The 113,517-nt window shown below is 67.7% G+C and carries 116 protein-coding genes and 1 pseudogene (1 of these 117 only partly in view); 82 read left to right on the forward strand and 35 right to left on the reverse strand.

The features are described 5' to 3' along the window. The first annotated feature begins 198 nt into the window (after nt 1-198). Nucleotides 199-498 carry a MazF family transcriptional regulator gene (locus tag NBW77_RS02150; protein ID WP_131748815.1) on the forward strand — a complete coding sequence of 100 codons (300 nt, stop codon included), beginning with the start codon at nt 199-201 and terminating at the stop codon, nt 496-498. A gap of 83 nt (nt 499-581) precedes the next feature. Here the strand turns inward: NBW77_RS02150 and NBW77_RS02155 are convergent, their stop codons facing one another. Further along, a complete protein-coding gene (locus tag NBW77_RS02155; protein ID WP_131748813.1) occupies nt 582-896 on the reverse strand; it encodes a hypothetical protein in 315 nt (104 codons plus the stop codon). Next, entirely contained in the window at nt 881-2,317 is a 1,437-nt protein-coding gene (locus tag NBW77_RS02160) for an arylsulfotransferase family protein (RefSeq protein WP_250279209.1), read from the reverse strand. Before NBW77_RS02160 ends, NBW77_RS02155 begins: the two co-directional genes overlap by 16 nt. An 862-nt stretch (nt 2,318-3,179) precedes the next feature. Between NBW77_RS02160 and NBW77_RS02165 the strand changes: the two genes are divergently transcribed. Beyond that, nucleotides 3,180-4,550: a lipase family protein gene (locus tag NBW77_RS02165; protein ID WP_165486301.1), complete on the forward strand. Its 1,371-nt coding sequence runs from the start codon at nt 3,180-3,182 to the stop codon at nt 4,548-4,550. A gap of 153 nt (nt 4,551-4,703) precedes the next feature. Here NBW77_RS02165 and NBW77_RS02170 read toward each other — a convergent pair whose 3' ends face one another. Next, nucleotides 4,704-4,868, reverse strand: coding sequence for a 50S ribosomal protein L32 (locus tag NBW77_RS02170; RefSeq protein WP_250279210.1), 165 nt, complete (start codon nt 4,866-4,868; stop codon nt 4,704-4,706). A gap of 1,142 nt (nt 4,869-6,010) precedes the next feature. Here NBW77_RS02170 and NBW77_RS02175 point away from each other — a divergent pair. From NBW77_RS02175 to NBW77_RS02190, 4 genes are all read left to right on the forward strand, one after another. Then, a complete protein-coding gene (locus NBW77_RS02175; RefSeq protein WP_250279211.1) occupies nt 6,011-6,595 on the forward strand; it encodes a polysaccharide deacetylase family protein in 585 nt (194 codons plus the stop codon). A gap of 118 nt (nt 6,596-6,713) precedes the next feature. Then, nucleotides 6,714-7,265: a class IV adenylate cyclase gene (locus NBW77_RS02180; protein WP_131748805.1), complete on the forward strand. Its 552-nt coding sequence runs from the start codon at nt 6,714-6,716 to the stop codon at nt 7,263-7,265. A 656-nt stretch (nt 7,266-7,921) separates the two neighbouring features. Beyond that, nucleotides 7,922-8,467 carry a class IV adenylate cyclase gene (locus NBW77_RS02185; protein WP_131748803.1) on the forward strand — a complete coding sequence of 182 codons (546 nt, stop codon included), beginning with the start codon at nt 7,922-7,924 and terminating at the stop codon, nt 8,465-8,467. A 1,147-nt stretch (nt 8,468-9,614) separates the two neighbouring features. Beyond that, the gene (locus NBW77_RS02190; protein ID WP_165486299.1) at nt 9,615-10,058 is read left to right on the forward strand and encodes a BlaI/MecI/CopY family transcriptional regulator; all 444 of its coding nucleotides are present in this window, start codon (nt 9,615-9,617) and stop codon (nt 10,056-10,058) included. 1,100 nt (nt 10,059-11,158) lie between these two features. Here NBW77_RS02190 and NBW77_RS02195 read toward each other — a convergent pair. Beyond that, the gene (locus NBW77_RS02195; protein WP_131748799.1) at nt 11,159-11,377 is read right to left on the reverse strand and encodes a hypothetical protein; all 219 of its coding nucleotides are present in this window, start codon (nt 11,375-11,377) and stop codon (nt 11,159-11,161) included. A gap of 85 nt (nt 11,378-11,462) precedes the next feature. Between NBW77_RS02195 and NBW77_RS02200 the strand changes: the two genes are divergently transcribed. The 6 genes from NBW77_RS02200 to NBW77_RS02225 all read left to right on the forward strand — a co-directional run bounded on the left by NBW77_RS02200 (nt 11,463) and on the right by NBW77_RS02225 (nt 15,038). After that, complete coding sequence (locus NBW77_RS02200; RefSeq protein WP_131748797.1) at nt 11,463-11,777, forward strand: hypothetical protein; 315 nt, start codon at nt 11,463-11,465, stop codon at nt 11,775-11,777. Nucleotides 11,778-11,892: 115 nt separating this feature from the next. Continuing rightward, complete coding sequence (locus NBW77_RS02205) at nt 11,893-12,048, forward strand: hypothetical protein (protein WP_242606097.1); 156 nt, start codon at nt 11,893-11,895, stop codon at nt 12,046-12,048. 1 nt (nt 12,049) lies between these two features. Next, the gene (locus NBW77_RS02210) at nt 12,050-12,685 is read left to right on the forward strand and encodes a 5-formyltetrahydrofolate cyclo-ligase (RefSeq protein WP_242606096.1); all 636 of its coding nucleotides are present in this window, start codon (nt 12,050-12,052) and stop codon (nt 12,683-12,685) included. 178 nt (nt 12,686-12,863) lie between these two features. Then, nucleotides 12,864-13,259: an FmdB family zinc ribbon protein gene (locus NBW77_RS02215; RefSeq protein ID WP_131748792.1), complete on the forward strand. Its 396-nt coding sequence runs from the start codon at nt 12,864-12,866 to the stop codon at nt 13,257-13,259. 158 nt (nt 13,260-13,417) lie between these two features. Then, on the forward strand, nt 13,418-14,233 hold the full coding sequence (locus NBW77_RS02220; protein ID WP_131748790.1) for an SAF domain-containing protein: 816 nt from the start codon (nt 13,418-13,420) through the stop codon (nt 14,231-14,233). Between the two features lie 433 nt (nt 14,234-14,666). Further along, nucleotides 14,667-15,038 carry a hypothetical protein gene (locus tag NBW77_RS02225; protein ID WP_131748788.1) on the forward strand — a complete coding sequence of 124 codons (372 nt, stop codon included), beginning with the start codon at nt 14,667-14,669 and terminating at the stop codon, nt 15,036-15,038. Between the two features lie 26 nt (nt 15,039-15,064). Here NBW77_RS02225 and NBW77_RS02230 read toward each other — a convergent pair whose 3' ends face one another. Then, on the reverse strand, nt 15,065-15,538 hold the full coding sequence (locus tag NBW77_RS02230) for a hypothetical protein (protein ID WP_250279212.1): 474 nt from the start codon (nt 15,536-15,538) through the stop codon (nt 15,065-15,067). Between the two features lie 455 nt (nt 15,539-15,993). On the opposite strand from NBW77_RS02230, the gene pstS reads away from it, so the two are divergent. From pstS to NBW77_RS02255, 5 genes are all read left to right on the forward strand, one after another. Then, nucleotides 15,994-17,109: a phosphate ABC transporter substrate-binding protein PstS gene (pstS, locus tag NBW77_RS02235; RefSeq protein WP_131748786.1), complete on the forward strand. Its 1,116-nt coding sequence runs from the start codon at nt 15,994-15,996 to the stop codon at nt 17,107-17,109. A gap of 116 nt (nt 17,110-17,225) precedes the next feature. Beyond that, nucleotides 17,226-18,245, forward strand: coding sequence for a phosphate ABC transporter permease subunit PstC (pstC, locus tag NBW77_RS02240; RefSeq protein ID WP_131748784.1), 1,020 nt, complete (start codon nt 17,226-17,228; stop codon nt 18,243-18,245). Next, nucleotides 18,242-19,303: a phosphate ABC transporter permease PstA gene (gene pstA / locus NBW77_RS02245; protein ID WP_131748782.1), complete on the forward strand. Its 1,062-nt coding sequence runs from the start codon at nt 18,242-18,244 to the stop codon at nt 19,301-19,303. Before pstC ends, pstA begins: the two co-directional genes overlap by 4 nt. Before the next feature lie 92 nt (nt 19,304-19,395). Further along, on the forward strand, nt 19,396-20,172 hold the full coding sequence (gene pstB, locus NBW77_RS02250) for a phosphate ABC transporter ATP-binding protein PstB (protein WP_131748780.1): 777 nt from the start codon (nt 19,396-19,398) through the stop codon (nt 20,170-20,172). Nucleotides 20,173-20,230: 58 nt separating this feature from the next. Continuing rightward, nucleotides 20,231-20,998 carry a response regulator transcription factor gene (locus NBW77_RS02255; protein ID WP_131748778.1) on the forward strand — a complete coding sequence of 256 codons (768 nt, stop codon included), beginning with the start codon at nt 20,231-20,233 and terminating at the stop codon, nt 20,996-20,998. A 24-nt stretch (nt 20,999-21,022) separates the two neighbouring features. On the opposite strand, the gene mshD is transcribed toward NBW77_RS02255, so the two are convergent. Together mshD and NBW77_RS02265 are read right to left on the reverse strand one after the other, a co-directional pair. Beyond that, a complete protein-coding gene (gene mshD / locus NBW77_RS02260) occupies nt 21,023-22,051 on the reverse strand; it encodes a mycothiol synthase (RefSeq protein WP_131748776.1) in 1,029 nt (342 codons plus the stop codon). A 66-nt stretch (nt 22,052-22,117) separates the two neighbouring features. Next, a complete protein-coding gene (locus NBW77_RS02265) occupies nt 22,118-22,864 on the reverse strand; it encodes a winged helix-turn-helix domain-containing protein (RefSeq protein ID WP_131748774.1) in 747 nt (248 codons plus the stop codon). 128 nt (nt 22,865-22,992) lie between these two features. Between NBW77_RS02265 and NBW77_RS02270 the strand changes: the two genes are divergently transcribed. From NBW77_RS02270 to NBW77_RS02300, 8 genes are all read left to right on the forward strand, one after another. Next, nucleotides 22,993-23,898 (forward strand): alpha/beta hydrolase, encoded by a 906-nt coding sequence (locus NBW77_RS02270; protein WP_242606095.1) that lies wholly within the window; start codon nt 22,993-22,995, stop codon nt 23,896-23,898. Then, nucleotides 23,886-24,140 carry a MoaD/ThiS family protein gene (locus tag NBW77_RS02275; RefSeq protein WP_131748772.1) on the forward strand — a complete coding sequence of 85 codons (255 nt, stop codon included), beginning with the start codon at nt 23,886-23,888 and terminating at the stop codon, nt 24,138-24,140. Before NBW77_RS02270 ends, NBW77_RS02275 begins: the two co-directional genes overlap by 13 nt. Before the next feature lie 133 nt (nt 24,141-24,273). After that, the gene (locus NBW77_RS02280) at nt 24,274-25,212 is read left to right on the forward strand and encodes a hypothetical protein (protein WP_250279214.1); all 939 of its coding nucleotides are present in this window, start codon (nt 24,274-24,276) and stop codon (nt 25,210-25,212) included. A 16-nt stretch (nt 25,213-25,228) separates the two neighbouring features. Beyond that, the gene (locus NBW77_RS02285) at nt 25,229-25,888 is read left to right on the forward strand and encodes a thioredoxin family protein (RefSeq protein ID WP_131748769.1); all 660 of its coding nucleotides are present in this window, start codon (nt 25,229-25,231) and stop codon (nt 25,886-25,888) included. Between the two features lie 77 nt (nt 25,889-25,965). Continuing rightward, a complete protein-coding gene (locus tag NBW77_RS22235) occupies nt 25,966-26,043 on the forward strand; it encodes a putative leader peptide (protein WP_349816944.1) in 78 nt (25 codons plus the stop codon). Nucleotides 26,044-26,098: 55 nt separating this feature from the next. Next, nucleotides 26,099-26,512, forward strand: a complete 414-nt coding sequence (locus tag NBW77_RS02290) for a DUF4395 domain-containing protein (RefSeq protein WP_131748767.1) — start codon at nt 26,099-26,101, stop codon at nt 26,510-26,512. Next, the gene (locus NBW77_RS02295; RefSeq protein WP_131748765.1) at nt 26,509-27,342 is read left to right on the forward strand and encodes a sulfurtransferase; all 834 of its coding nucleotides are present in this window, start codon (nt 26,509-26,511) and stop codon (nt 27,340-27,342) included. Before NBW77_RS02290 ends, NBW77_RS02295 begins: the two co-directional genes overlap by 4 nt. A gap of 2 nt (nt 27,343-27,344) precedes the next feature. Beyond that, nucleotides 27,345-27,644 (forward strand): DUF1416 domain-containing protein, encoded by a 300-nt coding sequence (locus NBW77_RS02300; protein ID WP_131748763.1) that lies wholly within the window; start codon nt 27,345-27,347, stop codon nt 27,642-27,644. A gap of 86 nt (nt 27,645-27,730) precedes the next feature. Here NBW77_RS02300 and NBW77_RS02305 read toward each other — a convergent pair whose 3' ends face one another. Further along, nucleotides 27,731-27,958, reverse strand: a complete 228-nt coding sequence (locus NBW77_RS02305; protein WP_165486298.1) for a hypothetical protein — start codon at nt 27,956-27,958, stop codon at nt 27,731-27,733. Nucleotides 27,959-28,135: 177 nt separating this feature from the next. Further along, nucleotides 28,136-28,498, reverse strand: a complete 363-nt coding sequence (locus tag NBW77_RS02310; protein WP_131748761.1) for a DsrE family protein — start codon at nt 28,496-28,498, stop codon at nt 28,136-28,138. Nucleotides 28,499-28,720: 222 nt separating this feature from the next. On the opposite strand from NBW77_RS02310, the gene NBW77_RS02315 reads away from it, so the two are divergent. After that, complete coding sequence (locus NBW77_RS02315) at nt 28,721-29,254, forward strand: nitrobindin family protein (RefSeq protein ID WP_131748870.1); 534 nt, start codon at nt 28,721-28,723, stop codon at nt 29,252-29,254. Nucleotides 29,255-29,286: 32 nt separating this feature from the next. On the opposite strand, the gene NBW77_RS02320 is transcribed toward NBW77_RS02315, so the two are convergent. Together NBW77_RS02320 and mshA are read right to left on the reverse strand one after the other, a co-directional pair. Beyond that, entirely contained in the window at nt 29,287-29,781 is a 495-nt protein-coding gene (locus tag NBW77_RS02320; protein ID WP_131748759.1) for a type III secretion system chaperone family protein, read from the reverse strand. 58 nt (nt 29,782-29,839) lie between these two features. After that, complete coding sequence (mshA, locus tag NBW77_RS02325) at nt 29,840-31,078, reverse strand: D-inositol-3-phosphate glycosyltransferase (RefSeq protein ID WP_242606101.1); 1,239 nt, start codon at nt 31,076-31,078, stop codon at nt 29,840-29,842. Nucleotides 31,079-31,422: 344 nt separating this feature from the next. Between mshA and NBW77_RS02330 the strand changes: the two genes are divergently transcribed. Further along, nucleotides 31,423-32,412 carry a class I SAM-dependent methyltransferase gene (locus NBW77_RS02330; protein ID WP_502799420.1) on the forward strand — a complete coding sequence of 330 codons (990 nt, stop codon included), beginning with the start codon at nt 31,423-31,425 and terminating at the stop codon, nt 32,410-32,412. A gap of 61 nt (nt 32,413-32,473) precedes the next feature. On the opposite strand, the gene NBW77_RS02335 is transcribed toward NBW77_RS02330, so the two are convergent. From NBW77_RS02335 to NBW77_RS02345, 4 genes and pseudogenes are all read right to left on the reverse strand, one after another. After that, the gene (locus NBW77_RS02335) at nt 32,474-32,986 is read right to left on the reverse strand and encodes an O-acetyl-ADP-ribose deacetylase (protein ID WP_131748754.1); all 513 of its coding nucleotides are present in this window, start codon (nt 32,984-32,986) and stop codon (nt 32,474-32,476) included. A 52-nt stretch (nt 32,987-33,038) separates the two neighbouring features. Beyond that, a pseudogene (locus tag NBW77_RS02340) lies at nt 33,039-33,854 on the reverse strand (type II toxin-antitoxin system HipA family toxin); the annotation flags it as partial. Nucleotides 33,855-33,881: 27 nt separating this feature from the next. Further along, complete coding sequence (locus NBW77_RS22240) at nt 33,882-34,304, reverse strand: HipA N-terminal domain-containing protein (RefSeq protein WP_349816945.1); 423 nt, start codon at nt 34,302-34,304, stop codon at nt 33,882-33,884. Beyond that, the gene (locus tag NBW77_RS02345) at nt 34,279-35,979 is read right to left on the reverse strand and encodes a DUF262 domain-containing protein (RefSeq protein WP_131748752.1); all 1,701 of its coding nucleotides are present in this window, start codon (nt 35,977-35,979) and stop codon (nt 34,279-34,281) included. The genes NBW77_RS22240 and NBW77_RS02345 overlap by 26 nt, the downstream gene beginning before the upstream one ends. A gap of 155 nt (nt 35,980-36,134) precedes the next feature. Here NBW77_RS02345 and NBW77_RS02350 point away from each other — a divergent pair, with 155 nt between their 5' ends. After that, nucleotides 36,135-36,722 carry a DUF1269 domain-containing protein gene (locus NBW77_RS02350; protein WP_250279217.1) on the forward strand — a complete coding sequence of 196 codons (588 nt, stop codon included), beginning with the start codon at nt 36,135-36,137 and terminating at the stop codon, nt 36,720-36,722. Nucleotides 36,723-36,818: 96 nt separating this feature from the next. On the opposite strand, the gene NBW77_RS02355 is transcribed toward NBW77_RS02350, so the two are convergent. The 4 genes from NBW77_RS02355 to NBW77_RS02370 form a co-directional block, all read right to left on the reverse strand. Beyond that, nucleotides 36,819-37,772 (reverse strand): aldo/keto reductase, encoded by a 954-nt coding sequence (locus NBW77_RS02355; RefSeq protein WP_131748748.1) that lies wholly within the window; start codon nt 37,770-37,772, stop codon nt 36,819-36,821. A 186-nt stretch (nt 37,773-37,958) separates the two neighbouring features. Beyond that, nucleotides 37,959-38,450, reverse strand: a complete 492-nt coding sequence (locus tag NBW77_RS02360; protein ID WP_242606093.1) for a hypothetical protein — start codon at nt 38,448-38,450, stop codon at nt 37,959-37,961. A gap of 66 nt (nt 38,451-38,516) precedes the next feature. After that, on the reverse strand, nt 38,517-39,254 hold the full coding sequence (locus NBW77_RS21990) for a helix-turn-helix domain-containing protein (RefSeq protein ID WP_131748746.1): 738 nt from the start codon (nt 39,252-39,254) through the stop codon (nt 38,517-38,519). A gap of 206 nt (nt 39,255-39,460) precedes the next feature. Continuing rightward, nucleotides 39,461-40,699, reverse strand: a complete 1,239-nt coding sequence (locus tag NBW77_RS02370) for a DUF349 domain-containing protein (protein ID WP_250279218.1) — start codon at nt 40,697-40,699, stop codon at nt 39,461-39,463. A 271-nt stretch (nt 40,700-40,970) separates the two neighbouring features. Here NBW77_RS02370 and crcB point away from each other — a divergent pair, with 271 nt between their 5' ends. From crcB to NBW77_RS02400, 5 genes are all read left to right on the forward strand, one after another. Further along, nucleotides 40,971-41,465: a fluoride efflux transporter CrcB gene (gene crcB, locus NBW77_RS02375; RefSeq protein ID WP_131748744.1), complete on the forward strand. Its 495-nt coding sequence runs from the start codon at nt 40,971-40,973 to the stop codon at nt 41,463-41,465. Next, nucleotides 41,462-41,800, forward strand: a complete 339-nt coding sequence (locus NBW77_RS02380) for a DUF190 domain-containing protein (protein ID WP_131748742.1) — start codon at nt 41,462-41,464, stop codon at nt 41,798-41,800. The genes crcB and NBW77_RS02380 overlap by 4 nt, the downstream gene beginning before the upstream one ends. Beyond that, nucleotides 41,797-42,150, forward strand: a complete 354-nt coding sequence (locus NBW77_RS02385) for a fluoride efflux transporter FluC (RefSeq protein WP_131748740.1) — start codon at nt 41,797-41,799, stop codon at nt 42,148-42,150. Before NBW77_RS02380 ends, NBW77_RS02385 begins: the two co-directional genes overlap by 4 nt. A 354-nt stretch (nt 42,151-42,504) precedes the next feature. Next, nucleotides 42,505-43,857, forward strand: a complete 1,353-nt coding sequence (locus NBW77_RS02395) for an extracellular solute-binding protein (protein WP_250279219.1) — start codon at nt 42,505-42,507, stop codon at nt 43,855-43,857. A 408-nt stretch (nt 43,858-44,265) separates the two neighbouring features. Beyond that, nucleotides 44,266-45,615 (forward strand): NsdA family TPR-like regulatory protein, encoded by a 1,350-nt coding sequence (locus NBW77_RS02400; protein WP_250279236.1) that lies wholly within the window; start codon nt 44,266-44,268, stop codon nt 45,613-45,615. 43 nt (nt 45,616-45,658) lie between these two features. Here the strand turns inward: NBW77_RS02400 and ygfZ are convergent, their stop codons facing one another. Together ygfZ and NBW77_RS02410 are read right to left on the reverse strand one after the other, a co-directional pair. Further along, on the reverse strand, nt 45,659-46,906 hold the full coding sequence (ygfZ, locus tag NBW77_RS02405) for a CAF17-like 4Fe-4S cluster assembly/insertion protein YgfZ (RefSeq protein WP_131748738.1): 1,248 nt from the start codon (nt 46,904-46,906) through the stop codon (nt 45,659-45,661). A gap of 7 nt (nt 46,907-46,913) precedes the next feature. Further along, entirely contained in the window at nt 46,914-47,372 is a 459-nt protein-coding gene (locus NBW77_RS02410) for a Fur family transcriptional regulator (RefSeq protein WP_242606090.1), read from the reverse strand. 200 nt (nt 47,373-47,572) lie between these two features. Here NBW77_RS02410 and NBW77_RS02415 point away from each other — a divergent pair, with 200 nt between their 5' ends. After that, nucleotides 47,573-49,405, forward strand: coding sequence for a class I SAM-dependent methyltransferase (locus NBW77_RS02415; protein WP_131748736.1), 1,833 nt, complete (start codon nt 47,573-47,575; stop codon nt 49,403-49,405). Nucleotides 49,406-49,883: 478 nt separating this feature from the next. After that, complete coding sequence (locus NBW77_RS02420) at nt 49,884-50,618, forward strand: phosphoglyceromutase (RefSeq protein ID WP_131748734.1); 735 nt, start codon at nt 49,884-49,886, stop codon at nt 50,616-50,618. Nucleotides 50,619-50,703: 85 nt separating this feature from the next. Here NBW77_RS02420 and phoU read toward each other — a convergent pair whose 3' ends face one another. Next, nucleotides 50,704-51,345 (reverse strand): phosphate signaling complex protein PhoU, encoded by a 642-nt coding sequence (gene phoU, locus NBW77_RS02425; protein WP_131748732.1) that lies wholly within the window; start codon nt 51,343-51,345, stop codon nt 50,704-50,706. Between the two features lie 630 nt (nt 51,346-51,975). On the opposite strand from phoU, the gene NBW77_RS02430 reads away from it, so the two are divergent. From NBW77_RS02430 to NBW77_RS02485, 12 genes are all read left to right on the forward strand, one after another. After that, nucleotides 51,976-53,052, forward strand: coding sequence for a sensor histidine kinase (locus tag NBW77_RS02430; protein ID WP_131748860.1), 1,077 nt, complete (start codon nt 51,976-51,978; stop codon nt 53,050-53,052). A gap of 4 nt (nt 53,053-53,056) precedes the next feature. Further along, nucleotides 53,057-53,737, forward strand: a complete 681-nt coding sequence (locus tag NBW77_RS02435; protein ID WP_131748859.1) for a response regulator — start codon at nt 53,057-53,059, stop codon at nt 53,735-53,737. Nucleotides 53,738-54,035: 298 nt separating this feature from the next. Continuing rightward, complete coding sequence (locus tag NBW77_RS02440) at nt 54,036-55,073, forward strand: Ppx/GppA family phosphatase (protein ID WP_242606089.1); 1,038 nt, start codon at nt 54,036-54,038, stop codon at nt 55,071-55,073. Nucleotides 55,074-55,217: 144 nt separating this feature from the next. Continuing rightward, nucleotides 55,218-56,195 (forward strand): sugar phosphate isomerase/epimerase family protein, encoded by a 978-nt coding sequence (locus NBW77_RS02445; protein WP_250279221.1) that lies wholly within the window; start codon nt 55,218-55,220, stop codon nt 56,193-56,195. 83 nt (nt 56,196-56,278) lie between these two features. Next, nucleotides 56,279-57,028 (forward strand): class I SAM-dependent methyltransferase, encoded by a 750-nt coding sequence (locus tag NBW77_RS02450; RefSeq protein WP_250279222.1) that lies wholly within the window; start codon nt 56,279-56,281, stop codon nt 57,026-57,028. A gap of 70 nt (nt 57,029-57,098) precedes the next feature. Next, on the forward strand, nt 57,099-58,145 hold the full coding sequence (locus NBW77_RS02455) for a proline dehydrogenase family protein (RefSeq protein ID WP_207387183.1): 1,047 nt from the start codon (nt 57,099-57,101) through the stop codon (nt 58,143-58,145). 24 nt (nt 58,146-58,169) lie between these two features. Further along, the gene (proC, locus tag NBW77_RS02460) at nt 58,170-58,967 is read left to right on the forward strand and encodes a pyrroline-5-carboxylate reductase (protein WP_217497612.1); all 798 of its coding nucleotides are present in this window, start codon (nt 58,170-58,172) and stop codon (nt 58,965-58,967) included. Between the two features lie 68 nt (nt 58,968-59,035). Beyond that, complete coding sequence (locus tag NBW77_RS02465) at nt 59,036-59,134, forward strand: 30S ribosomal protein bS22 (protein ID WP_003948845.1); 99 nt, start codon at nt 59,036-59,038, stop codon at nt 59,132-59,134. Between the two features lie 207 nt (nt 59,135-59,341). Further along, entirely contained in the window at nt 59,342-60,217 is an 876-nt protein-coding gene (locus NBW77_RS02470; protein WP_131748850.1) for an SAM hydrolase/SAM-dependent halogenase family protein, read from the forward strand. 250 nt (nt 60,218-60,467) lie between these two features. After that, nucleotides 60,468-61,508: an NAD-dependent epimerase/dehydratase family protein gene (locus NBW77_RS02475; RefSeq protein ID WP_131748726.1), complete on the forward strand. Its 1,041-nt coding sequence runs from the start codon at nt 60,468-60,470 to the stop codon at nt 61,506-61,508. Nucleotides 61,509-61,689: 181 nt separating this feature from the next. Next, the gene (locus NBW77_RS02480) at nt 61,690-63,048 is read left to right on the forward strand and encodes a lysophospholipid acyltransferase family protein (protein WP_165486297.1); all 1,359 of its coding nucleotides are present in this window, start codon (nt 61,690-61,692) and stop codon (nt 63,046-63,048) included. A 99-nt stretch (nt 63,049-63,147) separates the two neighbouring features. Further along, entirely contained in the window at nt 63,148-63,342 is a 195-nt protein-coding gene (locus tag NBW77_RS02485) for a hypothetical protein (RefSeq protein ID WP_250279224.1), read from the forward strand. A 28-nt stretch (nt 63,343-63,370) separates the two neighbouring features. On the opposite strand, the gene NBW77_RS02490 is transcribed toward NBW77_RS02485, so the two are convergent. Together NBW77_RS02490 and NBW77_RS02495 are read right to left on the reverse strand one after the other, a co-directional pair. Then, the gene (locus tag NBW77_RS02490) at nt 63,371-64,273 is read right to left on the reverse strand and encodes an HAD family hydrolase (RefSeq protein WP_131748722.1); all 903 of its coding nucleotides are present in this window, start codon (nt 64,271-64,273) and stop codon (nt 63,371-63,373) included. Nucleotides 64,274-64,444: 171 nt separating this feature from the next. After that, entirely contained in the window at nt 64,445-65,251 is an 807-nt protein-coding gene (locus tag NBW77_RS02495; RefSeq protein WP_242606088.1) for a sigma-70 family RNA polymerase sigma factor, read from the reverse strand. A gap of 602 nt (nt 65,252-65,853) precedes the next feature. Between NBW77_RS02495 and NBW77_RS02500 the strand changes: the two genes are divergently transcribed. From NBW77_RS02500 to tyrS, 7 genes are all read left to right on the forward strand, one after another. Further along, nucleotides 65,854-66,171 (forward strand): glutaredoxin family protein, encoded by a 318-nt coding sequence (locus tag NBW77_RS02500; RefSeq protein ID WP_242606087.1) that lies wholly within the window; start codon nt 65,854-65,856, stop codon nt 66,169-66,171. A 201-nt stretch (nt 66,172-66,372) separates the two neighbouring features. After that, the gene (locus NBW77_RS02505; protein WP_131748719.1) at nt 66,373-67,140 is read left to right on the forward strand and encodes a redox-sensing transcriptional repressor Rex; all 768 of its coding nucleotides are present in this window, start codon (nt 66,373-66,375) and stop codon (nt 67,138-67,140) included. Beyond that, a complete protein-coding gene (locus NBW77_RS02510; protein WP_250279225.1) occupies nt 67,137-68,519 on the forward strand; it encodes a glutamyl-tRNA reductase in 1,383 nt (460 codons plus the stop codon). The genes NBW77_RS02505 and NBW77_RS02510 overlap by 4 nt, the downstream gene beginning before the upstream one ends. Beyond that, complete coding sequence (gene hemC / locus NBW77_RS02515; protein ID WP_131748718.1) at nt 68,516-69,565, forward strand: hydroxymethylbilane synthase; 1,050 nt, start codon at nt 68,516-68,518, stop codon at nt 69,563-69,565. Before NBW77_RS02510 ends, hemC begins: the two co-directional genes overlap by 4 nt. A 2-nt stretch (nt 69,566-69,567) precedes the next feature. Further along, nucleotides 69,568-71,397, forward strand: a complete 1,830-nt coding sequence (locus NBW77_RS02520) for a bifunctional uroporphyrinogen-III C-methyltransferase/uroporphyrinogen-III synthase (RefSeq protein ID WP_131748716.1) — start codon at nt 69,568-69,570, stop codon at nt 71,395-71,397. A gap of 2 nt (nt 71,398-71,399) precedes the next feature. Next, a complete protein-coding gene (gene hemB, locus NBW77_RS02525; RefSeq protein WP_250279237.1) occupies nt 71,400-72,410 on the forward strand; it encodes a porphobilinogen synthase in 1,011 nt (336 codons plus the stop codon). 195 nt (nt 72,411-72,605) lie between these two features. Then, nucleotides 72,606-73,940, forward strand: a complete 1,335-nt coding sequence (tyrS, locus tag NBW77_RS02530; RefSeq protein WP_250279228.1) for a tyrosine--tRNA ligase — start codon at nt 72,606-72,608, stop codon at nt 73,938-73,940. A gap of 205 nt (nt 73,941-74,145) precedes the next feature. Here tyrS and NBW77_RS02535 read toward each other — a convergent pair whose 3' ends face one another. From NBW77_RS02535 to NBW77_RS02550, 4 genes are all read right to left on the reverse strand, one after another. After that, nucleotides 74,146-75,084, reverse strand: coding sequence for an ABC transporter permease (locus NBW77_RS02535; RefSeq protein ID WP_131748715.1), 939 nt, complete (start codon nt 75,082-75,084; stop codon nt 74,146-74,148). Continuing rightward, on the reverse strand, nt 75,084-76,301 hold the full coding sequence (locus NBW77_RS02540) for an ATP-binding cassette domain-containing protein (RefSeq protein WP_131748713.1): 1,218 nt from the start codon (nt 76,299-76,301) through the stop codon (nt 75,084-75,086). Before NBW77_RS02540 ends, NBW77_RS02535 begins: the two co-directional genes overlap by 1 nt. 233 nt (nt 76,302-76,534) lie before the next feature. Continuing rightward, complete coding sequence (locus NBW77_RS02545) at nt 76,535-77,344, reverse strand: PadR family transcriptional regulator (protein WP_131748711.1); 810 nt, start codon at nt 77,342-77,344, stop codon at nt 76,535-76,537. 437 nt (nt 77,345-77,781) lie between these two features. After that, nucleotides 77,782-78,942, reverse strand: a complete 1,161-nt coding sequence (locus NBW77_RS02550; protein WP_131748709.1) for a hypothetical protein — start codon at nt 78,940-78,942, stop codon at nt 77,782-77,784. 233 nt (nt 78,943-79,175) lie between these two features. Between NBW77_RS02550 and hemL the strand changes: the two genes are divergently transcribed. The 6 genes from hemL to ccsB all read left to right on the forward strand — a co-directional run bounded on the left by hemL (nt 79,176) and on the right by ccsB (nt 85,952). After that, nucleotides 79,176-80,534: a glutamate-1-semialdehyde 2,1-aminomutase gene (gene hemL / locus NBW77_RS02555; protein ID WP_131748707.1), complete on the forward strand. Its 1,359-nt coding sequence runs from the start codon at nt 79,176-79,178 to the stop codon at nt 80,532-80,534. Next, a complete protein-coding gene (locus NBW77_RS02560; RefSeq protein ID WP_131748705.1) occupies nt 80,531-81,193 on the forward strand; it encodes a histidine phosphatase family protein in 663 nt (220 codons plus the stop codon). The genes hemL and NBW77_RS02560 overlap by 4 nt, the downstream gene beginning before the upstream one ends. Nucleotides 81,194-81,366: 173 nt before the next feature. Further along, nucleotides 81,367-82,017 carry a TlpA family protein disulfide reductase gene (locus NBW77_RS02565; RefSeq protein ID WP_502799421.1) on the forward strand — a complete coding sequence of 217 codons (651 nt, stop codon included), beginning with the start codon at nt 81,367-81,369 and terminating at the stop codon, nt 82,015-82,017. A 31-nt stretch (nt 82,018-82,048) separates the two neighbouring features. Next, nucleotides 82,049-82,936: a cytochrome c biogenesis CcdA family protein gene (locus NBW77_RS02570; protein WP_250279229.1), complete on the forward strand. Its 888-nt coding sequence runs from the start codon at nt 82,049-82,051 to the stop codon at nt 82,934-82,936. Further along, entirely contained in the window at nt 82,933-84,762 is a 1,830-nt protein-coding gene (resB, locus tag NBW77_RS02575) for a cytochrome c biogenesis protein ResB (protein ID WP_502799422.1), read from the forward strand. The genes NBW77_RS02570 and resB overlap by 4 nt, the downstream gene beginning before the upstream one ends. After that, nucleotides 84,762-85,952, forward strand: a complete 1,191-nt coding sequence (ccsB, locus tag NBW77_RS02580) for a c-type cytochrome biogenesis protein CcsB (RefSeq protein WP_131748703.1) — start codon at nt 84,762-84,764, stop codon at nt 85,950-85,952. Before resB ends, ccsB begins: the two co-directional genes overlap by 1 nt. Before the next feature lie 43 nt (nt 85,953-85,995). Here ccsB and NBW77_RS02585 read toward each other — a convergent pair whose 3' ends face one another. Then, nucleotides 85,996-86,412, reverse strand: coding sequence for a PLD nuclease N-terminal domain-containing protein (locus tag NBW77_RS02585; protein WP_165486294.1), 417 nt, complete (start codon nt 86,410-86,412; stop codon nt 85,996-85,998). A gap of 271 nt (nt 86,413-86,683) precedes the next feature. Between NBW77_RS02585 and NBW77_RS02590 the strand changes: the two genes are divergently transcribed. From NBW77_RS02590 to NBW77_RS02605, 4 genes are all read left to right on the forward strand, one after another. Continuing rightward, nucleotides 86,684-88,135 carry a menaquinone biosynthesis decarboxylase gene (locus NBW77_RS02590; protein ID WP_131748699.1) on the forward strand — a complete coding sequence of 484 codons (1,452 nt, stop codon included), beginning with the start codon at nt 86,684-86,686 and terminating at the stop codon, nt 88,133-88,135. Between the two features lie 48 nt (nt 88,136-88,183). Further along, nucleotides 88,184-89,107, forward strand: coding sequence for a menaquinone biosynthesis prenyltransferase MqnP (mqnP, locus tag NBW77_RS02595; RefSeq protein WP_284346874.1), 924 nt, complete (start codon nt 88,184-88,186; stop codon nt 89,105-89,107). Nucleotides 89,108-89,188: 81 nt separating this feature from the next. Next, complete coding sequence (locus tag NBW77_RS02600; RefSeq protein ID WP_242606084.1) at nt 89,189-89,878, forward strand: UbiX family flavin prenyltransferase; 690 nt, start codon at nt 89,189-89,191, stop codon at nt 89,876-89,878. Nucleotides 89,879-89,969: 91 nt separating this feature from the next. Next, a complete protein-coding gene (locus tag NBW77_RS02605) occupies nt 89,970-90,350 on the forward strand; it encodes a hypothetical protein (protein ID WP_250279230.1) in 381 nt (126 codons plus the stop codon). A 16-nt stretch (nt 90,351-90,366) separates the two neighbouring features. On the opposite strand, the gene NBW77_RS02610 is transcribed toward NBW77_RS02605, so the two are convergent. Further along, on the reverse strand, nt 90,367-91,593 hold the full coding sequence (locus NBW77_RS02610; protein WP_250279231.1) for an ROK family transcriptional regulator: 1,227 nt from the start codon (nt 91,591-91,593) through the stop codon (nt 90,367-90,369). A gap of 151 nt (nt 91,594-91,744) precedes the next feature. Between NBW77_RS02610 and zwf the strand changes: the two genes are divergently transcribed. Genes zwf through eda form a run of 3 tightly spaced genes read left to right on the forward strand, consistent with a single transcriptional unit; the run spans nt 91,745 to nt 95,684 of the window. Continuing rightward, nucleotides 91,745-93,214, forward strand: a complete 1,470-nt coding sequence (zwf, locus tag NBW77_RS02615) for a glucose-6-phosphate dehydrogenase (RefSeq protein ID WP_131748695.1) — start codon at nt 91,745-91,747, stop codon at nt 93,212-93,214. Next, nucleotides 93,211-95,043, forward strand: a complete 1,833-nt coding sequence (gene edd, locus NBW77_RS02620; protein WP_131748693.1) for a phosphogluconate dehydratase — start codon at nt 93,211-93,213, stop codon at nt 95,041-95,043. Before zwf ends, edd begins: the two co-directional genes overlap by 4 nt. Before the next feature lie 2 nt (nt 95,044-95,045). Then, nucleotides 95,046-95,684: a bifunctional 4-hydroxy-2-oxoglutarate aldolase/2-dehydro-3-deoxy-phosphogluconate aldolase gene (gene eda / locus NBW77_RS02625; protein WP_131748691.1), complete on the forward strand. Its 639-nt coding sequence runs from the start codon at nt 95,046-95,048 to the stop codon at nt 95,682-95,684. Nucleotides 95,685-95,791: 107 nt separating this feature from the next. Here the strand turns inward: eda and NBW77_RS02630 are convergent, their stop codons facing one another. Then, on the reverse strand, nt 95,792-95,995 hold the full coding sequence (locus NBW77_RS02630; RefSeq protein WP_250279232.1) for a hypothetical protein: 204 nt from the start codon (nt 95,993-95,995) through the stop codon (nt 95,792-95,794). A 342-nt stretch (nt 95,996-96,337) separates the two neighbouring features. Here NBW77_RS02630 and NBW77_RS02635 point away from each other — a divergent pair, with 342 nt between their 5' ends. The 6 genes from NBW77_RS02635 (at nt 96,338) to NBW77_RS02660 (ending at nt 99,931) form a co-directional block, all read left to right on the forward strand. Next, on the forward strand, nt 96,338-96,688 hold the full coding sequence (locus NBW77_RS02635; RefSeq protein ID WP_131748689.1) for a ribbon-helix-helix domain-containing protein: 351 nt from the start codon (nt 96,338-96,340) through the stop codon (nt 96,686-96,688). A gap of 56 nt (nt 96,689-96,744) precedes the next feature. Next, the gene (locus NBW77_RS02640) at nt 96,745-97,095 is read left to right on the forward strand and encodes a type II toxin-antitoxin system VapC family toxin (protein WP_207387180.1); all 351 of its coding nucleotides are present in this window, start codon (nt 96,745-96,747) and stop codon (nt 97,093-97,095) included. Nucleotides 97,096-97,201: 106 nt separating this feature from the next. Next, complete coding sequence (mqnE, locus tag NBW77_RS02645) at nt 97,202-98,350, forward strand: aminofutalosine synthase MqnE (RefSeq protein ID WP_131748687.1); 1,149 nt, start codon at nt 97,202-97,204, stop codon at nt 98,348-98,350. A gap of 9 nt (nt 98,351-98,359) precedes the next feature. Further along, the gene (locus NBW77_RS02650; protein ID WP_250279233.1) at nt 98,360-98,653 is read left to right on the forward strand and encodes a hypothetical protein; all 294 of its coding nucleotides are present in this window, start codon (nt 98,360-98,362) and stop codon (nt 98,651-98,653) included. A gap of 55 nt (nt 98,654-98,708) precedes the next feature. Continuing rightward, the gene (locus NBW77_RS02655; RefSeq protein WP_131748826.1) at nt 98,709-99,017 is read left to right on the forward strand and encodes a hypothetical protein; all 309 of its coding nucleotides are present in this window, start codon (nt 98,709-98,711) and stop codon (nt 99,015-99,017) included. After that, a complete protein-coding gene (locus tag NBW77_RS02660) occupies nt 99,014-99,931 on the forward strand; it encodes a menaquinone biosynthetic enzyme MqnA/MqnD family protein (RefSeq protein WP_502799423.1) in 918 nt (305 codons plus the stop codon). Before NBW77_RS02655 ends, NBW77_RS02660 begins: the two co-directional genes overlap by 4 nt. 65 nt (nt 99,932-99,996) lie before the next feature. Here the strand turns inward: NBW77_RS02660 and NBW77_RS02665 are convergent, their stop codons facing one another. Further along, entirely contained in the window at nt 99,997-100,992 is a 996-nt protein-coding gene (locus tag NBW77_RS02665) for a helix-turn-helix domain-containing protein (RefSeq protein WP_131748685.1), read from the reverse strand. A 632-nt stretch (nt 100,993-101,624) separates the two neighbouring features. Here NBW77_RS02665 and NBW77_RS02670 point away from each other — a divergent pair. The 6 genes from NBW77_RS02670 to cobA all read left to right on the forward strand — a co-directional run bounded on the left by NBW77_RS02670 (nt 101,625) and on the right by cobA (nt 106,518). Continuing rightward, nucleotides 101,625-102,056, forward strand: coding sequence for a response regulator transcription factor (locus NBW77_RS02670; protein WP_131748683.1), 432 nt, complete (start codon nt 101,625-101,627; stop codon nt 102,054-102,056). 119 nt (nt 102,057-102,175) lie between these two features. Next, entirely contained in the window at nt 102,176-102,370 is a 195-nt protein-coding gene (locus NBW77_RS02675) for a putative leader peptide (protein ID WP_131748681.1), read from the forward strand. Nucleotides 102,371-102,425: 55 nt separating this feature from the next. Beyond that, nucleotides 102,426-104,180 (forward strand): nitrite/sulfite reductase, encoded by a 1,755-nt coding sequence (locus NBW77_RS02680; protein ID WP_250279234.1) that lies wholly within the window; start codon nt 102,426-102,428, stop codon nt 104,178-104,180. Continuing rightward, a complete protein-coding gene (locus tag NBW77_RS02685) occupies nt 104,173-104,397 on the forward strand; it encodes a hypothetical protein (RefSeq protein WP_131748679.1) in 225 nt (74 codons plus the stop codon). Before NBW77_RS02680 ends, NBW77_RS02685 begins: the two co-directional genes overlap by 8 nt. Nucleotides 104,398-104,448: 51 nt before the next feature. Next, the gene (locus NBW77_RS02690; RefSeq protein ID WP_131748677.1) at nt 104,449-105,120 is read left to right on the forward strand and encodes a phosphoadenylyl-sulfate reductase; all 672 of its coding nucleotides are present in this window, start codon (nt 104,449-104,451) and stop codon (nt 105,118-105,120) included. Nucleotides 105,121-105,222: 102 nt separating this feature from the next. Further along, on the forward strand, nt 105,223-106,518 hold the full coding sequence (gene cobA, locus NBW77_RS02695) for a uroporphyrinogen-III C-methyltransferase (RefSeq protein WP_131748821.1): 1,296 nt from the start codon (nt 105,223-105,225) through the stop codon (nt 106,516-106,518). Here the strand turns inward: cobA and NBW77_RS02700 are convergent. Together NBW77_RS02700 and NBW77_RS02705 are read right to left on the reverse strand one after the other, a co-directional pair. Continuing rightward, the gene (locus NBW77_RS02700; RefSeq protein ID WP_131748675.1) at nt 106,496-106,951 is read right to left on the reverse strand and encodes a sirohydrochlorin chelatase; all 456 of its coding nucleotides are present in this window, start codon (nt 106,949-106,951) and stop codon (nt 106,496-106,498) included. The two genes, cobA and NBW77_RS02700, sit on opposite strands and share 23 nt — an antisense overlap. Before the next feature lie 63 nt (nt 106,952-107,014). Continuing rightward, a complete protein-coding gene (locus tag NBW77_RS02705; protein ID WP_242606080.1) occupies nt 107,015-108,043 on the reverse strand; it encodes an NAD(P)/FAD-dependent oxidoreductase in 1,029 nt (342 codons plus the stop codon). 244 nt (nt 108,044-108,287) lie between these two features. Between NBW77_RS02705 and NBW77_RS02710 the strand changes: the two genes are divergently transcribed. The 3 genes from NBW77_RS02710 to NBW77_RS02720 all read left to right on the forward strand — a co-directional run bounded on the left by NBW77_RS02710 (nt 108,288) and on the right by NBW77_RS02720 (nt 112,118). Next, on the forward strand, nt 108,288-110,135 hold the full coding sequence (locus NBW77_RS02710) for a serine/threonine-protein kinase (RefSeq protein WP_502799424.1): 1,848 nt from the start codon (nt 108,288-108,290) through the stop codon (nt 110,133-110,135). 91 nt (nt 110,136-110,226) lie between these two features. Further along, nucleotides 110,227-111,441 carry a cyclic dehypoxanthinyl futalosine synthase gene (mqnC, locus tag NBW77_RS02715; RefSeq protein WP_131748673.1) on the forward strand — a complete coding sequence of 405 codons (1,215 nt, stop codon included), beginning with the start codon at nt 110,227-110,229 and terminating at the stop codon, nt 111,439-111,441. Nucleotides 111,442-111,569: 128 nt separating this feature from the next. Further along, complete coding sequence (locus NBW77_RS02720; protein WP_207387178.1) at nt 111,570-112,118, forward strand: GNAT family N-acetyltransferase; 549 nt, start codon at nt 111,570-111,572, stop codon at nt 112,116-112,118. A 36-nt stretch (nt 112,119-112,154) separates the two neighbouring features. Here NBW77_RS02720 and NBW77_RS02725 read toward each other — a convergent pair whose 3' ends face one another. Then, a protein-coding gene (locus NBW77_RS02725; RefSeq protein ID WP_131748669.1) for an asparagine synthetase B family protein crosses the window boundary here: on the reverse strand, nt 112,155-113,517 show its 3' portion. 203 nt of this gene lie beyond the right edge of the window; only the last 1,363 of its 1,566 coding nucleotides appear in the window; its start codon lies beyond the right edge, outside the window; it ends in the stop codon at nt 112,155-112,157.

Here is a 113,517-nt window from a genome sequence, read left to right on the forward strand (position 1 = left end):
AAGATCAGACGATTCTTATCGTGGTGCGTTAGGTCCACAAGAGTCGTCATGTTCGAACCCCGGTTGACCACGGTCAGCCAGGGTCGATCTTTTTCAACGGGGAGTGGGCCGTAGGGTCGCTGCCCGGGCAGGCACCCGGTGAGGATCGGCGGTTGCTCTCGCGGCGGCGGGGCTGCCCAACCTCGCAGGCGCCACCGGGTGAGACCACCGCGGCGCGGTGAGATCTGGACGGTGGGCACCGGGCCGGCGCTGGTCATCAGCTCCACCGTCTGCAACGAGATCGTCGATGAGTCGACCGTGCTGGTCGCCCTGGTCGTGGAGCACGCCACCGACGAGGGGTTCTGCGTCGACTTCGGCGAGGGGCAGTGGGCCGTGATGGGCCTGGTCACGTTCGTGGCCAAGGCAGGCCTGGGCGAGTGCCTGCGCCGGGTCGACACTCAGATGCTCACTAACGCCAACACCATGTTGTTCAAGATTTTGGCTACGCCCGAACGCTGAACCGGGGCAGCTTCAGTTCACCGGCCGGCACGCAAGCATCGGCATCCGGTCGGCCGGGCTGTCCACCTCGGTCACCCACCCGCTCACGGCGTGGCCTCGGTGGTCTCGTGCCTGCGTGCGTCAGGTCCGGTTCGGCCGCTGCCGGTACCGGGGGGCGCCGCGGGGCGCCACCAGAGCACGACCATGACGGTGAGAACCAGCATCACGCCGGCAAGGACACGGTAGCTGGTGGCCATGCCGGCTATCAGGCTGCCGTGGCTGTTGAGCTCGGTGCCGATCACCGCCACCCCGAAGGCCGCGCCGATCTCCCGGGCCGCGGAGTTGAAGCCGGAGCCGATGCCGGCGCGGGCGGGCGGGCGGAGAGGACGCCGCCCGTCAGCTTTCAGTGACGCCGACATACTGTGCGGCCGTCGCGGTTGTCGAGTTTTACGACTGTGGAGGTCCCAAGGGTTTTCCCGGTCGCGTCCAGCGCCCTTACCTGGAAATACGGTCCCCGGTCGTTCGTCGGGACGGCCGTCTCGAACCCGGCCCGTCCGGCGTGTCCAACGACCACCGACAGGGAGCCGGGATCTGGTCCGGCGAGCACCTGCCACGCCGTCGTCCGTGTCGAACCGTTCCAGGATGCGTAGACGATGCTGTGCCCGCCGCTGGCCCGTGCCGCGGCATTCGGCGGGTAGTAGGGGTCGCCGACCCATTCGTTGCGGAACGCCCGATACGAGATGTTGGAACCCGGCATTTTCGCGTCATAGAGCAGACTCGACAAGCCCTTGTTCTCGGAGTTCCCCGCACCTGCGTACTCCGAATAGTAGGGTTTCTGACCCCATCCGATGAATTCATCGCCGTTCGAGAGTGCCTGGGTACTTCCTTGGGACGGCGAGTACAACGGCGGTTCATGGTAGTACGTCTTCACGGCGGTCGCGTTGCGGTTATGGAAGTCAAGGTTGAGGATCAGGCCATGTGACTGCTGTTCGGGTGTGCCGTTCGGTTGGTTGCAGCAGCCGTCGTCGAACATGCTGATCTGGTTACCCGGCCGGAATCGGGCATCGTGTTGCCAGTAGAAGTCCGCATTCCTGCCGAAGGTGAAGTCGCTCTTCTTGCCGCCGAGCTGCCAGCGGATCTTCCCGGTACTCTTGGTGAAATCGTAGACCGCCCACATGTTGCGGGCTGAGATCAACAGCTGACCTCCAGTGCCCTCGTCGATCGAGTTCATGTGGTAGGGGTCCCATACCCCACCGGACGACGCCGTATCGGAGGCCGACACCTCGGAATCGGCAGGGTTCACATGCTGCAGCATATCCCACGAGAAGACGAGTTTCCCCGTCGCGAGGTCGACCTCCTGAACCTCGCTGTCCAGGATCGCCCCATTCCTGGGACCTCCGTAGCCACTGAGGTCCATGGGTTCCGCTTTAGAGGCGATGAATAGCGCGGTCCCTCTGCGGGTCAGCAGGAATTCGTGCTCGTCCGGGCTGAAACCGTGATACGCAAAGACCGTCTTGAGTAGGCGATAGTGGGTGTCATAGATGTAGTAGCACCCACCCGGTTCGGGTGCACCGGCCGGCAGGTTCGTATACGTTGGTGGAATGGCGATGGATCCCTGCCACCAGGTCAGTACCGGCTGTGCCGTTCCCATCCGGGAGTTGTAATAGGTCTGAACCCGCAGGTCGGTGTTCTGGAGGTTTGTGGAAGACAGCGGGCGGAACCAGACCGGATCGCCGGAGTTGTCGGCGATCAGCGACCCGGTCTGGCCGACCACCGTGCCCATGCTGTACGGGGCGACAAAGATCTGGCCGGGGGCCGTGCCAGGTCGTTGCGTAGTCACAGTAACCCGCATGGGATGAAGTCCTGGCGCCGACACAAAGCTCCATACGTCGCTGTCTGGCGTGGTAGGTGCAGGGCCGGTTGAACTGCCCGGCTCGCCAGCACTTCCCGATGGGGGAGCGGGTCTCGTCGCGCACAAACGAGACGAGGTCATTCCTGGACTCGCCGCGGCGGCGGGTACCCAGTTCGCCACGACAAGCCCCACGGCAAGCACCCAGGCCGCTATGATGCTACCCATCCTTTTTCTTATACTGCGAGCCCGATGCTCTCGTGCCGCCATTGCCGCCATTGCCGACCTCCCGGCGCCCGGGCGTCCCTGTCCGATTGAGGTCCGGTCCTTGAGTTGCCCCAGAACACCCGGTTAATAACGATTAAGGTTGGGGAGCTGAGCGCTCTCCGGTGACAACAGGCTGTCTACACCACGCCTACCCGGGTCGTCACGCTTGGAGCGCCGGCGGATTTCACAGATCGCCGGGAGGGCAGGTATCCGGCTTACCGCAGCGTCATTGCGATGCCTTCGTGCCGTTGCGCCGCTTCGCGCCGACCCGTTCCGCGAGGTTTTTATACACCGTGGGCGCCGTCGAAAGCCTCGACGCCCGCCACCGCCACCGGCGCCGGGTCAGCAGCCGTGGGCACATTTTCCACACGCCATGGCGAAGCCGTCGAAATAGCTCACGAGACCGGCCTCCAGCAGGCGCCGGTCGACCGTACCGCTTACCGTCGCCAGAGAGAACAAGCTCCTCGACCTTGACCACTCTTGGCTAGGTGATTCCCAGGGAAACCGCGGTCCGATGACACTCCGACGCACCTATGTGTACTGCTGGGAGCAGGACAACAGGAAAAGGACAAAGGTGGGGTGTGGCATGATCGAGGCTGCTGTGGGCACCCGTCTGCGCGGGCCGTCCACCCCTATCCGCCGCACTGAGGAGTCGGGTGGACGAACGATACTCCGCCAGAGGCAGGGCAGGTTCGCGGTTGTGTCGCTGCTGGTGGTGCTCCTCGCCGGTGGGTTCGTCGCCCGGTCGGAGGCCTCTGACAGTTCGACGGGCAGCGCACCGGGCAGCGGGGAGGTGGTAGGTACTCCCACACCCCTGCGCAACGTGCCCGGGGTGATATCCACCGTGGCCGACGGCACATTGATCGTCTACCGGATGCCGGGTATTCAAGGGAAACAGATCAATGCGACGGCCATGCTATTTGTTCCCAAGGGGGTGCCGCCGGCAGGCGGCTGGCCACTTCTCGTCTGGGGTCATGGGACCGTCGGATGGGCACCGGCGTGTGCGCCGAGCGTCCAGCTCCAGGAACACAACACATGGGTTGACGGGCCGAACGCCATCTTGTTGGCGGCCGTCTTGAAGATGGGCGTCGCCGTCGTTGCTCCAGACTACGAGGGCCTCGGTCCGGTGGCGGATGGCGTCAGGGCGGGACACGGCTATTACCATCTTTCAAGCGCAGGAAACTCGATGATCTTTGCTGCGGTCGCCGCGCAGCGAGACCTTGGTGGTAAATTGTCCGGGAAATGGGTACCGGCCGGATGGTCGGAGGGGGGATTTGCGGCGCTCGCCGCCGCGTACTATGCCGACTCGGCTAGGAAAGCCGACCCCAGGTTGGAATATCGCGGCGCCATTACCCTCGCCCCGGTTCCGGATATCCCGGCCATGAACAAGGTCTTGTGGAACGATATCATAAACGCCTCTCAGTCCGGACTCGCGCCGTCGGACCATCAGATCGACCAGCTTGTCTTCGCCAACGCGGAAACCATTTACTTTACGAAGACCGAACTCCATTCGGGTTACCCCGTCGATCCGGGCCAGATCTACGGTCCGAATATACTGAGGTTTTACCAGCAGAACTGGCAGACCTGCCTGGATGACCTGAATTTCCTCGTCAAGAAGGATATCAAGAACTACCTGAACGCGTCTTCACTCCGCCGCCTGGACTCTTATCCAGGGATCCGGGGGGACGCACCCAACTCTCTTCCGGAGAACAAAAAATTCTACCAGGAGAACCAGGGGAAGCTCGAGAACTCGACGCTGCCAGGATCGATCCTCTGGCTGTACGGGACCGATGACATCACCAGCCCGAGCTCTGTCACCTACAATGTCGTCAACAAGATGCTGGCCAACGGCAATGACATCAACCTCGCAGTCCTTGCCGGAGCCGGTCACTATGACGTGCCCACGGTCGGCCTACCGCTGATCGAAGCGCGTCTGAGGCAGCTCTTCGCGGCGTGAGCGAGCCGGGTCACCCGTAGGTTTCGCGGCGCCGCACGGCTACTCGGCTGACCGGGTCGGCGACGCCGGGCGCACGCACCGTGCGTTCGGACCGGCGAGGGTGCGAAGGCCCGACAGCCGCCGACGTCTCCAGGAGCTCAGGCGTTCAAGGGTTCAGGTGTCGGTGCCCGTCTCGCGGCCCTTGTAGAGACCGCAGTGGGCGCAGGCCCGGTGCGGCGGGGTGCGGCGGGGTGCGGCGGGGTGCGGCGGGGTGCGCAAGGTCACGCGGGTGGTGAAGGTCCGGCCACTGCCGCACCCGCAGATGAACGTCGTGGTCACGTACCCCGGATGGATGTCGGGTTTCCCAGGCGGTGGCGCGGCTGAGACCTTGAACTTCCTTGAAGGGACCGACCCCGCTGGACTACGTACGAGCACGCTGCATGGTGCTGCCGACCCGCACACCGATCGCCGACGGCCGGTTGAGGGCACCGTTGTCATCGGTGGGCAGGCCGGTGGGCAGGGACGGGACCCTCTCGAGGTGGGCCCGAAGGTATTGTGAGTTATATCCTATATGGTAATTTATATCCATTTTATGAGGTTATCGAAATATCTTGTCCCCGGCGGGCGCGGGTCGTCGCGAAAAATCGATTTCCTTGGCTGTCGTCTACCGTGCGAGGACAAAATCTCGAACAATTCATCACAGGTTCATCTTCGATGGCACGCCGAGGTCGTGTTTTACGCAACGGCATCCACACGGACTACCGCGGCCGACAGGTAGGGCCACCGTGGGTCGACATCGCAGCCCAACTGTGATCCGGATGGATGGCAAATCTCGTTTCAGGGACCAAAGATCCTCCAACGTATGCTCCGGGCACGACCATCGGAGATCAACGGGCACCGGTATTGGGCTGGATACGCGCTGGCGCCCGGTCGGGGTGAGATCGGATAGATGCGTTTTTCCGGTGTACTTCGGTAGGCTCGCGCGAGCCCGGTCGGCGACAGGTCCTACGGGTAGTGCCCCTTCCCTCGCGGTTGATGGCATCGACCCTGCAACCAACCGCGTGAACGACCGTGCAACCAGCGGCGGCCTCCACCATCGACGGGAGAGATATCTCGTGACCAGCCAGCAGCAGTCCGATCAGGCTGGCCGGGCTGCGGAGCGGGATGCCGGAATGTCTCGGCGTCGCATGCTGAGGTGGACGGCATCCGGTGCCGTGGGGTTGGTCGTGGGTGCACTTGCCGGCTGCTCCAGCTCGGATCGAGTGACGGCGAACAGTGATCGGATCAGTGATCGGATCGGTGGGAGGCCATCCGATTCCCCGACCGCACACGCGACCGGGAACAGCGATCTTCTCGGCGACCAGTCGGTCGATTCGTTTGAACCTTTTAGTCCGAAAATCATCACGAATCCCGAGCGGACGCCGGAAATTCCGAGCTCGCCGTCGCCATCCCCCCTGCCTGTGCGGGCCAGGCCCGTCTACATGGTGCGTGACCTGCTCCCGAACGCTCCTTCGAACGCGGTGGCCCTGACGATCGACGACGGTCCGGATCCGCGCTGGACACCTCAGATTCTCGACCTGCTTCGCCGCTATGACGTCCAGGCCACGTTCTGCCTGGTCGGCGTCGAGGCCCATGCCCAACGCGGCCTGGTCGGGCGGATGGTCGCGGAGGGGCACTCCATCTGCAACCACACCATGACCCACCCCATACCGTTCTCCCGCCGGGCCCCCGGGAAGATCGAAGATGAGATCGCCCGAGCCCAGTCCGTGATCGTGGATGTTTCCGGCACTACACCGCGACTGTTCCGATCTCCCGGCGGGGACTGGTCGCCCGACGTGCTGGCCGCTGCCGCCCACAACAACATGATTCCCATTGACTGGGATATCGACCCCCGGGACTGGACGCGTCCAGGCTCTACAACGATTACCCAACGTCTGCTCGCCGCTCGTCCCGGCGACATCCTGCTCTGCCATGACGGCGGAGGGAACCGTGCCCAGACCGTCGAAGCCCTGCGCATGGTCCTACCTCGACTCAAGACCGACGGCTATGCTTTCGTGACCCTGTGAACTCCGTCCGGAGGCTTCGTGCGGACATCGTTGCATCCCGGCTGCCGGAAGTGTCACTGAAGATCTACCGAGTATGTCCTAAGCTGCCTGCCAGCGCGGGACGGATACGGAGGCGGGCGTGCGGGAGATCGAGGTCAGGTACCGGGTGGCCGATCCGGCGTCGCTTCTCCTGGCACTCGTTGCCCGAGGTATCCAGTTCGGTGAGCCCGTCCACCAGGATGACCAGGCCTATGCCCCTATCGGCTGGTCATTCGGTGACGAGAAGGTCGGCATCTCGTTCCTGTTCCTGCGTACCGTCGGGAGTCGGCACTTCTTTGTTCTGAAGAAGCCGACGGGGAACGCTCGGACCTGTCTGGAATACGAGACCGAAATCGTCGACCGCGAGCAGATGCATCAGGCAATACTGTGGATGGAATTCGGTCCGACGGTACGTGTCGTGAAGACACGACGAACCGCCGTCCTGGACGATATTTCATTCCACCTCGACTACCTTGAAGGTATCGGCACTTTTCTGGAAATTGAACGGCTGGTACCGGGGGACGGGGATGGCTCCGCCGGGAGAGTGCAGGACGAGCTGGCCGAGTTCGTCGCGGCTCTCGGCGTCGATGTGACGAGGGCCGCGGAGACGTACGAATCACTGGTGCGTAACGCCGGGAACGGGCGGGGGTGAGTGTCGTTCCGACCCCGCCTTGCGGAAGCTTTCGGATGACGGTCGACGTTCTTCGCCTCGGTCGCGGGTGAAACAGCTCGGTCCTGTTTCTCCGGTGACGAGGCAGGACGGCGGGTTCGTAGCGGGCCGCGGCGGCGAGAGGTTTACCTGGAACGGTCACCCGGGTGGAGAGCATGCCGACCTTGCCGGGTGCACGTTATCGATCATGGACTTCGGGTCGCTTGAAGTCTCGACTCCGACCAGCCGTGGGGGCGATCGTGGCGGATGCCGCCAACGGGACGGATCTCCAGAATGTCTCCGGTACGTTACGGTTTTGTAACCTGTCGTTCTGCTTGTTGTCATCGGGTGGAGCAAGGAGTCGGCGAAGAGGAGCCGGATGCGTACCCGGGCGGCGGATGAGCCGCCTACGGTCTATCACGGCCGCGGCTCGCAAGAGGCCGTAACGTGTGCTGGCTGTTGCCGGATGTCACCTGAGGGTTGATGTCGAGCCGTGGAACTCGGGCGTGCGCTGAAAAGATGTGGCCATGGCCACTTGGTCGGCGTCCAACCTCCATCCTGCTCTATAGCTTTGGCGGTGGGCGTGACTTCTGCTCGCTCGGTTATGTGCCAGGCTGTCGCGTCGGGGGGATGGGGCGACAGACGATGGGGAGGCTTGTATGCGCGAGGTTAAGGTCAAGTTCCATGTGAGGGACAGGGAGGCGCTCTTCCTGGTGCTCAAGGCTCGAGGCATCGAGCTGGGTGAGCCGTTCTTTCAGGATGACCAGGCGTATGCTCCCGATCGCTGGACGTTCGACGACAGTCGGCTCGGCGTGTCGTTCCCCCGCCTCCGTACGATAAATGATCGTCATTTCTTCGCGCTGAAGCAGCCGACTATTAATGCGCAGGCCTACGTTGCATACGAGACCGAAGTCGCTGATCGTGACCAGATGCATCAGGCGATCCTGAACATGGGTTTCTGTCCGACGGTGCGAGTGGCCAAGACACGGCGGATGGCCAACGTGGGCAATGTCTCGCTCTGCGTCGACGAACTGGACAGCCTGGGCATGTTTCTGGAGCTGGATTGTCCAGTATCCGCACATCAGTCGGCGGTGGCTGCACAGGAGGCTCTGAATGACTTCGTGGCTTCCCTGGGTATTGATGTGATGCGTACCGAGGAAACCTGTGACTCCCTGGTGCGGACTGCTCAACTGCGCGCTGCCTGAGTGGCATGCCGGCGGCCGGCGTGACTTCGGTAGGTGCGGGGATGCGCGAGGAGGAGCGGGATCCGGGTGCTGCCGACGTGGCGAGGTGCTGCCGGCGGGAGATGGTGGACCGGCGCGCCGACCGGCAATGCGGTGATCACGACAAGTTCACTCTGAGGGAGTAACCACAGCATGCTCTCGGCGGGTTGAGCAGGTTCTGTCCTACACCTCGTGGATAAACTGGTCATGGACAGGTTGCCGGATCCCATCGCCAGGGTCACGTGGTTAGGGTCACGTGGTTAGGGTCACACGGTCAGGGTCACGTGGTCCACCTACTGGAGCAGGTTCGACTTTGGCCGGCACGAAGTGTCGACCGCTGTCTGTCGACTGCCGGCACGGGATGCGCATAACTGCAGAAGCGATGCACGCGACTACAGACGGGTGGGCCGCAGCACATGCCGCGAAGCTGTGTCCGCGCCGATGGGTGGAGCGCGCTCTCATCCGGTCGAGCTGGTCGACCTGCATCTGCCCACCTGCTCGTGGTGAGACGAGAACCGCCCGAGCTGTACTCTCGATCATGATCGACATTATGGCGTTCGTGTCGGTGTGTGCCAGTCTCGCGATCGAACCGCGCCGGTGCGATGCAGCCGTTGACCTCGTGGTCGGGCTTCCTGCCCGCCTCGCCCGCGGCGTGCTCTCCCTTCTTTTCCGACTGGCTGATCTTCTCCGCTCGGCCGAGGCCTGCCGGGTGGAAAGCGGGGACCATGGCGGCCGCGTGTGTCCATATCCCGGCCCGTCCGGTGCCCGTCCGGCGGGTCGGCTTCTGAGGTACGCCATGGTCCGCCGAGGGCCGCCCCGCGTCCCATCTCGCCGGCCTCGGGCATACCCGCGGTTCCTCGCCGAGGTAGTGGCTGTCCCGTGCACCGCTGTGCCCGGCCCGGGGCCGGCATCGGGGCCGGCATCGGCATCGTCCACTCGTTGACGGGCGACCCGCCTCGTCCGACCTGGTCATGATTTCGTCCGCCGTTTCATGTCGGCGGGCGGCTTTCATCCACGAATGCCCAGTTTGCGTTGTCACAGGCACCTCTCCGGATCGGTTGAACGCATGCGAGGTCCCGCCTGCCGGGGCGCGCTCAGATCGCCGACAATCCTTCAAGGACGGTTTTTGTTGACCACTCTTGGCGCTCGATCAGCACAGCCGCACGACGACATCGATCAGGCGGCGGACTCCGGCGGGGTTGTCCGCCGCCAGCCCGGCGAGCTGGAAGGAGCGGTCCTCGCGGTTCTGTGGGCCGCTCGTACGCCGGTGAGCACCGGGACCATCCAACAGGAACTCGGCGGGGGGCTCGCGCACAGCACGATTGCCACCACGCTTGCCCGTCTCATAGGAAAGGGGCATGTCGAGCGGGTACGGGTTCGGCGAGTCTGGATGTATCATCCGACCCGACGCCAGGAGGAGTACGCCTCCGCGCGAATGCTCGCTCTGCTGCGGCAGGTGGACGATCCGGACGCGACCCTGTGCCACTTTGTCACGAGCCTTCCGCCCCACCAGGTCCGGTTGCTCCGGGTACTGCTTGAAGCGGCCGCCGGGGATTCCCTCCGGACAGAGTAATGCCGTGGATTCAGACAGCCGTCCTGTCGCCTGCCGGGATAACCGCTGGCCAGCGGGACCGTCGTGAGAGGTATCCCCATCGGGTCCGGCCCGGTGAAGTCGGGTTTGGAGCGGACCGTGCCGTGCGGGATGTCGGATGTCGACCTGTCACAATGAAGGCAGGAATCCTGTGGCGGCGTGGAGAACGACGCCACCACAGGCGAGGTGTCGGTGGTCCGGATCCGTCGAGGTGGGTAGGACAACCCACCCGATGGTCAAGGGCGGCCGAGGTATCCAACAGCCCGATTTACCGGACACGACGCTGTGCCGGAAACGCTGGCACCTTCCTGGTCGGTAGTCGGAGGCGGTCTTCCGGAAGCTGCCTGCCTGATGTCGGTCGTGGTGGTTCAGGCGCCAACGCTTGCTGCCGCGCCAGCCCCGACGATGATCGCCAGTACCACGCCTGCGCCGAGCACAACCATAATGATCTGCCCAGGGTGCGATCTCCACCGGCGGTGCGCATCTGCATGGCGCACTCGAGCTCGTGTCGTTATCTGCCGATATACGGCCATGGGCGCCCTCCGATCGTCGTGAGGCGCAGGCCGAGCCGGCTCCGCGGGCATGTCCCGCAAGCCCTCGGCGAACACCTCCGTCGTATGCGTCTAACATGATCAGTTAGCTGTGTGTCAGGAAACCATCCTCGCCGCGGCCTCGTTCTATGCAGCACATCCTATACGGAGAGTAATCATTACGCGGAGCGATGGGGTGCGGGTCATCGTCTGTAGATCTTGCCGCTGGTGATCGGTCCGACGTGGCCGTCAACGGTCACATCCGGACGCCCATTACTCCGATTCCCCCGTCATACCTCTGATCGGCAACTTCTACCGTAATGCCAGGTCATGGGGCATGAGACCGAGAAGGGCAACTAATAGGACATTCATGTCCCGAGTAAACCCGGTACCGGTGGGCAGGTCCGACCGGATCCGTGCCGGATGGCGGGTGCCGGGGGACGAGAGGTGACTGGCGCGGTGCCCGTCGGGTTGGAGTGAAGCTGTCGGTAACGGTGAGGCGGGTTGAAGTCGGAACCGACGGGTGTCGGTCGGCGTCCTCGGGGCTGTCCGTCAGGTTTTTCGTCGCCGGTAGTACTCGACGATCCATGCGTCGATGTCACGCTTGCGCCACACCCGGGTGCCTTTGGAACCCGCCGTCGGTGCGTTGATGACCTGCAGCGGAGCAGGGAACTGCGGGTCTTTGCGCGTCCAGTAGTCAACCGCCTGGCGGGTGATCTTCAGCTGGAAGGCTATGTCCCCGATACCGACCAGCCGCTCACTGTCGTCCACGCGAACATCGTAACGGCTTTGCTGACTGCCAAGTACACCGCTATGGTTTGTTTTGCTGGACCGCAAATAATTCGGGAGGATACTGATGGTGGTACCGGTAACCCGCCGCGCCGCGGTTCGGGCGGCGCTTGATCGCGACGAGGCGTATGACCAAGATCCGAAGGGTGACCCTCCGGTCTCGGTATCCCGCTACCGTCGCGCCGTGCGGGCGGCGATCGATGTGGTGCCCGAGGCCGTGACGGAGAAGGGAATGTCCAGGTCAGCCGTTGAAGCCGAGGCATACTCGGCAGGTGTGCTCGACGCCTTGGACATGGTGACGGACGCGATCGCCCTGGTAGTGGTTGTGGACGCGGGGGAGAGCGGTCCGCTTGGCGGCGAGACCCCGTGGACCAATGGGTGACCCGCACGCTGGCCGACATGTGGTCCGGTCGGGCGCCATCGGGCGAGTGACGGCCCACCTGGACCGGCGACCCGGACAGCACGTCGAACGCATCCGAGGTGGAGGAGGAGTGCTGGTGCGGGACCTCGAATGGGATGGAGAACGGTCCGACGACGACCGTGACATCGGCTGGGGCGATGACCAGGACACGGTCGAGGCCGGGGCGGACGCCGACATCGAGTGGCTGCGTGCCGAACGTCCGCCGCATCACATCGACCGCGACACCTCCTGAGGTGGCTACCGACAGGGCCAGGGACGAGGCAAAGGCCTTGCTGCGCGCGCGGTTGTCGGCGGCGCGCGCCGGCCGGATCGCCCGCTCGGACGCGGGGCCGGGGGGGGAAGGGGCGACCGAGACCCACAGCGCTGCCGCGTTGGCCCGACGCGTTCTCGATCTCCCGGAGGTGGCCGGGGCGCGCTGGGTGGCTGCGTACGTGGGTCTGCCCGGTGAACCGGAAACCGGTCGGCTTCTCATGCGGCTGCGGGAACGAGGAACGCGGGTTCTGCTGCCGTCCATGCGGCCTGACCTCGATCTGGACTTCCGTGAACACACCGGACCGCTCATCGCGGGGGCCTTCGGGACCCGCGAGCCGCCGCTCGGCGCAGCCGTGATCGACCTCGCTCTGGCAGACGTCATCGTTGTCCCGGCGTTGGCGGTGGACATGTCCGGCGGGCGGCTCGGGCGTGGGGGAGGCTCTTATGACCGGGCTTTGCGGCGGGCACGGTCGGACTCGTTGATCGTCGCGATGGTGCATGACCACGAACTGGTCGCTCACGTTCCCACCGAACCCCATGACGTCGGTGTTCACGTCGTCGTCACCGTGCGGAGCACTGTGCGGACCGCGGTGCGGTGTGGACGGAAGGCGGAATAGGTAACTTATGGTAGTAGCATTACTTCGCGGAGTGTTGTCGGCGTTTGCTGATAGATGACAGGGTGGGCACATGGCGACATCGAACGGCAGTTGGAGCGTGGTCCGCGACGTACCAGGGTCCGTCTCGGGTTAGAGTTGGCAGTCGTCGATGTCGAGTGCTAACTCCGGGGAGGAGTCCGTGCCGCGCTACGAGTACCGCTGCACCGCGTGCGATCAGGATCTCGAGGTTGTGCAGAGCTTTAACGACGCGGCGCTGACCGAGTGCCCCGCCTGTGACGGAAAACTACGCCGGGTGTTCAGCTCGGTCGGTGTCGTGTTCAAGGGCTCCGGTTTCTACAAGACCGACAGTCGATCCGGTGGCAGCGGTGGGGCCCGGGTCAAGGAGAAGGCCGCCAAGGAAACCGGCACGGAGGCGTCCGGAAAGGACACCGTCGGGGCCGGCACGTCCGCTGGCGGTGGTTCCGCGGACGGGTCGTCGAGTTCCGCGGGCGCGTCCAGCCCGTCGACCACCGCGAACGGCGCGTCGTCGGGAACGGCGACTTCGTCGAGTGGTTCGGGAACCGCCGCGGCCTGATCGACCGGAATCTCCCGACGGCCGTTGCGGCCGGGCCGCGTTACGTTTCGGCCCGGCCGCGGCCCGATATCCACAGGCGGTGGCGCTGGGCATCTTTGTCCGGTTGCTTGTCCACAGCTTGCGGTCGGGCCGTGACGGCGGACGACTCTGGACCTAGCGTGATCTTTGGCTCTTTCGTCAAGATCACGGAGGTCGCGATGTCGTTCGGCGGACGTAGGGCGGCGCGTGTCGGGGATGCGCGTGCCTGGCGGCTCGCGGTCGGGGCAAGGCGGCGGGTGATCGCCGGCCTTCTCGCTGCTCTGGCCGTGGTCCTCGTCGTTGCCGAGCTGCGTCCCACGGAACCGTTGTCCGGCATGCTCGTGGTGGTTGCAGCGGTCGATCTGGAAGGCGGGGTGACCGTTTCCCCGACAGATGTTCGCACGGTGTCGTTGCCGGCAGATGTGGTTCCGGTGGGCGTCGTACGGCGTCCGGAGGATGCGGTCGGTCACACTCTGGCAGCTCCTATCCGCCGCGGCGAACCGATCACCGATGTTCGGTTCCTGGGTCCAGGGCTGATCACACGGCGGCAGGCCTCGGCAGGCCTGGTGGCGACACCTGTCCGAATCACGGACGCTGGTTCGGTCGTCTTTCTCCGAGCCGGTGATCGAGTGGACGTGCTTGCCGCATCCGCCGAGATGACTGTGCCAGTACCGCAGACGCGGGATGGAGCGACGCCTACGGATGGTGCCGAGCCTGCTGTCGGTTCGTCAGCAGTGCCCATGACCGGCCCGGCTCGCGCGGCCGTCGTGGCCCCCGGCGTCGTCGTCCTGGCGGTCCCGCGCCCCGGAGCAGCAAAGGAAGGTGCTGCGGGCATGGCGGACGGCGCCTTGGTCATTGTTGCCGCAACATCGCGGGTTGCCGAAACGCTTGCCAGCGCGGCGGTGCACGCCAGACTGTCGGTGACCGTATTGGGACGGGAGTCCGCAGCCGGGTGATCTCCTCGTGTGATCAGAAAATGCCGTGCGCTGACAGCTCGTTCTTGGCTGTCGGTTCGAGGGAGCGAAGGGTGTGGCCGGGCTGGCAGGCGCCGAGGTCGATGCCGAGGCTCTGCCCGGCCTTGCCGGATCCCTGGCAGCGGAACTCGGCATCACCGTCCGTTGACGGGGAAATTCGGTGGCTGTGGTCCGACGGTTCGTGAGCGCGACTTCCGCTCGTGAACTTCGCAAGATTGGTGACTATATGAAGTCGAGACAAAGCGGAAAGTTTGTACCCGGTGTGTGAGGTCCAGGCTGTACGTGCTTGTATCGGGACTGGCCGCAGGAGACTACGGCCGGTCCCGGCGCGGGCTTACTGGTTCACGGCTGGTCGGCGCCGGTGGAAACCGGGTCGCGACGAAGCAATCCGGACACACGCGGGGAGGGGACGACGATGGGCATCTCCATCGACGATGGTGCCTGTGGCGCATGGCAGCGCGTACCCGATGAGGTCATCAGCCGGCTTGACGGCCTGCCGGGTGCGGCCTATGAAGTACCGGACGAGGTCACATGTGCGCTTGAAAGCGGGCATCCGGACAAGCACATGGCTGTTCTCCAGGGTTGGGGGAACCAGGAGGCGTGGCTGGTCTGGACCACGCCCGCAACGGTCACCGCGCCCGGATGTCGAACGGACGGGCTGACCTGCCTGCTGTCGGCGGGACATGTCGGGCGGCATCATGTGATCATGACGGACGTGGTGGAAGACGAGGGGCCCTACTGGTGCGACAGCCGAGCGGACCTCGAAATGCAGCGTGCACACATCTGACGGGCGGGCACCGAAGGCTGATGTTGTCACCCAGGGCCGGTACATTCATGAGCGCTGTCCGTGTGGAAGACGAGTGTGACGTTCGTGTCGCTACCGAAGTCGACGAGACGGGCATGAGCGGGTAGTACGCCGAGCGCCCGGCAGAGTTCGGACAAGGCGGATCCTTCGCTGACGGTGACAACATATTCACGAGATCCCGTCCCGTTCGGACGCTCGTGGGTCAGGCTTCCAGCATCCGGTACCTGTGTCTGGGCGGCGTGCGTGGACGCTGTGCGGGCGGCACTGACGAGAGCCGCCGCAAGACGATGTGCCTCGTCCGGTGCCAGGTATGCCGCGGAGACGATGTCCGGGAGCGATGACTGCGTGCGGAGCCGAACCACGGTCGGCTCCGGGCCGGTGCCCGGTCGGGCGTCGACGCTGACCTGAGTTCCATCGACCCGGCCGAAGAAGGTCGTCGTCTCGTCGCTTCCTGATCGTGACCGTACGGTTTTTTTGTTCATGACATGAAGACTCGCCGCGGATACAGGTTGCGTCCATCCCGCCGGACGGGGAGTTTTGTACGGTCTTTCCTAAATATGGGGTGTGCCCTGCCGGGACGCGGCGCGGGGAGGACCTCCGACCTGGAGGGAGACCCGGCACGGTCGGTAACGTATAGTAGTCGCTGGCCTCGGGGTGCCCCTGAGTGTCCCCTCGAGCAGGCCCCCTGAGCAGGCCTTGGGCGTGCTCAGGGAGCCGTCGCGTGTTGTTCGGGACGTACCCGTAAGTAGTCGGTTGTAGTCGACTCGGCAAAATCTGCGTAGAAGTGTCCAGGACCCCGGATGTGTTCCGGCTGGTGTCCCTTTCGCGTTCGCTTCTATTCATCCTTCGTTCATGCGGAATCGCTTCGATTCTCGCCGGCACCCCAGTCCGGGGGCGGACAGAACGGCGCCATTGCGCTGAAGACGAAGGGTCGCTTGTGAACATTGGGAAGCATCAGGTCGCGGTCGTGGGCCTTGCGATGTCGGCGGTGCTGGGGGTGGCCGCCTGTGGTTCGGACAACAACAACCAGGTGACGCAGGCCGCTACGGGCGGCGCCACCACGGCCGCGATCTCGTGCGCGACCGGGTCGATCACCGCATCGGGTTCCTCCGCGCAGAAGAACGCGATGGACGAGTGGGTCAAGAAGTACCAGGCGGCGTGTTCCGGGTCCACGATCAACTACCAGTCCGTCGGTTCCTCCGCCGGACGACAGGCGTTCGTCGACGGCCAGACGGCGTTCGCCGGCTCGGACTCGGCGATCGCTGGAGACCAGGCGACCGCGGCTGCCAAGCGCTGCACCGGCGGGCAGGTAGCCGACCTGCCGATGGCTGTCGGGCCGGTCGCGGTGATCTACAACCTCTCCGAGGTCAAGACCCTGCAGCTGAGCGCCCCGACCCTGGCGAAGATCTATTCCGGTGCGATCACCAAGTGGAACGACCCGACGATCGCGGCGGAGAACCCCGGGGCGAGCCTGCCGGACAAGACGATCTCCTCGGTACACCGTTCCGACGGCTCGGGCACCACGGACAACTTCACCAAGTTCCTCACCGGTGTTGCCAAGAGTGACTGGACGTTCGGCTCGGGTTCGGACTGGAAGGCCCCGGGCGACCACGCTCAGGGTTCCAAGGGCAGTGACGGCGTCACCGCGACGGTGAAGTCAACCCCGGGCGCCATCGGCTACGTCGAGCTCTCCTACGCGGAGAACGCCGGCCTGTCCACCGCAAAGATCAAGAACGGTGCCGGTGAGTACGTCGCCGCGAGCACCGACGGTGCCTCGAAGGGCCTGAGCGCGGCCAAGGTCGCCGATGGCAGCGACCTGAAGCTGACCTTCGACTACACGGCGACCACCGCCGGGGCCTACCCGATCTACCTGGTCACCTATGAGATCACCTGCACCAAGGGGCTGCCGGCCGACCAGGCCACGCTGGTGAAGTCCTTCCTGACCTACACATCCTCCTCGGGTGGTCAGACCGCCATCTCCAGTCTCGGTTACGCACCGCTGCCGACCGAGATCGCCAGCAAGGTGAGTTCCGTCGTCGCGACAATTTCATGATCCGTATATTGCGGTCCGGTCTGATCCACGGCGTCTGATCGGACAACCGAACCGGTGTGCCCGCCCTCCGTCAGGTAGGCGGGCACACCGGCTGACATCATCTGTTAAGAGGGACGATGACCAGTGACCCGGACGGCCCGCGGACACACCTGTCGGGCGATGGCGGATCCGTCGCCACCACGGAGCCCACCAGCAGCAGCGACGCCGCACGGGTCAGCCCGGTGGACGTCTTCTTCAAGAACCTGACCCGGACGGCCGGCCTCGGCCTCCTCGCCCTCATCGCGGCGATCGCCGTGTTCCTGGTAGTCAAGGCGACGAGCGCCCTGAACGCCAACACCGGCCACTTCCTGACGACCACCGAATGGTTCCCGAACGCCAGCCCGCCGTTCTTCGGGGTCGCGGCCCTGCTGTTCGGCACGCTGCTCACCGCCGTCATCGCAATGGTCATCGCGGTGCCGGTGGCGGTCGGTATCGCGCTGTTCATCACGGTGTACGCACCACGCCGACTTGCCATGCCGCTGGCGTTCATCGTCGACCTGCTCGCCGCGGTTCCCAGCGTCATCTTCGGGCTCTGGGGTCTGCTCGTTCTTGTCCCGCGGATGGACGGCCTCCAGATGTGGCTCACCGACTACTTCGGCTGGATCCCGCTCTTCGCCACCGACAACGGCGCGGTGGGCCGTTCGATCTTCGTCGCCTCGGTCGTTCTGGCCATCATGATCCTGCCGATTGTCGCGGCGCTGTCTCGTGAGGTCTTCCTCCAGGTGCCGATCGCGCACAAGGAGGCGGCGCTTGCTCTCGGCGCGACCCGCTGGGAGATGATCCGGGCAGCGGTGCTCCCCTACGGCAAGCCAGGTGTGATCAGTGCGTCGATGCTGGGTCTTGGCCGTGCAATGGGTGAGACGATCGCAGTCGCGCTCGTCCTCCCCGCATCCTTCGGAATTTCCTGGAAGATCCTGGCGCCGGCCGGCAACACCATCGCCGCGAACGTGGCCAACGGTTTTGCCGAGGCCAACAACACCGGCCGGGGCGCTCTCATCGCCTCCGGCCTTGTGCTGTTCATCGTCACCATGATTGTCAACATGGCCGCGCGTGCCGTCATCGCCCGCCGGCGCGAGTTCTCGGGTGCCGCCTCATGAGTACGACAACCGTTTCCTCAACGACCGGTACCGGCGGCGGACTGGCCCTACGCGGCCAGAAGCTGCCGAACGCCGCGTTCCCGGTCATCGCGGTGGGCGCTGTCGTCCTCACCGTCCTGCTGTACCTGGTGACGTCGATAGACAGCACGATCCAGTTCGTGCTGATTTCCGGCGTCCTTTACCTGATCGGCCAGACCGTGGCATCAGTTCTGGTCGAAGGGTCCCGCCGGGCCGCGGACCGGTTCGTCACCACGCTTGTCTACCTCGCCTTCCTGCTCGCGGTGATCCCGCTGGTCGCGGTGCTGGCGAACGTGATCGCCAAAGGCGTGGGACGCCTTGATGTCGGTTTCCTCAGCCACTCGATGCGGGGTATCGGCGCGCGCGACGCCGGCGGCGGTATTTACCACGCCCTGATCGGCACGCTGGAACAGATCGCGTTGGCCAGCCTGTTCGCCGTTCCGTTCAGTCTGCTGGTCGCGATCTACCTGGTCGAGTACGGCCGCGGCCGGATCAGCAGGACCATCAGCTTCTTCGTCGACGTGCTGACCGGCCTGCCGTCGGTCATCGCGGGTCTGTTCATCCTCGCCTTCTACATTCTCGCGCTCGGGCAGAAGCCCTCCGGATTCGCAGGCTCGCTCGCCCTGACGATCCTGATGATTCCCATTGTCGTGCGTGCCGCCGAGGAGATGCTCAAGCTCGTCCCACACGAGCTTCGCGAGGCCAGCTACGCGCTGGGTGTCCCCCGATGGCGGACGATTCTCAAGGTGGTGCTGCCGACGGCCCTGCCGGGCATCGTCACGGGCGTCATGCTCGCGGTGGCGCGGGTGGCCGGTGAGACCGCGCCGTTGCTGCTCACCATTTTCGGGACCGACTCCATCAACTTCAACCCGTTCTCCGGACCGCAGTCGGCGCTGCCTCTCTACATCTACTCACAGGCCGGCCAGCCGCAGCAGACCGCGGTCGACCGGGCCTGGGCCGCCGCGCTCACACTCATCGCTCTCGTGATGCTGCTGAACGTCGTCGCCCGGCTGATCGCCAGGATGGCCCGGGTCCGGTGACCGTTCACATGTCACCGTTGCCGCCGCTTGTACTCGCCGTCTGCTCCCTACCGTCCACCGAACCACCGAAGCGCCAAGAGCCGAGGTAACCCATGGCCACCCGTATTGACGTTTCCGGGCTGACTGCTTTCTACGGGAAGTTCAAAGCCGTCTCCGACATCCACTTCAGCATCGAGCCGAAGAACGTTACGGCATTCATCGGGCCGTCCGGCTGCGGAAAGTCCACCGTGCTGCGGACGCTCAACCGTATGCATGAGGTGCTGCCCGGTGCCCGGGTCGAAGGCCGCGTTCTCATGGACGGCGAGGATCTCTACGGCCCCGGGGTCGACCCGGTGAACGTACGCCGTGCCGTCGGGATGGTCTTCCAGCGACCGAACCCCTTCCCGACGATGTCCATCTACGAGAACGTCGTCGCCGGTCTGAAGCTCAACGGCACCCGCAAGAAGTCACTGCTCGACGAGCGGGCCGAGGAGTCGCTGCGCGGCGCCAACCTCTGGGAGGAGGTCAAGGACCGGTTGGGCCGGCCCGGCGCGGGCCTGTCCGGTGGTCAGCAGCAGCGGCTGTGCATCGCGCGAGCCATTGCCGTCGAACCGCAGGTGCTGCTCATGGACGAGCCGTGCTCCGCCCTCGACCCGATCTCGACTCTGGCCATCGAGGATCTGATCGTCAAGCTCAAGTCTAGTTACACCATCGTCATCGTGACTCACAACATGCAGCAGGCCTCGAGGGTCAGTGACACCACGGCGTTCTTCACCCTGGACAAGACCGGAGACCCCGGCCGGTTGGTGGAGATGGACAAGACAGAGAAGATCTTCTCCAATCCGGCCCAGAAGCGTACCGAGGAGTACATCACCGGGCGTTTCGGCTGAACCGGCAACTCCCGCCCCCGAGCCCACCCGACCGGTCACAACTGCTTGGACGCATCTTGTGCAGCCACCTGACGACGAGTCCCCTTCCCCGGAGCAGCGGCGCCCCGGGGAGGGACTCGCCCCATCCGGCACCCTGAACCCGACGTTGCTGGTCGCGGACGCCGCCGCGGACGAGGATCTGCTGTCCGTTTTTGCCGATCATGGTGTCGGGGTAAGCGTCGCCCTCGACGGGGCCCAGGCGCTGCTGGACATCGGGCGTCTCACACCGGCAGTCGTGATCATCTCTGCTCGGCTTCCGGTCCTGGACGGCGTGACAGTGGTGCGGACCGTCCGCACCCGCGACGACATGCCGATACTGCTCGGCGTGGGCCCCCAGGACCGGCGCCAGGCCGCGGCCGGGCTGGAGGCCGGTGCCAGCGCCTGCGTGGCCAGGCCGTACCGGGTCAACGAGGTACTGGCCCTGGTGCAGTCCGTCAGAGGATTCGAGACCGAGCGCGCGGAGCCCGGCGTGCTCCGGGTCGGACCAGTCACCCTGAACCTCGCCGCATACGAGGTCCGGGTCAATGGCATGCCCGTGCGGTTGCCACCGCAGGAGTTCAGACTCCTGCGCATCCTGCTCGAGCGGGCCGGATCCGTGGTCACCCGCCAGACACTCCTCGAACGGGTCTGGGGAACGAGCAGTCATGAGACGAACACCCTTGCCGTGCACGTCCGCCGCCTGCGCAGCCGGCTCGGGGACATCGGGGACCCGACGCAGCCCCGGCTGATCGAGAGCATCCGCGGAGTCGGGTACCGTTTCCGTCTCGCCGAAGAGCCGACCTCCTGAGCCTTCAGGCTCCGGTGCCGGGGCTCAGGTCCCGGTATCGGTCCCGGCGCGCAGATAGGAGATGTCGCAGCTGTACCGGGTGAAACCGAGGTTCTCGTACAGACCTACCGCGCGCTGGTTGGAGTCGTCGACGTAGAGCAGCACCGTGGCCAGACCGCGATCGCGCAGGTGGTGGAGCCCGATCAGGGTCAACGCCCGGCCGAGCCGGCGTCCGGAGAACGTGGGATCGACGCCGACGACATACACTTCGCCGACATCGGCCTGCCGGGTCTCCACGTCGCCGGCGTCCGTATCGGCAGCGTCCGTGCCGCCGGCGTCCGTATCGGCAGCCCGGTGCACCTTCGTCCAGTGGAAGCCGGCGAGCCGGCCCGCGGACTCGGCGAGGAAGAAGCCCGCCGGGTCGAACCACGGCTCGGTCTCCCGCAGCAAAAGATCATCTATGGTCCACTGACCCTGCTCGGGATGGTCGGCGAACGCCCTACGGTTGACCGACACCCACGCGTCCTCGTCCTGCCCGGGAACGAACGTGCGGACGGTCACGTCAGGCGGCACCGTCACCTCCGGCAGCGGTGTGGGCGTCTCGTCGGCGTCCACGTCCTGGGATGCGGGTGGCAACGGCCGGCGCATCTGCCACAACACCCGATCCCGGGCGAAACCGTACCTGCCCGCGAGGGCAGCCGCGGCGGGTGAGTCACCGTGGGCCCAAATAGCGAGGTCCGCACCGGCCCGGTCCGCGGACGCGGTCAGAGCCCCGAGCAGCTTCCCCGCGATGCCACGGCGGCGCTGCCCGGGGTGGACGACCACCTCGGCCTGCCAGCGGTCGCCGGAGTGGACGGCAAGGTATGCATATCCGGCGATCCCACAGGGTTGCGCGGGACGGGCCGAGCCCGTGACGATCAGATGTTGCCCGGTGGTAAGTGGATCGGATGTCAGTCGCAACACAGCGTCATCGGACAGGGGTGCGACCCCGTCCGTGTCGGTGGCCAAGGTCACCAGTGAGCGTAGGATGCCGACGTCGTCGGGGGTCAGTTGCCGGGTCCAGCGAAGCGTCATTCCCGCGACATTACGACCTGCCGCGCCGCAAAGCGACGCGGCAGGTCTGTACTACGCCCAAACGGGTTAGACGCGTTCGGGGGTGCGGATTACTTCTCGCTCGGTGCGGTTTGTCACCGTTTCTTCGGGCAGTGGGGCGATCGGGGGTGCAACGAACTTGTAGCCGACGTGCCGTACGGTCCCGATCATCGATTCGTGCTCCGGGCCCAGTTTGGCACGCAGTCGACGCACGTGGACGTCGACCGTCCGGGTGCCTCCGTAGTAGTCATAGCCCCAGACCTCCTGCAGGAGCTGGGCACGGGTGAAGACCCGGCCCGGGTGCTGCGCGAGGTATTTCAGCAGCTCGAACTCCTTGAAGGTCAGCTCGAGAGGGCGGCCACGCAGCTTGGCCGAGTAGGTGGTTTCGTCCACCGACAGGTCGCCGGACCGGATGACGCCGGCTTCGGCGGTGCCGCCGGCGGCGGCGACCCGGCCGATCGCAAGCCTCAACCGTGCCTCGACCTCGGCAGGCCCGGCTGAGTCGAGCACCACGTCATCAACGCCCCAGTCGGCCGACACCGCGGCCAGCCCGCCCTCGGTCACGAGAGCGAGGAGCGGTGTGGTGAGTCCGGTCGTCCGCAGCAGGCGGCACAGGCCACGGGCGACGACGAGTTCCCGGCGACCGTCGACTACCACGACGTCCACCGGCGGAGCGTCAAGGAGCGCGCTGGCCTCCAGCGGCGCGACGCGGACGGTGTGAGTCAGGAGCCCGAGTGAGGGAAAGGACTCCGCGGACGGTCCAGGGGCGTTGGTGAGCAACAGGACGACGCTCAAGTTGACTCCTCCAGGGTTCGGTTGCGGTGTTGGGGCAGCGTCGACCCACGGATACGTTGCGCCGGCCCCCGCGTTCCACGACCGTCATGGGCGCGAAACGAACACCGGCCTGTGGGGAGGATAGCGGAGTGTCCTACTCCGCTCCTACCGTCTTCGGGGTTCTTCCCACCGCAGACGCTGAGATCCTCGCCACGACGCATCGCCACCGTGTCCGGTCTGTGACCCAAGATTTATTCGATCTTGGGATCGTCGTCGTACACGGCTTTTCCGGCTTTCGCGACAAGCCCCCGGTCAGGGCGGTGTGCGAGGGCATCCAACCCTTTGCCGGCGTGCTCACGCCCGATCTGCGTGGCCATGGCCAGTCCTCGGGCGTATGTACTTTCGGTGACCTCGAGGTCTTGGACGTGGACGCGGCCGTGGGGGAGGCCCGCAGGCTTGGTTACCGGTGTGTCATCACCGTCGGCTGGTCGATGGGCGCTGTCGCCGCGCTACGCCACGCGGCCTTCGCCCGTGCCGGAAAGTCCGTTCGGGGATATCCGGTGCGTCATGTGGTCGACGCGGTCGTCAGCGTGAGCGCCCCGAGCCGCTGGTACGTCCGCGACACCGTCGCGACGCGACGCCTGAACCGGATCGCCGAAACCGCGACCGGACGCCGCATTGCCCGGCATGTGCTCGGGACCCGTCTGATGCCGGAGATCTGGCCGATGATCCCGGCTTCCCCCCTGGACGTCGTCGGTGGGATCGCGCCGACACCGGTGTTGTTCATTCACGGTGACCAGGACGGCTACTTCACGGTGGACCACGCGTATGCGCTGGCCGCCGCGGCAGGGGCGGGCAGCCGGCTGTGGATCGTGCCCGGCTTCGGCCACGCCGAGTCGGGGCTGGTCCCCGGACTCCTGGACCGGATCGGCCGTCACCTACCCGACCTGCTCCCCGGTCGGGCCGAAGTCCCCTTCGTCCCCGATCGGCCGGCGGGTCCGGGGACAGGCCCACAGGACACGCCCGAACACCCGGAGTCCTCATGGCCCGTGTGACGATCCGGTACTGGGCCGCGGCCAGGGAAGCGGCTGGAGTGTCCGAGGAGCAGCAGAACGCTGAAACCCTTGCCGAACTACTCGAAGTCGTGTCCGACCGCCATCCGGGGACGTTGGCGTCCGTGCTGGCGCGCTGTGCGTTCCTCGTGGACGACGCGCCGGTCGGTCGCCGCCAACATCTCGGCGTGATGTTGGCGGACGGCTGCGTGGTGGAGGTGCTCCCTCCGTTCGCGGGTGGGTGAGCCGCCCAGGACCGGGGATCCGCGGCTGCGGAGGTACGGCACCGGAGCGGGTTGTGGTCTTCGGTGTACTTGTCTGGCCGGGTTCGTACGGTTCGTCGCTCTCGTCGGCGTCGGGTCGTGGGAGCATGGAGGGGTGTACGCCCGCGGAGTCGAGACGGCCGCCCGGACGAACTCACCGGTTTTCGGCGCGGCACGGCGGCGGAAAAGATCGTCGTTGCTTCTCGCCGGTGCCTCGATCGTCGTTGCCGCCCTTGTCCCCGCGCTTGTGGCGGACGCGGGGCCGCCTGCGCTGGCCGCGGTCCTCGCCTTGGAGCAGGTCCTGCTCGGCTGGGCATGGGTGCGGGTGCTGGCAGCCTCGAGCGTGACGTTTGTGATCGTCCTGGTTGCCGCGCTTGCCGCGGACGCCACTGCCCTGATCACCGATTCCGATGAGATCGGGGGCTCGGCCGGGGTGGTCGGTATCGCCGTGGTGGCGGTCATCCTCGGACAGCTGTGGCGCCGACGTGCGGGTGCAGGCGTCGCTACCCGTGATCGTCCGAGCACTCCGGGGGGCGCCGTCGTGGGCTCCGAGTATGAGGCCTCCCACGGCGCCTCGTCCGGGCAGCAGACGAGGATCACCGTGGACATGGCGGCGGGTCTCAGCGGAGTGGTCGTGGTCACTCTCCTGACCAGCTATCTGGACGTGGTCGGCATGCGGACTCCGACCGGTCGCGCGGTCGGTGCCACGGTGGTGGCCGCCGGTCTTCTCGGCGCGGGTGCCGCCGTGCTGTTCGCCCGGCTCTGCGCAGCGGCACGTGCCCGGCCGGTCGTCGCCCGGCTCGCCGGGTTCGTCGTGGGCGCTGCCACGGGATCGGTATTCGGTGGCCTGGCGGGTGGGATCGACGCGGCGGACGGGACGGTAATCGCGGCCGTGGCCGCGGCGGCAGCGGTGGTCACCGACCTTGCCGTCGCCCGTGGGGCCGCCGAATTCCGTGGCGGCGACCGTCCGTCCACCTTGCCACTCGTCTCGATCCTCCCGCTCGCCACGGCCGCGGCGTTCGTGTATGCCATCGGTCACCTGCTGGTGGGATGAGCGGAGTGCGGTGGATATGACCGGTGTGTGGATGCTGCTGGCGGCACTGGCGGTCGCCGGCATGGTCGCCGCGGTCACCCGGGTTCGGGACGGGCGCTTTCGGACCGTCCGCGCCGGCTCGGTGACGCCACGTCCGGCGGTGCCCCCGCCCGCTCCGGTGGAACCCGAGCTGAATCCCACCTCGGATGTGGACCGGTCCAGGACCGACGCCGGGACCGACGACGGGACCGACGCCGGGACCGCTGTCGGTCCCGCTGTCGGGACCGGCATGGCTGGCGACTTGGCGGCTGGTCCGGATGGCGACGGGGGAGGGGATCCGGGGCTGGGGACCGAACTGGCCGCGCTCGGCGTGACGCCTGGGCCGCGCGCCACTCTGCTACAGTTCTCCACCGCGTTCTGCGCGCCCTGCCGGGCGACCAGGCAGATCCTTGCCGACGTCGCAGCCGCCGTCCCGGGGGTGCGTCACGTAGAGATCGACGCAGAGTCCCACCTTGATCTGGTCAGGCGGCTTCGGGTCCGTCGTACTCCGACCGTCCTCGTTCTCGACGCGCAGGTCCGGGAAGTCCGCCGGGCCAGTGGCGCTCCACCGAGCCGGGTGGCCGTCTATGCGGCATTGAACCTTACCGTGGGTGAGATATCTACGGAAAGTGATGCGCCGGAACCGAAGGCGACATGACCTGCGTGTCCGATTGATTCGACCGGCCGCCGAATCGGTAACACATCCTTCATGTTCGCTGCTACGGTCGAGGGGTTATGTTCTCCACCGAGCTCGTCAGACGCCGCGCGGTCGATTTGTGCCGTGTCGGTAGCGCGTTGTGTCCATTTTCCTGAGCTGTGCGTCGATGTCGCCCGCTGTCAGTGGACCCGCCTGTCAGGAGATGAGCTCGTGGTCGACCCGAGAGGTCCCCGGTTCGCCGCTGCCGTCACCAGCGTCGTCCTCGCTGCGGTCCTGCTGACCGCAAGCGGCTGGTTGCTCCTCGCGCAGACGATGGTGTTTCTGACCGGCGCGGTGTTCGGGCTCCGGTGCGCGCCTTATGGGTTGCTCTATCGCGTGGCGATCCGACCCCGGCTGGGGCCGCCGGCCGAGCTGGAGGACGAACAACCGCCACGTTTCGCGCAGGCGGTTGGCGCGATCTTCGGCGGCGCGGGTGCGGCCGGCTTTCTCTCCGGTGTTCCAGCGCTGGGCTACGTCGCCACCGGGCTTGCATTTGTCGCAGCATTCCTGAATGCTGCCGTCAGCTTTTGTCTCGGTTGCCAGATATATCTCGTGATACGTTCCCTGAAAGGAGTGCACGCATGAGTCGTACCAGCGCGCTCGTCGACCCGGCCTGGGCCGAAGCGCATCTCACCGACCCCAAGGTCGTTCTGGTCGAGGTTGACGAGGATGTCTCCGCGTACGACAAGGGCCACATCCCGGGTGCGGTCCGCCTCGACTGGAAGTCGGAGCTGCAAGACCCGGTCATCCGTGACTTCGTCAACAAGGAGCAGTTCGAGAAGCTCCTGTCGGCCAAGGGCATCTCGAACGACGACACGGTCGTTCTCTACGGTGGCAACAACAACTGGTTCGCGGCCTATGCCTACTGGTATTTCACCCTTTACGGGCACGCTGACGTGAAGCTGCTCGACGGTGGTCGCAAGAAGTGGGAGCTGGACAGCCGAGAGCTGACCGATGGGGTCTCGGACCGGCCGACGACACAGTACGCCGCGAAGGACCCCCGCACCGACATCCGGGCCTTCCGGGACGAGGTCATCGCCGCGATCGGTGCGAAGAACCTCGTCGATGTGCGGTCGCCCGACGAGTTCGCCGGGCGGCTGCTCGCCCCGGCGCATCTCCCGCAGGAGCAGTCGCAGCGGGCCGGCCACGTCCCGACCGCGAAGAACATCCCGTGGGCGAAGACCGCGAACGAGGACGGCACGTTCAAGTCGAACGACGAACTGACCGCCTTGTACTCCGAAGCCGGGGTCGACCTGACCCAGGACACCATCGCCTACTGCCGCATCGGCGAGCGTTCGGCGCACACCTGGTTCGCGCTGCATGAGCTGCTCGACCTGCCGAACGTGAAGAACTACGACGGCTCCTGGACCGAGTACGGGTCACTCGTTGGTGTCCCGATCTCGAAGGACGTCTGAGCGTGTGCGGGGCAACCAGCGGCGGACCTTCGGTGGAGGGAATTGACGTGGCCAAGGAAACTGTCATCCAGGGTGTTGTGATAAAGGACGGCTCGCCTGTTTCGGCAGGGTACGTGCGTCTGCTGGACGAGGGCGGTGACTTCACGGCGGAGGTGCCGCTGTCGGCGACCGGCCAGTTCCGTTTCTTCGCCCGGCCGGGCTCCTGGACGGTCCGGGCTCTGGTCCCGGGGGCATCCGGTGAGCGGAAGGTCGTCGCCCGTCAGGGCGAGCCGGTCGACACCGAGGTCGAGGTAGCCGCGTAGGTAACCGGACCGGTCCACTGGCGGTTGTCGGCGGACGGGCCTTTCGGATATTTCTTCCGAAAGGCCCGTTCTGGTTTCCGGGACTGTCAGGAACTGCCGGACCGTGGCAGGGGAATATGCTGGCGAGCGGGCATCACCTTTGTCGGTACGGCAAACGCCATCGGGCCGACGGTGTAGTCGTGCATACCGTTGTCCGCCGCGAACCCGGCCGCGGAACTTCGGTCCGGAAATGGTGCGACGACGCGCCGGACCGTGCGCTGCGCCGTGCTGTCGAACTGGACAACTGCGTACAGGACATCGGGTTCGTGCATCATACGATCACCAAACCGCATCAGCCTCACGTCGTGAAGGAGCTCTGTCGTGTGCTGGACGTGGTCTGCTGTTGCAGGAGCGGTTGCCGGCGTGACTTGATGAACTCCCTCGGTCACCGATGGGGGTGTATGGGTAGTTTGCAGACGACTACCCGCCGACACCCGTAGTGCCCGTCGGAATCAGTAGACGAGACCCTGGGCGCCTTCGGCCAACACCTCGGACACGAAGACCGCCGCACCGGCGATGCGCACGCCCGCGAGCACGTCGTCCGGACCGATGGCCCGCCGCGCCGCACACTGGGTACACAACGTTACCCGCCCTCCGGCCAGAACTGCGTCCAACAGGTCCGCGAGGGGGCTGGACTCTGCCAGGACGAACTCGGCGGCACGTCCGGGCAACGCGAACCAGGCGGACTCGCCCGTCAGCCACAGGGAGACGTCCACACCACTGGCGACCCCGACGGCGGCAACGGTGAATGCCTGCGAGCATCGCTCCGGCGCGTCCACGCCCGCGGTAGCTTTGATCACCAGTGAACGGCTCATGGCTCCAGTCTTGCAGCCGATATCACAGAACCGGAGTGACACAGGCCGGACGGGTGTGGCCAGGCTACGCTAGGCGTGTGCTGGAAATATTCTTCACCGCGCTCCTGATCCTCGTGGCGGTACTCATCGGATGGTTCTCGGTGTACGTGGTCTACAAGCTGTACTCGGGTCAGCATTGAGCGGGTTCGACGCGTGCATGCGCGGGACCACGCAGTCGTGACGGTGTCACCCGGGCCGGTGGTCGACCTGCATCCGAACCTGCTGCCGCTCGCCTTCCTCCTGGGCACCTGGCGCGGTGAGGGCGTCGGCGGCTATGCGGGGATGGACGGCTTCCGATACGGCCAGGAGATCGTGTTCTCCAGCACCGGCCGTCCTGCCCTGTCCTACGAGTCCCGGACCTGGTGGCTCGGCGAGCCGCGGGACGGACGCAGCGAGGGCAGCCCGCTGGCCATCGAGGTCGGATTCTGGCGGGTGCAGCCGCCGGACGGCGACGGGCCGCCGGCGGTGGAGGTCATGCTCGCTCATCCGTTCGGCATCAGCGAGATCTACGTCGGGGATGTCGCCGGCACCCGGGTGGACCTGCGGTCCAATGTCGTGATTCGTACTGCCACCGCACGCGAGGTGAACCGCTCCGAGCGGCTGTACGGCCTCGTCGAGGACGGTGACCTCGCCTACGCCATCGACATGGAAGCCGAGGGCAAACCGTTGCAGTCCCACCTGTCCGCACGCCTTCAACGGGTACCGTCCGGCGCCTAGCTTTCGCATACCGCCGTAGGTTGCAAGGTTGTTCAGCCTTGCAGCCGCGGGTTTGCGTCGGCGGCGGCGACTCGGGCGCGCCAGGCCTTCTCTCGCTCGATGGCGCCGGCGAATCCCAACGCGACAGCCGGATCGAAGTTCTCGTCCGAGTAGGTGCGTGTGCAGCCGAGCACGCGGTCGATCTCGTCGGCGGTGATCGCCGTCAGTGGAAGTCGGCCGGTGAGGTAGACGTCGCCGACGAGGTCTATGGAGAAGTGCACGCCATAGCTCTTCGCGTTGCGCCCGAGCAGGAACGCATACGTCCCGGCCAGGTTCTCGGCGGGCTTTCGCATGAAGAACGCCTCGATGAGCAGGGTGTGGTCCAGCACGACCAGCCATGTCATCGTCCGGAGCTTGTGGTCACCTTCCACAGTGACCAGGAACGATCCCTCATCCACCCGCTCGTAGGACAGACCGATGTCGTCCAGGGCATCGTTGATCACCCGGTCGATGCGTGCCCGTTCGGCGCTGTCGACAGGCAGTGACACGGCTGCTCACCTCATCATGATCCTGGATGCGAGATCCTGAAGGTCGGGTTTGCGGAGATCAGGCCGTTGCGGGAACGGCCATCGGCGCCGCAGCGTCACGGTAACCGGCCAGGACGCCGCGGGCGGTGGCGGACCAGCCGAACTCCACCGCCCGGGCGAGCGCGCCGGCTGCAAGCCGCCGCCGCCAGCGAGGCTGACCTGCGACCCTGGCCAGAGCGTCCGCGTATGCGGCCGGATGGCGTTCCTCCACCAGGATGCCTGACACCCCGTGGCGGACAGCCGTGCGCAGCCCACCGACGGCAGCCGCGACGACCGGTGTCCCACAGGCCTGTGCTTCCAGCGCAACCAGACCGAAGCTCTCACTGTGACTGGGAACGACCACCGCGCTCGCGGCCCGGTACCAGTCGGCCAGCTCCGGTTGCGGTACCGGCGGCTGGAACCGGACGACGTCGGAGATACCCAGCTCGGCGGCGAGTTTCACCAGAGCGTCGGGGCGGTCCAGACCGGATCCGCTCGGCCCGCCGACCACCGCGACGACCAGGCGGTCACGCAACGCCGGCTCACGGGTCAGCAGATGAGCGGTGGCGCGTAGCAGCATGTCAGGTGCTTTCAACGGCTGGATACGCCCGACGAACGCCAGCAGCACCGCGTCCGGCGAAATACCGAGGCGGGTTCGCGCCGCCAACGGGTCGCCGGGACGGAACACATCCAGGTCGACGCCGGGCGCTACCACGTCGACCAGGTCGGGATCCGCGCTGTAGAGGTCGATCAGATGCCGTCGCTCGTCAGCGGTGGACGCGATCAGTCGGCTCGCGCCGGCGATGACCTCCTGCTCGCCGACGATGCGGTGGGGCGGCTCAGGCCGGTCGCCGTGGGCGAGCGCGCTGTTCTTCACCTTCGCGAGGGTGTGGGCGGTGTGCACGAGCGGTACGGCCCACCGGCGGGCGAGAGCGAGACCCACCTGACCGGACAGCCAGTAGTGCGAATGGATGACATCGAACCAGCCGGGTTCATGGGCGGCCTCGGCCCGCAGCACGTCCGCGGTGAACGCGCACAGCCAGGCCGGAAGATCCTCTCGGCCGATATCCTCGAAGGGACCGGCCGCGGCATGGTGCACCGTGACACCTGGTGCGAGCTCGACCGCTGGTTGCACCCTGCTGCTGGTGGCTCGGGTGAAGATCTCCACTTCGGTGCCGAAGGCGGCCAGCTGCCGGGACAGCTCCACGACATACACGTTCATACCGCCCGCGTCACCCGTTCCCGGCTGTTCAAGCGGCGACGTGTGCATCGACAGCATGGCGACCCGTCGCGGGTAGCCGGACCGGACGCGACGCACCGACCACCTCCACACCAACCCGGACGCACCGGCCATCCACTACCCGGTTGTCCGAACAACGGATCCGCTGGCTGCATGCCCGGACAGCGTGTCTCCCGCTGGGCTGGAACCATTTGGTGCCGAATTTCATCGGGCCCGGTTTCCCGGCGGGAGCCCGATTCATCCTGCCAGCGACAGAGCCGATCAGCGGATATCGGATGAAGCATGAGACTCATCTGACTTCCGTGACCGACCGTGGTGGGTGTCACGGAAGTGGGTGCGGCCAAGCGGGCACCGGCAGCCGTCCCTGCTCAGCAGGGGGCGTGATGGTGGGCTGTGCTCGGTCCTGCGATCGTGATGGGGTGTCAGGTGCCTCTCCCGCCCGTCGCGGCGAGCCGCGGCTCGCCGCAGGCAGGGCCAGAGCACTCGGGCTCGCGACCCGAGGGACGACCAATCCGAACAGGCTGCGTAGGGTTGATCGCTGGATCGTCGGGACGCAGGCGGCCCGGCTGCGCGGCGTATCCGCACCGCTGGTCGTCGATCTCGGTTACGGCTCCTCGCCGGTCACCACGGTCGAGCTTTTCGAACGCCTTGAACGGGTCGCCCCGGGCGTCCGGGTCGTCGGATTGGAGATCGACCGGGAACGGGTGGCCGCCGCGGAACCGGCCGCACGTCCGCCGGGACTGGCATTCGCCCGCGGCGGCTTCGAGCTTGCGGGACTACGTCCAGTTCTCGTGCGGGCGATGAACGTGCTCCGCCAATACGAGACCCCGGCGGTCGGACCGGCCTGGGCGTCAATACTCGACCGGATCGCCGGTGGCGGTCTGCTGGTCGAGGGGACGTGCGACGAGATCGGCCGACGTGCCTGCTGGTTCGCTATCGACCGTCCACCGGGCGAATCCGGGCAACCGGGGACGTCCCTGTTCACCTCGACGTTCACCTCGACGTTCACCTCGACGCGGCCGTGGCCGTGGCCCGGCACCCCGACACTCACCCTGGCGGCGCATCTGCCGAGTCTGGGGCGTCCCTCTGAACTCGCGGAACGGCTGCCCAAGGCACTGATCGCCCGTAACGTCCCCGGTGACGACGTGTACGCGCTGCTGAGCGCGTTCGACGACGCCTGGACGCGGATGGCGCCGCGCGCAGTGTTCGGGCCGAGACAACGGTGGGTTGCCGCGGTCGAGTCCCTGCGAGCGGACGGGTGGCCGGTGCGGGGAAACCGACGGCGATGGCGACTGGGCGAGGTCACGGTTGCCTGGCCGCCGACGCCGACGCCGACGCCAGCCAGTCGGGATGTTCCCGCTGCCGGTGGGTGAGGCAGGGGTTTCTCATCCACCGAACGGCGGCCGGCTCATCGGTGACCCGCTGTCAGCGCTGTCAGGTTGTCAGCGCTGCGCGGAATGCGGCGTAGCTGCGTTCGTCGAACAGCACGAAACGGGCTTCCCGCACGCCTGTCGGCGTCGCGAGGACCGTGTCCACGGCGATGCGGGCGGCATCGTCCAGCGGCCAACCGTAGACCCCGGCGCTGACCGCGGGAAAGGCCACGCTCAGCGTTCCCAGTTCGTCCGCGACCCGCAGGGCCTGCTCGTAGCAGGACCGCAGCAGATGCGAACGATCCCGGGTGGCCGACCAGATCGGGCCGACCACATGGATGACATGGCGGGCGGGCAGCCGTCCCGCCGTTGTGGCCACGGCCTGCCCGGTCGCCAGACCATCCGCCAGCGTGGTCGCCCGAAGCTCGCGACACGCGGCGAGGATCTCGGGCCCACCGCGGCGGTGGATCGCGCCGTCCACCCCGCCACCGCCGAGCAACGACGAGTTCGCCGCGTTGACCACGGCATCGACCACCTGTTCGGTGATGTCACCGTGCACCAGCGTCACTTCGGTCATGTCCGCCATCCTTGACCATCCCGTTCCACCGGTGTGTCGGCTGCGGCCGGAGTCAGCCCAAGGTCCGAAGCAGTGATCGGCGATGTGCCGTGATATTTGCGGTGATGCTCTCCAGAACAGTGTGGTTGGTACCCAGGTTTTCGGCGTGCATCGGCCACAAAGTGTCGACCTTCTTCACGACGGAGGTCACCTGGTTCGGTAGGTCCGCGGCCGACACGGTTAGTTTTTGCTGCAGCCGGAAAAAAGTATCCAGGGTCACGGTATCGAACCTGTGTTTTCCGCCGAACTTCAGGCCAAGGCTCTCAGGGCCGTCCGCAGTTTTTCGATATGCGGCGGTGGATACAAGGTCATACGCTGGCGAAAGTGTTGGAATTCGCGGATCACGATAGATCAGTGACCAGTTCTTCAGGTGCGCGTCCCCGTTAGAAATCAGGATGTTGAAGGCCAGTCGGCGGGTGAACTCGCGAAGTGCTTCGATGTCGTGGCCGCGGTATACGAGAGCCGCTACCGTTTCGTAGTTACCTGTGTATTTGGCATCCGGATAGACATTCCGTACCTGTGCGAGGTCTTCGATGTGGATCAATCAGCGGTGCTGGTCCCGGTCGAAGCGGCGGACGGCAAATGCCCATTCCTCCGCGAATTGCCATACACGTTGTGGGAGACCGTCGAGTTCGTCCCGATGGACCAGCCTGACAGGTGGAACGTCGATACCAACAGACGCCGCGAGCGACATCATCGTGTACTCGTTGCGGGGGACATCCGAGTAGCGATGATCGGGAAGTTTGACAATCCAGTCACCACCCTCACCATATGCGGGAAGTGTGAGTCGGTCGTCGGTGGCAAGCATCGAGAACTTCAATGCAATACCCGCGAGCGAAAACCGCCAGCCGGGTGGTCATCCGACTATATCATTGATTTGACTGAAATTTTTAGGACGCATTCCACCGTCCCGCGCGGACTTCTCGGGGGGCTCGTCCCCGGCCAGGATCCGAACTGCCCCTGGAAGGTCATGACCCACTTGGGTGAGCAGCTCCATCTCACGAGTGGCGGAAACTCCCCGGTCGGCTGCTATCCAGTCCCTTAATGGCCCCTCTGGCAGCAGATTCGAAAACCAGGGTGGGACTCTGAGCGCGCTGGAGTGACGCGCTGAAAGGTTTTGCTCGAATATCAGGCCCAGAACAGGTCTTTGCGGGTCCTCTTGATATTCGTTGTTCAGGGTGAACCAGGTGTGATCGCCGCGTTGGTGAATCGTACCAACTCGTCGATCCTGCAGCCAGACCGCGTGCAGGGACTCAGGAATCGACATTATCGTCCCCATCGAGATCGCCAAGAATCAGATCGTCGATCGGTGGGGTGTCTTCGAAGCCCCACTCGCACTCATGCTGAAGGAATCTCCTGAGATCATCGCGAATAATTTTCTGACGAGCATCCAGAAACTCGGTGAGGTGGTTCTCGGCGAGCAGTCCGGCTGCGGAACGCGTAATAGCGTGCGAGCGGAGCACGGTATCCCACTGTTCGTCATCGAGGCCCAGTGGTTGCTGGGAGAACAGGGCATCGATCTCGTCGATCGGTTCTTCCTCGGTGGGCATCAGTAGCCTGTTCGCGGCCCACATGCGGTATTGTTCGGGGACAGCTTGGCGACGGAGTATACGGTGAACCGCCTCAGCCGCGGTGGTCTGGTCGGTCAGGCCCTCCGACAGGTCGGAGGGCTCATAGGGTTCACCTGTTCGTGGAGAGCGTGGTCCTGCCTTCCACCATGCACAGAGTACGATTTTTGTGCCGGCATCGTTGGTTCTGAATCTCGACAGGTCGGGTATGGTATCTTCTTCTTTCCCAACGGCTTCGAGAATACCTTGTACAGAGCCGGAAAGGTCATCCGGCCTGACTCTTGAACACAGTACGCGCATTGCGCCGGTAACGCTTCCCTTGAAGACTCCCGGACCAGCGAGGGCGGCCCGCCAGTACCAGCGACGAAGAAGGCGGAGGTTGCGCTGATCGGGGTGAGGATGATGCGCAAAAAAGCGAGCAAGTACGACCAGTAGATATCGATAGGCGAGAAGACTGTAATGGGCGACACCTGCTTCGTCCTTCAGGAAGGTCACCGCCTTCCGTAGCGCCTCCTCGCCCGCCTCGTAGGCCGTATCGCGGTCCTCCCCGGGAAACTCGGTTTCCCTTCTTCCTTGGTCATCGAATTCGTTACGAATCTCGCGGGTGATGTCCGGTCCACGTCGTGCCAGAATTGCGTGGAGCACAGTGTCGTCGTCAATAAGACCGAGGCTGAGTTCGTCGTTGATGTGGTCAGCTATGAGGCTGATGTCGAGGCGGCTGTCCTTGGTGGCCTCATCGCCGGCGTAGAGGGCAGAGAAGACTTCGGCTCGGCTCAGCCGCTTGCCGTAGTTGTTCATCCGGTCAAAGATATCCCGAAGAACCATTTCGTCACCCTGTTCGACCTGGTAGGCGGGAATTTCGAACTGCCGGATGGTCTTTGTTACCCCGGTTGCCTGGTCAAGGTGGTCACCGATTTCCTGATGGCTTGCGAACCACCTGATCAGACGTTGGAGGTCGAAGAGTACCGGGAGCGGGATCAGCCAGGGGTTTTCCTGACCGGGACGGGGTACGAAGTTTCCTTCACGGAGATCGTAGGCGAGCGAGAAACGAGGCTGCGCGCAGCCTTCCTCATGGAGCGCATTTGCGAGGCTGGTGATTCGTTGCTGCCCATCAACCACCCAGAACGCCCGCGGTATGTGTGGTGCTTTGATGGTGAGAGCGCCGAGTCGGACCGACTGCTTCGGTCCTGGACGAACCCAGAGTAGGAGGCTCCCCACCGGATAGCCCTTGACGATGCTGTCGAACAGACGGACCACGTCCTGGCGTCCCCAACGGAGGTCCCGCTGGAAGTGCGGGACACGGATCGCACCTTTCCACGCCTGGGTGACCAGCTCTTCCACGTCGTAGGTGGTCGCGCTAGGACGGGTATCGAGCCCGGCTCTCATCGGATCCTCCTCTGTCGCCCTTCAGGATCCCAGGTCCTACCGACACGTTGACGCCACGGGCGATCTGGCTGGTGGTCTGCGTGGTCGGGCCGGCCTGTCGCGGTAGCGAACAGACGTGCCTGTCGGATCCGGGCAGGCTGTCGGGACGCCGGACGGTGAGCTCGGATGGGGTCTCACCCGGCGGGGGTGGGGACACCGGCCGGCCGCTCGCCCACGCTGAAAGCCGTCCCGGAGGGGAGCCGAACGTGGCTGAACTCGTCGTACTCGGTTTCGACAGTCGCAAGCAGGCCGAGGAGGTCTGGGATGTCGGTCGGCGCCTGCGCACGGAGGAACTGGTCGACTTTGAGGATACGGCGCTCGCCTGGCGTGAGCCGGATGGCCATATCAAGATCCAACAGGCATTCAACCCGACCGCCGCCGGCACGGTCGGCGGTGCGCTGTGGGGAACGCTGATCGGAGCAATCTTCCTCGTGCCGGTGGTCGGCCTCGCGGTCGGAGCCGCCGGCGGTGCGCTGGCCGGTCGGCTCAGCGAGGTCGGCATCGATGATGACATGATCAAAAGGGTTGCCGGCCACCTGCAACCGGGCAAGGCCGCGCTCTTCGCCATCGTTCGGCGGTCAACGCCCGACAAGGTCGTGGATGCGCTGCGGCCTTACAATCCCGTCGTCATCAGGACATCGCTGACCGAAGAGCGTGAGGATGACCTGATCAGGGCGCTGCACGGCGTTCCGGCCAGCGCCTGACCGCCGTCACAGGCGAACCGGTGCCGGGCCTTTCCGGTCCGTCAGCGGTTCGCCTGTGACGCGTCGTTTGCCGTTCCGGGTATCCGCTGTGCCCGGTCAGAAAGCCGGACGCCGGGTCGGGGTAATCTTGTCGAGGACGGCGAGGTCGTCGGCGCGAGGTTGCCATTCGCCGGCCGCGGCATTGGCCCGAACCTGTTCCGCCGTGGTCGCACCGGCAATGACCGACGAGACCGCCGGCTGTGCGGCCAGGCCACCGATCGCGACGTCCAGTATGGAACGGCCGCGTTCACGGGCGAATGTTTCCAATGTCTCGATCTGGTCGAAAAGCTCGTCGGTCAACTCGTCCTGACGGCCCGCGAGCCGGGTACCGGATGGCGGTACCTCGTCCCGCAGGTACTTGCCGGTGAGGATGCCGTTCGCGAGGGGGAAGTATGGCAGGATTCCGATGCTGTATTTCTGCGCCGCCGGGACGAGTTCGGCCTCGACGCGGCGTTCCAGCAGGTTGTAGTGGTTCTGGGTGGAAATGTAACGAGTGGTTCCGGATGCGCGTGCCGTCCACTCGGCGTCCGCGACCTGCCAGGCGGTCAGGTTGGACGAGCCCACGTAGCGGACCTTGCCCTCGCGGACGACCTCGTCGAGGGCGGCCAGCGTCTCCTCCACTGGGGTGAAAGCGTCGGGATTGTGAAGCTGGAAAAGGTCGATGTAGTCGGTCTGAAGCCGACGGAGTGAACCCTCGACGGCTTTGCGGATGTAGCGACGGGAAGCTCGTGCGTTGAAATCGGGTCCGTAGGCGCCGCCCATGTCGTTACCGAACTTGGTAGCAAGGACCACGCCGTCGCGTCGGGTCCGCAGCACATGGCCGAGCAGGGTTTCCGACCCGCCCTTGTTGCCATACGTGTCGGCCGTGTCGAAGAGCGTGATGCCGTTGTCGAGTGCCGCCGAGACAACGGCCCGGGTACCCTCGAGATCAACTCGTGACCCGAAGTTGTTGCAGCCGAGACCCACGACGGACACCAGTAGGCCGGAAGAACCCAGTGAACGATAGCGCATCTGCCGATACAACACGACGGACCGCGAACCCCGGACGCCCGGGTCCGGGGTTCGCGGCAACCGAAACAGATCGGTGATGTCCGGTTGTGTCTGCCATGTTTCGGTGGAGTCCGTGTGCCGGCTCAGGTCAAAACAGTGACCGCTGGAACGGCACCGGGTGGATGGGTGCGGGCCGGACTCGTGACATCAGTTGGACGTGGCCGCGTTGCTGACGGCCTTGCCCACGGATTCGGCGGCGCGCCGGGTCGAGGTGCGGGCGGCTTTGGTCTGGCTGACCGCGGCCCTCGTACGGGTAACGGCCTCTTCGGTGGCCGGGCTCCGGCGAATGTTGGAAACTCGCTTCTCGCCCCGGTCGGCAAAGTCGTTGTAGAGCGATGTTGCGCGTCCCTGCAGGTCGGAAAGCTGGGAGCCGACCGATGAGGGCAACGCCTTGACGGCGGTCTGCACGCTGGTCGGAAGCTTCTGCGCCCGGGCGGAAATGCCGGTGACCAGGCCGGGGAGCTTCTTTACCTCGTCCACGTAGACAGTGGGAATGCTGAGGATTTTTTCCACGGCGGCGTCGGCGGCTCCGACAGAGGCATACAGGGGCTTACGGACCTCGGACAGGGGGATCCTGACGTCCGCCTCGATCTCGGCGGTGTCCTCGGACGTATGGGTGGTGGTTCGGATGGTCGCCACGGCTACCTCCTGTTTGTAACTGTCATCTGACCATCGGTTGTGTTTTTGTTGCTTACGGCTTGTTCATCAAGCGTCCGCATTCGGGTGATCGCTGTCCGCTTCGTCGGCATCCACGGCCCGGTGCGGCGTGCTGTCGGACGATGCGGGGCCGGCGTTCGCGTTGGAATCCTCACCGGATTCAGGCGTGATCACGGCCAACCGCTTGCGTTGGGCCGCCGGTGTCCGCTTCGAGGCGGCGCCGGTCGTTCGCGGTCTGGGAGCAGTGGCGGAGCCGGAGGGTTTCCGCGCGGCCGCGGTCCTTGTTGCCCGGGCGCCGTTGGGCGAGCTCACGGTCGTTTCGGCTGTGTCGGCAGGTGTGTCGGCTGTGTCGGCGTTCGCGTCACTCGCTGGCCGATCGGGATCGGAGCCGCTCTGCTCCGGATCCGGGCCGGACGCCGCCGCGGCTTCGGCGACCAGGCCGTAGGCCACGTTTTCCTTCCGGAACGCGTCATAGATCTCGACGATGACCTGCTTCTGGCGCTCGGTGAGAGCGGTGTCGGCAAGGACGGCGGTGACGACATCGTTGTCGGCCGACCGTTCGTCGAGGATGCCGGCCTGTATGTAGAGCACCTCGGCGGAAATCCGGAGTGCCTTGGCGATCTGTTGCAGGATCTCCGCGGACGGCTTTCGCAGACCACGTTCGATCTGGCTCAGATAGGGATTGCTGACTCCGGCCTGCCGAGCGAGTTGACGGAGTGAGATCTGCGCGGCCTTACGCTGATCCCGGATGAAGTCGCCGAGATCGCGCATATTCAGGGGCGGCACGTTGGGTGTCAACCTCCTCCCATCTGCGCGTTGCGTGAACCGTCCGGATATCTGGACGGCTCGCGACGCCGGACAACCAACGTCTCGCAGCGTACGTCCGGATGCTAGCTATGGCAAGCACCCGGCTAGCGGTTTTGGTCCGAATCGCACGCTCGTCCCGGTGACGGGGGCCGCATCCGATATGGCTCTTCTCGAGCTGTCCGAGATCAGCGGGTCGCGTGCGAGAGCCATTCGCGCTGAGTGGCAAGTGCCGATTCGGCCTTGGCCACCTCGTCGGCGTGTCCGTGCGCCCGAGCACGCTCCAGCTTTGCCTCCAGCTTGGCAACGGACTCCCGTAGCGTTGTCACGAACGGGGATTCCGCGGTCTCCTTCCGGCGCCACCGGACGTCCGCTGCCTGCCGGATCCGGTCACCTGCCGCGGACAGCCGGCGTTCGAGATCGCCGACGGCATCCCGGGGCACTTTCCCGATGGCGTCCCAGCGTTCCTGGATCTCCCGGAGTCTGCGCAGCGACTGGTCGGACTGGGTGGGGTCGAGCGCGGCGGCCTCTGCGAGCAACTGCTCCTTGGCTGCCTGGCTCGCGCGCAGCTCGACGTCCCGCTCGGCGTTGGCGGCGTTGCGCCGAGCAAAGAACGTGTCCTGCGCGGAGCGGAAGCGCAGCCACAGGGCGTCCTCTGCGTCCTTGGGCGCACGCCCCGCAGACTTCCACTGGTTCATCAACGTCCGGTACTGAGCGCTTGCGGATGACCACTCGGTCGAGTCGACGAGCGCCTCGGCCTCGGCGAGGATCGCCTCCTTGCGCTCCCTGGACTGCGCACGCTGCTGGTCCAGCGCGGCGAAGTGGGCGGTCCGGCGCCGGTTGAACTCCTCGCGGGACGCGGTGATCTTTTTCCACATCTCGGTGTCCGTGCGACGATCGACCCCTGTGATCGCCCGGAACTCGACGGCGATCGCGCGGAACCGCTCGCTGGTGGCCTTCCAGCCGGAACTGGGGGCGAGCCGTTCACCTTCGGCGACGAGAGCCTGCTTCGCCTCGATGGCGGCGGCGGTCCGTCGAGCACGTTCGGCGGACCGCAGGGTCGCCCGTTCGTCGGCTGCGCCAAGCACTGCCTCAAGCCGCGTGGCAAGGATGCCCAGGTCACCCACGGCCGCCGCGGCGTCAAGGGACCCGAGCAGCCGGCGCGCACTCGAAGCAAGATCTGCAGGGTCGGCGCTGGGGACGGTGAGCCGCTGTTCGAGCAGCACCACGTCGGCCACCAGGTCGTCGTAGCGCCGGGCGAAGTGCGCGAGGCCCTCCGCAGGACTGCCGGCACGCCAGGAGCCGACAGGGCGTTCACCCGCGGGCGTTCGCACGTAGACGGTGCCGTCGTCGCCGACGTGCCCCCACTCGGAGCTGTTGCGCTCACTCATTGTGGTCCCGAAGATCGACATCAGGTCGACTGTCATTCTTGCAGGGATCGGGTCGATGGGGCACACCCGATTACCGCCTCGGCGGCAAAGGCACTCCGGTCGCACTCTGGAGGATCAACGTTCGCCGGTCGGTGGCACTTGTGGCCCCGATGGCACCCGTACCGCGATGTGTCGACTTGCCCCGTAGACTGAGGACGGCTACGCGGCGGTGGGGCTCGCCGAACCCGATCCGTCGCCGGAACCATCCAGGCGACCAACGGTCCCTACCCGTACCGTCTCGGCGAACCCGCGGGTAGGCGAATGTTGCATGGATGTTCCCACACAGTCGTTGGAGTCCACGGTGGTCGATGCCGACCTCGGCGTGGTTGTCCCTTCCCGGAATCCAAGGTCGTGGTCGGCCGATCGCGTGGTGCTCGCGGTGATCGCTGCCGGTGGCGCGGCCGGCGCGGCGGCCCGTTACGGGATCGGGCAGGCCTGGCGTACTCCCGCCGGGGCGTTCCCCTGGACCACACTGACGATCAACGCTGTGGGCTGCGGGTTGATCGGCATCCTCATGGTATTGATCACGGACGTGTGGTCGGCGCACCGGCTGGTACGTCCGTTTCTGGGAACCGGGATTCTCGGTGGGTTCACCACCTTCTCCACCTACACCGTCGATGTCGAGCATCTACTGGATGCCGGTAGGACCGGCCGGGCGTTGGGCTACCTCGTGCTTACCGTGCTCGTCGCGCTGACCGCCGTGTGGGCCGGTGTGGTGGCCACCCGGCTCGCGAGCCGGATCCATCGGAGGGACCGGCGATGAGGCCGAGTGGTCCGGCGCTCCGATTGACGATCTTCATCGGGGATGGTGACACCTGGCATCACCGGCCGTTGTCGAGCGAGATCGTGCGGCGAGCCAGGGCCACGGGTCTGGCCGGTGCCTCGGTATTTCACGGGGTGGAGGGCTTCGGTGCTTCCTCGGTGGTGCACACGGCCCGGTTGCTCAGCCTCAGTGCGGACCTGCCGGTGGCCGTGGTCATCGTCGACGTCGCCGACAAGATCCGCTCCTTTCTGCCGGAACTGGACGAACTGGTCACCGAAGGACTTGTGATCATCGACGAGTGCGAGGTCATCCGCTACGTCGGGCGGCAGCCATGAGCTGGTTGCTCGTCCTGATCGGCGCGGCGCTCGGCGCCCCACTGCGCTACCTGGTCGACCGGACGGTGCAGGCCCGCCACGCCAGCGTGTTCCCCTGGGGGACGTGGACGGTCAACACCGCCGCCAGCCTGCTCCTCGGCGTGCTTGCCGGTACCGCTTCATCCGATCTGCGCCTCGTGGTCGGTACCGGGTTCTGTGGGGCACTGAGCACCTACTCCACCTTTGGCTATGAAACCCTGCGGCTCGCCGAGGACGGCGCCGTCCTCTACGCCGCGGCCAACGTGCTCGTCGGTGTTGTCGGTGGGCTGGGAGCGGCAACCATCGGTATCGCGATTGGTCGCACCATATAGCGAAATATCGACTGTGCATCCTTACAGTATTCGTTTCTGTTATTGCAATGATTCTCACTCTGTAGGTGTTCGAGACGGTCGCGGTCCTCACACAGGGCGGTCTACCCGGCTCCGGCACCGCGATCGTGTACTACATTTGCGAGGCAGGATTTACCGGTTCGTTCCGGATTGGGTATGCCCCGTGCTCGCTGCGCTCTTACCGGTGGCCGTTGTCCTGCCCGGTGTCGTCCGCCGTGGAGCCGGTAAACCTCCTTGTGCCGACGCAGATCGGTGTCGTCCCGAATTATGTGACGATTTCCGCTCCTGGTACCACCGGCACCGGCGTCGAGACATGAGAGCCTGAGAGGAAGACACGTGATCTGGACTCGCCGCTCGACGCGGCTCGCGCTCGCCGCTGCCGTGTTCACGGTCACCGCGTGCGGGGCAGGCGGTGCGCACGGTCGGTCGGCCGGTTCCAGCCTTCGCCCGACCGTCCGGCCCGCCACCGCGGCCGTGGAGGAGGTGGACGGCGCCAAGGCGTCAACGCAGTGCGCCGCCAGGGTGAAGACGCTACGGATGACCGTGAGCGGGCCGCTCAATGACGCCGCGAAGTCCGGCAAGGCCTACATGGAGAAGGCCCATCCGGGTCTGACCGTCGAGATCACGTCGACCGCGACCACCTACACCCAGATCGTCCAGCAGATCAACGCCGACGCCGCCGCCGGTCGCAGAACGGACCTGGCGGTGGCCGGATTCGACCTGCTGCCCACGTTCGTCCAGCAGCTCGACGCGCAGGAGGTGTCACCCCGTCTGCTGCGCGCGTCCTACGACCAGCGGCTCACATCCCTCGGTAAGGTCGGCAACGAGCTGTACGCCGTGCCGCAGCAGGTGTCCATACCCGTCCTGCTGTACAACGCCGACCTGCTCGCCAAGGCCGGCGTCGATCCGGCGTCCCTGAAGGACACCGCCGGTGTGCTCGCCGCGGCTGAGAAGATCAAGGCGACGCTGCCGGGCGTCCAGCCGATCGACCTACCCACCGGGGACCAGTTCGGGCAGTGGTTCCTGAACACCATCGCCGGGTCGAAGGGCGCGAACATCTCCGACGCCGCGGGTCGACCGGACTTCAACAGTGCCCCGGCACGTGATGCCGCCGGCTTCCTGGCAAAGGTCGGCAGCTACGGTCCGCAGTCGAAGGCGCCGACCGACGCGCTGGTCCGCTTCGGTCTCAGCAGGAAGACCGCGATGGTCGGCGCGAGCATCAACTCGGTGGTGCCGGGGCTGCGGGCCGCCCTGGCCCAAGGCAAGGGCGCGTTCCCGCTCGGCGTCGCGCCGCTCCCGGTGCTGCCCGGTGGCGCGCAGCACCCCGTGGCCGGCGGTAACGGTCTGGTGGTGTTGGCGACCGACCGCTGCCAGAACGAGATGGCCACCGAGCTGATGGTGTCGCTGCTTGCTCCGGATGTGGTCGCCGCCGGTGTTGAGGCGCTCAGCTACCTGCCGGTCGACCTTGAGGCCGCCAACCGACTCGTGTCGCTCTACAAGCAGTACCCGCAGCTCGTGCCCTTCAACGGCATGATCGATTCGATCGTGCGGGCACCTTACTGGGCTGGGGTGCGGGGTGGCGAAGTACCCACCGTGGCATCCGACGCGGTCCAGAGGATCATGGCGGGGGCGGATGCGGCGTCCACCCTGGCCGAGCTGCAGACCCAGGCGGAGAACCTCACCGGATGACCGCTGGTCGCCGGCATCGCGGTCGGGACGCGGTCGGCCGGGAGCGGCTGTTGTAGGTGGATCCGTGATACGGCGTTTCCCGGGGACCCCCGCCACCGCGGGGGTCCCCGGCCGTGATTTCTCCAAGTGATCTCAGCGTGGTCCGCGTACCCACACCGTCCGCAGCCAGGTCTAAGATCTTGCTTGACAGCAAGTAGGTGGGTAGCTGATGAGTATATAGATGGCCATCCCGCGATGTAGCCGCGATGAGCGTTGCGAAACCTGTGCAGTCAGCGCGGTTGTCGGTGATGTGTTGTCCTTCTGTGGCCTTCGTGCGCGCATCGCTACATGATCACGACTGTGCCGGGTGAGGATGCGCCACATAGCGTCGTGAGCCGCTCACCAAATGCGACTCGAGGGAGACGGATGATGTTGACTGAAGGCGCCGGCGCCTGCACTCACCCGCTCGCGTTCGTCCGGGCGCAGCGCGGCTGGTCCTACCAGCGGTTGGCCAGGGTGGTGGCGCGTCGTGCGCGCGACCTGGGAGTGGCCAACATGGCGGCGGAGCGCCAGAAGGTCTGGCGATGGGAGCATCGGGGCGTTGTGCCTGACCGGGTGTCCCAACTGGCCCTTGCCGCCGAACTGGGGGTCTCGACCGACAGGGTCGAGTCCCACCCCTGGCCCGCGTGGCTTCCGACCGGTGATGTGGTGCGCACCGACTACCCCTGGTCCGGAGTGGGCAGCGTGACTTCCATGATCGACGTTGTTGAGGACGCACTCACCGACCGCCGGGGGTTTCTCACCATCACCGGGACAGGTGTGGCGACGTTGGCCAGCGAGTGGCTCAAGCTGGAACCTGCCCACCTGACCGCGGCACGGGACGGCGGTCAGGTGGACGCGCAGATCGTCAACCGTATCGAGCACAACATCCCCGGCTTACGGCTGATGGACGACCGGCTCGGCGGCGAGAGCGTCCGGCGACTGGTCGACGCCGAACTCGGCGTGGTCACCGAGCTGCTTGCCCGTGGCTCGTACACCGAGGAGATCGGGATGAGGCTCCAGCTGCTCGCCGCCGAGCTCGCCCGGGTCGCCGGCTGGGCGTCGTTCGATGCCGGCTACCACACAAGCGCGCAACGTTACTGGATTGCGGCCCTGCACGCTGCGCACGCTGCCGGGGACCGGCTGATCGGCGCGAACATCATGAAGAACATGGCGCTGCAGTGCGTCGACTTCGCCCGCCCCCGCGAGGCCGTCGAACTGGCGAATGCGGCGGTGGCCAGCGCTGGTGGCATCAGCGGACGGGCCGGTGCGATGCTCCAGATGAGACTGGCGAGGGCGCACGCGGCCCTGGGGGAGCCGACCGAATGTTCCCGCGCGCTTGCCCGCTGCGAGACCGCGTTCGAGCGGGCCACCCCGCAGGACCCCGCGTGGGCCGGCATCTTCGACGAGGGGGCGTACGCCGCCCAGATCGGGATCTGCTATATCGACCTCGGTCATCTGGCGCATGCCGACCGGTGGCTGGAGCAGGCCCTCGAGGTGCACTCGGCCGTCCGCGCCCGAGACCACGCCACGTACCTGCTCCGCCGCGCGGCCGTCCAGATCGACCTGGGCAACCTCGATCACGGATGCGCCCTCGTCCGCGAGGTCGTGCCGCTGCTGGAAGCCACCCGGTCGCAGCGCAACGGACGTAGGGCGGAGGAGGTACGCCGACGTCTGCGCCGACATGCCTCGGACCCGCAGGCGCGGGAGGTCGACCAGTTGCTCGTCCGTCCGACCTGACCACCTGACGGTCGGAAGTCCTGACGGTCGGAAGTCCTGACGGTCAGCGGGCGAGACGACCTGCCGGGCGGGTGGGCTGTGCAGGCCCGCCGGCCGGGTCGATGGATGCCGCGACCTCGCCTTCCTCAGGGTCGAGGACCACCAGCGGGGCGTCGTCGGCGACGGTCCGCTTGATGATTGCGAGCGCGACCGGACCGAGCTCCGCGTGTACGGCGGACGTACCCACGAACCCGACCGTCCGGCCGCCCGCGCTCACCGGCGCGCCTCGGGTGACAGTTGTGCCGTCCAGATGCAGCAGCACCATGCGACGCGGTGGACGCCCGAGGTTGTGCACCCGGGCGACGGTCTCCTGACCGCGATAACAGCCCTTGTCGAGGTGGACAGCGGTGGAAAGCCAGCCGACCTCGTGCGGGATCGTCCGGTGGTCGGTGTCGGAGCCCAGACGCGGTCGACGGGCGGCGACCCGGAGCGCCTCGAACGCGCCCACACCGGCCAGGGTCGCCCCCGCGGACCGGAGCCGCTCGACCGTCCCGGCCAGTTCGGCGTGCGCAACGAGCAGGTCCACGCCGTACGGCATCCCGCGGACGAGCGTCCCCGCGCTGTCGGGGCGTTCCTCACCGGGTGTGCCTGCCGGTACGGCCGTCGGACGGGCAAGTGGGTACGGCCCTCGGGCGAGCGGATCGTCGTCACCGACGGTCGTGTCCTGGGTGGGACGTCCCCTGAAGAGCGCGAGCGGATGGTCGAGCGACCCCAGCGCGCCCGTCACGACCTGCACCGCGTCCGGGCCGATCACCGATACCACGGCGTGGTCGGCGCCGACGTCGACCGGTTCGACCCGCAGTAGGAAGCGCATCGACTCCAGATAGGCCAGCAGGGCTGGGCTGGTGCCCGGTTCGACGTCCAGCCAGGTCGCTGTCCCGTCATCGGCGATCACCATGTGGTGTTCGACATGGCCGTGTGGGGAGAGCACCAGTGCCTCGCTGCCCCGCATGGCCGGCAACGCGTCCAGATGCTGCGAGGTGATGCTGTGCAGCCAGGAGAGTCGGTCCGGACCGGTGACGCGGATCACCCCGCGGTGCGAGCGGTCGACGACGGCGGCGCCGCGTCCGGCGTCGCGCTGCTCCCGCAGCGGGTCGCCGTAGTGGTCGGCGACCCCGAGGTCCGGCGCTGTCGCGGGCACCGCCCCGGCGGCGGCCAGCAGGGGCGATCGGTAGCCCTGACCGGCGGTGGGATCGCCCGGTGGCGCGGGCCTGGATCCGGTGGTGGGCGTGGCGGTGGAATCGGCGGTCATGGTCTGTTCAACCAACTTGCCGGCCTGCGCAGTCCGCACAGCGGCCCGCGAGCGCCACATGGTCGACGTTCACGGAAAACCCGAAGTCATCCCGCAGTCGGGTCACCAGGTCGGACAGTACGTCCGGCGGAATCTCCCGGATGGCGCCGCAGGCACCGCAGACGAGGTGAACGTGTTCTTTGACGCCGGCCGCGTGGTAGGTCGGCGCGCCGTGCCGCAGATGGGCGTGGGAGACGAGGTCGAGTTCCTCGAGAAGGTCCAGCGTCCGGTACACCGTCGAGATGTTGACCCCGCCGGCGGTTCGGCGGACCTCCGTAACGATCTCTTCCGGGGTCGCGTGGCCGAGCCGGGCAACCGCCTCCAGCACAAGCTGGCGTTGTGGCGTGAGGCGGTACCCGCGAGAACGCAGCTGCGTCTGCCAGTTGCCCCGCAGCGCGCCCTTGACGTCCGCGCTCTTGACGTCCACGGCCATGACGTCAGTGTAGGCGCAGCACCTGGGCATGGTCCTTGAGTGACCGGGTCCCCCGAGCGACCGGGCATGACGTGAGGCCAGGATCGGCCTGGTGCGCGGGGCGCCGTTCGACGCGGGGCGCCGTTCGACGCGGGGCGCCGTTCGACGCGGGGCGCCGTTCGACGCGGGAGGATCCGTTCGACGCGGGAGGATCCATGGGCCGACGGCTACCGATCATCATGTGCACGGCAATCCTGTTCAACACCGTCCGGTTGTACGGCCGGCTGCGTGGGCTTGACACGGCGGCGCCGAGCCTGCGCCCGGTCGGACCTGACCATGCGTTTCTTGTCGCCACCGGTGTCGTGCTCACCGAGGACGCGCGTCGCGCCGCGAGCGCGCATGCCGACGCCACCGGCACCGAGGTTCTCGATCTCGTCCCGTCCGATCTTGCCCCGCACCTGGTGGTCGATCTTGCTCGAGTGGTCGACACCCGGACCTACGGCCAGGACCGGTTCGCGACGGGGACGGGGGCGTTTCACGCGCTGCTCGTCGACCGGGGGCTGCTGGTCAGGGCCGGTGTGGAGGAACGGGACGACTACCCACCGGCCGAACTCGCGCTGATCACCCGGAAGCTGAAACGGTACGCGCCCACCAGTACCGACCTGGCCGTCATCCCCGGAGTACACGCCCATCGGGACGCGGCAGGCCGGCGGCTGCGTGCCCGGTGGATGGCTGAGCGTTACCGGCGGCCGCTGCTCGTCGTTCCGTTCATCCGAGGCGCGGCCCTGGCCGTCGGCCTGGTCACGAGTCCGGGCTGGGGGGCCGCGGCGGTCGCCGGCTGCTGGCTGGCACCGTTCGCGGCGTGTGCCGGCCGGCTGCGGACACGGCCGGCGGAGGCGGTCCGCGGTCCAGCCACCCGCCTTCTCACCGGTCCGGGCGTGGTGGCCACCGGGATCAGGACCCGGCAGTGCGGGCACCCGTCCGAGCAGGCCGAGGCGGCCGAGGCGGCAGAGGCGAGGCGGCGGCGGGCCAGGTACCACGACGAGATCGCGGCCGGGGTGGACAACCTGCTCGAGCCCGGACGGAAGAACTGCCCGTGGTGCGGGTCGACGCGGCTGTCGCTGCGGGTCGAGGCCGGTGACACGGTGATGGGCAAGCCGGGCCGCTTCCGGTACGACGGCTGCGCAGACTGCGGCCACATCTTCCAGAACCCCCGCCTGAGCCCGGCCGGCCTGGAGTTCTACTACCGGGATGTCTATGACGGGTTGTACGCCGAGCTCGCCGAGGAGGTCTTCGGTTCGTCCGACACGGTCTACCGGGCGCGGGTCGCCCTGCTGACCCGGCATACGACACCCGCACGGTGGCTCGACGTCGGCGGCGGGCACGGCCACTTCTGCCTCGCGGCGAAGGGCCTGCTGCCCGACACGACGTTCGACGCACTGGACATGGGGGAGGGGATCGAGGAGGCGGCCCGGCGCCGCTGGGTGGGGCGTGCGTACCGGGGGTTCTTCCCCGATCTCGTCGATGAGATCGCGGGCCGCTATGACGTGATCAGCATGTTCCACTACCTGGAACACACCCGTGACCCGTATCAGGAACTCGACACCGCGGCCAAGGCGCTTGCTCCCGGCGGGTATCTCGTGATCGAGGTCCCGCATGCCCACGGCCCGTCCCTACGGATCTACCGGAACCGCTGGGTCGGCCTGTTCCCCCCGCAGCATCAGCACCTGATCCCGCCGGACAACCTCGTCCGGGCACTGGCCGAGCGGGACCTGAGTCTCGTCGAGCTCCAGTTCGGCGGGACCCACCAGGCGATGGACGCGGCGGCGGCCGCCTTCTTCCTGATGCAGGAGGCGCAGCCGGACCCGACCCTGCCGTGGCTGCCCTACGAGGCGACACCGTGGCGGCGGTTGTGTCGCGGGCTCGCCGTGACGGCGGGCACTCCACTGGTGCTCGGCGGGGCGGTCGTCGACCAGTTGACGCGTCCTTACTTCGAATCGGGGCGACGGGCGAACGCCTACCGGATCGTGGCTCGCGGACAGGGATGATCCGGTCCGCGGCGCGTTCCCGTCCAGGTGCGTCAGCAGTCAGGGCGAGAGTCGGGAAAAGCGGTTGCCGGGCCCGCCCGAGTGAACGTAGCGTTGTCCGTACACGGGAAGGGAGGTGGTCCAGTTTTGTGTGATAAACGGACTCGTGAGGTGACTGTCCGCTAGTCGGTCTCGTGGTCCTCACCCGGCCGGGTGGCCTGCGGGCACCGGCACCGGCGAGAACCAGGCAGACACCAGACCCCCGGGCGTCGTCGCTGGTCCCGACGGCCCATCTTTCCTACGTGGATGATGGAAGCGCCCGGGGGTTTCCACGTCCTCCAGGACAATTGGTCCGGAATCGATCCAGAGCGGATGTACCTGGCCGGGATCGGCAAAGGTACCGGGTGTTCAGGCCGACCCGGCCGTAAGACGGCTCCGCGCGCCTGCGCCGCGCCGATACGGCCGCATCCGGCGTCACAGTTACGGCAGGATCGACGGTATGCCGACGCTCGTCCTGCTCCGCCACGGCGAGAGCACGTGGAACCAAGAGAACCTGTTCACCGGCTGGGTGGACGTGGACCTGTCCGAAAAGGGCCTCAAGGAAGCGACCCGCGGCGGCGAGCTGCTGCGTGACTCCGGCGTGCTGCCGGACGTCGTGCACACCTCCCTGCTGCTGCGCGCGATCCGCACCGCCTGGATCGCCCTGGACGCCGCCGGACGCACCTGGATCCCGGTCCACCGGTCGTGGCGTCTGAACGAGCGGCACTACGGTGGCCTGCAGGGCCTGGACAAGGCCGAGACACTCGCCCAGTACGGCGAGGAGAAGTTCATGCTGTGGCGCCGTTCCTATGACACGCCGCCGCCACCGATCGGGCCGGGCCAGGCCAGCGGTGTCGACGAGCGGTACGCCGCTCTGCCGCCGGACGTCATCCCGACAACCGAGTGCCTCAAGGACGTCGTCGCCCGGATGCTGCCGTACTGGTACGACGCGATCGTGCCGGATCTGCGGGCCGGGAAGGTCGTGCTCGTCGCAGCCCACGGCAACTCGCTGCGTGCGCTGGTCAAGCATCTGGACGGGATCAGCGATGCCGACATCGCCGGTCTGAACATTCCCACCGGCATCCCGCTGCGCTACGAGCTGGACGACGATCTGCGGGTCGTCGGTTCCGGGTACCTGGACCCGGACGCGGCGGCGACGGCTGCCGCGGCCGTGGCCGCGCAGGGCAAGAGGTAACAACCGGGGCTCGGCCGGGACGGGGGACATGCCGCCGGCCGGCGGCATGTCCAGCGGGTGCCCCGATTCAGGCGTCCCGGCCGTTCTAGACCTTGTCCCCGGTCACCAGATAGATCACCCGATGGGCGACCGACACCGCATGGTCGGCGTAACGCTCGTAGTAGCGACCGCACAGGGTGATGTCGATCGCCGCTTCCATGCCGTGGGTCCACTCGATTTCCAGCAGGACATGGAAGAGTTTGCGGTGCAGCGCGTCCATCGAGTCGTCGTCGCTTTCCAGCTCCTTGGCCAGTGCGGCGTCGCGGCCCGCGATGACGGACCCGGCCTTGGCCACGATCCGCTGCGCCACCTGACCCATCTCAAGGATGATCGAGTGTAGTTCCGGCGGGATGGCGCGGCCGGGGTAGCGCCGCCGGGCGACTTTCGCGACGTGCAGCGCCAGATCGCCCATACGTTCGAGGTCGGCGACGATGCGTAGCGTTGTGACCATTGCCCGAAGATCGCTGGCGACCGGCTGCTGTCGCGCCATGACATCGAAGGATCTTTCCTCGATCTCATTACGCAGGAGGTCCACGGTCTCGTCGGCCGTGATCACGCCCTCGGCAAGCTGTAGATCGGCGTCGAGAAGCGCGGTTGTCGCTCGCGCCATTGCCGAAGCGACCAGGTTGGTCATCTCGACGAGTGAGGAGTTGATGCTCTCGAGCTCGTCATGGAAGGCGTCCCGCACAGACGGCTCCTTCGTGTTCGCGGCGGTTGTCGGTCCATCTGATCACAGCAGGTGCGGGTTCTGCGATTGAGAGCACGCGCACCCTCCACCGCCCGGTGCCGCACGCCCGGGTCGGCGACCCGCAAGGACACCGCCATCGGGCCCTGCGCGCGTCGGCCCGGGATATGCCACGAGGAACCGGGAGACGGCGGTTGCCTCCCGGACAGCGCGCGATCTTGACCGCTGCGCACATCCTGCTTCGACCAAACGATTGCCGGTGCTGCTCGCCCTCCGGTGAACAGCCCCTGTGAGCTGGATGAACTCCTGGCGACGATCGGCGCCGGTTGGGTTGATACGCGTCAAGGGAACTGCTGGGCACCTACCATTCGGCCCGTGGGCGATGGTGTGGGTGAGCAGGGGTCCGGGTTCAGGTTTCGCCCGGATTCCGCCGATCCGGCGTCGGAAATCCGCCAGGGACGGCCACGGACCCACCCTGTGACCGGATGGTCCGGGCCGGATGTATCAGGGTCCGTATCGGGCGACCCGGGGGGTGACGACGTCACGCCGCACCCACGCCGTCGTGTCCGCAACCCTGCCGGGGGCAACCCGTCGTCCGGCGGTCTCGGGGGGCAGCAGGCCGCATCCAAGGCGATGTTGCCCTCGAGGCTCGTCCGGCGTCTTGTCGACGGCCTGCCGTCCGGGCTCGTCGTGGTGGACGCGAGTGGCGCGGTGGTGTTGGCCAACCCGGTTGCCCGCGCGATGGGTGTGGTCGCGGACGGTCGCCTGGGCCTGGACGAACTGACCGAGCTGGTGGGCCGGACCCAGACCGACGGTGTCGGTCGTGACCGACAGCTCGGTCTGCCGCCACGGCCGGAACCGCCGCTGACCCGTCCACGTCCTGACCAGCAGGCGTCTGCCGTGCGTGCACGTACGCTGCGCCTCGGGTCGGACGGCTATGTGGCTGTGATCCTCGATGATGTCACCGAGGCCCACCGGGTCGAGGCGGTCCGCCGTGACTTCGTGGCCAACATCAGCCACGAGCTCAAGACCCCGGTTGGCGCCCTGCATGTGCTCGCCGAGGCCGTTGCCGCCGCCAGCGACGATCCGGTGGCCGTCCGGCGTTTCGCGTCCCGGATGACGCACGAGTCGTCCCGGCTGGCCCGCCTCGTACAGGAGATCATCGATCTTTCCCGGTTACAGGGCGCGGACCCCATGCCGGACCTGCGACCGGTACAGGTGTCCTCGGTGCTCGCCGAGGCGCTGGACCGCACCCGGCTGGCCGCCTCGGCCCGCGAGATCACCGTGGCCGTCATCGGCGACAGCGACTTCGAGGTCAGCGGGGACGAGGGACAGCTGGTGACCGCGCTCGCGAACCTGCTGGACAACGCCATCAGCTACTCCCCGACCGGGACCCGGGTGGTCATCGGTGTGCGGCGGTCGGGCGGGACCGTGGAGATCTCCGTCGCGGACGAGGGCATCGGCATCGCGGAGAAGGATCTGGAGCGGGTTTTCGAACGCTTCTACCGGGCCGACCCGGCGCGGTCCCGCGCGACTGGCGGGACCGGGCTCGGACTGGCGATTGTGAAGCACGTCGCGACCAACCATGGAGGGAACGTGAGCGTGTGGAGCTCCGAGGGAGCGGGCTCGACCTTCACGATCAGACTGCCCCTGTCGCAGGCCGGCGCCGATGTCGAGAGCGAATACGACTGTGATGACGAAGGAGTGTGACGGGGTGACCCGCCTGTTGGTCGTGGAGGACGAGGAGTCGTTCTCGGATGCGTTGTCGTTCATGCTGGAACGGGAGGGTTTCGAGGTCGCGGTGGCTGCCGACGGGCCGACCGCACTGGCCGAGTTCGATCGACACGGAGCCGATCTCGTCCTGCTGGACCTGATGTTGCCAGGGCTGTCCGGAACCGAGGTCTGCCGGACACTACGCCAGCGGTCGACCGTTCCGGTGATCATGCTGACGGCTCGTGACGGTGAGATCGACAAGGTCGTCGGTCTGGAACTGGGCGCCGACGACTACGTCACAAAGCCGTTCTCGGCCCGCGAACTGGTCGCACGCATCCGTGCGGTGCTGCGTCGCCGTGGCGAGGCCGAGGACCACGTCACAGCGACGTTGGAGGCCGGTCCTGTCCGCATGGACGTCGAACGCCACGTCGTCACCGTCGACGGGGCCGCTGTCCCGCTCCCGCTCAAGGAATTCGAGTTGCTGGAGATGTTCCTGCGCAACGCGGGCCGGGTACTCACCCGCGGCCAGCTGATCGACCGCGTCTGGGGGTCGGACTACGTCGGAGACACCAAGACCCTCGACGTCCATGTCAAGCGGCTGCGGACGAAGATCGAAGATGAGCCGGGTAATCCACGCCACCTGGTGACCGTCCGTGGCCTCGGTTACAAGTTCGAACCCTGAGAGCGTCCGAGGGCGGGGCGTCGCGAGCCGCACGGTCCTGCGTTCGGGCGCTCTCTGCGGTCGGCCTTCGGTAGCCTCCGACATTCACCGGACAAGTCCGCGGAGCTGATCGCCACCGTATGTTTTCAGGGATGATGTTTCATCGGACGCCGATGCCGGCTGCCCTACACGATCGACCTGAGGTGGATGCGAACGTGGTCAAGGTGACGTCGAGGCCCGCGGTTCGTCGGGTGCCCGCCGGTGTGCTCCCATCCCCGGCGGCGACGAGGTCGCCTGCCGCGACCCGCTCCGGACGTGCATGATGACGCTGAAGTCGGACATCGTGGCCCTGCCGGTGACCCATCAGGAGCAGGGACGCCAGGATGGCGGTCAGGCGGTCCGACCGGCCGGGCCCGCCGGTCGCATGCGCCTCGGTGTGATCGACATCGGGTCGAACACCGTGCACCTGCTGGTGGTGGACGCTCATGTCGGCGGGCAGCCGTTGCCGGCGGCCAGCGTGAAGGTTCCGCTGCGGCTCGTCGAACTCCTCGACGGTGATGGCGCGCTGTCCGCCGAGGGCGAACGGACGCTGACCGAGTGCATCATCCAGATGCGCGAGCGTGCCGACGATCTCTGTGTTGACGACCTTGTCGCGTTCGCCACGTCAGCTCTTCGGGACGCCACCAACAGTGATGCCGTGCTGGCCCGGCTGCGGGCGGCGAGTGGCGTCGCGCTGGCGGTCCTGCCGGGGCAGGACGAGGCCCGCCTGACCTTTCTGGCGGTGCGTCGCTGGTTCGGGTGGAGTGCCGGGCGGTTGCTCGCGCTCGACATCGGCGGCGGGTCGCTGGAGCTCGCCGCCGGGATGCACGAGGACCCCGACGTGGTGTCGTCCCTGCCGCTGGGGGCGAGTCGGCTCAGCCGCGACTGGTTCGCGAACGATCCGCCCAAGCGGTCCGAGGTCACAGCTCTGCGCCGGTATGTGCGGGCGCACCTCGCGCCGGTCGTGTCGAACCTGTACGTGGTCGGCGAGCCGACGCGGGCGGTGGCGACGTCGAAGACCTTCCGGTCGCTGGCCCGTATCGCCGGCGCGGAGTCCTACAGCCGCGGCCCGTACGTGCGCAGGGTTCTGCGCCGGGACGCGCTGAGTGAGATATCCGCCCGGCTGTGTAAAATGTCGGCAGCCGACCGTTCTGGTCTGCCGGGGGTTTCGGCCGATCGTGCGGGCCAGCTCGCCGCCGGGTCCGTGGTCGCTGCCGAGACGCTCGACCTGCTGAATCTGGACGAGGTCGAGATCTGCCCGTGGGCGCTTCGGGAGGGCATCATACTGCGCAGGCTGGACTGGCTGACGTCCGCCTAACCAAAAACGGTGCGATTACGGGGGACCCGTCGGATCGCGAAGCGATCTGTCGGGCACGTTTTGCGGCTAGCCGTGCCGTGTGGTGATCTTATGATCACGGAGGGTGCCGGTGAAGATTTGAAGAACACGCCCTACCCTGGAGGGATGTCTGAGGCGCCAACCCCAGCGCCGCGGCTCGGGGGCGCCGAGACTGCGGGCAACGGAGTCATGGGTCCGCGGGGGCCGGCGCAGGGTTTCGCTGTTTCCTCCCGCGGCACCGCCTATCCAACCCTGATTGCGCCCCGCCGCGGCGAGCGGATCACTGCGCGTGTCCCCTCGGCGAGGGTCGCGTTGTCGACCGCGTCGACCTATCCTGAATCGACGGCCGCGGCTTTTGAGATGGCCGCCCGGCTTGGCTACGACGGTGTCGAAATCATGGTGTGGACCGACCCGGTAAGTCAGGATCCGGAAGCTCTGCGGCGACTTGTCGACTATCACGGCATTCCGATTGTCGCCATCCATTCACCGTGCCTGTTGCTCACCCAGCGAGTGTGGGGTGCCGAGCCCTGGGCGAAGCTGCAGCGGGCCCGGACGGTCGCGGAAACGTTGCAGGCGTCGACCGTCGTCGTCCACCCGCCGTTTCGCTGGCAGCGTGACTATTCCCGCGATTTTGTCGAGGGAATCGTGCGGATGGAGGGCGAGACGGCTGTCCGGTTCGCCGTCGAGAACATGTTTCCGTTGCGTGCTCGTGGGCGTGAGATTTCCGCATATGCTCCGGACTGGTCGCCTGTCGAGGACGACTACCGGCATGTCACGCTCGACCTGTCACATACCAGTGTTTCCCGTTCCGATGCGCTCGCCATGGCCGACACGCTCGGTGAGCGGCTCGTTCACGTCCACATTGCGGACGGGATGGGGTTCGCCAAGGACGAGCACCTCGTGCCGGGACGCGGCAACCAGCCGTGCGCCGAGCTGCTGGAGCGGCTTGCGGCCCGGGGTTTCGATGGCACCGTGGTGGTGGAGATCAATACCAGGCGGGCGGAGTCCCGAGCACAGCGGGAGGCCGATCTTGCCGAGGCCCTGGCCTTCACTCGGCTCAACCTCGCGGCAGCGCCCGCGACCGCGGGCGGCCGGGCACCCTGACCGCGCGGGCGTACCGCACCACGCGGTGCGCGATTCTCAACCCGTCGCGTGGGTGTCGTCCGTAGCGGTGTCACCATTCGGGGGTGAGTACCAGGTGGCTGTTCGATCCGCTGGTGACCGCTTACGATGCCGCCCGGCCGTCCTATCCTGATCGGCTGTTCACGGATCTTGAGCGGCTTGCCGGGCGTGGGCTTGCCGGCGCCGATGTTGTCGAGGTGGGGGCGGGCACCGGTATCGCCACCCGACAGCTGCTCGCTCGCGGCGCCCGGGTGATCCCGGTGGATCACAGCCCGGGGATGCTGGGCCGACTGCGGGAGCGTTCGCCCAGGATCGGCGCGGTACGTGGCGACGGCGAGGCCCTGCCGTTCGCGAACGCGGTGGTCGATCTTGTCTGCTACGCCCAGGCGTGGCACTGGGTGCGGGTGCCGGTGGCCGCGGCCGAGGCCGCGCGGGTGTTGCGGCCCGGTGGCGCGCTCGCGGTCTGGTGGAACGAGGTCGATGGCGAGGACCTGCGCTGGTGGGACCGTCAGCAGCGGCGGCTGGAGGAGATGAGTCCCGGTTACCGGCGTGACTACCGCATCCGCCCGTGGGCGGACGAGCTGCGTTGGACCGGTCTGTTCACCGAGGTCGTGACGGTGTCCGACCGGTGGAGCCGGACGCTCCCGTTGGCGACCTACGAACTGTGCCTGCGTTCGAAGTCGTACGTCGCGGCGATCGGGGACCGACTCGCGGAGTTCATGGATGCCGAGCGACGGTCCCTGCTGCGGGCCTTCCCGCACGGGATGGTCACCGAGCCGTTCCACACGGTGCTGGTCGTCGCGCGGCCCGGGTAGGCTCCTCGAGCCTCCAGGAACTTGATCATGGTCTTTTCGTATGGCCGGAGACTTCGCGTGGCCGGAGACCATGAGGCATCCTGGGGCGGTGCTGCGAACGGCAATGTTGCGAACGGCGGTGCTGGCCGCGTCGGGCGACCCGAGGGTCCGCCAGCTCGTGTCCACCACGCGGTTGACCCGTGCTGTGGTCACGCGGTTCGTCGCCGGAGAGGACGCCGCGGCAGCGGTCACGGTGGCGGACGGGTTGGCGGCCACAGGTCTGCGGGTGTCCCTGGCCGTGCTCGGGGAGGACACGACCGACCGGCGTCAGGCCGAGGAGTCCGCCGTGGCCTATGGCGGGCTCCTGCGTGCGCTCGCCGACGCGGGCCTCACTTCGGCCGCGGAGGTGTCGGTGAAGCTCTCCGCGCTCGGGCAGAGGTTTGACGCCTCGCTCGCGCGGGACCTCGCGCTGTGGGTGTGCCAGGCGGCTCGGGATGCCGGTAGCTGTGTCACCGTCGACATGGAGGATCACACCACCACCGACGCGACCCTGACCGTGGTCGCCGAGCTACGCCGGGAGTTCGACGAGACCGGCGCCGTCGTCCAGGCCTACCTGCGGCGGACCGAGGCGGACTGCCGTGCCCTCGCCGTCGCCGGTGGGCGGGTACGGCTGTGCAAGGGCGCCTACGCCGAGCCGCCATCGGTCGCCTTCACGCATCGGGCCGAGGTGGAGGCGTCGTATGCGCGGTGTCTGGCGGTTCTCATGGCCGGTCAGGGCTATCCGATGGTTGCCACGCACGACCCGGCCCTTGTCGAACTGGCCGGCAGGGTCGCCGGGGCGGTCAGCGCGGACGGGCAGAGCGCCAGATGGAGTGCCCGAAAGAACGACCGACAGGATGGCGGGTCGCGGCTGGGTCCGGGTCCAGGTCCAGGTCCAGGGCCTGCGCGGCGGCCGTTCGAGTACCAGATGCTGTACGGGGTCCGACCGGGTGAGCAGCAACGCCTCGTCGGGGCCGGCGAGGTCGTGCGGGTCTACGTTCCATGCGGGCGGGAGTGGTACGGCTACCTGATGCGGCGGCTTGCCGAGCGTCCGGCCAACCTGCTGTTCTTCCTACGGGCGCTGCGGTCGTCCGGGTGAGGTCAGCCAAGTGAAGGGATGTCCATGACGGTCGCGATCCTCGGCGCCGGGAAACTCGGTGAGGCACTGCTGTCGGGAATGCTGCGTTCCGGGTATGACCGGGACGATCTGTTCGTGACGGCTCGGCGCCGTGACCGCGCCGAGGAGCTGTCCGTCCGCTACGGGGTTTCGGCGGTGTCGAACCCGGCCGCGGCCACCCGGGCACGAGTGCTGATACTCACGGTCAAGCCCCAGGACATGACTGCCCTGGTCGGTGAGATCACCGGGGTCGTCACCCCTGACCATCTGGTCGTCTCGGTGGCGGCCGGCATCACCACCTCGTTCCTGGAGCACCGGCTTGCCGCCGGAACCCCGGTGGTGCGGGTGATGACGAACACGCCGGTTCTGGTGGACGAGGCGATGTCTGCGATCTCGGCAGGCGCCCATGCCGGCGAGGAGCACCTGCGCCGCACCGAGGACCTGCTGGCGCCGGTCGGCAAGGTCGTCCGGGTACCCGAGTCCCAGCAGGACGCGGTGACCGCGCTGTCAGGCAGTGGCCCGGCCTACTTCTTCTACCTGGTCGAATCCATGATCGACGCGGGCATCCTGCTGGGCATCCCGCGGGCGGTCGCGGCGCAGTTGCTGGTGCAGACCGCGTTGGGGGCCGCGGTGATGCTGCGCGATTCCGGCGAGCATCCGGTGATGTTACGTGAGGCCGTGACGTCCCCGGGGGGGACGACGATCAACGCGATCCGGGAGCTGGAGAACCACGGCGTCCGGGCGGCGCTGTTGGCCGCGATCGAGGCAGCCCGGGACCGTTCCCGCGAGCTTGCCACCGGTTAGGGGTCGGCGACCGGGTAGGCTCGGCGGATAGTTCGTTCAGATCTCCTTCAAGCAGATCGGTCGGGTTCGTGGGTTCGGTAATCAAGAAGCGTCGCAAGCGAATGGCCAAGAAGAAGCACCGCAAGCTCCTCAAGCGAACCCGCGTTCAGCGTCGTAACAAAAAGTAGTCATACGGCTACTTTTTGATGTCCTGGCTGTCGCCCCGGCATGCTGTGTCATTCGGCGTGTTCGGGGTGACAATTCGGCGGTCGGGTACGGATCGGCGGTCATCCGGTTTCTACCGGTAGGTCCGGTGTCGCTGACTGTCGGTGCCCTGTGAGAAGCTGTGCGTGACGGACGGCAATGGAGCCGGCCTCGACACAGGGGATCTTGTCATGGGTTCGTGGATCAGTTTTCTGTCCGATTACGGGCTGGATGACTCCTGCGTGGGTGTGTGCCACGGGGTAATCGCCAGGCACGCTCCGGATGTGCGTGTGATCGATCTGTGTCATGCGGTGTTGCCGCAGGATGTCGAGCATGGTGCGGCGATGCTGGCCGGAGCTGTCGGGTACCTGCCTACGGGCATCCATCTGGCTCTGGTCGAACCGCTCGGTACCGACGGCGATTACACCCGTGGGATTGCGGTACGGACCGCCGACGGATCGATCATAATCGCGCCTGACAACGGACTGGCCTCTCTCGCCTGGGACCTGCTGGGCGGCGTTGTCGACGTACATGAGATCTCCAACCGGAAGCTGTGGCTACCGATGCCGACCGCGGTGTTTCGCGGCCGGGACGTCTACGCGCCGGTTGCCGCCCGGTTGGCAACCGGGCTGTCCCCCGGTGAGGTGGGTCCGCGGCTGGACCCCGCGTCCCTCGTCCGGCTTCGGCCGCGGGTGTGTTCCGTGGACGACGACCACGTGCACGGCGAGGTCGTCGACATCGACCACTTCGGTAATCTCGCGTTGAACGCCACCCGTACAGATCTGGAGGCGGCGGGCATCCTGCTCGGGGATCCGGTCGAGATACGCATCGCCGGACGCACCCTGGCCCTGCGGTTCACCCATACCTATGGCGAGGTGCCGGTAGGCCGGCTGGTGGTCTGCGAGGATTCCCTACGTCGCATCATGATCGCCGTCAACTGTGGTCGGGCCGCGGACACCCTGCGGGTGCGTCGTCGGGCCGCGATCGTGATTGCCCAGGCTCCCCGCCAGCCGCGACCGCGGCCGGCGGCGCCGGCCGTGTCGGTCCCACTGCCCGCCCACGCCTGACCTCGGCATCGGTGGGCCGCCAACCTCCTGGGCCGCCAACCTCCTGGGCCGCCACAACCTCCTGGGCCGCCGTATCGGTACGGCGTACCAGCGGACCAACATGTCGGGTTACATTATCCGGGTTGTCGGGTTACGACATGCGGGTAACGCAGATAATGAGATGCCGCGCCGCAGACTCGATGCTGTTCTGATGTCGACAACTCCCCGGCGTAGGATGACGCCGGGGATCGGGGGCAGGGGGAAGACCAAAATGCGACCACGTTGTGTGCTCGTTACGGGTGTTTCCCGGCCACTCGGCGCGCAGGTGGCAAGTGCTTTCGCCGCAGATCCGGAGATCGAAAATGTGATCGGGGTCGATACCATACCACCCCGTGTCGATCTTGGGCGCACGCAGTTCGTCCGAGCCGACATCCGCAATCCGCTGATCGCGAAGGTAATCGGCGCAGCCGCGGTCGACACCGTTCTTCATCTGAATGTCATCGCCACTCCGCTCGGAGCTGGTGGGCGGGCCGTGATGAAGGAAATCAATGTCATTGGCACGATGCAGCTTCTTGCCGCCTGCCAGAAGGCGCCGAGCGTCACAAAGCTGATCGTAAAGTCCACCACAACGATCTACGGATCATCTCCCCGTGACCCGGCCTTGTTCACGGAGGAAATGGAGCCGCGCAGTCTTCCCCGTGGTGGGTACAGCAAGGACGCGTTCGAGGTCGAGGGCTACGTCCGGGGTTTCAGCCGTCGTCGTCCCGACGTCACGGTCAGTGTGCTGCGTTTTACCAACATCGTCGGTCCGGGCATTGACAGCCCGCTGACGCGTTACCTTGAACTGCCGATCGTCCCGACAGTGCTCGGGTTCGATCCGCGCCTGCAGCTCCTACACAGCGAGGACGCGCTCGGGGTGCTCACGAAGGCGGCGGCACAGGACCATCCCGGCACGTTCAACGTCGCGGGGGACGGAGTTCTCCTGCTGTCCCAGGCTGTTCGGCGTGCGGGGCGTGCGCCGCTGCCGGTGCCCTCCCCGGCAGTGGTCACGCTGGGAAACCTGGTGCGCCGGTCCCGGCTGCTGGACTTCTCCGCCGAGCAGCTCGGCTTCCTCGCGCACGGCCGCGCGGTCGACACCACCCGCCTGAAGCAGGTGTTCGGCTACGTCCCGAGATTCACGACGTCCGAGACCTTCGACGACTTCGTACGCGACCGCCCGATACGTTTTGCGATCGACCGGGACACCGTGATCCGAGCCGAACGTGGTCTGCTGGACGTGCTCGCGCGGCGCAGGTTGGTCGGGACGTCATGAGGCAACGGGCCGGAAACCGGCGGCGTTCCTCGACGGGTGGGCACTACGCGGAAATCCTCACCGTATCGGCCGGACCCAGCAGGCCCGGCAGGCGCGGTGTGAAGGCTGGGAGGACTCTGGAGACGCGAGGAGTACCGGGCAGGTCTCGTAAAACAGGTCTCGTGAAAAGGTGGTCACGGGTGTGAGTGAGGCGCGGATCATCCCGCTCGGCAGCAAGGACGGCCGTGCCAGGACGGGCGGCGGTGCGGCTCGCCGTTCCCGGCCGCCGGGCTCGTCGGACATCGAGCGTGGTACCGGGGTCGACCAGGGTACCGGGAAAGGCGCGGTCGGTGACGAGGTGGTTGTCGGCAGGCGCATGACCGAGCATCTGGCCGTTGAGAACCGCGAGTCGGATCCGGATCCGGACGGCCCGACCGCTTCCGGGGCCTCGGAGGCGAACCCGGCCGCGGCCGGCGCCGGGTCCACCCATCCTGTGGCGGGGGATGGCGGGTCGACCTTCCCGAGGGGCACCCGCGGCGCAGGCGAGCGGGCCACCTCTGCGGGCCGGATGCATTCTTCCGGCCATGAGGCCGGCGATGTCGACGGAGAGCCGGTATCGGCCGTACGGGAACCAGTGGCCGGCCTGGGCCGCGGCGACCCGCCGGATGATCCGGACGTGGGTCCCACGGCGTCGCTACCGTCGGAGCCCCTCGCGGACGCGGGCAGCCTCGAACAGGCTCTCGCAGGCTTCCTGGCGTTTCTGCGCCGACGGATCACCGGTGACTACGTGGTCGACGAACACGGTTTCGACCAGGATCTCACCGAGAACGTCATCGCGCCGCTGCTCCGGCCGATCTACCAGAACTACTTCCGGGTCGAGACCCGCGGTCTGGAGAACGTTCCGGACATCGGTGGCGCGCTGATCGTGGCGAACCACTCCGGCACGGTACCGATGGATGCGATCATGACGGCGCTGGCAATCATGGACCATCACCCGGCGCACCGGCACCTGCGTATACTTGCCGCCGACCTGGTGTTTGCCGTGCCGTTTCTCGCCCCGATGGCCCGTAAGACCGGCAACACCCTGGCCTGCCAGGCCGATGCCGAAAGGCTGCTTGCCGGAGGTCATCTGGTGGGGGTGTGGCCGGAGGGTTTCAAAGGGGTAGGAAAACCGTTCAGCGAGCGCTACAAGCTCCAGCGCTTCGGCCGTGGGGGCTTTGTCTCGGCCGCACTGCGTACCGGTGTCCCCATCGTCCCCTGCACGATTGTCGGAGCCGAGGAGATCTATCCGATGATCGGTAATCTCAAGACGCTCGCCCGGCTTCTCGGGCTACCCTACCTGCCGATCACTCCCACGTTTCCCTGGCTGGGGCTGTTCGGCCTGCTACCGCTTCCGTCGAAATGGCTCATCGAGTTCGGTGAGCCCGTTGACACGGAATCACTGACTCCGGCCGCCGCCGAGGATCCGATGTTGGTCTTCGAACTCACCGACCGTGTCCGGGAGACAATCCAACATTCTCTCTACGGGCTGCTGATGCAACGCCGGTCGGTATTCTTCTGACACATGACTACTGTGGACCGGCCCCGGGGGACAGGACTCCGGGCGGCATCGTGGCGGACATGGGTGGGGCGTTGTCTTGCCGTCGGTTATCTGCTGTCGGTGACCGTGGCGGTTGCGTTGCTGGCTGTGATTGACGATCTTTTCTTGGCGATCTGGCTGGCCGTCATCGAGGTCGTATCGGTAATTGTAATCTTTTTCGTAACTCGTGGTAGCGAGCCATCCGGCCCGCCGCGCACCGCCCGGCTCGGCAGGCCGACCGATCCCGGCATGCCGAGCGGGCGCCGGCAACGCTGACCACCGGAATCCTCTGGGCGGGCTCTGGTCAGGCTGCTATTCCGGTGTACCGGCGGCGCAGCGCCATGCCGGCCGCAACCCCCCCGGCGAGCGCACCCATCCCGGCCGCTGTGGGCACGCCGATCCGGGCAGCCTTCCGCGCGGTCCGGAAATCCTTGATCGGCCACTCGCGTTCGCGGGCAACCGCCTTGAGATCAGGGTCAGGATTGATTGCGACGGGGTGACCGACCAGCGACAGCATGGGCAGGTCGTTGATGGAGTCGGAGTAGGCCCAACACCGGGAAAGATCCAGTTGTTCGCGTTCGGCGAGGGCCCGCACGGCGGCCGCCTTGGCCGGTCCGTGCAGTGGATCGCCGACGAGGTGGCCCGTGTAGCGTCCGTCCGCAACCTCGCTGACCGTTCCGAGCGCCCCGGTGAGCCCGAGCCGTCGTGCGATGACCGACGCGAGCTCCACGGGGGTTGCTGTGACCAGCCACACCCGTTGCCCCGCGTCGAGGTGCTGTTCGGCCAGCGCCCGGGTTCCGGAGTAGATCCGTTCGGCCATCCGCTCGTCGTAGATCTCTTCGCCGAAGCGGACGATCTCGGCGACCTCACGGCCGGCGACGAAGGCGAGCGCGGCCTCCTTGGCGTCCCGCATCCCGTCGGTGTTCTCCAGCCCCCGCACCCGGTAGGTGACGTGCTGCCAGCCGAACTTCAGCAGGTCCCGGGACTGGAAGAAGTCGCGCGCGGCCAGCCCGCGGGCGAAGTAGAAGATCGACGCACCCATCATCATGGTGTTGTCGACGTCGAAGAACGCGGCTGCGGTCGGGTCCGGCGGAGCCTTCGCGGCCTCCTCGGCGGCAGCCTTGAGCGCGGCGGTCGCCGCGGCCTCGGCATCGGCTCGGCGGGTCCTGTCGTCCGCCGTTCGCTCCTGGCGTGGTCGAAACCGCATCGTGATCTCCTGAGCGTCCACGGCGCGGAGGAGGACCGCGCTGTCACTGTGACCTGCGAAGCGTACGGTGGCATCAGGGTTTGAGGGATCCGAACTCCCGGGAGTCCGGTTGAGATCGAGAGGGTTGGCGGGGTTGCGGCCATCCCACGGTCGCCGACCGTCCCCGGGCTGTCAGACGGCTCCCTGGGGGATGTGACGTGCCAACGACCTGGTCGCCCGGAACTGCAGGGCTTTGATCGCGCCTTCGTTCCTGCCCATCGCCAGCGCGGTCTCCCGGACGGTGAGTCCTTCCATGAAACGTAGCACCACACATTCCTGCTGGTCGGGGCTGAGCGCGCGGACGGCATCCAACAGCGCCCTGCTGGTGAAGACGGCCAGTACGGACTCCTCCGGTCCGGACACGACCTGGGCCTGCGCGGCGGACAGGATGTCGTCGGTAGGGAACTCCATCCGTGCGTGGCCGGACTTCTTGTGATCAATGATCAGGTTCCGGGCAATGGTGATGAACCAGGCACCGATGTCACGGCCCTGCCAGGTGAAGGTGCTGATACCGCGCAGCGCGCGCAGGAACGTCTCGCTGACGATGTCCTCCGCCATCGCCTGGCTGCCTACCCGGTAGAGCACGTAGCGGAAGACCATCTCCAGGTAGGAGTCGTAAAGTCGCCCGAAGGCCTCGCTGTCACCGTCCTGCGCACGACGCACCAGGTCCGTCACGTCGATGTCCATCCCGCTGGTACGGGTGGAGGCCACCGGGTTGTGTCCGGGTTCGTGGCCGTCGACCTTGCCGTTGGATCCGCGGCCGTCGCCACGGGGTGCCTGGACGGAGGGTCGGCCCGACGGCGCACCCGCAGCCGAACTCGCCAGGAGCGGCATGCCCCGGATGGCGACATCCGGGGTGATCCTGATGCGCGAGAGTTCGGTGAGCAGCGCCGCGAGCCCCGCGGGATCGGAAGTCGGACGCGGCCAGGCCCGACTCACTTCGGTGATCCGCCGGTGACGTCATCAGGGCAGATCTCGCGGATCTTTGTTGGTGCCTCCGGTGCCCGGACGATCGTGCCCCAACCGTTTGTAGCGCGATCCTGCGCCCGTCGGATCACCTGTTTCTCTCGCGATCCCACGGATCCTTCGAGGGTCCTCTGGCATGCGCCCACCAATATCCACGTGGTAGCCCTCATTTCCGCGTCTCCGATGCGTGTGGGACATCGACGGCGGGCATAGTGGCTCCGAATGATCGAGGAGGCGGGGCGGAGCAGGGCACAGGCTGCTCGGGGACCGAGATCCTCCAGATATGTATCTGACGGGTCGGGCCGGCTGAAGGAATCGCGATCTTGGTTCCTTTCGGGCCCGGCCTTCCTGCCGCCGGGGTACCTCCGGCTGGCGCGAAAGGAACCCCGATGAGAGGTTCGGGAGGTCCTGAGGAACGCTAGGCAGCCGAGTGTAGCTAACGGCTCGGAGCTGGGCGCGCGCAGTGAGTCAAAGATGTTTAGTTGTCCGCTGCATTGCGGGGAAGTGTTTGTTGTTACTTTGTCGTACTATAGAAGAGATCTTCCCGTGTTTTTCGTTTTCTGATGATCGGAGCGATGATGAAGGCTTCCGCGGGCCGAGGTGGTGATCCTGCCGTCGGTGGTGTGCAGGCAGGCGTTCGGGTCGCCCTGCTGACGCGTGCCGGTTGCCATCTCTGCGACGACGCCCGGGAGGCGGTGGTCCGTGTGACGGTGGATGTCGGCGTTGGCTGGAAGGAGATCGACATCAGCACTTCGGCCGATCTCGCGGATGCCTATGGCGACCGCGTTCCGGTGATTCTTGTCGACGGACGGGAGCATGGTTACTGGAAGGTCGAGGAGACCCGCCTTCGGCGAGCCCTGACCGTCGGCCGCTGGGGATGGTCGCGTTCCTGAGCGGTCATCAGGTTGATCGGATGCACCTGAGTCGACCGGGTTACCTGAGCGCAAGATCACATCAACTTCGTGAACGCCTTCACGAAGTCGTAAACTCGCCCGGACAGTCGTCTACCGGCGTCGTTCGACCGCGAAGCACCGTGGGGGCGGACGGCCAGCATCGCCGGCAGCCGGGCGCCTCAAGCGGTGCGGGAGCCGTACATGACTGAGCTTCGGCGGGCAGCCTCGGTCGTCCGTGAACGCTCGCCAGTACCCGAGGCGACAGTTGCCCGACTCCCGCTTTACCTGCGGGTTCTCACCTCGCTGGCTGATCGGGGGGTTCATACGGTGTCGTCTGAGACGCTCGCCACGGCAGCGGGCGTGACATCGGCGAAGGTGCGTAAGGACCTGTCCCATCTCGGTTCCTACGGGACGCGCGGCGTCGGCTACGGCGTGGACCTTCTGCTGAATCGCATCGCCGCCGAGCTGGGTCTCACCGAGGATCGTTCGGTCCTGCTGGTCGGGGTGGGCAACCTCGGCCACGCGCTCGCCGGGTACGGCGGTTTCCAGGCCCGAGGTTTCCGCGTGGTCGCTCTGCTCGACATCGACCCATGCCGCATCGGTGAGTCGATCGGCGGCGTCGTGGTACGCCCGCTCGACGAGATGGAGGTCCTGGTCGAGCACAGCCGCGTCACCATCGGCGTCATCTGCACACCGGCGACCGCCGCGCAGGCGGTGTGCGACCGTCTCGTCGCCGCGGGAGTCACAAGCATCCTTAATTTCGCTCCGACCGTGCTGTCGGTGCCGGCAGGAGTGGACGTGCGCAAGGTCGATCTCGCGGTGGAGCTGCAGATCCTGTCGTTCCACGAGGCCCGTAAGCGGCCGGCATCCTCTCCGGACGGCATGACCCGAGCCACGGCAGGGCGGGCGTTGCCGCGGACCCGGGGCGGCGGTCCCCTGGTGGGTACGACCGGCGGTGAGGCGTCATGAGCCTGCTGGCGGTGGGCCTCAACCATCGGACGGCACCGACGTCCATCCTGGAGATGGCCGCCGTGTCGGACGACGACGTCCCGAAGGTGCTCCACGATCTGCTGCAGGCCGGGCGTGTCGCCGAGGCCGTGGTGCTGTCGACCTGTAACCGTACCGAGATCTACGCGGAGGTGGAGACCTTCCACGGTGGCGTCGCGGACGTGTCCGATCAGCTCACCCGCATCACTGGAACCGATCTCTCGGATCTTGCGCCGCACCTGTACGTCCACCACGACGCACGGGCGGTCAGCCATCTGTTCTCCGTCGTCTGCGGGCTCGACTCGATGCTGGTGGGGGAGACACAGATCCTCGGGCAGGTGCGTGCGGCGTTGCGTGCGGCCCAGGCGGACGGCAGCGTCGGGACCACGCTCGGCGGCCTGTTCCAGACGGCGTTGCGGGTAGGCAAACGTGCGCACAGCGAGACCGCGATCGGCACGGCCGGGGCGTCGATCGTATCGGTCGGGGTACGGATGGCCGCCACGGTGTGGCAGCCCATGGCGACCGGCACCCCCGACCCGGCACAGGTGGCTGGGCCGGCGTCCCCGGTCGATACGGTGCCCGCCGCTGACGCGCTGGCCGGTCGTCGGGTCCTGCTGGTGGGCGCAGGCGTTGTCGGAGCCCTGGCCGCGGCCGTTGCGCGCCGGGCCGGTGCGGCCGACCTCGTTGTCGCGAACCGCACCGTGGCACGGGCCCGGCGGATCGCCGAGACCTACACCGCCGAGACGGTCCCGCTCGCGGAGGTGGGCGACGAACTGGACCGGGCCGACCTGGTGATCTCGTCCACCGGCGCGGCAGGGCTGATCCTGACCCACCAGGCCGTCGCGGACTCGCTGGCCCGGCGTGACGGACGGCCACTCGTTCTGCTCGACCTCGCGCTCCCGCGGGACGTCGACGTGGACGTCCGCAACCTGCCGGGCGTCACCCTCATCGACCTCGACACCCTGCGGACCGCCCTCGACGGGCATCCGGCGGTCAGCGATGTCGAGTCGGTCCGGTCGCTGGTGGCGTCGGAGGTCGGCACCTACCTCGACCGGCGCCGGGCACACCGGGTCGCGCCGACAGTCGTGGCGCTGCGGGCCCAGGCCGCGGCTGTCGTCCGGGACGAGCTCGACCGGCTGCATACACGGCTACCCGATCTTGCCCCGCGCGACTGGGCCGTGGTCGAGGGCGCGGTGCGGCGCGTCGCGGACAAGCTGCTGCACGCGCCGACCGTGCGAGTGCAGCAACTCGCGGCGTCCCCGGATGGCGATTCCTACGCCGAGGCGTTGCGGGAGCTGTTCGACCTGCCCCGGGAAACCCCGGCCATCGTGTCCGCACCTGATCTGCGAGAGGCACCATGACGAACGGGAACCATCAGCCGGACCATGCAGGCAGCGGATCCGTCCCGTGCGCGGCCGGAAACCGGCGCGCCCTACGGCTGGGAACCCGGGGCTCGGCGCTGGCCCTCGCGCAGTCGACCCTGGTCGCCACCTGGGTACGGGAACGACTCGGCCGTGAGGTCGAGCTGGTGCGCATCGCCACCGCCGGCGACCGTTCCCAGGAGGCGATCAGCCAGATCGGGGGTACCGGCGTCTTCGTGAGCGCACTGCGTGAGGCGCTGCTGGCCGGCGAGATCGATTTCGCCGTGCACTCTCTCAAGGACCTGCCCACCGTCACTCCGGCCGGGCTGGTGCTGGCCGCCGTCCCCCCGCGCGCGGATCCTCGCGACGTCATGGTCACGCCGAGCGGACGCCTGCTGGACGAGTTCGGACCCGGCACCAGGGTTGGTACCGGGTCTCCCCGGCGAGCGGCTCAACTGCGGGCCCTCGGGCTCGGACTGAACGTCGTGCCGATACGAGGTAACGTCGACACCCGAATAAAGAAGGCGATCGACGGAGTGGTCGACGCGGTCGTACTTGCCCATGCCGGCCTTGACCGGCTGGACAGGTTGGACGCGGTGACCGAGGTGCTGGATGCGAACGTGATGGTGTCGGCTGCCGGGCAGGGTGCGCTGGCGGTCGAATGCGCGGCCGACCCTGACGTGCTGGAGTCCGGGTTCGACCGGGTAGACCCCTACCGGCGCCGAGGAACTCTCGCCGAGCTGCTACGGTTTGCGCTGGACGATCCACCATCGCGCATTGCTGTCGCCGCTGAACGCGCATATCTGGCCGCCATCGAGGCCGGTTGTAGCGCGCCGATCGGCGCCCTTGCCGATGTCCGGACAGCGTCCGATGGAGCACCGGATGCCGGTGCGATCCGACTTCGGGCGGTGGTCGCGTCGCCGGAGGGGAACGGTGTTCTCCGGCGCGAGATCATCGGCCCTGCTGACCACCCGGAGGCGCTGGGAGAGCGCCTCGCGGACGAGATGTTGTCCGCCGGAGCACAGACGCTGATGGGAAATCGCTGATCATGGCCACCCGCCGTACGAAGAAGCCCCTGACCCCGGTCGCTCTCGTTGGAGCCGGCCCACGCGACCCCGGTCTGCTGACCGTTCTCGCCACCGAGACGCTGGCCGGGGCCGATTCGGTGATCGTTGATCCCGATGTCGCTCCCGAGATTGTCGACAAGCTACCCGGTGAAGTGCTCCGGATCGGGGATCCCGAACAGGCAAAGCCGATTATGGACGCTGACGCGGCCACGGTCGCGGTCGTCGCCCGGGCCCGCGCCGGGGAACGCGTTGTCCGGCTGTACGCGTCAGATCCGTGGCTGACCGGAATCGGCACCGCCGACGCGCAGGCACTGGCCAAGGCAAAGATTCCTTTCCGTGTCGTGCCGGGAATTCTGACCGGCGCGGCCGTCGCGACCTACTCGGGAGTGGCTCCGGGGCTCCCGGTCACCTTTGCCAGCACGGCGGGAGTGTTCTCCGCCAGCGGTGTGCAACCGACGGTCACGACCCCGGTCACGGACACCCCTGGCCTGCCGCTGGGATCCGCACCGTTCGGAGCCAACCGCCTGGGCGGACGCGGTCTGTCCGGCCTCGGCGGCACCAGTCTCGGCGGTACGGGTCTCGGTGGCCCAGGTCTCGGCGGCGCCGGTCTCGCGGCCTCGCCACTGGGTTCGTCGCTCGGCCTGGGTGGGCTCGGAGCCCCTGGCACGCCGGGTTCGGACATCGACTGGGTGGCGCTCGCTCAGGTCCCCGGAACGCTTGTCGTGACGGCGGTGTCGAACGAGGTCGGCAAGGTGGCGGCCGCGTTGGTCGAACACGGCCGGCCGGGCGACACGCCCGTAGCAGTGACGGTGGACGGCACCACGACCGACCAGCGCACGGTCTCCTCCACCCTGGACCGGATCGAGTCCGACGCGGCTCCCGTCATCGCGAATGCCCCCTGCGTGGTGATGTCGATCGGCGCCGCGGTCGCGGCCCGCGGCAAGCTCTCCTGGTGGGAGTCGCGGGCGCTGTTCGGCTGGACGGTGCTGGTGCCCCGGACCAAGGAGCAGGCGGCGATCCTGTCCGATCTGCTGCGTTCGCACGGCGCGAGTCCGCTGGAGGTGCCGACGATCGCGGTGGAGCCTCCCCGTACAGCCGCCCCCATGGAGCGGGCGATCACCGGCCTGGTCTCCGGCCGTTACCAGTGGGTCGCGTTCACCTCCGTCAACGCGGTCAGGGCCGTCCAGGAGAAGGTCGAGGAACGCAGTCTGGACGCGCGGGCGTTCGCGGGTGTCAAGGTGGCTGCGATCGGTGAGGCAACCGCGGACGCGCTGCGCGCCTTCGGTATCCGTCCGGACCTGGTCCCTTCTGGCCAGCAGTCCAGCGAGGGTCTGCTGGCCGACTGGCCCGAGTACGACGAGGTGTTCGACCCGCTCGACCGGGTTCTGCTGCCCCGGGCCGACATCGCCACCGAGACGCTGGTCGCGGGCCTGAAGGACCGTGGCTGGAACGTCGACGACGTCACCGCCTACCGCACCGTGCGGGCCGCGCCGCCGCCCGCTCCGATCCGGGAGGCGCTCAAGGGCGGCCGGGTGGACGCAGTGGTGTTCACGTCGTCCTCGACCGTGCGCAACCTGGTGGGGATCGCCGGCAAGCCGCACGAGACCACGGTGATCGCGGTGATCGGCCCGCAGACCGCGGCCACCGCCGTCGAACTCGGCCTGCGGGTCGACGTCCAGGCGGCGGAGGCGACGATCCCGTCCCTGGTGCAGGCGCTGGCGGACTTCGCCGCCGAACACCGTGAGGAGCTGGGCAAGGTCGGTCCGCTCGCGGCCCGGCTACCCAAGCCCCGGCGCGGTTCCCGGCGGTGACCATGCCGTCGGGCGCCGCCGCTGGTGGGGCCGTCGGTTTTCCGCTGGCGCGGCCCCGCAGGCTGCGCCGGGGCGGTGCGCTGCGCCGGTTGGTGTCCGACGTCCGGTTACACCCCGCCGACCTCGTGCTGCCGCTGTTCGTCAAGGAGGGCATCGACACTCCGGCGCCGATCCCGTCCATGCCCGGCGTGGTGCAGCACACCAGGGAATCGCTGCGCAAGGCGGCGGTGGAGGCGGCCCGGGCCGGTGTCGGCGGGCTCATTCTGTTCGGCATCCCCGCGGACAAGGACAGCCGCGGTTCGGCCGCGGACGACTCGTCCGGGATCGTGCAGCTCGCTCTCGCCGATCTCGTTTCGGAAGTCGGCGACGATCTGGTGATCATGACGGACCTCTGCCTGGACGAGTACACCGACCACGGTCACTGCGGCCTGCTGACGGACAAGGGCGAGGTCGACAACGACGCCACCCTGGAGCGGTACGGCTCGATCGCGCTCGCGCAGGCCCGTGCCGGCGCCCATGTGGTGGCCCCGAGCGGGATGATGGACGGCCAGGTCGGCGCGATCCGGACGGCGCTCGACGGCGGAGGCTTCCCCGACGTGCCCATCCTCGCCTATTCGGCGAAGTACGCCTCGGCCTTCTACGGTCCGTTCCGGGACGCGGCCGAATGCGCGCCACAGTTCGGTGATCGCGCCGGCTACCAACAGGACCCGGCCCGCTCCGCCGTTGAGGCCCTACGGGAGGTCACCCTCGACCTCGCCGAGGGCGCCGACGCGGTGATGGTGAAGCCGGCGCTGGCCTATCTGGACGTACTGCGGGTGGTCGCTGACGCTGTGGACGTGCCGGTCGCCGCCTACCAGGTGTCGGGGGAGTACGCGATGGTCGAGGCGGCGGCGGCGAACGGCTGGATCGACCGTGAGCGCGTCATCGCGGAGACGTTGATCGCGATCCGCCGGGCGGGCGCACAGATCATACTGAGCTACTGGGCGACCGAGGTGGCTCAGCGGCTGCGCTGACCCGCCCGAGCCCGGGATCGGCTCGACCGCATGGCGGGCAGGCAGGATAGGACGGGACGCGGGGCGTCGGCGGCGGTCGGGTGTTGCCGCTGCTCCGAGGTCCGCGGTCCGTTGCGAAAGTCGTTTCTCTGGTGCCGGTTGGTAAGCGGGTGGCGGTCAGGTGAATGTGGCCGGGCCGCGGATGGAGGTTGTGGGATGGCTGGCCAGGCAGGTGTCGGCCTCGCTGCCGGTAGCCCGGATGGTGGTAGCCCAGCAGGTGGGGGTTCCGCAGATGGTGGTCCGGACATCGATGCACAGGCGACACGGTTGGCGGTCGGCTGCGCGGAGATCCTGCCGGTCGACGGGTTGCGGGCCAAGCTGGCGCAGGCCGCCCGGGAGAACCGGCCGTTGCGGGTGAAGCTCGGGATCGACCCGTCCGGCTCGGAGCTGACCCTCGGCCATGCTGTCGTGCTCCGCAAACTGCGCCAGTTCCAGGATTTCGGGCACACCGCCGTCCTGATCGTCGGGGACTTCACCGGCCGGGTGGGGGACCCTACCGGCAAATCGGCCACGCGCAAGGTGCTGACCGCCGAGGAGACGGTCGCCAACTCGCACGAGTACTTCGACCAGGTGATGCGCATCCTCGACCCGGACCGGGTGGAGATCCGCCGCAACGCGGAGTGGCTGGAGAAGCTGCCGTTGCAGGACTTCCTGACCGCCGCCACCTCCCTTACCGTTGCCCAGCTGCTCGAACGTGACGACTTCGCCCGCCGGTACCGGGAGAGCCGGCCCATCAGCCTGATGGAGTTCCTCTACCCGCTGTTGCAGGGGTACGACTCCGTCGCGGTCGACGCCGACATCGAGCTCGGTGGTACCGACCAGACCTACAACAACCTGGTCGGCCGTACGCTCCAGCGGGACGCGGGGCTCTCGCCGCAGGTCGTCATCACCGTGCCGCTGCTGGTCGGCACGGACGGCGTGGAGAAGATGGGCAAGTCGCTGGGCAACTGGATCGGCATCCGGGAGCCCGCCGCGGAGCAGTTCGGCAAGCTGATGTCGATTCCGGATTCGGCGGTGGCCACCTACGCGGCGTTGTGCGCCGACTTCACCGCGGCCGAGATGGCCGCGCTCACCGCCCGGATGGCAGCCCAGCCCGCCGAGGCAAAACGTGATCTTGCCGAGCGGATCGTCGCGCTCTACCACGGCGCGGCCGGGGCGGCTGCGGCCAGGGAGCAGTTCAACCAGCTGTTCCAGCGCCGGGAGGTGCCCACCGACGTGCCTGTCGTCCACGTGCCCGCCGGAGAACCGGTCGACATCCCCGGTCTGCTTGTGTCCGCCGGGCTCGCGAAGACGAAGAGCGAGGTTCGACGGCTCGTCGACCAGGGGGGCATCAAGATCGATGGTGTCCCGCTCGCGTCGGGCGAACACGTGGTGGACTTCGACCGGGTGATCGATCGGGTGGTGCAGCGGGGCCGCCGTCAGGCGGTGCGCGTGCGGGCTCACGCGGACCGGCCGGCCCCCGCGGACCGGCCGGCCCCCGCGGACCGGTAGGGCTCGCGGGCCGGTGCGGGCCGTGCCCGTGTCGCGCCCGGAGCTGTAGGTGGAAACCGTCACTATGGCGACGGTTCCTACCTACGGATGTCGGTGAACCTGTCACTGATCGACCGGGAAGGATCCGGAGCGGGACGCCCCCGCCGTCGGTGCCGCGGGTGTACCAGGGCCGCGCCTCGGTACACCCGCAGGACTTCCTTCGGGTCTACAGGGAACGGCGGTAGGAGTCGAAGGCGCGGGTCGCGAGCGTTGCGGCGACCACCGCGAGTGCGGCCAGCAGAACCAGGTGAACGCTGACCGATCCCCAGTCCGGGTCGACCGATCCGGATTCGCGGGCGGCGCTCACAGCCCAGTCCACCGGGTTGACGTGTGCGATCACCTGCATCCACCCGGGCATCAGGTCGCGCGCCATGATCGCTGATGACAGGAACGTCAGCGGCAGGATGCAGAAGTTCACCGCCGCGATCAGGACGTCCTCCTTGCGGACGATCAGCGCGAGCGCGTTGGACAGGGCCGCCACCGAGACGGCGACGAGCGCCGCGGCGATGAGCAGGACGACGGGCCCGACCAACCCGTTGCGGTAGTGGGTCCCGACCGCCCAACCGAGCAGCAGGATGATGGTCGACTGGATGGTGGTGACCACCACCTGGTAGACCAGCGCGCTGCTGGTCAGCGCCGCGCGGCGGACCGGGGACGCGAGCATCCGGTCCATCACGCCGCGGTCGATGTCGACGATGACCCGCATGCCGGCCCATCCGGCCGAGAACAGGGCGCTCATCACCACCACGCCGGGGGTGAGGAAGTCGAAATAGGATCCGCCGCCGAAACCGGGAACCTCCACGACGTGGCGAAACAGCGAACCGAACAGCGGCAGCCACACCACCGCCTGCACGATCGTGATCGCCAGGTATGCGGGCTGGCGTAGCAGGGCACGCAGGTGTCGTACGGTCAACCACCGCAACTGGCTGCCTGCGGAGGCTGCGTACTGCGACTGCGTCGGCGCCGGTCGGGGCACCGGGATGGCCACCGAGCGGCCCTGGCGGGCGGTGGTTCCCGCGGTGTCGACCGTACCTTGTGTGGCGTCGGGCCGTGTGGCGTCGACCTGTGTGGCGTCGGGCCGTGTGGCGTCCGCGAGGCCTGGCATCACGCCACCTCCTTCGACGTGCCCAGATGCTGGTCGGATGATTCCGCCCCGGCCACGAACCTGCGTCCGACATGGCGCAGGTAGACGTCGTCCAGCGACGGTCTGGCGATCGTCGCGGTGACAACCGCGACGTTCACCCGTTCGAAGGCGGCGAACACGGCAGGCAGGGACGAGGCACCGTGCGTCACCCGGGTGTGGACCTCCCGGCCGTCCACGGTGGTTGCGGTGACGCCGGCCACCTGGCCGAGGGCAACGGTCAGCTCGGCGACGACGGCGGCGTCCGGAACGGTCGCGAGCTCCAGGTGGACGGCATCGCCCCGTAGATCACTCTTGAGCTCGTCGGGGCTGCCTTCGACGAGGATGCGCCCGCCATCGATGATCGCGACCTGGGAGGCGAGCCGGTCCGCCTCCTCCAGGTAGTGGGTGGTGAGCAGGATCGTCAGCCCGTCCGTGGCGAGTGAACCGATCTCGTCCCACATCTGCGCGCGGGCCTGCGGGTCCAGGCCGGTGGTGGGTTCGTCGAGGAACAGCACGCTGGGCCGGTGCACCAGGCCGACGGCCACGTCGAGCTTGCGCAGCATGCCGCCGGAGTAGGTGCGGGCGAGCCGGTCGGCGGCCTTGACCAGCTCGAAACGGTCGAGTAGTTCGGTGACCCGGTCGTTCAGTTCAGCGCGGGAGAGTCCGTGCAGGTGGGCTGCGAGCGCTATGTTCTCCCGGCCGGTCGCTTCCAGATCAACACCGGATCGCTGCGTCACGACACCGATGGCACGCCGGACCTGGCTGGGATGAGTGAGGACGTCGACTCCCGCCACCGTGGCGGAGCCGGAGTCGGGACGCGACAGCGTGGTGAGGATCTTCACTGTGGTGGACTTGCCGGCGCCGTTCGGCCCGAGCAGGCCGAACACTGTTCCGGGTGCCACGCCGAAGCTCAGGCCGTCGAGTGCTCGGATGCCGCCGCGGTAGGTCTTGACCAGGTCGCGGGCCTGGATCGCGAGCTGGCCACCGGGCCGCGCGGATGTCGTCGTGGCGGTGCCGGGTTCAGCCGCCGGTCCGGCCGTGGGTGCAGGCTCGGCCGTGGGTGCAGGCTCGGCCGTGGTTGCGCCGGTGTCGGCTGCCGTGGTCGACGTGGGCGCGACCGGGTTCTGCGGGTCGGACAGCTGTGCGGTGGAGCTGGCGGGCGGCTGTCCGGCATGCGCCGGAGCCGGATGGGTGGTCATAGGTCCCCCTGTCGGACAAATGATCAATTGTGGATGATCGAGCGTTTGGGGACGACCGGGGATGAACTCGGCGGCCTCACCGGGGACGATGTACGGGATTCGTCCTATGGTGAGAAGCGCTGATGACAAGCACGCTCCGGATGCCGGTCCGCTCCGCGATCGGGTAATCGTCCATCACGGTCCGTGGGTGGGCGTGCCAGCGCTCGCTCACGGACCATGGCTGCGCCAGCGTTTTACTGCTGCATGATCGCTCCCTGGTCCGTTTCGTCCGAACCGGACTCCGCGCCGCCCGTCTTCTTCGTGCTGTCCGTGCTGCTCGTGTTCTCCCGGTTGGTCAGCGCGGCGATCGCCCGTTCGGTCGTCTCCAGGACGGAGCGGGCCGCGAATCCCTGGTGGCCGCCGGCTTCGAGAGCGCGGACCACGACTTCGCGAATCCGGCCGGGTTCGGTCTCGCGGGTGTGGATCGCGTTCCAGATGTGGATGCCGTCGAGCGTCCCGTTGGAGATCTCTTTGATGAGCTCGTCGACGTAGCGCAGTTCGGCCTCGGCGAGCGCGCTCACGTACTCGGCTTCCAGCGTGAACAGCCGGGGGAGACCCTCGCGGACGGCGAGTGCCTCGCCCGCGTGGGTGTGCTCGATCTGGAGCATGAGCCGGTTGCGGCGTTCGGTGAGCAGCCGGATGGTGTCATCGGGGGTGAGCACCGCCAGCATCGACAGCGCCGCCTCGAAGCGCAGGTACTCCTTGGTGGGTGTGCTGACCAGCTCGGACATCCAGTCGTAGAGCTCGGTCCGACCGGACGACGTGATCTCGTAGACGGTCCGTTCGGGACGTCGACCTTCGCGGACGGTCTCGCGGGCGGAGATGTACCCGCTGCGGGCCAGTGCGTCCACCACTGTGTAGAGCGAGCCGTGACTCAACTTGATGCTGTCTTCCTTGTGTCGCTCACGCAACGTGGTCGACATTTCGTACGGGTGCATGGGTCGTTCGTTGAGCAGCGCAAGCACGGCGAGTGCCAGCATGTTCGACATTCGTCGACGGCCCATGCTCCCGGCGCCCCCTGACCTGCTCGTTCCCGCATTCGCCGTTCCCGCACTCGCCGTTCTCCGTTCACGATTACTCGTAGGCGAGTATCCGGGGCGCGGAGTCTGGCTGTCAATCGGGTTCGACGCTGTGTCCACCGCGTGTTCGCTGGACGAGCCCGCGGACCCTCGCGAAGCTCACAGATGCTCCCGCGGCAGCCGGTCGACGGGCTATGTCGAGCGCCGTGCGGCCTGCTGCGTCATGCTCGGAGGTGCGTCGTGACACCTCCGGCGCGGGTGGGCCCGGCGGCACACCCGCGCCGGATTCCGACCATCGTGCGGGCTGTGGACCGCGCCACGGACTGCCGCCGGTGGGCGGCCGGGTTATCCCCCACCCATCGGCGGCGCCGGGGCCCGCCTGACAGATCTTCGATCGTGCGGATCGACCCTCGGTAGCCGCGTCAGGCGTCTTCGGGGACTCGCCGCTCATGACCCGCCGGTAGCGCCACGGCGAGCCCCATGACGCTGGCACCGAGTCCCCACAGCACGGCCGGCCCGACCGCGGCGCCGAAGGACGTCCGTCCCGGCGCGGTGTAGCTGAGCGGCCCGACCTCGGGCCGTGCCACCGCGGCGCAGGCCAGCAGCAGGCCGACCGCCAACCCGCCGGTGAACACCACACAGCCGCGCAGTGCCGCTGCCATGGTCCTTGCGCGGACAGCCATGCCGATCACCACCGAGACCAGGAGCAGGCCGAGCGACACCGGGAGCAGCCAGTACCAGCCGCCGAGATCGAGGAGGTCCGTGAGCGAGTACGTGGCGGTGCCGGCACCGGAACTGACGGTCAGCGGAACCCCCATCGACAGCACGGTGGCGTTGACCGCAAGGTTCGGCAGGAACAGTGCGAGCACCGCGAAGGCGGCGATCTTCGGGCTGGTCCCGGCATGGTCGAGTCGGGAGACTTCCACAGCCGTCCAGACCGAGCTGATCGCGATCGTGCCGGCGATTACGACACCCAGGGCGATGGCAGGTCCGCGGGCCGCCGAAACGATCCGTCGGGTCCAGGCTTTCGTCCGCGTGGCCGTCACAAGGACGACCGAGCTCACGATGGTGGTTGTCGTCCACGCCAGGGCCCGCACCACGGTGGGCCCGACCTCCGCGCGCAACCGCCCGTCGGCGCGGGTCTCATACCGGGTGAAGACCGCGATCACTCCGACGGCGGCGACGAACAGCACGATGACCCGGGCCGCGTCGATCAGTACCACCGAGGTGGCCGCGGTCGCGTCCCGCCGCCACCGCCGGGTCAGGACGACCATCATCAGCCCGAAGCCGGCGAGGGTCGGCAGCATCGGCATGAAACCGATCTGCTGCTGGGAGCTGTACAGCTCCGCCGCCGCGGAAGTGGCCCGCAGCTTTCCCCCGACCGCCAGGACCAGGTATGCGAACGCGAACCCCACCGGGTCCGCGCCGACGTCGGCGCCGGGCGCGTCCACCAGGCCGGCGCCGGGTCCGTCGGCGCTGCCCATGCCGGTCCCGCTACCGGTGGTCGCCATGACGACGCTCCCGGCGGCCAGCAGGATGGCGAGCATGGCGGCCAGCGGTACGAACGCGCCGAGCAAAGCCACCCGCCAGTTTCCGACGAGGATGGCGGTCGCCGTGTCCGATCTCTGTATACGCGGCAAACAGTACCTACCGTCAGACGGGATGCGCGGCCCGCGACGGGTGATGGTGCGCGTGGCGTGAACGTATGCATCCGGATGCACCTGTCCTGGGATCGTACCGATCAATCGGGTTCGTGACCGGCCGCCGCGCTACCAGGAGCGCCATGGTCCCGCGTCGACCTGCGAGGATCGGTGGCATGTCAGTCGGGTCCGAGGCTCCGGCCTCCGAGGAGCTGTTCCGCCGCGCGCGGCGGGTCATACCCGGTGGGGTCAACTCGCCGGTCCGGGCGTTTCGGGCGGTCGGCGGTACACCGCGTTTCATGGTGTCCGGGGATGGCGCGTACCTCACCGACGCGGATGGTCGCAGGTACGTCGACCTGGTCTGCTCCTGGGGTCCGATGATCCTGGGCCATGCCCATCCGGCGGTTGTCGAGGCCCTGCGGGCGGCGACGGCGCGGGGCACGAGCTACGGCACGCCGAGTCCGGGTGAGGTCGAACTGGCCGAGGAGATCGTGTCCAGGGTGGCTCCGGTCGAACAGGTGCGGCTGGTCAGCTCAGGAACCGAGGCCACCATGAGCGCGTTGCGGCTTGCACGAGGGTTCACCCGGCGCTCAAAGATCATAAAATTTGCGGGCTGCTACCACGGCCATGTCGACGCTCTACTCGTCGCCGCCGGTTCGGGTGTCGCCACCCTCGGTCTGCCGGACACTCCCGGGGTGACCCCGGCGACCGCCGCGGACACCATCGTCCTGCCGTACAACGATCTGGCCCTGGTCGAGGCGGCGTTCGCGCAGCACCCCGAGGGGATCGCCGCAGTCATCACCGAGGCCGCCGCGGCGAACATGGGAGTGGTCCCACCGCTGCCGGGTTTCAACGCCGGGTTGCGGCGGCTCTGCGACGCACACGGCACGCTGCTCATCCTGGACGAGGTGATGACCGGCTTCCGGGTCGGACCGGCCGGCTGGTGGGGGCTGGAAGGTGCCGTCGAGGGATGGGCCCCGGACCTGTTCACCTTCGGCAAGGTGATGGGCGGTGGGCTGCCGGCGGCGGCCTTCGGCGGCCGGGCCGATGTGATGGCCCACCTTGCGCCTGTCGGCCCCGTCTACCAGGCTGGGACGCTGTCGGGTAACCCGCTGGCGGTCGCCGCGGGTCTCGCCACGCTGCGGGCCCTGGTCCCGGACGTGTACGCGAGGGTGGACGCGCGCGCCGGCGATGTCGCCGGCATCGTCTCGACGGCGTTGACCGAGGAGGGTGTGCCACACCTGCCCGGCAGCGCCGGCTCGCTGTTTAGCGTCTTCTTCACCGATGCCGGGTCCGTTGTCGACTACGCGGGAGCACAGACCCAGTCGAGCGCCCGGTATGCGGCGTTCTTCCACGCCATGCTGGACGCAGGGGTGTACCTGCCGCCGTCCGGCTACGAGGCGTGGTTCGTCTCGGCGGCGCACGATGACGAGGCCGTCGAGCGAATCGCGGGCGCCGCGTCGGCGGCGGCACGAGCCGCGGCGGCGGTACCCGAACCCGTGGCGGCCACGAGTGCCGGCGGGAGACGCTCATGACAGCCGAAGGGCACGACGTACAGGCCGGGCTCACCACCGTCCATCTTGTCCGCCACGGCGAGGTCTTCAACCCGCAGAGGGTCCTGTACGGCCGGTTGCCGGGGTTTCGGCTGTCCACGGCAGGGGTTCGCCAGGCGCAGGTAACAGCAGAGTTCCTGGCGCGGCATGACATCGCCGCGGTGGTGGCGAGCCCGCTGGAGCGGGCCCGCCAGACCGCGGCGCCGATCGCCACGTCGTGCGGTGTCACGGTCGAGGTCGACCCACGCCTCATCGAGAGCCGCAGTTTCTTCGAGGGCAAACGGTTCGAGGCCGGGCCGGGGCTGCTGCGCGACCCGCGTATGTGGAAGGTTCTGAGTAATCCGTTCGAGCCGTCCTGGGGCGAGCCCTACACCGAGATCGCCGAGCGCATGCTTGCCGCCGTGGCCGAGTGGCGCGTCGCCTTCCCGGGTCGGGAGGTGGTACTCGTCAGCCACCAGCTGCCGGTGTGGACAACCCGGCGTGCGCTGGAGGGCCACCGGCTCTGGCACCGCCCGGACCGTCGCCAGTGCGCGCTCGCAAGCGTCACCTCGGCGGTCTACTCGGGGGACCAGCTGGTCCGGGTCGACTACACGGAGCCGAATGGTCCGAGCGTCGACCGGGCCGGCTCGGTCGGCGCCTGACGGTCGGGGTCCTGACGGCCGGGGTCACGCAGGTATGGGCCGCTGGGCATGCGCGGCGTCCGCAACCTACTCTGGGGATCGAGTTCTACAGTTGGTCGTAGGTGCGATGTCGGTTGGGCGGGCGAGGCACGTACCGGGTTCCATCCGGTTCGCCGATCGCCAGGGGAGTGAATGTGGACGAGCGGCAGAGCGTGCCGTCAGCATCCGGGGTGCCCACCGCTGCGGTCGGGCAGGTGACGGGGCGCGGTCCGCGGACCCGGGCATCGCTCGTATTCGCCGCCGCGCTGTCTGCCCTGACCCTGCTCGCGACCGCGTGCTCCGGTGGGACGGACAGCGTCGACCAGGCCGCCGGTGGCGGCTTCGGTTTCGTCCAGCAGGCATCCAATTCGGACTTCGTCCCGTTGGCGAACCGGACACCGGCGCCGGACCTCACCGGTCCGACAGTGGCCGGCCCCGATCTGGATCTCGCGGACTTCCGGGGGAAGATTCTCGTCGTGAACTTCTGGGCGTCGTGGTGCGCACCCTGTCGTGCGGAAACGCCCGGTCTGGTCAAGCTGGCCGCGGACAGTCCGGGGGTGGCCTTCGTCGGCGTGAACGAGAAGGACAACCTCTCCGCCGCGAAGGCATTCATCCAGGACAACAACGTCACCTATCCGAGCATCGTCGACCGGATCGGCACCCTTGCCGCGCGCTGGCCGGTGCCGCCAGGACTTCCATCCACCTTTGTGCTGGACAGCAAGGGTCGACTCGCGGCCCGGTTCACCGGCGGGGTCCTGCCGGGCGACCTGACGCCCGTGCTCACCCGCTTGCGGGCGGAAACATGAGCGGCTCCGTCCGGGTGCGGGAGGCCTCCCGGTGAGCGTCACGTCGTTCGTCACCGACGGGCCGCTGCTGCTCGCGGCCCCGGTGGCGGCGGCTGCCGGACTGCTGTCCTTCCTGTCCCCGTGCGTGCTGCCACTAGTACCCGGATACCTCTCGTTCGTCACCGGTTTGTCCGGCGAGGACCTCGCTGCCCGCCCGGCGGATCCTGCCGCGGCGCCCGTCACGGCGCCCGTCACGGCGACGGCCGGAGTTACCGCCGCGCCGGGAGTTACCACCGCGTTGATCATAAGCTCCGGGCCCCACTCCACACCCCGGCCCCGATCCGGGCGGCGCCTGGGCCGGGTCACGATCGGCACCGCCCTGTTCGTGGCCGGCTTCACCGCCGTCTTCGTCAGCTACGGCGCCGCGTTCGGCGGGTTGGGCCGATGGTTGACCCTGCACCAGGTCGGTGTCAGCCAGCTTCTCGGAGCGGTGACGATCGTCATGGGGCTGACGTTCGCCGGGGTGTTCGTACGGGTTCCGCTGGCCAACCGGGAATGGCGCATCCACCGGCTGCCCGCGCCCGGCCTGCTCGGCGCGCCGGTCCTCGGCGTCCTGTTCGGAATCGGTTGGACGCCGTGCCTCGGCCCGACGCTGACGGCGGTGCTGGGGCTGGCCGTGCAGAGCGCGACCGCCGGCCGGGGCGCCTTCCTCTCCGCCGTCTACTGTCTGGGACTGGGGATTCCGTTCCTGGTCGTGGGCCTGGCGTTCCGGCAGGCGGCCGGTGCGCTGGCTGCGGTGCGCCGGCACGCGAGGATGCTCACCATGCTCGGGGGCCTGCTCCTCGTCGCGGTCGGCCTTCTCCAGGTCACCGGTGCCTGGACCGATCTGATCGCCTCTCTCCGGCCCTATGCACCGGGATTCGCGGAGACGCCGCTGTGAACGGACCAGCAGCGCCGACGACCGTGCCCGACGAGGTGCGCGGGCAGACGCCGGCACCGTCGTTCGGACCGCCGCGGCGGGCCGGAGTAGGTGGTACCGGCGGACCCGGCCTGCCGCGCAAGGCCGCTGCCTCCGTTCGGCGGGTCTGGCACCAGCTGACCAGCATGCGCACGGCGCTGCTGCTGCTGTTCCTGCTGGCACTCGCGGCCGTTCCCGGTTCGCTGCTGCCGCAGCGGTCGTTGAACCCGTTGAAGGTGAACGAGTACTTCACCGACCATCCCTCACTCGCGCCGGTTCTCGACCGGCTGTCCGGGTTCGACGTCTTCGGCGCTCCCTGGTTCGCCGCGATCTACCTGCTGCTGTTCATCTCCCTGATCGGGTGTCTGTCATCCCGGGTCCGCTGGCATGCCAAGGCGCTGGTGGGACGACCGCCGCGGGCCCCGGCCCGGCCGAGCCGGCTGGCCGGGGGACAGTCGTGGGACAGCGCGCTCACCCCGCCGGAGGCGATCGAGGCCGCCCGTGCCGTCCTGCGGCGCAGACGGTTCCGGGTCGCTGTCGCAGCCGAGGGCACCACCCGGCCCGACGGCAGTCCCGACTTCTCCATGGCGGCGGAAAAGGGGTACCTGCGCGAGACCGGAAACCTGATTTTCCATGTCGCGTTGGTCTTCATGCTTGTCGGTGTCGGGCTGGGTTCGTGGTTCGGCTACCAGGGCACGGTGCTGGTCATCGCGGGGGACGGGTTTGCGAACACGCTGGTCTCCTATGACCAGTTCAGCCGGGGCAGGCTCGTCGACCCCGCCGGCGACCTGCATCCGTTCTCCCTGACCATGGAGCAGTTCACCGCCTCCTACCAGCCCAACGGCGAGCCTGCGGATTTCCGCGCGAAGGTTGCGTATGCCTCCGAGCTGGACGGGCCCATCCGTACGGCCGAGATAAGGGTCAACCACCCACTGGTGATCGGCAGCGCGAAGGTGTACCTGATCGGTCATGGGTATGCCCCCCACTTCGTCCTGAAGAACAGTGACGGCGGGGTCGTCTGGGAGGGCTATCAGCCATGCACCCCGCGTAACGCCATGTTCGCCTCGACCTGCACGTTGAAGATCGGGGATACCGGTCTTCCCGCGACCGGGCCTACGCGCGAGCCCCAACAACTGGCTTTCAACGGTGTGTTCACCCCGACCACCCGACTCGACCCGGCCGAGGGCTATGTCTCGACCCATCCGGCGGCGAACGCGCCCGGCCTCACGCTCACCGGCTACGTCGGCAACCTGCACATCAACGAGGGTGTCCCGCAGAACGTCTACTCGCTCGACACCCGCGACATGCACCAGCTGCGCCTGGACGGCCCGATCGGCAAGGACCGGACGGCGCAGGTGCTCGCGCTGAACAATCCCGGCCAGCGGACGGTCACCGGTCTGCCCGGTGGGATGTCCCTGGAGGCCGACGGTGTCCGTGAGTTCGCGACGTTCCAGACGAAGTCGGATCCCTTCAAGGGTTGGGTACTCGCCGCGGCGGTTGCGATCATCGCGGGTCTGCTGGTGAGTATGCGGGTACGCCGGCGCCGGGTCTGGATACGGGCGCGCCCCGAGGTCGGCCCGGATCCGGGCACCGTCGTCGATGCGGTGACCACGGTCGAGGTCGGCGGTCTGTCCCGCTCCGACATGGACGGCTTCGCCACCGAGCTGCAAGCGATCGCTGACGAGGTACGGACGGCCACGGCGGACGCCGGACGTACCCGTCCGCAAGGCTCCGATCCGGCCCCACCGAGCCTTCGGGCACTGCGGCCGACCGCTCGGCCGGCGGACTCCACCGAACAGGAGCTGTGATGCCTGTCAACTCCGGTTTTGCCTCGCTGTCCGACCATCTGCTCGGCGTGACCATGGTGGTCTACGCGCTGGCGATGCTCGGTTACGCGGCCGAGTTCGCGTTCAGCCGCTTCGGGCGGACGAGTGGTGAACTGCTGGCGGTCCAGCATCGGACGGTGGCGTCCCCGGCGGTGGGCGTCCTGGTCGCCGCACCCGACCGGGTACCGGTGACGGTCGGCGCGGATGCGACCGAGGCTGACGCGTCCGGTGGTGGCATGGTCGGGTCCGGCCCGACGGCTGATCCCGCCGCCGTGGCGCTGGCCGCGTCGAGGGCTCGCTCGGCGGAACGCGTCGCCGAACAGGCGGCGCTCGCCGCCCTGATGGCGGGGGACGGTGCGGACCCGCCGACCCCGACCCGGGCGCTGTGGGTCGGCCGGATCGCGGTCGTGCTGACCGTCCTGGGCTGGGCCGCGCACGTGGGTTCGGTGACGGCCCGTGGCCTTGCCGCCGGCCGCGTGCCGTGGGGCAACATGTACGAGTTCTCCTCCATGATCACCCTGGTCGCGGTGTCGGTCTATCTGGTGATGCTGACCCGGGCGCGGGTCCGCTGGCTGGGTGTCTTCGTGATGCTGCCGGTCGTCTTGTACCTGGGATTCGCGGGCACCGTTCTGTACGTCGCGGTCGGCCCGCTCGTCCCGGCGCTCAACTCCTACTGGCTCAAGATCCATGTTGTGGCGGCGATCGCCGCCAGCGGCGTGTTCCTGGTTTCGGCGGTCACGACCGTCCTGTACCTGTTGAAGGACCGCTGGGAGAACCGGCTTGCGGCGGTCGCCGCAGGTCGGGCGGACGCGTCCGCGGCGATGCGCACGCGCGGCGGAATCATGATGCGGCTGCCCACGGCCGCATCCCTGGACCGTCTCACCTATCGGGTGATCGGTTTCGCGTTCCCGGTCTGGACGTTCGCGGTCATCGCAGGGGCGATCTGGGCGGAGGCGGCCTGGGGCCGTTACTGGGGCTGGGATCCGAAGGAGACCTGGTCGTTCATCACCTGGGTGATCTACGCCGCCTACCTGCACGCCCGGGCGACCGCGGGTTGGAAGGGCAGGAAGGCGGCGATGATCTCCCTGTTGGGTTTCAGTGCGCTCTTTGTCGACTACTACCTGGTCAACCTGGTGATCTCGGGCCTGCACTCCTACGCCGGGGTCAAGTGAGAGCAGCCCGAGGGCGGGACCGCGCCACGACGACCGGCGGAGGTCAGCTCCGGGGTGGACCGTCGCCGTCCCCCCGGCGGATTCGTTCGGACAGCTCACGCAGGAACTCGGGGTCGTCGTCGGGGGCAATCGGCCGGGGTGCGGGAGCCCTGCGGATCCGGGGATGTACCCGCCCGGTCGGCATCTCGTCCCGGTCGCCCCAGCCGAGCCCACGGCTGCGGGCCCGCGGACGTCGGCCGCCCCATACCGGGTGATCGCTGTTCTCGGTGGGGTCGACATCGGCACGCGGATGGCCCAGTAGGAACCATGCCATGGCACCGACAACATAGAACAGAACGATGATCCCTATCCAGGCGATCTTGGGGAGTGTGCGCACCGCGACGGCCGGGGCCACGATCGCGTCAATGATGGCGCAAACCCAGAAGCTGATGAGTACCAACGTCAGTACGAACCCCAACACCGCACCGCTGCCCCCTTCCGTTCTCGTTCCGTCCGGCGCGATCCGGTATCCAGAGCGCCTGGCGATCGCGTCGCCTTGTCGTCCGACCGTACCGCCAATCACCGCCCATCGGCAGCGGTCCATCCGTTGTGGAAAAGTTGCATAACCATCCAATGTCACCGAGTAGCGACCGTTGCTTGATACCGGACGGCGCAGCGGCCACACTCGCGGCGGCGGCGGGCACCGGGGTGGGCAGTGACGGGCGCCCGGAGGCGCTGCAAGGATGGACGTCATGGCCTGGGCGGATCTACGCGAGTTCCTCGCTCATCTCGAGCGTCACGGCGACCTGCGGCACGTTCGCGTCCCGGTCGACCCGCTCCTGGAAGTCACCGAGATCGTCACGAGGGTCGTCCGTGACCATGGGCCGGCGTTGCTGTTCGATCAGCCGACCGGTGCTGACATGCCGCTGGCCATCAACGTCTTCGGCACCGAGAAACGGATGGCCGCCGCGCTGGGCGCCGGCAGCCTGGACGAGATCGGCGACCGGATCGCGGCTCTGCTCAGGCCCGAGATCCCCACCGGCTTCGGCGGGTTGCGGGAGGCGCTCGGCAAGGTCGCCTCGCTCCGGGCGATGCCACCGCGCAAGGTGCGCACCGCCCCATGCCAGGACGTCGTCCTCAAAGGTCCAGACGTCGACCTGTTCCGGTTGCCCGGGGTGCATGCCTGGCCGGACGACGGCGGTGCGTTCCTCAATCTGGGACTCACCCATACGAAGCATCCCGAGACCGGGCAGCGCAACCTGGGTCTGTACCGGTTGCAGCGTCATGACGGCCGGACGGTCGGCATGCACTGGCAGATCCACAAGGATTCCAACGCCCATCACGCCGTGGCGGAACGCCGTGGTGAGCGGCTGCCGGTGGCGATCGCGTTCGGCTGTGACCCGGCGGTGACGTACGCGGCGTCCGCGCCACTGCCGGCGGAGATCGACGAGTACCTGTTCGCCGGGTTCCTGCGCGGTGAGCGGGTGGAGATGGTCGACTGCCTGACCGTTCCCCTGCAGGTTCCGGCGAACGCCCAGGTCGTGCTGGAAGGCTGGCTGGAGCCGGGCGAGCGCCGCCCGGAAGGTCCGTTCGGTGACCACACGGGTTTCTACACTCCGGTCGAGGCGTTCCCCGCGCTGCGGGTCGACGTGATGACCATGCAACGTGACCCGGTGTTCCAGACGATCGTCGTGGGGCGTCCGCCGCAGGAGGACGGACCGCTCGGTAAGGCCACCGAGCGGATCTTCCTTCCGTTGGTCCGGATGATGATCCCGGAGATCGTCGACTACGACCTTCCGGTGGAGGGCGTCTTCCACAACTGCGTGATCGTCTCGATCGAGAAGCGTTATCCCAAGCACGCGCAGAAGGTCATGAACGCGGTCTGGGGCGCCGGGCTGCTGTCGTTGTCCAAGCTCGTTGTCGTCGTCGATGCCGACTGTGACGTCCACGACTACTCAGAGGTGGCATGGCGTGCATTCGGTAACGTCGACTACGCCCGCGACCTGGTGACCACGATCGGCCCGGTCGACCACCTCGACCATGCCTCATACGAGCAGTTCTTCGGCGGGAAGGTCGGCGTGGACGCGACCCGCAAGCTCCCGACCGAGGGATATCGTCGCGAGGGCGGTTGGCCCGCCGAAGCCGTGATGGATCAGGCGACCAGGGACCAGGTCGCTCGGCGTTGGAAAGAATACGGGCTGTAACCGGATCCAGGGCAGGTGTTTCGTGTCCGTCGCGGGAGTTGATCGCTGGTGAGTGACGTGGCATTCGCCCCGGGAATGCCAGGGCCGGCCCCCGTACCCGACGGTCCGGTTCGCGCCTTCCTGCGGGTGGTGGTGATCGAGCACTCGGTGTTCGCACTGCCGTTCGCCTACGTGGCCGCGCTTGCCGCGTCGTTCAACGCGTCCCGAACCGTGCACTGGCTGGACATCACGCTGGTGACCGTGGCGATGGTCGCCGCCCGGACCTTCGCGATGGCCGCTAACCGGATCATCGACAGGAAGATCGACGCACGCAACCCCCGCACGGCCGGACGCGAACTCGTCACCGGCGCCGTGTCCGTCCGCACGGCCGTTCTCGGCGCGACGATCGCACTGGCGATCTTCTGCGTCTCGGCCGCGGCGCTGTCCTGGCTGTGTCTGGCGCTCTCGCCGCTCGCGGTCATCCCACTGGTCGTCTACTCCTACGCCAAACGGTTCACCAACTTCCCGCACGCGGTGCTCGCCCTGGCCCAGGCGGTCGCGCCGGTCGGCGCCTGGATTGCCATCACCGGCCGCTGGTCGTGGGCGGGGGTCGTGCTCGGGCTGGCGGTCGGCACCTGGATCGGTGGTTTCGACCTGATCTACGCCTGCCAGGACGCCGAGGTCGACCGCAGGATCGGTGTGGGTTCGGTACCGGCCCGTTTCGGTGTCCGGGCGGCGCTGAACGCATCCATCATCACGCATGTCGCCACGTTCGTCCTCTTCGTCACCTTCGGGCTGATGGAGAACTTCGGCGCCTGGTGGTGGGCGGGTCTCGCGGTGACCGCCGCGGCGTTCTGCTACGAACACGCGATCGTCTCCCCGAACGACCTGTCGCGGGTGAACCGGGCGTTCCTCACCGCCAACGGGTTCGTCGGCATCGCGCTGTTCGCGTTCGCGGTCATGGACCTGGTCTCCCGCGGCCTGACCTGGTGACCGGTCGGACCAGGTGACCGGTCGGACCAGGCGCGCGAGGTCCGGTCAAGGAAGATCCGAATATAGAAGGTCGGAGTACAGGTGGAGGCGGGTCGGCCGGACGCGGGTGGAGCCGGATCCCGGCTGCCATGGGTGGTGGGGGTCAGCGGCGCGAGCGGGACCCCGTACGCCGCGGCGCTGCTGCGTGGTCTGCTGGACGCCGGACTGCCTGTTGATCTCGTGGTCTCCCGGGCTGCCCGGCTCACATTGCTGGACGAGACCGGGGTGGCCTGGCGGGACAGCGCCTGGCCGGTGGCGCTGGCCGGCTGGCTCGGCGGTGACCGATCGGTGGTCGAGTCGGCGGTGGCGGCCGACCAGGTCCGTCACTGGTCGGCCGGGGATCTCGCGGCCGGTCCGAGCAGCGGGTCCTACCGGACGCGAGGGATGATCGTCGTTCCGGCGAGCACGGCGGCGGTGGCCGGCATCGCGCTCGGACTGTCCAAGGACCTGCTGCAACGCGCCGCCGACGTCACCCTGAAGGAACGCCGCCCGCTCATCGTCGTCCCGCGGGAGATGCCGTTCACCCGCTCGACCCTGCTGCACATGCTGTCTCTGCACGAGGCGGGCGCGGTCGTCGCGGCGGCGAGCCCCGGCTTCTACGCCGGGGCGACCGACGCGCAGGCGCTGGTGGACTTCGTCGCAGGCAAGGTCCTGGACGCCGCCGGGGTGTCGAACAACCTGCTGCGCCGTTGGACGGGCGAGCTCGGCGCCGCCCGACGTTCATCCGGATGATCACTCGGACCCGCGACCATCGGGAGCCCTGCGGGTCGTACCGTGAATGCGCGGCATCCCTCCTGATGCCGGGGTGGGGATCGGGGCGGGCATGGCGCGTGGCAACGGCAAGGGCAACGGCAACGGGAACGCGGGACCGAAACGAGCACGATCGACCCGGACGCCGGTCAGGTCGGCCGGTGGTGCGCCGCCGCGGCCGAAACCGCCGGCCGGGCGGACCCGGCCCGAACCTGCCCCGGTGGATCTGCGGGTGCAGCTGCCGTACTTCGCGGTACGGATCGCGGTGCTGCTCGTGGCCCTGGCCGTCCTTCTCATCCTGGACGTGAACCCGATCCTTGCGGTGCTGTCCGGTCTCGTGATCGCGGGTGTGCTGACCTACCCCCTGGGCCGGATGCAGCGCCGGGCCGCTGACCGGGCCGCCGACCGGGCCGCTGACAGGTCGCCGGAGCGTCCGTCCGGTCGGCCGGAATAGCCCACGGCAGGACCGGTCAGTCGGTGAGCTGATCAGGTCGATCGACCTCGGTAGGAGCTGCGGCCAGCGCAGCGTCGATGGACCGAGGTGAGAGGACCTCTTCGAGAACCATGAAGGCACAGCCGATGATGCCCGCTCGCTCGTCGAGCACGCTCGGCAGGATCTGCAGATAGCGCGTCGCAAGGGTGGTGGACCGTTGGTACAGCACTTCACGCAGCCCGGCCACCAGTGGGTCGTACACGTGCGCCAGGTCACCGCCGATCACCACGAAGGCGGGATTGAGCAGATTCACGGCTGCGGCGAGCACCTCGCCGATGCGGCGCCCCGCTTCGCGGACCAGCCGCAGCGCTTCGTGGTCGCCTGCGCGCACGAACTCGACGACGCCACGTACGCCGTCGACCGCGTGACCGGATTCAGACAGCCGTCTGGCAAGGGCCCACCCACTGGCGACCGCTTCGAGACAGTCTACGTTGCCGCATCGGCAGACCGCGCCACCGCCGTCGTAGACACGGATGTGCCCGATTTCGCCTGCTGCGCCGAGCGCGCCACGTTGCAGCCGCCCGCCGCTCATGATGCCTGCGCCGATGCCGGTCGAGGCCTTGACGAATAGCAGATCGCCGACAGGCGGCACATGCTGGGTGTCGTACTGCGTCCGGTACTCGCCGAGCGTCATCACGTTGACGTCGTTGTCGACGAGCACGGGCACCGCGAAGTGGTTGGTGAAATACGGCGGGATCGCGACCCCGTCCCATCCGGGCAGGACCAGTGGGCTGACCATGCGCCCGGTCTCGACGTCCACCGACCCGGGAACGCTGACGCCGATGCCTCGTACGGTGTCGCGAGCGTGGGCGGACCCGGCAAGCAGCTGGTCAAGGCGGCCAGCGACTTCGGGCAGCACCGCATCGGGCCCCTCGCGGCCGTCCGTCTCGAGGACGTCTTCCGCCAGGATCTTTCCCGTCAGATCGCAGACGGCGAGTTGTGTTCGGCTCGCACCCACGGAGGCGGCGAGCACGACCCCTCCCGACGCGTAGAACTCCAGCCGCGAGGGTGGCCTGCCGCCGGTGGAGGGACCATCGGTGCGCTCCACGACAAGCCCCTGTTCGAGAAGCTGGCTCACCCGCAACGCGACCGCGGTGCGAGACATGCCGGTGAGGCTCGCGATGTCGGCCCGGGTGGTGGCCTCTCCGCCGCGGATAAGACGAAAGACCTCCCCGGCTGGAGCGAGGGCGTGTCGTCTCACCATGAATCAGCAGCCAAGCACTGTCGCTTCGACACTTCAAAGACTATACATGGTATAGTTTTTAACTTAAAAGACATAAGGTATTCATTCGTGGTACATAAGTCATGTCTAGTGTGATGCTCGTCACGGCAAGCCCACTTCGAAGGGAGAGTCCATGGCGCACCTCGCGCCGGTCGCACCCTGCGACGTAGTTGTCTTCGGTGGCACCGGGGATCTTGCGATGCGCAAGCTGTTGCCTGCGCTCTACCACCGTGACTGCGACATGGCGATCACACCCGACTCGCGTGTGATCGCTGTGTCGCGGGCCGGCCTCGACGATTCCGGATACCGCGACAAGGTCGACTCCGAGCTGCGTCGATTCGTCCCGGAGGCGGCAGGCGAGGTGAACGCCCGCGCTCGGTTCCTCCGGCGCCTGCACCACATCACGGTCGACGTCGAGGAGCACGGCACCTGGGATGGTCTGCGGGCGTTGTTGGCGGACGAGCAGGAGCGGGTGCGGGTCTTCTACCTGGCCTGTGCCCCACAGCTGTTCGGGCCGATCTGTGTCGGTCTGCGGGACAACGGGCTGGTCACCGCACACTCCCGGGTCGTGCTTGAGAAACCGATCGGACATGATCTTGATTCTGCGTGTCGGATCAACGACGAGGTCGGGGCGGTGTTCGCCGAGGAGCAGATCTTCCGGATTGACCACTACCTCGGCAAGGAGACTGTGCAGAACCTGCTCGTGCTCCGCTTCGCCAACTCGCTACTCGAGCCGTTGTGGAACTCCGGCTCGATCGACCATGTACAGATCACGGTTGCCGAGGCGATCGGTGTCGGTGGACGCGGCGGTTACTACGACAGCTCCGGCGCGCTGCGCGACATGGTGCAGAACCATCTGCTACAGCTGCTGTGTCTGGTGGCGATGGAACCGCCCACCCGGCTGGACCGCGAGGCGGTCCGCGACGAGAAACTGAAGGTCCTCAAGGCATTGCGACCGGTGACAAGTGGTGACGTGGGGCGATGTGTCGTTCGGGGACAGTACACGGCGGGCCTCGTCGAGGGGGCTCCGGTGCCTTCCTACCGGGACGAGGTGGACGGGGCCGCGAGTACCACCGAGACGTTTGCGGCGCTGAAGGTCGAGGTGGCGAACTGGCGCTGGTCCGGCGTGCCCTTCTACCTTCGCACAGGCAAGCGGCTGGACCGTCACGCATCGGAGATCGTGGTGCAGTTCCGGCCGGTACCGCATTCGATCTTCCCTGGGATCGAGGACACCATCACTCCCAACCGTCTCGTGCTGCGCCTGCAACCCGACGAGGGCGTACGCCTGCACCTGATGGCGAAGGAGCCGGGCCCGGGCGGTGTGCGGCTGCGTCCGGTGCACCTCAATCTCAGTTTCGCCGAGACCTTCAAGGCCCGACTGCCCGATGCCTACGAACGGCTGCTCATGGACGTCGTCCGGGGCAACCCGACGTTGTTCATGCGACGCGACGAGGTCGAAGCCGCATGGACCTGGGTGGAGCCCATCCTGGCAGCATCAGCCGAGCCCCCCAGGCGTTACGCCGCCGGAACCGCCGGACCGGCCGCGGCCATTGCGTTGATCGAGCGCGACGGCCGCACCTGGCACGAGGAGGTAACCGCGTGAGTACGCCCACAGTCCTGCACCCTGTTGTGGCTGAGGTGACCGAGCGGATCGCGGCACGCAGCGCGGCATCCCGCGAGGCCTACCTCTCCCGGATCCGCGCCGCGGCCCAGGTGGGCCCGGCGCGCGACAGTCTCGGGTGCTCCAACCTCGCGCACGGTTTCGCCGCCTGCGCCCCGGCCGACAAGCTCGAACTGCGCGGTGCGGCCAAGCCCGGCATCGCCATCGTGTCGGCGTACAACGACATGCTCTCCGCGCATCAACCGCTGGAAACCTTCCCGGCGCTGCTCAAACAGGCGGTGAGTGAGGCCGGCGGTGTCGCGCAGTTCGCGGGCGGCGTGCCCGCGATGTGCGACGGCATCACCCAGGGCCGTGCGGGCATGCAACTGTCGCTGTTCAGCCGTGATGTGGTGGCGCTGGCCACCGCGATCGCGCTGGCCCACGACATGTTCGACGGCGCGCTGCTGCTCGGTGTGTGCGACAAGATCGTTCCTGGGTTGGTTATCGGTGCGCTGTCCTTCGGTCACCTGCCCGTCGTGCTCGTCCCCGCCGGGCCGATGACCTCCGGGCTGCCCAACACGGACAAGAGCCGCGTCCGTCAGCTGTACGCCGAGGGCAAGGCCGGCAGGGAGGAGCTCCTCGAGGTCGAAGCCGCGTCCTACCACGGCCCGGGTACGTGCACGTTTTATGGCACGGCCAACACCAACCAGCTGCTCATGGAGGTCATGGGCCTGCACCTGCCGGGTGCGAGCTTCGTCAACCCCGGCACGCCGCTGCGCGAGGCACTCACCGTCGCAGCCGGGCACCGGGTGACCGGGCTGACCGCTCTCGGCGATGCATACACACCGATCGGCGAGGTCATCGACGAGCGTGTGATCGTTAACGCCGTGGTGGGTCTGCTTGCCACCGGCGGATCCACGAACCACACCATGCACCTGGTCGCCATCGCCGCCGCCGCGGGGATAAAGCTGACCTGGGATGACTTCGCCGCCCTGTCGGCCGTGGCGCCGCTGCTCGCCCGGATCTACCCGAACGGCTCCGCCGATGTGAACCACTTCCATGCCGCCGGAGGCATCGCTTTCCTCATCGGTGAGCTGCTCGACGCCGGTCTGCTGCACGGCGACGTCCGCACCGTCGCCGGCCACGGCCTCGACCGCTACCGGCAGGAACCGATGTTGGCCGACGGCGGACTCGTTTGGCGGGCCGGGCCGGCCAAGAGCCTCGACACGGACGTGCTCCGCGCGACGACCGACCCGTTCGCACCCGATGGTGGACTGCGCATGCTCACCGGTTCCCTCGGCCGGGCGGTGATGAAGACGTCCGCGATACGGCCCGAGCACCTCCTCGTCGAGGCGCCGGTGAGGGTCTTCGACGACCAGGCTGGCTTCCTCGATGCGTTCAGTGCCGGAGAGCTCGATCATGATCTCATCATCGTCGTCCGTTACCAGGGCCCACGGGCCAACGGCATGCCCGAGCTTCACAAGCTCATCCCGGCCCTCGGCGTGCTACAGGACCGCGGCCACCGCGTCGCGCTCGTCACTGACGGCAGGATGTCCGGCGCCTCCGGCAAGGTCCCGGCCGCGATCCACCTCACGCCGGAGGCGGCGACGGGCGGGCCGCTCGCCCGCGTACATGACGGCGACGTCATCCGGCTGGACGCCGCGACCGGCTCGCTCGACGTGCTCGACATCAACCTTGATCACCGTGTGCCGACGGGTGGGCCGCCCGGCGAGGACGCCTGGGTGGGAACCGGGCGTGAACTGTTCGCCGCTTTCCGCAACACCGTCGGCCCGGCCGACCACGGGGCCAGCATGCTGGCTGTGACAGTGTGACCATGACCTCACCGCTGTCGTCGTTGTTCGAAGTCGCACCGGTCGTACCCGTCGTCGTTCTGCACGACGTCCAGGCCGCAGTGCCGCTCGCTCGCGCCCTCGTCGCAGGGGGTCTGCCCGTCATCGAGGTGACGTTGCGAACTGACGTGGCGTTGCGGTCGATCGAGCGGATCGCTGCGGAAGTGCCCGAGGCTCTTGTCGGTGCGGGCACGGTCGTCACGACGGATCAGGTGAAGCAGTGTGTCGATGCCGGGGCGCACTTCCTGGTCAGCCCCGGTTGTACCGATCGTCTACTCGCCGCGATGGACGGTTGCGGCCTGCCGTATCTGCCCGGTGTTGCCACCGTTTCCGAAATGCTTACGGTGCTCGACCGCGGGCGGACCGAGATGAAGTTCTTCCCTGCGGAGGCCGCGGGCGGGATGGCATACCTCAAGGCGGTCGCGGGACCGCTACCACAAGCGCGGTTCTGCCCTACCGGCGGCATCACCGTCGCCACGGCAGGGGACTACCTGGCCCTGCCCAACGTTGGCTGCGTCGGCGGATCCTGGTTGACCCCCGCCGACGCGGTCGCGGCAGGCAACTGGGCCCGGATTGTGCGTCTTGCCCGCGAGGCCGCCTCGCTGCGGGCCCCGATTCGGTAGTTCGTGGGTGACACTCTAATTCAACATCAGTAAGGCCGGTCGCTCTTACGACCTGGTTCACGATTGAGGTCGGGACGTGTCGGCCTGGCGGGCCGACCAATGGATGATCAGTAGGTGGTCTGTCGGGCGAGGACGAGGTCGGTACTTGCCCGGCGTCGGGTTGACCGGCGGGCCGCCCGGTCGGAGACCAGGCCCGCGATAGCGGCGTGTGTCTCGGGGTAGTACTCGCGGCGGCCGAGATAGCGCTGCAACGGCCGCCACTGTTTCTGCTCGGCGATGCCTTCGCTGCGCATCGCGGTCTGGTCGTGCATCCGTCCGGGCCGATCCGCCCCGGACCACAGCAGCCGGCCCTGCCCGTCGCTGATACTGGTCGTCTTCGCGGTTCTGTCCGGTCTTGTGATCGCGGGTGTGCTGACCTACCCGCTGGGCCGGATGCAGCGCCGGGCCGCGGACCGGGCCGCCGGCAGGTCACCGGAACGCCCGTCCGGTCGGCCGGAGTAGGCCGTGGCCGGAACAGACCATGGCCGGAGCGGGCCTCCGTCCACGGCATGCGACCTTGTTGTGATTTCGTCTGTTACGGCATAGGTTGTCCGGTTGTGGTCCGCCGGCTTCCGGACCCGATCAGGAACCACCTGGCATGTCACACTCGATGCATGACCGCACCTGCTGTTCCCCGCCGCTCCGGCGCCCTCCGCCGGTCCGGACAGGCTCCTGGCGACGCTGAGGGCCGGGACGTCGAAGGCCGTGATACAGAGGGCACCGACCCCGGGGGCCATGCCGTCCGCGTCACCGTCACCCTCCCGCCCGACCTCGCCGCGGAAGTCCGTGAACGTGCCGGTGACCGTGGCGTGAGCCGTTTCGTTGTAGAGGCACTACGACGACGGATCCAGCAGGAGAATCTCCGTTTTCTCGTGGCGGACCTGGCGGAGGCCAGCGGTGGTCCGTTCACTCCGGAGGAGCTCGCGGATGCAGACTCGCTATGGCCGGACGAAAACAACCGGTAATCGCGCCTTAGGCAAGGCGTGGCGGAACTGTTGTCCTCGACAGCCAGGGCCTGAGCTTGGCGGCGGGTGCGGACCGGCGGGTCGGGTACATCCTCGCCGGAGCGTCACGTCGGAATGCGGGCGTCGTGGTCAGCGCCGTCACGCTGACAGAGGTACTCCGCGGCAACCGCCGCGATACGAGCGTGCACCGTGTTCTCGCCAGGGTCCAGGTCGAATCCGTCACGCCGGAGATCGGGCGGCTCGCCGGAGAGCTGCTCGGCTCGCTGGGTATGAACAACACGGTGGACTCGCTGGTCGCGTTGACGGCGCTGCGCGCGCAGCCGCCGGTACTGGTCCTGACCAGTGATCCCGATGACCTCGGTGGATTGCTGGGAGAACGGCCCGACATCCGGGTCGTGCGGGTGTGACGCCATTCGGGCGCGAAGCCGTGTCCCGCGCAGGGGGACGGCGTCTGTGGTGCCGGATGCCACGTGACCGTGGGGCGCGCGACCATCCGGGACTACCCTCATCTTCATGGACGCCGGCCTCAAGCGTGAGATCGAAACGAAGGTTCACGGCGGCGAGCGGCTCGACCGCGCCGACGGCGAGGCCCTCTACGCCAGTGACGAGCTCGCCTGGCTGGGGGAGCTGGCCCACTCCGTCCGCGTCCGCAAGAACGGCGACGCGACGTACTTCAACGTCAACCGGCATCTGAACCTCACCAATGTGTGCGCGGCATCCTGCGCGTACTGCTCGTTCCAGCGCAAGCCCGGCGAGTCCGACGCGTACACGATGCGCATCGAGGAGGCCGTGCGCCTGGCCAGGGCGATGGAGCCCGCCGGGATCACCGAACTGCACATCGTCAACGGCCTGCACCCGACACTGCCGTGGCGTTACTACCCGCGTTCGCTGCGGGAGCTGTCGAAGGCGTTGCCGGGAGTGGCGCTGAAGGCGTTCACCGCCACCGAGATCCACTGGTTCGAGAAGATCAGCGGCCTGCCGGCGGACGAGATCCTGGACGAGCTGATCGACGCCGGGCTGGAGTCGTTGACCGGAGGCGGCGCGGAGATCTTCGACTGGGACGTCCGCCAGCACATCGTGGGCCACGAAACCCACTGGGAGGACTGGTCGCGCATTCACCGGATCGCCCACTCCAAGGGCCTGCGGACGCCGTGCACGATGCTCTACGGTCACATCGAGCAGCCGCGGCACCGGGTCGACCACGTGCTTCGCCTGCGTGAACTGCAGGATGAGACCGGCGGTTTCGTGGTGTTCATCCCGCTGCGCTTCCAGCACGACGCAGCGGGTGACCCGCGTAACCGGCTCATGAACCAGCCGATGGCGACCGGTGCCGAGGCGCTGAAGACGTTCGCGGTGTCCCGGCTGTTGTTCGACAACATCGATCACGTCAAGTGCTTCTGGGTGATGCACGGTCTGACCACCGCGCAGCTCGCGCTGAACTTCGGCGCGGACGACCTGGACGGTTCCGTCGTCGAGTACAAGATCACCCATGACGCGGACGGCTTCGGCACACCGGACACGATGACCCGCGAGGACCTGCTCGCGGTGATCCGGGATGCTGGTTTCCGGCCGGTGGAGCGGGACACGCGCTACCGCGTGATCCGCGAGTTCGACGGCCCCGACCCCGCCCGTCGGGATCTCCCGCAGTCGATCAGCGCCTAGGTCCTGCGCATGGAGACCAACCGACCGGAGCACCGACCCGCACAGACGCCAGGGGGGCAGGCCGCACCCGGGCGACCCGTCCGCCCACCGGGATCCGCCGGGATCGGCTCGATCTTCACGTTGGCGTTCCTGATGATCCTCGTGCCGGGCGTGGCCGCGTACGCGCTGCTGCGGCTCGCCGGTCTGGCGATCGGCCCGGCCGGACTACTCGGGCTTGCGGTGATGTTCATCTGCCTCGGTCTGTATCCGGCGTTGCTGCAACGCCTCGGTTGGGTACGTCGCCGGGCCCGCCGTCCGCGATGACGAGGCTCTGAACCAGTCCGTGCATGTCCGCAAACCAGGGAAGCCGGAGGACGCTATGGATCTTCGCAAGCGCGTACCTGACAGCCGGGCCGGCCAGGATCTTCGAACTGCACCAACGCCTACGGGCTCCTCGGGGGTACGGCCGTCGGGACGGGGCCTGCTCGCCATCAACGCCCGCTATTTCGCGTTGCGGTTTGTGGTCTTCTTGGTGACGCTGATCGCGGTACTGGCACTCGGGGTGCACGAATGGCTGGCGTTCGCCCTGGCGGTGGTTCTCAGCGGGCTCGTGAGTTATCCGTTGGCGCTTCGCCAGCGCCGAGCGGTGCTGGGCGCCCTCCAACAACGACGTGGCTGGCTGCGTTGACCGACGATGAGTTGACCATCCCGGTGCCGACGCAGGCCTTGACGTCGGGGTCGGGGTCGGGGTCGGGGTCGGTGCGGGTGCGCCCGCGGGTCGGCCACATCCAGTTCCTCAACTGCCTCCCGCTCTACTGGGGCCTGGTGCACTCCGGCGCTGTGCTCGACGTCGAGCTGACCAAGAACACACCCGACCGGCTCAACGAAGCCCTGGCTGCGGGCGACCTCGACATCGGGCCGATCAGTCTGGTCGAGTACCTGCGGCATGCGGACGACCTCGTGGCCCTGCCGAACCTCGCGGTCGGTTCGGACGGTCCCGTGCTGTCGGTGGTTCTCGTGAGCGCCGTGCCGTTGGAGCGGATCCGATCGGTGGCGTTGGGTTCCACCTCGCGGACGAGCGTCCTGCTGGCACAGATGCTGCTGGAAGAGCAGCTGGGGCTCGACCCGAGCTACACGACCATGCCGCCGGATCTTCCCGGGATGCTGCGGGAGGCTGACGCCGCCGTACTGATCGGCGATGTCGCGCTGCGGGCCACCTACGATGCCGAGCGGGCCGGGGATTCGCATCCACTGCGCGTGGTCGATCTGGGTGCGGCCTGGCGGGCCTGGTCGGGGTTGCCGATGGTGTTCGCGATCTGGGCGGCCCGCCGTGACTTCGCCCAGGCGCATCCAGGGGTGGTCAAGGACGTTCACGATGCTTTCCGCGCCAGTCTCGACCTCGCGCTACGCCAGGTGGACGCGGTCGCTCGGCATGCGGCGCGCTGGGAGGTGTTCGACGCCGCGACGCTGATGCGCTACTTCACGGCTCTGGACTTCTCACTGGGAGATCGCCAGATAGAGGGACTGATGACCTTCGCGCGGCGGGCGGCGGCCCGCGGAGCGGTTCCGCCTCGCGGCGGCGTGGTTTTCGCCGACGTTTAGAGCATCGGGCTGGTCGCCGGCGGGCCTCGGCCGTGTTCAGTTCGGCAGGGGCCCGCCGGGTCGCCTCACACGGGTGGTCGAAACGTCCGGGACGGGCCTGCTGGCGGGTGCGTGCGTTCGGCGGTTGCGGTCGCGAAGCGGGCGACCCGATCTTTGACGATGGCGACGAGGATCGGTGGCGTCGACAGGCCGCCTGGAGCAACCAGCAGTTCGTCCGGCGTCGGCGCCGACGGGCTCGTCATGGGCGGTTGTGCCGAATCGCCGGCATTCTCGAGAGAGATGGTGTTACCGGATGTGGCAGTCTCGGACGTGGCCGTCATTGTCTGGCTGGTTTCCGTGGTGGTCCCGTCCAACCGGGGGTATGCGCGGTCCTTTTCAACATTGCGGACAGCCGCCTCGATAAGGCTGTTCACCGCGAGCGTCCAGGCTCGTAGCCCCTCGTGGCCGGTCAGTTCGGTGAAAACGGCAGCTTCCAGGCAACAGGTGCTCGCCTTTTGGAACTCGTTGTCGTCGAGTAGGGCTACCGCCTGCAGAGCCGCGAGATGGCCGGCAAGCATGAAAAGGCGGAGCTGCTGATGGGGAAGCATCCGGGTGTCCAGAAGAACGTCGGCGAGGTGCTGCTGGTCCTGTACCCGGGTGGTGATGCCGGCGGGGGTCAGATGTTCGACTGACTCGATCAGCTCGGCCACGCCCCGGTCGAGGAAGTCCAGCTTCCGGTCGTAGAGTTCACGATCGAGAAGATCATGTATCCTGCGGCGGGATTCGACCTCCGGGTCGGGCCGGCGGCGTAGTCGTTCGGAGCGGGCTTCGGCCGCGGCATGGCGCAGCCGCACCAGAGCGCCACCGGCCGCCAGAGCGGCGTCCACGGCCTTCAGGACCGGCAGTGCCGGGATGCCACGGCTACGGTGTTCCAACTGACTGATGTACCGTCGGCTGTAGCCGGTGATCTCTGCGAGATCCTCATGGGACAGTTCACGTTCTTCACGTCTGCGACGGATCTCCAACGGCAGAAAATCCTCCGCGGTGGCCGTGCCGTCATGGCCTCGGCTCCGTTGCCGCATCTGCGCCTGCTTCCTTTCGGGAACACCGGGCAGCGTGGGCGGTCGCCGGGCGTCTCTCGATCGGTGTCACGATGCCGGCCGTCCGCGTTGCCTGTGTCGGGGTGGTCTCAGGCAAATTGCATTACCGCATGTAACTATGTTACTTCATGCCGCGCCCAAAATGACCAGAGGACAAAAGTCCCCTACGTCGAGGTTGATCTCGACTACCTTCCGTGTTCAGTGTGCGCTCTCGGTTATTGGCAACACGCCTGTGCCGGGTCGCTGCCGTCCGAGGTCGAGGTGACCCGGCGGTTGCGGGGCGGGTGTCGTGCCGGCGGCATCCCGACGATGGCCCGTTGCGGTGACCAGGCCCGCCCGAAGTTGCCGGCGGTTGCCCACAGGGTTACGCCGGCCACATCAACAACAATCCACAAACAATCGGTCCACATCGCTTAGGTCGAACTTGGGTCTCCGGTGCCACGAAAAGAACCATGATCGTGCCATCTTTGGCGGGTGTCGGAGTTGCCGGCAGATTTCGGTGACATCCTGGATACGCGTGCGGTCGGCATCGGGGGATTAGACGGGGGCTAGCTCTGGAAACCACCCCTAATGACGATGGGCGGGTGGTGCCTGCGTGGCGTAGAACGTCGGATATGGACGGGAAGCCACAGGCGCAGGCCGCCGTCCGGGTCGTTGTGGCTGACGATGCGGACGGTGTGCGTGATCTCGTCTGCCTTCTGTTGGACATGGAGCCGGACTTCGTGGTCGTCGGCCAGGCCCGGGACGGCGCCGAGGCGGTCGAGATCGTGTCACGTACCGTTCCCGACCTGGTTCTGCTTGACGTGGCCATGCCCGTCCTGGACGGACTCGCGGCCCTGCCCGCGGTACGTCGGGCCGCGCCCGGCGCGCGGGTTGTCATCTTCACCGGTTTCTCCGAGCAGGCCCTCGGCGAGCAGGCGTCGGCGCTCGGCGCACACGCCCTGATCGAGAAGGGCCTTGCCACGGACGGTCTGGTCGACCGCCTTCGAGATGTGTGCGGACGCGCCCCGGCCCGGACCGCGGCGGGCGGGTCCACTCGACGCTGAATGTCCGGGATTTTCGATTAAAATAGTGGGGTATTGTCGATTCCCGACTCTGGGTAGTCCTGCGCTGATTCTCGGTATGAACGCCCACTCGAGGGTGCTCGATGTGCGAACATGGGAACGTGACTGTGCGCCCGGAGTTCGGCCTGACCGGTTCAGGCAGGGCGGGCTTCAGCCCTCGACGCACCGGTTCCCAACACATCGGCCATGAAGGCTTTGGCCGGGTGAACGTCGGTCTGGTGGACCTCTGTCTGGTCGCGCGTCTGCACATCGACCTGCTCAGGGTCGCGAGCGCGGGCTGTCCACGCCACCCCTGACCATCCCGCGCGCCACCCATCTGGGCGTACCCCGCCCCGGCTGCGAGAGATCTTGATGACAATCCCTGCGCGTTCCCGTTCCGCACGCCCGTCCCGGCCCAAGGGGCAGGGGCAGTGGGCACTCGGGCATCTTGAGCCCCTCAACCCCAACGAGCGGATGAAGAAGGACCAGGACGGCCTGGCCGTCCGAGACCGGATCCTCAACCGCTATCCGTACACCGGGTTCGCCGGGATCGACCCGCAGGATCTGCGCGGCCGATTCCGCTGGTGGGGGCTCTACACCCAGCGCAGGGAGGGGATCGACGGCGGAAAGACGGCCGTCCTCGAGCCCGAGGAGCTCGACGCGCCCTTCTTCATGCAGCGCATCCGCCTCGACGGCGGACGGATGACCAGCGATCAGCTTCGCGTCATCGCGGGGATCTCCACCCGGTACGGACGGGACGTCGCGGACGTCACCGACCGGCAGAACATCCAGCTCCACTGGATCCGCATCGAGGACGTCCCGGCGATCTGGGGCGCGCTCGAGGGCGCCGGGCTGACAACGGCCGAATCATGCGGTGACACCCCGAGAGTCATCCTCGGGTGCCCGCTGGCCGGTGTCGACGGGGACGAGGTAATCGACGCGACCCCGGCGATCGAGGAGACCGTCCGGCTCTACCTGGGCGACACGTCCCTCAGTAACCTGCCGCGCAAGTTCAAGAGCGCGATCTCCGGCTGCGCCGACCACTGCACGCTGCATGAGATCAACGACATCGCGTTCGTCGGTGTCGTCCACCCCGAACTGGGCGCCGGTTACGACCTGTGGGTCGGCGGCGGCCTGTCGACGAACCCCAAGCTCGGGGTCCGGCTCGGCGCCTTCGTGACCCCCGACCGGGTCGCCGAGGTCTGGCATGGGGTGGCGAGCCTGTTCCGGGACCACGGCTACCGGCGGATGCGCACCCGGGCCCGGCTGAAGTTCCTGGTCGCGGACATGGGACCCGAGTGGGTCCGGGCCACCCTGGAGAAGGAGTACCTGACCGCGCCGCTGCCCGACGGCCCGCCGCCGGCACCGCCTCGCAACGAGGGGCGCGACCACATCGGTGTCCACCAGCAGACCGACGGGCGCCTCGCGGTCGGCTTCGCCCCCCGCGCCGGCAGGCTCACCGGCACCACACTCACCGCGGTCGCGGACCTCGCGGACCGCTTCGGCCAGGGCCGCGTCCGGGCGACGACCACACAGAAGCTGGTCATCCTCGACGTCGACCCGGCCGGGATCGACGAACTGGAGGCGGAGCTCGGCGTGCTCGACCTGGTCGTCCGGCCGAGCGTCTTCCGGCGCGGGACCATGGCCTGCACCGGTATCGAGTTCTGCAAGCTCGCGATCGTCGAGACCAAGGCGAAGGCCGGGTCCCTGATCGACGAGCTTGAGCGACGCCTGCCCGACTTCGACGAGCCGATCGGCATCCACGTCAACGGATGCCCCAACGCCTGCGCACGCTTCCAGGTCGCCGACATCGGGCTCAAGGGTTCCCTGGTCCCGGACGCCTCCGGGGAGCTGGTCGAAGGCTTCCAGATCCACCTTGGTGGTCATCTCGGCACCCGGTCGCGGCTGGGCCGCAAGTCCCGCGGGTTGAAGGTCACCTCGGCCGGGGTCGTCGACTATGTCGACGGGTTGCTACGCGCCTATTCGGATGGTCGGGGCGAGGGTGAGTCCTTCGCGGACTGGGTGGAGCGGGTCGACGAATCGGTGCTCGCGGCACCGGCACCCGGTCCTGATCCGTCGGGAGCCGCCGGTTCCGGTGCCAACGGTTCCGGAGCCTGCGATGGCTAGCGCGCATTCCGTTCCCTTCTACTGCCCGTACTGCGGCGAGGAGGATCTCGTCCCCTACCTGCCACCGGCACAGGAGGCATCCGGCGGTTCCGGCCATGGCCAGTGGTCGTGCCGAAGCTGCCGGCGGGCCTTCCGGCTGAGCCTGACCGCCATCGCGGTCGCGGCCGAGCCGGCCGGGACACACGGTACATCCGGTACATCCGGTTTCGAGCAATAACACGACGGTCACCAACCCCGTGGTCACCGCAGCGACGGAGGAGAAGGACTGATGGATGCCGCGTTGAAGTCCCGTGCCCTGCAAGCCGGTGACGAGCTGGAAGGCGCGCCGGCCCAGGAGATCCTTACCTGGGCGGTGGAGGAGTTCGGCCCGAAGCTCGCGGTTGCGGCATCCATGGCCGAAGCCGTGCTCGTCGACATGCTCGCCCGGATCCGTTCGGACGTCCCGGTGGTGTTCATCGACACCGGCTATCACTTCGCCGAGACGGTCGGCACCCGGGACGCGGTCATGCACCGTTACGACCTACCGTTGATCAGTGCTGGTGCGCAGCTCACCGTGGTCGGCCAGGACGCCGTGTACGGGCCGAACCTGTTCGAGCGGGACCCGGACCTGTGCTGCCGGATGCGCAAGGTCGTGCCACTGGACCGGGCGCTGGCGCCATACCGGGCATGGGCTGCGGGTTCCCGACGGGCCGAGACCGCCGGGCGTAAGAACCTCCCGGTCGTGGGGTGGGACGAACGGCGCGGCAAGGTGAAGATCCATCCTTTGGCGGCCTGGACGGATGAGGACGTCACCCGCTACGTCGGGGAGCACGACGTCATCGTCAACCCGTTGCTGTCGGACGGCTACGACTCGGTCGGCTGCTGGCCGTGCACCCGGCGTGGCGAGGGCCGCGCGGGCCGTTGGGCCGGCTCCACCAAGACCGAATGCGGCATCCACTGACCCCGGCGTTCCCGGCCCCTGCCGTGTCCCCATCCGATGACGACGAGCTGCCACGGACAGCGCGAAGGCCGGGTCCCGTCGTCCGGCGGTAGCGTCGCGGGGATGAACGAGGTCCGCGGCGGCGGTGGCGACGGTGCGGCAGACGGGTCGGACCCGGGCGGACCGGTGCGGGCTCCGGGGGAGGTCTGGCTGGTCGGGGCAGGGCCGGGGGATCCGGGGTTGCTGACCATCCGTGGCCGGGAACTTCTGGGCAGGGCCGACGTCGTCGTCACCGACCGCCTGGTGTCCGCTGAGGTCCTTGCGTTCGTCCGGCCCGGCGCTGAGATCATTTACAGTGGCAAGAGCGCCGGCGCGCTGACCCGGACCCAGGAGGACCTCAACGCACTGCTGGTCGATCGCGCGCTTGCTGGTCACCTTGTCGTCCGGCTCAAGGGCGGGGACCCGTTCGTCCTCGGACGCGGCGGCGAGGAGGCGGAGGCGTGCCGGCTCGCGGGGGTGGCGTGCACGGTCGTCCCGGGTGTCACCTCGGCGTTCGCCGCTCCCGCCTATGCCGGTATCCCGGTCACCCACCGTGGCATCGCGCAGGATGTGGCGGTCGTGTCCGGCCATCTGCCGCCCGGGCATCTGGAGTCCACCGTCGACTGGGCGGCGCTGGGCGCGTCCCGGATGACGGTTGTCGTACTGATGGGCATTGCGCGGCTCGCCGAGATCGCGGCCGCGCTCCTCGAAGGAGGACGGTCACCGGACACACCGGTCGCGGTGATTGAACGGGCGACCACGCCGGCACAGCGGATCGTGCGGGCCACCCTCGACGCGGTCGCGGTCGACGCGATCGCGCTCGGCGTGCGGTCACCCGCGGTGGTGGTGATCGGCGACGTCGCGGCCCGTTGCGACGCGGTGCCGCAGATCGGTCCGCCGGTGGGTCCGCCGGTGGGTCCGGACGAACGCGGATCGGCCGGTGACGGGCCGACGCCGACCGCCGGCAGTGTCACCGACCGGCCCCTGGCAGGCCTGCGGGTGCTGGTCCCGCGTACGAGACCGCGTCCCGGCCTGCTCGCCGCGCGGCTGCGCGCCCTCGGCGCGGATGCCGTGGAGACGGTGGTGTCGCGTCCCGGCCCGGTGGCCGACGTCGAGGCGGAGCCCGACCCGCGGATCGTCGAGGAGCTGCGGCACGGCGACCTGCATGCGGTCGCGTTCGCGTCGTCCACCGCGGCCCGTGCGACAGCGGCACTGTACGGTCCCCTACCGGCCGGGATCTTGGTGGCCGTCGTGGGCGGACGCACCGCCGCGGCCTGCCAGCGGGCGGACATCCGGGTGGACGCCGTGGCAAGCGAGCCCGGAATCTACCCGTTGGCTGCCGCGGTCATCGCCGCCGTCACCGCGGCCCGTTCGCGGTGACGGGCGTATCGGCGGTGACAGCGATGTCGGCCCGGTGATCACCCGCCAGGGTGTCGTCGATGCGGGCGGTGACGGCGGTCAGTACCCCCGGGTGTAGCCCGAGTGGTGCGGTCAGTCGCCAACGGGTGTCGGGGAACCGCGCCTGCGCTCTCGTGAGGGCAGCCGGAATGTCGTGCGTGGTGTGGCTGCCCTCGAACAGGAAGAAGGGGTGGGCGAGGATCTCGGTGCAGCCTGCGGCGGTCAGGATCCCGTAGCCGGCGACGATGTCGGGCTGGGCCAGTTCCAGAAACGCCGGCTCCACCGCGTCCCAGCGGGCCTGCCCGTCTCCTTGCCCGGCACGGTCGGGCCGGGCAAGGAGACGGGCGACCTCACGGACGGTCGCGTTCGCGTCGTCCCGTCGTGAGCCGTGTCCGATCACCAGTAGACCCCGCATGCCCCCAGTCTGCGCCAGGGCATGCCCTGGCAGTCCGGTCAGGTGGTGGTGGTGTGGTCGGGTTCAAGCGGGGATGGGGCCGTCGTCGGAGCTGTGGCCGGGGAAGACCTTGGCGGACGGGTCGATGACGGGGGCGGCGTTGTTCACGGCGGTGGCGACCTCGCCGAAGCCGGTTGCGATCAGGCGGACCTTGCCGGGGTATTCGGTGATGTCACCGGCGGCGAAGATCCGTTCAACGCCGGTCGCCATGGTCGAGTCGACCACGATGTGGCGTTTGTCGATCGTCAGGTTCCAGCGGGTCAGGGGGCCGAGGTCCGCGGTGAAGCCGAGTGCGGCGACGATCGCCTGAGCCGGACGGACCTGGCGCTCACCGGACTTACTGTGCGCGAGTTCCACCTTCTCGACCCGCTCGTCGCCGTGGATGGCGCTGACCTCGGTGAATGTCAACACCTCGACCCGGGAGGACTGCACCTTCTCGACGGTGTGGGCATGGGCGCGGAATTTGTCCCGCCGGTGCACCAGCGTCACCGAGCGGGCCAGTGGTTCCAGGGCGAGCGCCCAGTCGAAGGCGCTGTCACCGCCGCCGACGATGATGACGTCGGCGTCGGTGTGGACGTCGAGTTTCGGGACGAAGTACACCAGGCCACGGCCCAGATGATCGCCGCCGATGGGCAGCGGGCGGGGGGTGAACGTCCCGAGTCCGCCGGTGATGAGCACGGCCTTGGCCCGGACCCGGGTTCCCTGTGCGCTGGTGACCACGACGGCGTCGGTTTCGTGGGTCAGTTCGGCGGCCTGCTGGCCGAGCAGGTAGTTCGGGGAGAACGCCCCGGCCTGCGTGACGAGCGCGCTGACCAGATCACGGCCGCGGACGGCGGGGAACCCGGCCACGTCGTAGATTATTTTTTCTGGGTACATGGCGGTGACCTGGCCGCCTGCTTCGGGGAGTGAGTCCATCAGTGTTACGGACATTCCACGAAACCCGGCGTAGTAGGCGCCGAAGAGCCCGGCCGGCCCGGCACCGATGATCAGTATGTCGGTGGTGAGGTCGGCCGGGGCCACGCTGTCGGGACCGGCGGTGGTCGGTGCGTCCACGCGCAACTCCTGTGTGCCACGTGGCCCGGTCGGACCGGATGCGGATGGGTCGGTCGGCACCACTGGGGGGAACTCCTGCCCCATCCTGGCGCACCGGGGATCCACCCGCCGCAACTTGCATGACGAGTCCAGCGCGGCATGCCCGGAAGGCATTCGCGCGCAGGCATCATGACCCGCGGAATGACCCACGAAATGTCCCACGGACGGCAGTCACGCCGGGGACACCGCAGGCGACAGCACGGGTGTGGCGGTTACCGTCGATGCGGTCGCCTGTAACCGCGACGTGGCCGGATCGGCACCGGCGGACGCGGCCGCATCCTCGCTGGAGCGGCTGTGGTTGCTGGATGGGCAGCGGGCGGAAGGGGCAGGGAGGGCAAGGGAGGGCATGGAGGGCATGGCGAACATGGCCACACGCGTGGGACCTGGGCAGGCAGGGGACGGTCCGCGAGGCGTCATACCGCTACAGCACGACGATCCCACCGCGATCGGCCGGTACCGCCTCACCGGCCGGCTCGGGTCCGGTGGCATGGGAGTGGTCTACCTCGGTCTGGATCCCGCCCGCCGTCCCGTGGCGGTCAAGGTGATCCGTGCGGATCTGGCAGCCGATCCGGAGTTTCGGGCCCGCTTCGCCGACGAGGTCTCGGCGGCCCGCCGCGTCGCTCCGTTCTGCACCGCACAGGTTCTCGACGCCGATCCTGACGCCCGCCTTCCCTACCTGGTGACCGAGTACATCGACGGAGCGCGTCTGGACGAGATCGTCACCAGCCGCGGGCCGTTGCCGCTTTCGATGTTGCAGGGAGTCGCGGTCGGGGTGGCCTCGGCACTGACCGCCATCCACGGTGCCGGAATCGTGCACCGCGACCTGAAACCGAGCAACGTCCTGCTGTCCTACTCGGGTCCGCGGGTCATCGACTTCGGAATTGCCAGGGCACTGGACGCGGTGGTCGGGCGTACCCGCTCCGGTCTGGTACTGGGATCGGCAGGCTGGATGGCGCCCGAACAGATGGAGGGCGCGCCGGTGGGTCCGGCTGCCGACGTCTTCGCCTGGGGTCTGCTGATCGCCTACTCGGGGGTCGGTCGTCATCCCTTCGGTGATGGCCCGCCGCTCGAGGTGGCCCAGCGGATGGTCATCGATCGTCCGTCCCTGGATGGTGTACCAGTGGACATGCGTCCGCTGGTCGAGGCAGCGCTGGTGCGGGACCCGCGTGCCCGCCCGTCCGCCGAACGTCTCGTCCTGTCGCTGCTCGGTGACCGTGGTGGAGGACCCCGGCACGACACCCGCGCGGTTGTCACCGAGGTCCTGGACGGCACCTGGCCGAAGCGGCGGCGTTCCGGGGGTGCCGTGGGGGCGGCTGTTCCCGGCGCGGTTGCCGGCTATGCCGCCGGCCAGGATCTGCGTGGACAGCCGTCGCGCGGTCAGGGTTTTGCGCGGACCACCGTGGACCCGCACGAGCGGCCCGCGCCGACCCGGTTCGGCCCGCCCACCATGGCGCCCGCCGCGCGAGATGGCCGTACGAGGCCGGCGGTGCCGGACGGGACCAGCCGGCGGTATGAGCCCGGCCGCCGTTACGACGAGGACAGACGCTCCGGCGATGGCTACAACAGTAAAGATTTCAACAGATCGGTTGACTGGGGTGATGTCGAGCGTGGGGACGATGCGTATCGCGGTGGCGGTCCGGTTCGTCCCGCTCCCCGGGCTGGTCCCGCCGCCGACTCCGTCCGCGCGGACGAACGCCGTCCGGGCGACCGTCGCCTGGACGGCGTTCGTCTGGACGACCGGGGGCGGGCCGGGAGCTGGGGGGCTGCCGGGCCGCCGCGTGCCTGGGGGGAGGAAGACCGGGCCCGACCTGTCGCGCCACGCCGTCGCCGGCGGCGAATGCGGATACCGGGGAAGCGTCTGATCATCCTGGTTGTTCTGATCATGCTGGTGATGTCCGGGATCGAACGGGCCGGGCGGATCTGGGACGAGCAGCGTGGTCACCTGCAGGAACAGGTCTGGACCCATATCCAGGACGGTTTCCAGCACGAGGTGGTCGACAGGGTGCGCAAGGCCGTCGACAACGTGCGCTCGGGTTCAGGCCCGTCCGGGTAGGCGACGGGTGGGCCCGCCGTACCATCGCAGGGTGACCCTTGTGGATGCCGGCAGTAGTTTTGCGTCAGATCCTTCGGACCGGTCGACTACGGTGAGTGATTCGGAGATCTCGTCCGTGCTCGCGCGCGCCGCGGACGGTGGGCGGATCAGCGCCGAGGAGGCGCTGCTGCTGTATACAAGGGCACCTCTGCATGCTCTTGGCAATGCCGCGGACGCCGTCCGTCGCGGCCGTTTTCCGGACAACATCGCGACGTACATCATCGATCGGAACATCAACTACACGAACGTCTGCGTGACCGCCTGCCGGTTCTGCGCCTTCTACCGCGCGCCCGGGCACAAGGAGGGGTGGGTCCGAGACGTCGATGACATCGTTGCCAGGTGCGGCGAGGCCGTCGAGCTGGGCGCCACCCAGATCATGCTTCAGGGCGGTCACCATCCTGACTTCGGCATCGAGTGGTATGAGGGCACCTTTGCGGCGATCAAGCGCGCGTACCCACGGCTTACCCTCCATTCGCTCGGCGCCAGCGAGGTCGTTCACATCGCCAGGACGTCCGGCCTGAGCCATGAGGATGTGATCGTCCGACTCCGCGACGCGGGGCTCGACAGCTTTGCCGGGGCGGGGGCGGAGATTCTCACCGAGCGGCCCCGGCATGCCATCGCCCCGCTCAAGGAGCCCGGGCATGTGTGGTTGTCGGTCATGCAGACCGCCCACGGCCTCGGTCTTGAATCCACCGCCACGTTCATGATGGGTACCGGCGAGACCAATGCCGAGCGCATCGAACACCTGCGGATGATCCGTGACGTCCAGGACCGTACCGGCGGTTTCCGGTCCTTCATCCCGTGGACGTACCAGCCGGAGAACAACCACCTGCGCGGGCGTACGCAGGCGTCCACGATCGAGTACCTGCGGCTGGTGGCGGTGGCTCGGCTGTTCTTCGACAATGTCGCGCACCTGCAGGGTTCGTGGCTGACGACGGGCAAGGAGGTCGGCCAGCTGACCCTGCACATGGGCGCGGACGACCTGGGCTCGGTCATGCTCGAGGAGAACGTCGTGTCCTCGGCCGGTGCTCGGCACCGCACCAACCGGACCGAGCTCATCGGTCTGATCCGCGCGGCCGACCGCGTCCCGGCGCAGCGTGACACCCTCTACCGGCATCTGGTCGTACACAGCGACCCGGCGGAGGACCCGGTGGACGACCGGGTGGCCTCCCACTTCTCCTCGACCGCCCTGCAATCCCCGCCGGTCGTGCAATCCCCGCCGGCCGGGCCGCCGCCCACCATGCTGCCTATCGTCCCCACCCGGTGACGCTGTTCAACAGCGGGAAGGCTATAGGTGGAGAGGAGCACCGGAGTCGTCTCCGGTCTGTCCGGAGTCTTCCTTCACCATTCTTCCCTGATTCGCAGAGGCTGCTGATGTTTGTGATGCGTCTGGCTATGGCTGCCGATGTTCCTTTGGTTGCGGCGATGATCCGTGCTCGTTGCGGATGGTTGGAAGAGCGTGGTTTGCCGAGTTGGCGGGCCAGTGTGGACGATGTGGCGGCGCAGGCGGAGAACACCGATGGCACGATGTGGGTGCTGGAGGATGGCGGCCGGATCGTGGGTTGTACGACGGTGCAGGATCAGACGCCTCCGTGGGGGTGGACGCCGGAGGAACTGGCTGAGCCCGCGTACTACCTGTACACGTCGGTGACCGATCCAGCGTTCCAGCGGTTCAAGCTTGGGACGTTGATGGCCTGGTGGGCGGTGGATCGGGCGGCGCGTGAGGACAGGAGTTGGGTGCGACGTGGCTGCATGTTCCCCGGACTGGTGCGTTATTACGAACGCCAGGGGTTCACGCTGTATCACGAGGTGCGGCGCACCAGGAACAGGGTGTTTCTGATGGGGCGTCGCGCCGAGCGGATCGCCGGGCTGGAGCGGATGTTCGCCGTGCCTGGGGATTTTTCCGCTGTGACGTCGGCGGCGCTATTGCGGCGCGGGCTGTGACGTCGGATTCCGTTCCGCTACAGGAACGCCGTTTCGCTACAGGAACGCCGTTGTGGCGAGGTGGAGGTCGATGACTTCGAGGAGTTGGGCGTCCTTATGTTCGTTGTAGTTGTTGTCGTGGAGGCGCAGCAGGGCCTGGCGTAGGGCGTCGGGGTTGACCAGGCCGGCGTCGAACAGGGCGGAGCCGTCGCGCAGCATCCGGGTGAACAGGAGTTGGGCGTGGGTGGTGAGGGCATGCTGGACGACTTCGGCGAAGGACTCGCGTTCCACCGGGTGGGTGACCTCGGTGTTCAGGCCGAGTGAGGCGAGCTGGCGGCGTTGGAGTTGTTTGAGCTCGCGCCAGTGCATGGGCAACCATTCCCCGAGCCGGATCATGCCGGGGTGGGTGAACGGATGCAGGGGCCAGATGCCGGCGCGGAGCAGGACGGGCGCGGTGGTTTCCAGGGACAGCAGGGTCATGGAGTTGACGACGGCCGGGGGTGCGACGGCGTCGTCGGCGTAGTCCAGGGCCTGGCGGGCGCGGGAGCCGAGCCATGGCAGTCCGTCGGCGATTTCACCGAGGGACTGGTGGGGGTGTTCCTGCTGGGACAGGGCGACCATCTCGTCGCCTCCGAGACCGGTGACGACCGTGTGGGCCCCGTGGTCGGCGAGGATTCGGGTCAGGCGGGTGAACGGGCGGTGCAGCGGCTCCTCATAGGGGCTGATCAGTTCGCCGCGGACGCGGTCGCAGTCCGGGTGCAGAGGGGCATCGTGCATGCTGTCGACAAGGTCGTCCCGGGAGCCGAACGGGAGCGCCGCGCGGATCTGGGCACGTCGGTGGATCTGTTGGGCGCGGCCGGGGCCGCCGATCAGGAGCGCGGCTGTGTGGAACTGGCCGGGATGGCGCACCGCGGCGTGGGTGGCCATGACGCCGGAGTCGAAGCCGCCGGTGAGGTGGAAGACGGTGCGGGCGGGGTCGAGGGGGCGTAGGTCCAAGGCGTCGTCCATTGCTTGGACGAACGCGCTCAGCACGTCGGCGTCGGTTGCCAGTTCCCGGGGGGTGCCGTGCAGCGCCGGTTCAGGGTAGTGGAGATGGAGATGGCCGCCATAGGAGGCGGTCGCACGTTCGGTGAGCCGGTGGACGCCGTCAAAGAACGTTTCGGTGCCGTAGCGGGGGCGGTAGAGGAGCAGCCGCGCGGCTTCCCGGGCACGCAGGCCGGTGATATGGGGCCGTAGGTCAGCCATGTCCCAGGAGCCGTACAGGCTGTTCCGGTCGTGAGCGAGGTAGATCGGGGCGATGCCGCAGGCGCCCGCGGTGACGCGTACCGGTATCCGCGGGGCGGTCTCCACCAGCAGGTAGTCGGTCGGCCATGCGGCGGTGAGGGTCCGGGTGTGGTCGTAGTCGGCAACCGACAGCGGG

It is taken from the genome of Frankia sp. Cppng1_Ct_nod (genome assembly GCF_920656135.1).
GTDB classification, from domain to species: Bacteria; Actinomycetota; Actinomycetes; order Frankiales; family Frankiaceae; genus Protofrankia; species Protofrankia meridionalis.

Coding starts and splice junctions, on each gene's coding strand:
- NBW77_RS02665 (WP_131748685.1), bottom strand. CDS start 100,992: ATGCGGCAACGGAGCCGAGGCCATGACGGCACGGCCACCGCGGAGGAT.
- NBW77_RS02420 (WP_131748734.1), top strand. CDS start 49,884: ATGCCGACGCTCGTCCTGCTCCGCCACGGCGAGAGCACGTGGAACCAA.
- NBW77_RS02590 (WP_131748699.1), top strand. CDS start 86,684: ATGGCCTGGGCGGATCTACGCGAGTTCCTCGCTCATCTCGAGCGTCAC.
- NBW77_RS02510 (WP_250279225.1), top strand. CDS start 67,137: ATGAGCCTGCTGGCGGTGGGCCTCAACCATCGGACGGCACCGACGTCC.
- NBW77_RS02545 (WP_131748711.1), bottom strand. CDS start 77,344: ATGGGCCGTCGACGAATGTCGAACATGCTGGCACTCGCCGTGCTTGCG.
- NBW77_RS02560 (WP_131748705.1), top strand. CDS start 80,531: ATGACAGCCGAAGGGCACGACGTACAGGCCGGGCTCACCACCGTCCAT.
- NBW77_RS02335 (WP_131748754.1), bottom strand. CDS start 32,986: ATGACCGAAGTGACGCTGGTGCACGGTGACATCACCGAACAGGTGGTC.
- NBW77_RS02470 (WP_131748850.1), top strand. CDS start 59,342: ATGGGTTCGTGGATCAGTTTTCTGTCCGATTACGGGCTGGATGACTCC.
- NBW77_RS02540 (WP_131748713.1), bottom strand. CDS start 76,301: ATGACCACCCATCCGGCTCCGGCGCATGCCGGACAGCCGCCCGCCAGC.
- NBW77_RS02275 (WP_131748772.1), top strand. CDS start 23,886: ATGGCCCGTGTGACGATCCGGTACTGGGCCGCGGCCAGGGAAGCGGCT.
- hemC (WP_131748718.1), top strand. CDS start 68,516: ATGACGAACGGGAACCATCAGCCGGACCATGCAGGCAGCGGATCCGTC.
- NBW77_RS02285 (WP_131748769.1), top strand. CDS start 25,229: ATGACCGGTGTGTGGATGCTGCTGGCGGCACTGGCGGTCGCCGGCATG.
- NBW77_RS02225 (WP_131748788.1), top strand. CDS start 14,667: ATGGGCATCTCCATCGACGATGGTGCCTGTGGCGCATGGCAGCGCGTA.
- NBW77_RS02430 (WP_131748860.1), top strand. CDS start 51,976: ATGTTGCCCTCGAGGCTCGTCCGGCGTCTTGTCGACGGCCTGCCGTCC.
- mshA (WP_242606101.1), bottom strand. CDS start 31,078: ATGCTGTCGATGCACACGTCGCCGCTTGAACAGCCGGGAACGGGTGAC.
- NBW77_RS02605 (WP_250279230.1), top strand. CDS start 89,970: ATGGCGCGTGGCAACGGCAAGGGCAACGGCAACGGGAACGCGGGACCG.
- crcB (WP_131748744.1), top strand. CDS start 40,971: ATGGATGTTCCCACACAGTCGTTGGAGTCCACGGTGGTCGATGCCGAC.
- NBW77_RS02670 (WP_131748683.1), top strand. CDS start 101,625: ATGGACGGGAAGCCACAGGCGCAGGCCGCCGTCCGGGTCGTTGTGGCT.
- NBW77_RS02505 (WP_131748719.1), top strand. CDS start 66,373: ATGACTGAGCTTCGGCGGGCAGCCTCGGTCGTCCGTGAACGCTCGCCA.
- NBW77_RS02175 (WP_250279211.1), top strand. CDS start 6,011: ATGGTGCGTGACCTGCTCCCGAACGCTCCTTCGAACGCGGTGGCCCTG.
- NBW77_RS02330 (WP_502799420.1), top strand. CDS start 31,423: ATGGTGGGCTGTGCTCGGTCCTGCGATCGTGATGGGGTGTCAGGTGCC.
- NBW77_RS02155 (WP_131748813.1), bottom strand. CDS start 896: ATGTCGGCGTCACTGAAAGCTGACGGGCGGCGTCCTCTCCGCCCGCCC.
- NBW77_RS02535 (WP_131748715.1), bottom strand. CDS start 75,084: ATGCCAGGCCTCGCGGACGCCACACGGCCCGACGCCACACAGGTCGAC.
- NBW77_RS02475 (WP_131748726.1), top strand. CDS start 60,468: ATGCGACCACGTTGTGTGCTCGTTACGGGTGTTTCCCGGCCACTCGGC.
- NBW77_RS02415 (WP_131748736.1), top strand. CDS start 47,573: ATGGGCCGACGGCTACCGATCATCATGTGCACGGCAATCCTGTTCAAC.
- zwf (WP_131748695.1), top strand. CDS start 91,745: ATGGCGCACCTCGCGCCGGTCGCACCCTGCGACGTAGTTGTCTTCGGT.
- hemB (WP_250279237.1), top strand. CDS start 71,400: ATGCCGTCGGGCGCCGCCGCTGGTGGGGCCGTCGGTTTTCCGCTGGCG.
- mshD (WP_131748776.1), bottom strand. CDS start 22,051: ATGACGCTTCGCTGGACCCGGCAACTGACCCCCGACGACGTCGGCATC.
- NBW77_RS02305 (WP_165486298.1), bottom strand. CDS start 27,958: ATGATGCACGAACCCGATGTCCTGTACGCAGTTGTCCAGTTCGACAGC.
- NBW77_RS22235 (WP_349816944.1), top strand. CDS start 25,966: ATGTTCTCCACCGAGCTCGTCAGACGCCGCGCGGTCGATTTGTGCCGT.
- ygfZ (WP_131748738.1), bottom strand. CDS start 46,906: ATGACCGCCGATTCCACCGCCACGCCCACCACCGGATCCAGGCCCGCG.
- NBW77_RS22240 (WP_349816945.1), bottom strand. CDS start 34,304: ATGGGGACGATAATGTCGATTCCTGAGTCCCTGCACGCGGTCTGGCTG.
- pstB (WP_131748780.1), top strand. CDS start 19,396: ATGGCCACCCGTATTGACGTTTCCGGGCTGACTGCTTTCTACGGGAAG.
- NBW77_RS02200 (WP_131748797.1), top strand. CDS start 11,463: ATGGTGGTACCGGTAACCCGCCGCGCCGCGGTTCGGGCGGCGCTTGAT.
- proC (WP_217497612.1), top strand. CDS start 58,170: ATGACGGTCGCGATCCTCGGCGCCGGGAAACTCGGTGAGGCACTGCTG.
- NBW77_RS02685 (WP_131748679.1), top strand. CDS start 104,173: ATGGCTAGCGCGCATTCCGTTCCCTTCTACTGCCCGTACTGCGGCGAG.
- NBW77_RS02490 (WP_131748722.1), bottom strand. CDS start 64,273: ATGCGGTTTCGACCACGCCAGGAGCGAACGGCGGACGACAGGACCCGC.
- NBW77_RS02165 (WP_165486301.1), top strand. CDS start 3,180: ATGATCGAGGCTGCTGTGGGCACCCGTCTGCGCGGGCCGTCCACCCCT.
- NBW77_RS02690 (WP_131748677.1), top strand. CDS start 104,449: ATGGATGCCGCGTTGAAGTCCCGTGCCCTGCAAGCCGGTGACGAGCTG.
- NBW77_RS02680 (WP_250279234.1), top strand. CDS start 102,426: ATGACAATCCCTGCGCGTTCCCGTTCCGCACGCCCGTCCCGGCCCAAG.
- NBW77_RS02455 (WP_207387183.1), top strand. CDS start 57,099: ATGAGGCATCCTGGGGCGGTGCTGCGAACGGCAATGTTGCGAACGGCG.
- NBW77_RS02655 (WP_131748826.1), top strand. CDS start 98,709: ATGGATCTTCGCAAGCGCGTACCTGACAGCCGGGCCGGCCAGGATCTT.
- ccsB (WP_131748703.1), top strand. CDS start 84,762: ATGCCTGTCAACTCCGGTTTTGCCTCGCTGTCCGACCATCTGCTCGGC.
- NBW77_RS02720 (WP_207387178.1), top strand. CDS start 111,570: ATGGCTGCCGATGTTCCTTTGGTTGCGGCGATGATCCGTGCTCGTTGC.
- NBW77_RS02700 (WP_131748675.1), bottom strand. CDS start 106,951: ATGCGGGGTCTACTGGTGATCGGACACGGCTCACGACGGGACGACGCG.
- NBW77_RS02385 (WP_131748740.1), top strand. CDS start 41,797: ATGAGCTGGTTGCTCGTCCTGATCGGCGCGGCGCTCGGCGCCCCACTG.
- NBW77_RS02370 (WP_250279218.1), bottom strand. CDS start 40,699: ATGACAGTCGACCTGATGTCGATCTTCGGGACCACAATGAGTGAGCGC.
- hemL (WP_131748707.1), top strand. CDS start 79,176: ATGTCAGTCGGGTCCGAGGCTCCGGCCTCCGAGGAGCTGTTCCGCCGC.
- NBW77_RS02230 (WP_250279212.1), bottom strand. CDS start 15,538: ATGAACAAAAAAACCGTACGGTCACGATCAGGAAGCGACGAGACGACG.
- NBW77_RS02520 (WP_131748716.1), top strand. CDS start 69,568: ATGGCCACCCGCCGTACGAAGAAGCCCCTGACCCCGGTCGCTCTCGTT.
- NBW77_RS02380 (WP_131748742.1), top strand. CDS start 41,462: ATGAGGCCGAGTGGTCCGGCGCTCCGATTGACGATCTTCATCGGGGAT.
- NBW77_RS02650 (WP_250279233.1), top strand. CDS start 98,360: ATGGAGACCAACCGACCGGAGCACCGACCCGCACAGACGCCAGGGGGG.
- pstC (WP_131748784.1), top strand. CDS start 17,226: ATGACCAGTGACCCGGACGGCCCGCGGACACACCTGTCGGGCGATGGC.
- NBW77_RS02610 (WP_250279231.1), bottom strand. CDS start 91,593: ATGGTGAGACGACACGCCCTCGCTCCAGCCGGGGAGGTCTTTCGTCTT.
- NBW77_RS02440 (WP_242606089.1), top strand. CDS start 54,036: ATGATGACGCTGAAGTCGGACATCGTGGCCCTGCCGGTGACCCATCAG.
- cobA (WP_131748821.1), top strand. CDS start 105,223: ATGAACGAGGTCCGCGGCGGCGGTGGCGACGGTGCGGCAGACGGGTCG.
- eda (WP_131748691.1), top strand. CDS start 95,046: ATGACCTCACCGCTGTCGTCGTTGTTCGAAGTCGCACCGGTCGTACCC.
- NBW77_RS02630 (WP_250279232.1), bottom strand. CDS start 95,995: ATGCACGACCAGACCGCGATGCGCAGCGAAGGCATCGCCGAGCAGAAA.
- NBW77_RS02355 (WP_131748748.1), bottom strand. CDS start 37,772: ATGCGCTATCGTTCACTGGGTTCTTCCGGCCTACTGGTGTCCGTCGTG.
- pstA (WP_131748782.1), top strand. CDS start 18,242: ATGAGTACGACAACCGTTTCCTCAACGACCGGTACCGGCGGCGGACTG.
- tyrS (WP_250279228.1), top strand. CDS start 72,606: ATGGCTGGCCAGGCAGGTGTCGGCCTCGCTGCCGGTAGCCCGGATGGT.
- mqnE (WP_131748687.1), top strand. CDS start 97,202: ATGGACGCCGGCCTCAAGCGTGAGATCGAAACGAAGGTTCACGGCGGC.
- NBW77_RS02500 (WP_242606087.1), top strand. CDS start 65,854: ATGATGAAGGCTTCCGCGGGCCGAGGTGGTGATCCTGCCGTCGGTGGT.
- NBW77_RS02445 (WP_250279221.1), top strand. CDS start 55,218: ATGTCTGAGGCGCCAACCCCAGCGCCGCGGCTCGGGGGCGCCGAGACT.
- NBW77_RS02310 (WP_131748761.1), bottom strand. CDS start 28,498: ATGAGCCGTTCACTGGTGATCAAAGCTACCGCGGGCGTGGACGCGCCG.
- NBW77_RS02635 (WP_131748689.1), top strand. CDS start 96,338: ATGACCGCACCTGCTGTTCCCCGCCGCTCCGGCGCCCTCCGCCGGTCC.
- NBW77_RS02400 (WP_250279236.1), top strand. CDS start 44,266: ATGTTGACTGAAGGCGCCGGCGCCTGCACTCACCCGCTCGCGTTCGTC.
- NBW77_RS02295 (WP_131748765.1), top strand. CDS start 26,509: ATGAGTCGTACCAGCGCGCTCGTCGACCCGGCCTGGGCCGAAGCGCAT.
- NBW77_RS02185 (WP_131748803.1), top strand. CDS start 7,922: ATGCGCGAGGTTAAGGTCAAGTTCCATGTGAGGGACAGGGAGGCGCTC.
- NBW77_RS02345 (WP_131748752.1), bottom strand. CDS start 35,979: ATGAGAGCCGGGCTCGATACCCGTCCTAGCGCGACCACCTACGACGTG.